Source organism: Phaeobacter gallaeciensis DSM 26640 (genome assembly GCF_000511385.1).
Lineage (GTDB): Bacteria > Pseudomonadota > Alphaproteobacteria > Rhodobacterales > Rhodobacteraceae > Phaeobacter > Phaeobacter gallaeciensis.
The window spans coordinates 2927433-3042775 of sequence record NC_023137.1; the positions used below are offsets into that span (position 1 = coordinate 2927433).

Sequence of the window (115343 nt, forward strand, 5' to 3'; positions counted from 1 at the left end):
TGCAGACAGATGCCGCCCCGCCCTGGGCCGGTGGCGGCGCCGCGCATGCCATCCCCGCCGTGCTCGAGCAGATCAAGGCCCATAAAACAACGCTGATCTTCCACAACACCCGCGCCCAGGCCGAGATCTTCTTTCGCAACCTCTGGCTCGCCAATGAGGACGGCCTGCCGATTGGCATTCACCACGGCTCGCTTGATCGGGTGCAGCGGGAACGGGTCGAGGCCGCGATGGTCGGGGGAGAGTTGCGCGCCGTGGTCTGCACCGGCTCGCTTGATCTGGGCATCGACTGGGGCGACGTGGATCTGGTGATCCAGATTGGCGCACCCAAGAACGTCAAGCGACTGGTGCAGCGCATTGGCCGCGCCAACCACCGCTACAATGCGCCATCCAAGGCGCTTCTGGTGCCCGCCAACCGGTTTGAGGTGGTCGAATGCCGCGCCGCCCTTGAGGCCGTGGAGGCAGGCACGCTGGACGGCAGCCCGCGCCCGCCCGGTCCCCGCGACGTCCTGTGCCAGCACATCCTGATCCGCGCCTGCGCCGGTCCCTTTGCTGCCGATGATCTGTTTGCTGAGGTCACCGGCGCTGGCGCCTACGCCAGCCTCACCCGCGCAGAGTTCGACGCCTGCCTCGACTTCTGTGCCACCGGCGGTTACGCACTTCGGGTCTATGACCAATGGCAGCGGCTGCTGCAACGTCCAGATGGGCTGTGGCAGCTGCGCGACCCCCGCGCCGCCCGCCGCATTCGCATGAACATCGGCACCATTCAGGACACGGACCTCCTGAAAGTCAGGCTCAAGCGCAGCCGTGGTGGCAAACCCCTGGGGGAGATTGAGGAAGCCTTTGCCGCCACTCTGACCCCCGGCGATACTTTCCTGATCGGCGGCCAGATCGTGCGCTATGAGGGCTTGCGCGAAATGACGGTGGAGGTCAGTCGCAACGCCAGCAAAACACCCAAGGTCGCTGTCTTCTCCGGCACCAAATTCGCCACCTCCACCCAGCTCAGCACCCGCATTCTGGATATCCTGCAACGCAACAGATGGCCCGATCTGCCCCCCCACACCGCCGACTGGCTGGCGCTACAGCGGCAGGTCTCCCGGATGCCACGCCGGGGCGAGCTGCTGCTGGAGAGCTTTCCCTTCCGGGGCCGCGAACATCTCTGCGTCTACGGTTTTGCCGGGCGCAACGCGATGCAGACGCTCGGCCTCTTGCTGACCAAACGCATGGAGGAGCTGTCGCTCGATCCCTTGGGCTTTGTTGCCACCGATTACGCCACGCTGATATGGGGGCTTTCGCCGGTTGACGATCCCGCCCCCCTGTTCGACCCGGACCAGCTACGCGCCGGGCTAGAGGGCTGGCTGGCGGACAATGCAGTGATGAAACGCAGCTTTCGTGCGGTGGCCAATATCGCCGGTCTCATCGAACGCAACACCCCCGGCCAGCGCAAAAACGGCCGTCAGGCAACGTTTTCCTCCGACATCCTCTATGACACCCTGCGCAAATATGATCCCGACCACCTGCTCTTGGACATCACCAGACAGGAGGCGCTCGGCGGCCTGGTGGATTTCGGCCGGATCGAAGAGATGCTCGCGCGCATCAACGGGAATATCACCCTCAATCGCCTGTCGCAGATCTCGCCCCTTGCAGCGCCTCTGCTGCTTGAGGTCGGCAAGGTCCCGGTAAAAGGCGCGGCACAGGAAAAACTCCTGCAACGCGAGACCGAGGAACTGATGCGCAGCGCCGGGCTGGCAGAACTGGAATCCCCAACCGCAACCAAGCTTTGACATCCGATAGACCAGACTTGCACAGTCCCGCAAAACCAGCGATCAGAGCGGCCATGACCGGCTATGATTTCTCCCTCGCAGGCGAGCGCCTGACAGCACTTGGATCCGGCGCCCTCTGGTGGCAGGCGCGCGGGTTGCTTTGCGTCGCGGACCTGCATCTGGGAAAATCAGAACGTCAGCTGCGCCGGGGTGGCACCGCCCTGCCCCCCTACGAGACCCGCGATACGCTGAACCGCCTCACAGCAGTGATCGAGCAGACGCAGCCAGAAACGGTCATCTGCCTCGGCGACAGTTTTGACGATGAGGCCGCCGCTGCGGCACTGTCACCCACCGATCGCGCGCAGCTTGAGCAGCTCATCACCGGGCCTCGCTGGATCTGGATCACCGGCAACCATGATCCGGCCCCGACCGGGCTGGCCGGGGAGGCGCATGACAGCCTGACCCTCGGCCCGCTGCTGTTTCGCCACATCGCCGAGCCTGCGCTGCAAGATCAAAACAGTGCCGAAATCTCTGGCCACTACCACCCGAAGGCCCGCCTGCGCGGCACCTCCCGCCCCGCATTTCTGGCTGATCATCAGCGCCTGATTCTACCCGCCTTCGGCACCTATACAGGCGGGCTCTGCACCACCGATCCGGCACTGCGAGATCTGATGTCGCCGCGCGCCCTGGCCATCCTCACAGGGCCACGCCCGCTGCCCTGCCCAATGCCCCGCTGACCACCTGAATGAGACCCGCGCGCAGCGTCACCTCCCCAAGCTGCAAACCTCAGTCTAAGGTGACCCAACACCGCAGAGAGGACAGCCATGAGAGAGCAGCGCATCCGCGAGAGTTTTGCCCGCCAAACGATGATGCAGACCCTGGGCGCAGAGATCACCGATGTCGGTCAGGGCAGCGTCACCATCACCGCGCCAATCCTGCCGGGCAGCCGCCAGCAGCACGGCGTCGCCCATGCCGCTCTCAGCTTTGCCATCGGTGACAGCGCCGCAGGTTATGCCGCGCTGACCCTGATGCCGCAGGATAGCGAGGTGATGACAGCCGAGATGAAGATCAACCTTCTCGCCCCCGGCGCGGGCGACGTCCTGCGCGCCACGGGCAAGGTCATCAAACCCGGTCGCCGCCTGATCATCGTCACCGCAGAAGTCCATGCCGTAACCGGCGATGAGGAAAAGCTGATTGCGCTGTTGCAAGGCACCATGGTTCCGGTCGCCGCAGGCTGATCCGCGGGCGGTTCCCGCCTGTCACCTTTCCAAAAAATACTCCCGCCGGAAAGATCCGACGGGAGCAACAGATCTCCGCCATCCGCAGATGGCAGGTCAGCTCTGATTAGGCGGTCAGCCCTTCCGGCTCTGCCAAGCCATTGGCGCGGCAGCAGGCGGTCACGGTATTGGCCAGCAGGCAGGCAATGGTCATCGGACCAACGCCGCCCGGCACCGGGGTGATCGCGCCTGCGCGCTCGGCGCAGCTGGCGTAATCCACATCACCCACCAGCTTCATCTTGCCTTCGCCTTTTTCCGGGGCGTCGATGCGGTTGATACCCACATCAATCACGGTGGCGCCTTCCTTGATCCAGTCACCGGGCACCATTTCCGGGCGGCCCACAGCAGCAACCACGATATCCGCGCGGCGGACAACATCCGGCAGATCCTTGGTGCGCGAATGCGCGATGGTCACGGTGCAGCTGTCGCCCAGCAGCAACTGCGCCATCGGCTTGCCAACGATGTTGGAGCGGCCAATCACAACCGCATCCATGCCCGACAGCGAGCCGTGATAGTCGCGCAGCATCATCAGGCAGCCAAGCGGCGTGCAGGGCACCATCGACTTCTGACCGGTGCCCAACAGGCCCACGTTGGAGATGTGGAACCCGTCCACGTCCTTCTCCGGCGCGATGGAGTTGATGATCAGATCTTCGTTCAGATGGCCGGGCAGCGGCAGCTGCACCAGGATCCCGTGTACCGACGGATCCTTGTTCAGCTTATCGACAACAGCCAGCAGATCCGCCTCAGACGTATCGGCATCCAGCTTATGCTCAAAGGAGTTCATGCCAACTTCCACGGTCTGCTTGCCCTTGGAGCGCACATAGACCTGGCTTGCAGGATCTTCCCCCACCAGAACCACCGCCAGACCGGGGGTGATGTCATGCTCTTCCTTCAGCCGGGCCACGTGGCCTGCCACTTTCTCACGCACGGTGGCCGCAAAAGCCTTCCCGTCGATGATATTCGCTGCCATTGCTTTTGTCCTCTTGCTGCGCGCCACTTGCGGCTGCGCGTTACTCCTCGCGAATGACCTGTGCCTCACGGGCAATCGACCATTCCACAAGCTGGCGCCACAGGCTCTCTACCAGATCGGGATCAAGCCCCGCGGTGCTGGCTGTCATCCGGGCGTTCCTCACAACTTCTTCGACACGGGCCGGAATGCGCGCAGGCCAGTTATTGGCCGTCTTCAGCGCGATCGCGCGGTCAATATAGCCCGCCCGTTCTGCCAGCAGGGCAATCAGCTCCCGGTCCAGCACATCGATCTGCTGCCGCAGTGCCGGCATATCGGCACAGTCCTGCGGCGGGTGTCGTTCAGTCATTTTCAAACTCCTGCGGCCCGAGGGGGTCCCCGGGCCGCAGATTGCCTATTTCAGGCCTTAGAACAAGCCTTCGATCTGGCCTGCGTCATTGAGGCGGATCGATTCCGATGCCGGTTTGCGGGGCAGACCCGGCATGGTCATGATCTCGCCGCAGACCACCACGATGAAGCCAGCCCCCGCGGAGAGGCGCACTTCACGGACGGGAACCGAGTGACCGGTGGGCGCGCCGCGCAGGTTCGGATCGGTAGAGAAGGAATACTGGGTTTTCGCCATGCAGACCGGCAGGTTGCCATAGCCCGCATCTTCCCATTCTTTCAGCTGGTTGCGGATCTTCTTGTCGGCCAAAACCTCGTCGGCGCGGTAGATGCGCTTGGCGACGGTTTCGATCTTCTCAAAGAGCGGCATGTCGTCAGGGTAGATCGGCGAGAAGTTGGCCTGGCCAGCATCGACGATTTCGACAACTTTCTCTGCCAGCGGTGCGGAGCCCTCGGAGCCCAGCTCCCAGTGACGCGACAGAACCGCTTCGACACCGTGGGTGGCGCAATAGGCCTTGACCGCGTCCACTTCGGCATCAGTGTCGGTGACGAAGTGGTTGATCGCAACCACAACCGGCACGCCGAAGGATTTGACGTTCTCGATGTGGCGACCAAGGTTGGCACAGCCGGAGTTGACCGCATCAACGTTCTCAGCGCCGAGGTCCGCCTTGGCCACGCCGCCGTTCATCTTCATCGCGCGCACGGTGGCAACCAGCACCACAGCCGACGGCGCGATGCCTGCCTTGCGGCATTTGATGTTCATGAACTTCTCGGCACCAAGGTCCGCACCAAAGCCCGCTTCGGTGACAACATAGTCAGCCACTTTCAGCGCGGTCTTGGTTGCGATGACGGAGTTACAGCCGTGTGCGATGTTCGCGAACGGGCCACCGTGGACAAACGCCGGGTTGTTTTCCAGGGTCTGCACCAGGTTCGGCTGCATCGCGTCTTTCAGCAGCACGGTCATTGCGCCTTCTGCCTTGATGTCGCGGCAGTAAACCGGGGTCTTGTCGCGGCGGTAGGCCACGATGATGTCGCCCAGACGCTTTTCCAGGTCCTTCAGGTCGTTGGCGAGGCAGAGGATCGCCATCACTTCCGACGCCACGGTGATGTCAAAGCCGGTTTCCCGCGGGAAGCCGTTGGACACGCCACCCAGCGACGCCGTGATCTGGCGCAGAGCGCGGTCGTTCATATCGACAACACGACGCCATGCCACGCGACGGATGTCGATTTCGCACTCATTGCCCCAGTAGATATGGTTGTCGATCATCGCCGACAGCAGCGAGTGGGCAGAGGTGATGGCGTGGAAGTCACCGGTGAAGTGGAGGTTCATTTCCTCCATCGGAACAACCTGCGCGTAACCGCCACCTGCAGCGCCGCCCTTCATGCCGAAGTTCGGGCCGAGGCTCGCTTCGCGGATACAGATCATGGCGTTTTTGCCGATGCGGTTCAGACCGTCGCCCAGACCCACGGTGGTGGTGGTCTTACCTTCACCTGCAGGGGTCGGGTTGATCGCGGTCACCAGGATCAGCTTGCCGTCTTCCTTCGACTGCACCGAGTTGATGAAGTCCTGGCTCACCTTCGCCTTATCGTGGCCATAGGGCAGCAGATCGTCGCTGGAGATGCCGATCTTTTCACCGATTTCCTGGATCGGACGCTTCTGCGCCTCGCGGGCGATTTCGATGTCACTCTTGTAGCTCATGGCCGGGTTCCTGAATTATGAGGTCACGAAAATACACAGGCACAGCCGTGCCGGTTTCCCGCAAGACTTAGCCCTTCTGCGACATTCTATGCGCGTGATTTCCGACATGATCAGGCATTGAAACGGCGTTCACTCACCCTAGGGCAGCCAAAGATTGCCAATTGTGTCAGCCCGACGCCTATACGCAACCCAGATAGCCTGATTGCCCGACTCAAAGCCGGGCCTCAGGACAGTCTCAGTCGGGTCTCAGGGCGCCCAGGCTGGTTGGTCCGGCACAAACAGGCGCAGGGGATCGCCAGCTTTCAGCACGCCCGGCCGCTCCACCCAGGCCATCACCCCGCGTCGCCCGGTGGCCGCCGGTTTGAACTTCGGACCAAAGCCTGCGTGATCCTTCTCGATCTCCTTGGCCGGGAAAATGCAGGGCCGGTTTTCAATATCCACCGTCAGCGTCACCCCGTCTGGCCCTTGCAAGCGGCTGGAGGGCGGCAGATGGCTGAGGTCGGGAATACCGCGCAGCACCAGCGTCGCCCCGAGGTGAATCGGGTCAATCCGCTCCAGCCCCATATCCGCAGCGATCAGCGCCAGCTCTTCCTCCGACAGGATGCTGATTTGGCGGAGGTTGCGGATCTCCGTGCCCTCGGGGTGCAGGTTGCGCACCCGCACACAGGACGCCCGCAAGGCGCCCTCGTGGCGCTCCCCCGCGATCCCGTCAAAGCCCAGCGTCAGCTGATCCTGCGGCTCGGACCGCAGCCCCCCGGTGGCCGCCGGAACATAGCCGATCCATGTCACCTCTCCCTGAAACTCGGTTTCGCGCATCACTGGCATGGGGCATCCTCCACTGCAAAATATCCTGACAAATCAGCGTCACCATAGGCACGCGCCCTCTGTCTGACCAGCCCCGGAACAGCCTGTATGATGCCCTGTCCGCCTATCAAAATCAGCGCATCAAAAAACCCGGCCACCTGTTGGGTGACCGGGTCTGATTGTGCAGCACTGCGAATGCCTTACCGTCAGGAAGACGGCTCCGGCGCCATGCCGTCATCCGATGCAGATGTCTTCGGCTTGGCCTTGGGGATCGCGGTGACAGAGGCGCCGGTATCGGCATCATCGCCCTCATCCTCATCCGCCTGCGGCGGTTCGCCCTTCATCACGCGTTTGATCTCATCACCGGTCAGGGTCTCATACTCCAAGAGCCCCTGCGCCAACCGTTCCCATTCCTCATTCTTGTCTTTGAGGATCTGCAACGCCTGATCATAACCCTGCTGGATAAAGCGTTTCACCTCATCTTCGATCAGCTCCTTGGTGTTGGCAGAGACCGAGAAGCCAGCCGTATTGCCAGAGTAGCCCTCATGCGCTTCGGCGTAGTCGATATTGCCGACCTTGTCCGACATGCCCCAGCGCAGAACCATGGCACGCGCCAGCTGGCTGGCCTGCTGGATGTCGCCGGCCGGGCCGTTGGAGACGTGATCCTCACCGTATTTGATCACCTCAGCCGCCTTACCGGCCATGGTCATCGCCAGTTTCTGCTGGCACTCATCCCGGTGATAGTTCAGCCGGTCCATTTCGGGCAGCGACACCACCATCCCCAGCGCACCACCGCGCGGAATGATCGTCGCCTTATAGACCGGATCACACAGCGGCAGTTCCAGACCGACGACGGCGTGGCCTGCCTCGTGGTAGGCGGTCTTTTCCTTCTGATCCTGCGTCAGCACCATGGACCGGCGCTCCGCCCCCATCATCACCTTGTCCTTGGCCGATTCGAAATCTTCCATAGTGACAAAGCGGCGACCGACACGGGCGGCCATCAGTGCGGCCTCATTCACGAGGTTGGCCAGATCCGCACCGGAGAAACCGGGGGTGCCGCGGGCGATGATGCGCAGATCCACATCCGGGCCCAACGGTGTCTTGCGCGCATGAACGCCCAGGATCTTCTCACGGCCCTTGATGTCGGGGTTGCCGACGGTGACGTTGCGGTCAAACCGGCCCGGACGCAGCAGCGCGGGGTCCAGAACGTCCTTACGGTTGGTCGCCGCCAGAATGATCACCCCTTCGTTGGCTTCAAAGCCGTCCATCTCAACCAGCAGCTGGTTCAATGTCTGCTCGCGCTCATCATTGCCACCGCCGTAACCTGCGCCACGATGGCGACCCACGGCGTCGATCTCGTCGATGAAAACAATGCAGGGCGCGTTTTTCTTCGCCTGCTCGAACATGTCGCGCACACGGGAGGCGCCGACGCCGACGAACATCTCGACGAAATCCGACCCGGAGATGGTGAAGAACGGCACACCGGCCTCACCAGCAATGGCCCGCGCCAGCAAGGTCTTACCAGTCCCCGGAGGGCCAACAAGCAAGGCGCCTTTGGGGATTTTGCCGCCCAGACGCGAGAATTTCTGCGGGTTGCGCAGGAATTCAACGATCTCTTCCAGCTCTTCCTTGGCCTCATCAATGCCCGCAACATCGTCAAAGGTCACGCGGCCATGCTTCTCGGTCAGCATCTTGGCTTTGGATTTGCCAAAGCCCATGGCGCCACCTTTGCCGCCGCCCTGCATCCGGTTCATGAAATAGATCCAGACACCAATCAGCAGCAGGAAGGGCAACAGTGTCAGCAGGAACGACTGGAACCCGGACTGCTGCTGCTTTTCAGCGCGCACCGGGATGTTGTTGTCGATCAACAGCGTGGTCACCTCGGCATCGCCGGGTTTGATGGTCATGAAGTTCTGGCCGTCCGACGTGGTGTAGCGAACCTGTTCGCCATCCAGCGTCACAGTGCTGACATTGCCGTTTTCAACCGCGCTGACAAAGTCAGAAAAAGTCTTCTCTCGGCTCTGCATGGTGCTGCCGGAACCACTGAACAAGTTGAACAGCGCCAAGACGAGCACAAACAGAACAACCCAAAAGGCGATATTGCGTACGTTGCCCAAGGAAAGTCTCCCAATATGCGAGGCGCACCTGGAAGGCCGCCTTCGTTGCCTCTAAAATAGGGATACTTCACTGAGGTTCAATGCGATAAAAGAGCTGTGAAGAACTCTTCGCTGTTCTGGACCAGTTCTGCGGTCCATCCATTGCCATTTCCCGCCAATGGGGCGGCAATCAGCTCATCCTGTTTCCACACCGCCGGCGTCGCCTGTAAAACTGCGCCGGGTACCTCGGCCTGACGCCAGTCAGGGCAATGCAGCAAACCCTCCGGTCCCAGCGCGCGCACCTCATGGCCTTTGACTTCTCCGCCGAAAACCCGCCAGCGCCCGTCCCAGATTTTGCCCGGCAGCGCCACCTCTTCGGCCACTGGTTTATATTCGCGGCAAACCCAAGTACGCTGTTTCCGGGTGATCATCCGGCAGCCCCCAAGGGTGAAGGACCCACCATGGCGCACCGCGTCGCGCGCCTTGACCATCGGATCCCGTCGCGGCGGATGCACCGCCCCGCTGACCCATTGCACCGTCCGTACCAGCAACCGATGGGCAATCTCATCCGGCAGAGTGCGGAACTGTCGTTGGTCAATCACAATCGCGCCATCGCGCACCTCGGCCATATCTCGGGCGGCCAGAAACGTATACCAATCCAGCGCTTCGCGGGCGGCGCCCATATTGCGCGCCACGGCCGCAAGCCGCTCCACCGTCAACCCCAACGGTGCCAGCGCGTCCATTGCCTGACGCACCCTGACCCGTTCGAACCGCGCATCTTCATTGCTCGGATCCTCGACCCAGTCGCAATCACGGGCGCGCAGATAGTCACGCAGCTCTTCGCGTGTGACCTCCAACAACGGGCGCAGCAGCGTCACCCCCTCCATTGCCCGGCTGCGCGACATGGCCGACAGGCCAGAGACACCCGACGACCGGCCCAGCCGCATCAGCAGCGTTTCGGCCTGATCATCCGCCGTATGCCCCAGCGCAACAGTGGAGATGTCATTCAACTGCGCCCAGGAGGTCAGCAGCGCATAGCGCGCAATGCGCGCCTGTTCCTGCAAATTGCCCGCCTGCCCTGCCGTCGGGCGGTCACACCATTGCAGGATGTCGTGGGCCATGCCCAGTTTGGCAGCGGCCCCCGCAACCATCTGCGCCTCCGCGCCGGAGGTCGGGCGCAACCCGTGGTCCACAGTCGCGACACAGATCTCAACACCAACATCGGCAAAACACTCATGCAGCAGATGCATGAGCGCCATCGAATCACCCCCACCCGAAACCGCGACCCCCAGCCTCGCAGGCAGGGCAGATCGGAACTGCTCCTGCACGATGGCCAGGATATCCCGGTCGGGGCGGGTCAATTGCAGGCCAGTTTGGTGCGCTCGGCCTCCGCTGCGGCGGTCTCGGCGGCGCCGGGGAAGCGACTGCCAACCTCGGCGAGGGTCACGCAGGCCTGGCTGGTCTGTCCCAGGCGCCCCAACGCGGCGCCCAGTTCAAACAGGGCTTTTGGCGCGGTCTCGCCCGTCGCATTGCCAGAGAAGGACGCCAGATAGGCCCGTGCGGCCTCACGGGTATCGCCCAAGCCGTCCAACGCCTTGCCACGGTTATATTCCACCGCAGCCGCCAGAGGGCTGCCGGGATAAGCCTGCGTGAAGGCTGCAAATTTCTCCGCCGCCTCCTGATAGGCGCCACTGTCGAGCGCAGCCTTGGCGGCATCGAAATCCGCCTGTTCCCCGACCGCCAGCTCAGAGGTGGTATCAACTGCGGTGCCCGGCGTCGCGGGCAGGGTCGGCGCGCCGCCTTCGGGCAGGTCCCCACCACCAAGCGTGGTGGTCTCCCCCAGCTGCGAGATATCGCCGCCTTCCAGCTCAACCAGCCGGAACTCAAGATCACCGATCCGGTTGGTGCCATCCTGCACCACGCGATCGACCCGGTAAGACAGCTGTTCCGTCTGTGCAGTCAAACGCTGCAGCTCTGCCTCAATGGCGCTGACACGGTCCAGCACGCTGTCACCCGTCACGTTGGTCTGCGGGCTGCCGGTGGTCGACATCTCCCGCTTCAATCGCTGAATTTCAACGTGCAGAACCGTCAGCTCCTGACGGATATCGGCAAGCGTCTGTTCATCCTGTGCCCGCGCCATCAGCGGCGGCATGGCCAGCACCAGCGCAAGGGCGGCAATCGCAAAAGGACGCAGTTGCATGATCGCTTACCCCGTCAGGCCACCCGCCAGCACGGTGACCGCGCGACGGTTCTTGGTGTAGCAGGCCTCGTTCGAGCAGATCTCCAGCGGGCGTTCCTTGCCAAAGCTGACAACCTGCAGACGGTTGCCCGCCACCCCTTGCGACAGGAGGTATTCCCGCGCGGCATTGGCGCGGCGCGCCCCGAGGGCGAGGTTATATTCCCGCGTGCCCTGCTCATCCGCGTGGCCTTCGATGGTGACCACATAATCCGGGTTTGCAGTCAGCCAGCGCGCCTGCCCCTGCAGGACGCTTTGTGCGGCGGGCGACAGCGTCGATTGGTCTACGGCAAACAACACCCGATCGCCAACAGTTTGCTGGAAATAGGCCGGACTGCTGGGATCAAGCTGTCCCGCGGCGCCTGCGCCCGCTCCCGCACCGGAGCCATTGCCCCCAGCCGTGTCGTCCCAAGGATTGCCTGCACAGGCACTCAGTCCCAATGCCGCTGCCACCAGCATTGCTTTTGTCAAACCACTCATGATGTCCGCCTCGTCCCGTTTCCATATCTTGCACCAGATTTATCACAGCGCTGATGCCGCTGCCACTTTGGTCTTTGGTTCTGGCGCGCGCGTCAGGCCGGCATGGCAGACGCGCGACACCTCAGTTCTGCAGCGGTGACCACGCCGGGTCTGATGCGCCATCCGGGGTGCGCACCGGTTTCAGATTGCGCCCTGACACATCCACTGAATAAAGCAGAGCCCGACCGCTGGCGCCCTGGGTCTCACGGGTGAACATGATCACCCGACCATTGGGCGACCAGGTTGGCCCTTCATCCAGAAAAGACGCCGTCAAAAGACGTTCCTCGCTGCCATCGGTGCGCATTACACCGATATGGAACCGCCCCTTGTTCTGCTTGGTGAAGGCAATCATGTCGCCACGCGGTGACCACACCGGCGTACCGTAGCGCCCGGCGCCAAAGCTAATCCGTCGGGCCTCACCGCCGGTGGCCGCCATCACATAAAGCTGCGGCGCGCCGGAGCGATCGCTTTCAAAAACAATCTGGCTGCCATCCGGCGAAAACGACGGGGCTGTTTCAATCGACGGCGCACTGGTCAGGCGGGTGCGGGCACCGGTGTCGATATTCATGGTGAAGATATCGGTATTGCCGCCTTGCGACTGCGAATAAACCACGGTGCGCCCATCCGGGGCAAAGCGCGGTGCAAAACTCATGATGCCGTTGTCCGTCGACAGCACCCGACGCTGAACGCTGCCCACATCCAGCACATGGATCTGGGGAAAGCCGCTTTCATAACTGGTATAAAGCACCCGGTCACCGGTGGGGGAGAACCGCGGCGCCAGTACAATGGAGGCGCTGTTGGTCAAATACTGCACATTGGCGCCGTCGTAATCCATGATCGCCAAGCGCTTGCGCCGGTCATTCTTCGGACCGCTTTCGGAGACAAACACCACCCGGCTGTCGAAATAGCCGCTCTCACCGGTGATGCGACTGTAGATCACATCCGCCACCTTATGCGCCATGCGCCGCCAGCCATCGGTGGTGCCGGAAAATTGCAGCCCGGTGCCAAGTTCTTTCTCCGCAAAGACATCATAGCCCCGGAACCGCACTGTCAGACGGTTGCCATTGACGCTGAGCGCGCCGGTGATCAGCGCCTGCGCATTCACAGCCTTCCAGTCGGCATAAGACACGGCGGCGTCAAAATCGGTGACTTTGGAGATATGGGCAGAGGCAGGCACCTCGCGAAACAGGCCTGTTCCGCTCAGATCTGCTGCGATCACCCGCGAAATGTCGCGTGCCAATTCAGCCGCAGCAGGGGTTTCGGGCACGAAGCCCGGCACCGCATAGGGCAAGGGTTCGATCACCCCGTCGGTGATTTCGATCCGCAAGGGGCCATCCTGTGCCTGCGCAGGCAGAGCAGACGTCATCACCGCCGCTCCCAGCAGGGTCGCGCCCATCACAAGCGTTGCCAGATATGTCCTCATTTGATCCGCATCCTTTCGGGATTGAAGGTCATTTCGATATTACGCCATTGCGCATATTTGTCAGACGGAAGTTGGAAGCCGCGCGCACCACAGCGCAAAATCGCCCGTCGCGCCGCGCCAAAGGCCTGATTGGCCGCCGAGCCTGACCCACCAGTGCTGGACAACATCCGAATGCTGCCCTCCTCCGGGCGGCCATCCTGTGTCAGTGCGACGGAGACCACAACGGTGGTGCGCAGCGCCTCCGACGACAGCGAGCCGACGTTCCAGCATTGCTGCACCGCGACCCGCAACGCGTCTTTCTCACCGCTGGTCAGCGGCGGGCCGGAGGGTTCCGGCGCTTCCACCTCGCCGCCACCAGCGAGGGCTGCGGCCAAAGCATCCTCCACCGCATCCGCACGGTCCGGGGTTGGATCGGTTGCGGGTTCAACAGGTTCCGGCTCCGGCTCAGATTCGGGCTCAGGTTCGGGCTGGGCCGCTGGCGTGGGTCGATCCGGTCGCCGCCGCGGGCGCAGAGACTGCGCCGGGGCCGCACTGGCAACCTGCTCGGTCTCCGCCTCGACTTCTTCGGTCACGATCCGGTCATTGGCCGCCGCCTCGGCGGTGGCCTGCTGGGCCTCCTGTGCAGGCTCGGTGCCGACCTCATCGGACACTTCAGGCTGCGCCACATCGGCAATCTGCGTGTCCGGTTCCGGCGGTGCAACAGGTGTTGGCGCAACCCGGTCAACCGGACGCAACTGCGGGCGTTCGGTCAGCTGCGGTGTCACAGTCGTCGCATCAGGCACATCCGGTGGCGATGGCGCGGCCACCGGTGGCGTCGGCTCGACCGGCTGCGGTTCGGGTCGCTCGCTCAGCTCGGCATCCGGCTCTGGCGGTGTCACGGGTTCAGGTCGGCTGATCTGCGGCTCCGGGTCCGGCTCTGGCGGGGGTGTCACCTCCGGCGCGGGATCCGGGTCTGGTTGGCTCAGATCACCGGCCGTATCCGCCACCACTGGCGCGGCACGCTGCTGGCTCAGCTTGGCAAACTCCTCCGAACTGATCAGCGCCACATCCTGCACCGCCAAAGGCAGTGGCTCAGACGGGAACCAGGCGCCAAACACGACCCAGCCCGCCAGCAGTGCGTGGCCTGCAACAGAGATCTTGGTTCCGGTCTGCACACCCGTGCCCCGCCTATTGCCCGCCGTCGTCGACGGCCCGCCCGTCAAGGCTCGGGCCACCCACATCGGTCACCAGCCCAACGCTGGAGAAGCCACCGGCGTTCAGCGCGCCCATCACCTGCATCACCGCCTCATAGGGGATCGCCCCATCCGCGCGCAGGAACACCTGATCGGAGGACCGCTCCGCTGCGATGGCGCGCAATTTGGCGATCAGCTCATCCGGGGCCACCGGTGTGGTCTGGATCTGGATCTCACCACTGGCGGTCATGGTCACGGTCAGTGGCTCTTCCTCATCCCCGGGCAAGGCCCCGGCGGCGGTCTTCGGCAGCTCCACAGGCACACCCACGGTCATCAAGGGGGCGGCCACCATGAAGATGATCAGCAAAACCAGCATCACATCGACAAAGGGCGTGACGTTGATTTCCGCCATCGGCCGGGCGCGGCTGCGCCGCCTGCCGCGACGCCGCCCGTTGGCGGCATTGGGTTGAACCGAGGCCCCCATGGATCAGGAGTCCAGCTGACGGCTGAGAATGGTGGAAAACTCATCAGCAAAGGCCTCATAGCTGCCGATGATACGGTCGCTGTCGGCGCTCAGCTTGTTGTAGAAAATCACCGCAGGAATCGCCGCCAACAGGCCAAGCCCCGTCGCCATCAACGCCTCGGCGATGCCCGGCGCCACCACGGCGAGGTTGGTGTTCTGCTGCTCCGCAATCTCGATAAAGGCGGTCATGATGCCCCAGACCGTGCCGAACAAACCGACAAAGGGCGCGGTAGAGCCAACAGTGGCGAGGATTGACAGACCGCTCTGGACGCTTTCGCTTTCCTTGGCGATGGCCACATCCATCGACCGCTCGATCCGCGCCTGCGCGCCGGCAATCAGCGCCCCATCCGTCCGATGACTGCGCCGCCATTCGGTCATGCCGGCCGCAAAGATGCGTTGTGATTGTCCTTTGGGCTGCGGACCGATCTGATCAAACAGACCATCCAGCGGCTCCCCCGACCAGAAGGCGCGGTCAAACTCCGCCGCCTCACGTCGGGCCAGACGATAATTGATCAGCTTCTGCAGGATAATCGCCCAAGACCAAATGGAGGCGACGACCAGCATCAGCATCACCAATTTGACCGTTAGGGTCGCCCGCGCGAATAGCCCCCACATGGAGAAATCAATCTCCTGCGCCAACGCCAGAGTTTCTGCTTCCATGGACCTGCTCTATGTTTTTGGCCGTTTTTCAGCCGTTTTCCGGCTCTCATTTGGCAAAAGGCTATCGCAGTTCAAGGCCAAAAGCCAATGAAACAGCTGTGAGAGCGGCAATTGTTACAGCAATGCGCGAATCTCTGCCGGAAGGCGGATCGGCGCGCCGCTATCGGCATTGACGCAAACCACGGTGACAATCGCGCGAAACAGCTCCGTCTCGCCGCGAAACACCTGCTGCGACATTGTGAGCCGCGCTGGTGTCACCTTCTGCACTTCGGTCTCGATCCGCAGTTCCTCATCGAATTTGGCAGGGGCGAGGTAATCCGCCTCAATGCGGCGCACCACCCAGATCAGCCCGGCGTCGCGCATGGCGTTCTGATCATTGCCAAGGTTGCGCACCCAGTCACTGCGGGCGCGTTCGATGAAGCGCAGATAATTGGCGTGATAGACGATCCCGCCCATGTCGGTGTCTTCGTAATATACCCGAACCGGAAAGCGGTGGATCATCTGTCTGGGCCTTTCTGGCGACGGCTCAGTGCCGGGTCGGGTTGGCGTCATCTGCGGGCGGCGTCACCGGCGCTTGCAGCCGCGCAAACAGGCGTAGCGCATGGGAGCAGTCGGCAGCAGCAACCGGCATCATTCGATCATAGGCGGCCGCAATCACCCCGGCAATCTCAGGCCGCAGAATGGTGGCGCCGGTGTCCGGCAGCACCGCCAGCGGCGAGGTCTCGGCAAAGGCCTGATCCCCCCACATCAGGATCGCCTGCACCGCCTGGCTCAGCGCCAGTGTTTCGGCCGGCAGTTTTGCCATATCCCCCGCCATGCGCAGGAACACGAAACAGGCCTGAATGCCGCCCTGATCGTCAAAGCGAAACGCGCGGTATTGGCTGGCATCCGCCTGTTTCAGACGCGCCACCAGCGGGTCCAGATCCGGGATCAGCCGGTCCAGATCCGGCACGCCCGTCAACTCGTCCCAGTCGCGGAAGAAAAACACCATCAGGTTCGATCCCAGCTCGGGATCGGTCTCGGCCATCTGATGGCCCGCAAGGGTCACCACTGCCTCAATCGCCCCCTTCACAGTGGCCAGTGTGCTGTCCTCCACCCCAAAGACAATCGGCGCAATCGGTCGCCCCCAGCGGGCAAAGACATAGGACCCATCGGTGCGGGTAAACAGGGCTTCGATCTCGGCTGGGGTCATCATGCGGCTCTCCACTCGGACTGCGGTCTTATGGGGGCTTAATGCCCGCTTGCGGGATCAACGACAAGGGTTGCGACCAGCTGCCGCCCTGCATCTTCTGGCCCCAAATATCCCCGCCGGAGGCCCCGACGCGCAAGGCCCAGCGCATCAGTTAGGGTTTGCTACGTAGGTCAGCAGTCATGACCAAATGTTTCGCGTGCGAAACATACGCTAAAATTGAGTCTAATTCTTCAGGACGCCCTTAACCCTTTGCGGCGCATTTGACGCCACTCCGCCCAAAAACTGACGCCAACCCGCAGCAGGTGATGTCTTACAGCAGCAGGTCGCCCTGACCGCGTGGCGGGGTCAATCCGAGATGAGCCCAGGCCTTATGCGCCAACATCCGGCCGCGCGGCGTGCGCTGGATCAGCCCCTGTTGCAGCAGGTAAGGCTCGATCACCTCCTCCAGCGCGTCGCGGCTTTCGCTCAGCGCGGCAGACATGGTTTCAATCCCGACGGGTCCACCGCCATAGTTCTCGGCCACCATCCGCAGATAGCGCCGGTCGGCGCCGTCCAGCCCCAACTGATCCACCCCGAGCCGCGTCAGCGCGCCATCCGCCAGCTCCCTTGTGATGGTGCCATCGCCCTCGACAACCGCGAAGTCCACGACGCGGCGCAGGAGCCGTCCGGCGATCCTGGGTGTGCCGCGGGCGCGCCGCGCGATCTCGCGGGCGCCGTCATCATCGGCGGGGGCTCCCAGTTTGCGGGCGTTGCGGCTGACGATCTCGAACAGCTCATCCACGGTGTAGAATTGCAGTCGTGTCGGGATGCCGAAGCGGTCGCGCAGCGGAGTGGTCAACAGACCCATGCGCGTGGTGGCCCCCACCAGCGTGAAGGGCTGCAACTCGATCCGCACAGTGCGCGCAGCCGGCCCCTCGCCGATCACCAAATCCAGCTCAAAATCCTCCATCGCCGGGTAGAGCACCTCCTCCACCGCCGGGTTCAGCCGGTGGATTTCGTCGATGAACAACACATCACGCGATTCCAAGTTGGTGAGGATCGCCGCCAGATCACCGGCCTTGGCCAGCACCGGCCCCGAGGTCATGCGGAAGTTCACGCCCAACTCCCGAGCGACGATCTGCGCCAGCGTGGTTTTGCCCAAACCGGGGGGACCATGAAACAGCGTGTGATCCATCGCTTCGCCCCGGCGGCGGGCAGATTCGATGAAGACACGCAGGTTCGCGCGAGCCTCGGCCTGACCGATAAATTCCCCCAACCCCTGCGGGCGCAGGGCACGGTCATTTTCGGCAGCGCTATCTTCGGGCAGAGGCGCAGGGCGCAGGGTGGGGTCGGCGTCAATCATGGTCCCGCTTTCTCGCGTATGCTTTGTCCGGCTGAAGGCCGGGCAGCGCCCGACCCTCCCCACGGGAGGGCGCTTCGCACCCACCCAGGCTCAGGCGCTGCTCTTTCCGTGTCATCATCACCCTTTCGGCGCCAGAAGACGCAAGGCGGCGCGGATCAGCTCTGCCTCGTCGGCGTCGGGATAGGTTGCAGCGGCTTCGGCCACAGCAGCGGCAGCATCCGACGGACCATAACCCAGATTGCCAAGTGCTGAGAGCGCCCCTGCTGAGGCGGCAGCCGCACCGGAGGGTTGCTTTGGTGGTGCTTTGCGAGGCTTTTTACTGGTCTCCACCGGCGCGGCGGATTCAACGACATCCAGACCGGGGCCGTCCATGGCGTCGGCGATGGTGCCGCCCATGGCCATCACGCCCGGCGCCTTGTCCTTCAGGTCCAGCACGATGCGCTGCGCGGTCTTGGGACCAACGCCCTTGGCCGCCTTCACCGCCGCCCAGTCGCCCAGAGCAATGGCGCGGCTGACGCCATCAGGGCCAAGCGCGCCAAGAATGGCCAGCGAGACCTTCGCCCCGACCCCCTGCACCGAGGTCAGGAGGCGGTGCCATTCCTTTTCCACCAGCGAGGGGAAGCCGTAGAGCTGCATCAGATCCTCGCGCACCACCATATCGGTATAAAGCGCCACCGCCTCGCCCACCCCCGGCAGCGCTGCCATCGTGCGCTCGGAGCAGTAGACGATGTAGCCGACGCCGCGCACGTCGATCAGCACATGGTCAGTGCTGCGATATTCCAGTCGTCCGGTCAGTTTTCCGATCACGCGCGCTTCTCCTTCAGCTGGCGGGCCTGCGTGCCCCCATAAAACGCATGACAGATGGCAATGGCCAGAGCATCTGCCGCATCGGCGTTTTTGGGAAGGCATCCGGGCAGCTGAAGTTTCACCATGTGCAGGATCTGTTCCTTGGCGGCATGACCTACGCCGACCACAGTTTTCTTCACTCGGTTCGGAGCGTATTCGCCCACTGGCAGACCGGCCTGCGCCAGCGTCATCAACGCAACACCCCGCGCCTGACCCAGTTTCAGCGTGCCCGCACCATCCTTGTTCACGAAAGTCTGTTCAATGGCGGCCTGATCCGGCGCGTAGGCCTCGATCACCTCAATCACCTGATTGTGGAGCGATAGCAGCCGTTCGCCCAAATCATCGCCATCGGAGGTGCAGACGCCATTTGCGACATGGCTGAGGCGGGTGCCACGTGATTCGATCACCCCCCAACCGAGGTTCCGCAACCCCGGATCGATGCCCAATATTCGCATGTCTGCCCTATCCCTGCCTTGTGTGGAGGTATGATTTTTCTCAGGAATAGCACAAAAGGCGAACATGTCCAATTGCTTTGCTGGTCCGCATTCTGTGCCCTGCGGGGATGCCGCGCGGCACCTGTGGCGCAAAAACCTACAAAACCTGTTCTGAAAACGACCCTCTTCCGAGGTGAAACCGACATTCTTTTCGAACAGCTAAAGATGCACCTACTTCCCTTATTTATATGGACAAACAGCCATGCATTTTTCGCATATGACACATGCAATTTCAGCGATTGTCAGCGGCTTTTCTCCTCACTAAGTGCCGTCCATCGCCCCATGGCGAAGAGTTTCATTTAACCTCCGAAAGGACGAGGACATGGCTGCTTTTGACACCACCCGCACCACCTATGGCACCAGCAGCCTGTTTGGCCGCTTGAGCGCCAAGACCGCCAGCCTTCTGGCAGCGTTCGTCGATTGGAACGACGCTCGTACCACGCGCCAGACGCTGGGTCAGCTGAACGACCGCGAACTGGCAGACATTGGTCTGTGCCGCGCAGACATTGATCGCATTGCCGAGGGCAAGCCGGTCTTCTGAGGTCTGATCCCGCTCCGGCGCTGCCGGGCGGTCGATCATCCGGAATATGAAAAACGCCGCCTCCTGACGGAGCGCGGCGTTTTCTATAGGTATGGTTTGCAGATCTGCGCCTAGGCGACACCCTGCTGCGTCGGACATGACTGCGCGACCGTGTTATGTCGGATGCCCCCCAGCGCCCGACACTTGATCCGCCAGCCTGCCCCTCTACCGCAGCACAGGCCCGATTTTCTCCGCCAGGTACTGGGAGACAGGATCACGCTGCATGACAAATGCACCGGCCTTCTCCAGCCCCGTTCCAGCCCGCAGCTGATCGACACGGTGGTCGTAGCTGCCGAACCCCAGCGCTGCCATCAAGAACCCCTTGAACAGCAGAAACGCCGCGACGAACAAAATCACTGACCGGCCGGAAATCCGCGACTGTACCCGTCGCGGTGCAACAACGATCAACCCATCCGCGCGCACCTTAGTGGTGTAGCCGCGCGCCATGGCCCCGTGTTTGCGCTCCAGTCGGTCAAGCCGAGCGTAGAAATTGTTACTCTGTTCACCCATAACCAAAACCCTGCAATGGCTCCCACCATCCACATCTTAATGCTTAGGTAGGGAATGGGACCATTTTGGGGCGGGTCGTTAAAATGCTCAACAAACTTGAATGAATCAGCCTGTTTTCTGCAAAAGCAGCGTCGTCCAGTCACCAATCTCACTGCGTTGCACCAGATTGATGCCATTTTGTGCATAAACGCCCTGCACCTCATCCGCCTGTTCATTGAGAAGACCGGAGAGAATCGCATAGCCATCGCTGCGCAGATGCGCCGCCACATCCGGTGCCAATGCAACCAGAGGGCCTTTCAGGATATTGGCGAAGATCAGATCAAAGGGCGCTGCCTCAACCAGGGCCGGAGCGTCAAAGCCCGCCGCCTCAAGGCAGTGAACACGGCCTTCCATATCGTTGGCCTTCAGATTGGCCTCAGCCACATCCACAGCGACCTGATCAATATCGCTGGCCAGGATCTGCCCGTCCCAGACGCGCGCGGCCGCCATCGCCAGCACCGCGGTACCACAGCCGATATCGGCCACTTTGTCACCGACAAAACCATCCTCGATCAGCTTGTCCAGCGCCTTCAGACAGCCCAATGTAGTGCCGTGATGGCCGGTGCCAAAGGCCATGGCCGCCTCAATCAGAAGAGGAATGCGATCCCCCGGCACCTTGTCGGCATCATGGCTGCCGTAGACGAAGAACCGGCCCGCCTCGACCGGAGCCAGTTCGCGGCGCACATGGGCCACCCAGTCGGTCTCCGGCAGCTCCGAGATCACAAAGGGCTGGGCGTCGAACATGGTCGCCAGCAACGCCAGACCGGCCTCATCCGGGGTCTCGGTGAAGTAGCCGCCAACCTCCCAAAGGCCGGAGCCATCCTCAACCTCAAAGACGCCAAGGCCGGTGGGCTCGGGCGTCAGGCGCTCCATCGCCTCGCCGAGCGCTTCGGCGGGGGCTTTTCCGGTGAGGGTCGTGAGGGCGGTGAAGGTGGGCATGGCGGTCTCCGGGCAAAGGTTGCACAGCGCCTAGGCCCGTCGGCGGCGCAGGTCAAGAGCTGGCGGCGCAGGTTTGCCGGGGCCAACCGGGTGAGTGCCCGCGACGATGCGGGGTCAGATCTGGCGCACGTCGGCTTACTCCGCCGGGGCAGCGCCGCGCCATTTCACAAAGATCGTCTCATTGCCCGGCTCCGGGTGGCGCGGGATCAGCAGCGACAGGGTGAGCGAGATCAGCGCCATACAGGCCGCCAAAGCGAAGACCGCAGCCGGGGAAACCACCCACAGCAGGCCCAGTGTGACCGGCAGCACCACCGCCGCGATATGGTTGATGGTAAAGGCCACGGCAGCTGTCGGCGCGATATCAGACGGGTCAGCGATTTTCTGAAAATAGGTCTTCAGCGCCAGGGCCAGCCCAAACAGGATATGGTCCACCACATAAAGCACCCCGGCCAGTACCACGCCCCAGCTGAACCAGTAGAGCCCGCCATAAGCGGCAAAAACCAGCGCCAGTCCGGTGTATTCAAAGATCAGCGTGCGGCGCTCACCAAAACGAGCCACCGCGCGGCCCAGCAGTGGTGCCGCGATCATATTGATCACCAGGTTGATCAGATAGAGGCCGGTCAGCTCATGCACCGCAAAGCCGAATTTCTCCACCATCATGAAACCGGCAAAGACGACGAAGATCTGCCGCCGCGCGCCCGCCATGAACTGCAACGCATAATAGAGCCAGTAGCGGCGCCTCAGGATCAGGCGTTTGGTCTGCGGATGCGGGGCATCAAACTGCGGATAGGCCAGCAGGCAGAAGAGCGCTAGAACCGTGGTGGTTCCCCCTGCCAGCAGGAAGACGGTATTATAGGTGAGGCCCAATGGTTCCCACAGCAGCGCGATCAGGCTGTAGACCACCAGCGTTGCCGCCGACCCCGCCGCCACCAGCCAGCCCAGGATCTGCGGCGCGCGGGTCTTTGGCAGCCATTGCAGCTGCAGTGATTGGTTCACCGTTTCATAGTAATGAAACCCGATGGAGCTGAGCAGCGTGATCGTGAGCAGCCCGCCAAGACTGGGGAACCAGGCGGTGACCGCCGTCGCCACGCCCAGCATCATCAAGGAGACCAGCCCCAGCACCTGTTCGCGCACAAACAGGATCACCGCGATGACGCCAATGGCCAGAAATCCCGGAATCTCCCGCACCGTATGCAGCAGGCCAATGTCAGCGCCGTCGAAATTTGCGGCCTCAATGACAAAGTTGTTGAGCAGCGCGCTCCACGTATTGAAAGCGATGGGCATCGTCAGCGCCATCACGAACAACAGCGTCGTAGGGCGCCGCCAGAGCGGCATGGAAGCGGCAGCTTCGGTGGGGACAGGTTTGAACATGCCCCAGCATCTACGCCCATCCGCCCAATCACGCGAGGGGAAAAAGCGCGCCGCACATCTGATCTGCATCAATGCACGGGTTGACCTGACCTCATATTCATATTTTCGAATGATACCGAGGGGCTGATGTAATGCCGGAGCTGGTTGAGATCTTGGACTGGGCAGGCGAGCCGGTGACAGCGGCGCTGCTGGGCCTGTTGACCGGCGGAATTTTTGGTGTCGCGGCGCAGCGCTCGCGGTTCTGCCTGCGGGCGGCCACGGTGGAATTTGCCCGTGGTCGACTGGGGGACCGGGTGGCGGTCTGGCTCTTGACCTTCTCCACCGCGCTGGTCTGGGTGCAGGCCGGGCGGCTGCTGGGATGGATCGATACGGATGAGGCACGGATGATGGCGGTGCCAGGCAGTTGGTCCGGGGCCATCATCGGCGGGTTGATCTTTGGCATTGGCATGGTGCTGGCGCGGGGCTGTTCCGGGCGCCTGTTGGTGCTGGCGGCGACCGGCAATCTGCGCAGCGTGGTCTCTGGTTTGATCTTTGCGGTGGTCGCACAGATGAGCCTCGCGGGATATCTGGCGCCGGTGCGGGACTATCTGGCCGGTCTCTGGATCACCTCGGGCGGGCGCAATATGGATCTGCTGGCGGCCTTTGGCCTGCCGGATTGGTCCGGGTTGGCGTTGGGACTGGGCATGGCGGCTCTCGCCCTTGGGGTCGCGTTGCAAAACCGCATCGGCGCGGCGCGGCTGATCTTTGCCTCTGGTGTCGGCTTTGCCGTGGCGCTTGGCTGGGCGCTGACCTCGGCGCTGGCGCAGGTGGCGTTCGATCCGGTGCAGATCGAAAGCGTGACCTTTACTGGTCCTTCGGCACGGATGCTGATGTTCTTTCTCGACCGAGCCTCGGTGCTGGAATTTGATATCGGGCTGGTGGCCGGAGTGTTTGGGGGCGCGATGCTCGCGGCCGCACTCGCAGGCGAGATGCGGATCCAAGCCTTTGACGGGGCGGTCACCATGCGCAAGGCCATGATCGGCGCGGCGCTGATGGGCTTTGGCGGTATGCTGGCCGGGGGCTGCGCGATTGGCGCCGGTGTCACCGGCGGGTCGATCTTTGCCGGCACCGCCTGGCTGGCGCTATTTTCCATGTGGGTCGGAGCGGTCCTAACGGATCTGTTGGTGGACCAGCGCAGTGTGGCGGCACCCGCGTAGGCAGGATGCGAGGCGCTGCCTCGCGCTCCGGGATATTTGGAGCCAGAAGATACCTGAGGTCTGCCCCTCTTCTGGCGGGAAATATCCCGGGGGAGGTCGCAAGGCCGGGGGCAGAGCCCCCTCTTTATCGTCCAGTCAGAAGAAACTCTGCGGGTCAATATCGACCGACAGACGCAGATCGTTCTTCAGCCGTATGGGCCGGATCCAGCGCGAGATCGCGTCTTGGAGCGGCGTGCCCTTACTGGCCTTGATCAGCAGGCGGACCCGGTGGCGACCACGAATGCGGGCAATTGGCGCCGGGGCCGGGCCAAAGACCTGCGCGCCGATCTGGCGCAGCGGCATGTCGTTGCGCGCCAGTGCCATCCCCAGATCCATAACGGCGGACAGATCCGGGCCGGACAGCACGATCCCTGCCATGCGCCCATAAGGCGGCACGCCTGCGGCCTGTCGTTCGGCGGCTTCTGCGCGCCAGAAGGCTTCCTCATCCCCCGAGAGAATTGCGCGGATAACAGGGTGTTCGGGTTGGAAGGTCTGCATCAGGGCTTCGCCCGGTTTGTCGGCCCGTCCGGCCCGACCTGCAACCTGACGCATCAGCTGAAAGGTGCGTTCCGCCGCGCGCAGGTCAGAGCCTTGCAGGCCCAGATCCGCATCGATCACCCCGACCAATGTGAGCAGCGGGAAGTTATGCCCCTTGGCCACCAGCTGGGTGCCAAGGATGATGTCCGCCTCCCCGGCGGCGATCTCCTCGATCCGCTGCTTGAGTGCGCGGGCAGACCCAAAGAGGTCAGACGACAGCACCGCAATCCGGGCCTCCGGGAAGAGGGCCGCGGTTTCTTCGCCCAGCCGTTCGATACCGGGGCCGACGGGGGCCATCTTGCCCTCGACCTGACAGGTCGGGCAGGCGTCTGGTACGGGTTTGGTCTCGCCACATTGGTGGCACATCAACCGCTTCATGAAGCGGTGCTCGACCATGCGGGAATCACAATGGTCGCAGGTCACATGACCACCGCAGGCGCGGCAAATGGTGACCGGCGCAAAGCCCCGACGATTGAGGAATAGCAGCGACTGTTCACCCCGTTCGATACGCGCGGTCATCGCCTGCTTCAGTGTTGGCGAGATCCAGGTCGACGCGGGAAGTTTTTCAGCCCGCATATCAATCGCGCGCATCTCCGGCAGGACGGCTGAGCCAAAGCGCGCCGCGAGATCAAGCCGTTTGTATTTACCCGCCTCGGCATTGGCCCAGGTTTCCAAGCTGGGCGTGGCGGAGGCCAGCACCACCTGCGCCGAACACATCGCCGCGCGCAGCACCGCCATGTCGCGGGCATTGTAACAGACACCTTCGTCCTGCTTGTAGGAGGTGTCGTGTTCCTCATCCACGATGATGAGGCCGAGATTCTGATAGGGCAAAAACAGGGCCGAGCGCGCGCCGATTACCAGCTGCGCCTTGCCCTGCCCCACCATCCGCCAGACCCGGCGGCGTTCGGTCATCGTCGCGCCGGAGTGCCATTCCGCGGGCGTCGCGCCAAAGCGCTGCTCAACCCGTTTCAGAAATTCTGCCGTCAGCGCGATTTCCGGCAACAGCACCAGCGCCTGACGGCCTGCGCGCAGGGTGGCGGCGACCGCTTCCAGATAGACCTCCGTCTTGCCCGAACCCGTGACGCCCTTCAGCAGTGTGGTGCCATAGCGGCCACTGGCAACGCCCTCGCCCAGGGTGGCGGCGGCGGCGGCCTGATCTTCGGTCAGGGTCTTGCCGGGCAGATCCGGGTCCAGATTGGGATAGGGCAGATCGCGGGGCGCGTCCTCTTCGCGCAGGGCGCCCTGTTTCACCAGCCCTTTGATCACCGAGGTTGTGACCCCGGCCAGATCCGCGAGTTCTTTCGCCGTGAACGCCAGCCCGCCGTATTCATCCGCCGCCGCGAGCACCCTATCGCGGGCCTCTGTCATACGGTCCGGCATCTCACCCGTGGGGCGCAGCACCTTGCGCATGGACACAGGGTCAGAAAGGCCCGGCGCGCGGGTGGCCAGACGCAGCATCGCCGGCATAGGGGTCAGTGTGTAGTCGGCAGATTTGCTCAGGAACTGGCGCATCTCGTCGCGCATCGGGGCCACATCCAGCACCCGGTTCACCGGGCGCAGTTTGGCCGAATCGAAATCCCCGGCCCCCGGCCCCCAGATCACCCCAAGAACGCGGCGCGGGCCCAGCGGCACCTCGACATAGGCGCCCAGATGGCAGCCGCCTTCGGGTGCGCGGTAGTCAAGAACGCGGTCCAGCGGCTGTGTTGTCAGCACGCCAACCCGCTCGCCCTCGTTGAAAAATGCCTGCTCCTGCACGCCGTTCGCCTCTTCTGCCCGGTGGGGATGATGACCCCCAAAGCGATGCCCGGCAATCTACGCCGGGCGCACGGGGGGTTTTTAAAGCCTCCGCCATCAGGTAAAGGCTAGCGCAAACAAGGCCAACCCATCCAGAGGACCCTAGCCGATGAAATTCTTCGTAGACACCGCTGAAATCGACGCCATTGCCGAGCTGAACGCATTGGGCATGGTGGATGGCGTAACCACCAACCCGTCGCTGATCAAGAAGTCCGGCCGCGACATCATCGAAGTCACCAAAGAGATCTGTGATCTGGTGGATGGTCCGGTTTCCGCCGAGGTGACCGCAACCGACGCCGACACCATGATTGCCGAAGGCCGCAAGCTGGTCGAGATCGCCGAAAACATCGCCGTCAAAGTGCCGCTGACCTGGGACGGTCTGAAGGCCTGCAAGACCCTGACCGACGATGGTCATATGGTGAATGTAACCCTGTGCTTCTCTGCCAATCAGGCGCTGCTGGCGGCCAAGGCGGGCGCGACATTCATCTCGCCGTTCATCGGTCGTCTGGACGATATCAACCTGGATGGTATGGATCTGATCGAAGATATCCGCACCGTCTATGACAACTACGGCTTCGGGACCGAGATCCTCGCCGCCTCCATCCGCAGCGCCAACCACGTGCTGGAAAGCGCGCGCATCGGTGCCGACGTGATCACCGCGCCGCCCGCCGTGATCAAAGGCATGATCAACCACCCGCTGACCGACAAGGGTCTGGATGCCTTCCTCGCCGACATCAAAGCGGCGAATATCAAGATCCTGTAAGCCGCAAGGCACCGAACAGGTTTCAGGAGGGGCGGCCCGGTGGGCGGCCCCTTTTTCATTGGCGGACGCCCCTCCCCCGGGTACCGGCGGCGGTGCGGCGGTAGCGGGGAATTTTTTACCACGCTTGCGCAAAACCCGTGTTATAACACCGGGAAAACCCATCAGAGGTCAAAAAGAGCAGAACATGAGCACGACGGCAGAACTGGAAGACACTCTGCGCCAGGCGATCCTGGCCAAACCCGACGCCCTGTTGGAAGATCAGAGCGTGATGAACGCGTTGGTCAGCGCCAATGAACGCGCGATGGGGTCCAATATCGTGGACCTGCGCGGCATCGCAATGGAGCGTATGGAGGCCCGGCTGGACCGGCTGGAGGACACGCATCGCTCAGTGATTGCGGCGGCTTATGAGAACCTTGCCGGAACCAACCAGATCCACCGTGCTGTGTTGCGGCTGCTGGACCCGATGGATTTTGAGAGCTATCTTGGCAATCTCGGCGGGGAGCTGGCGGAGATCCTGCGGGTGGATGCGGTCACGCTGGTGCTGGAAACCGCACATCCCGAACAGGACGCCGCCGTGCAGCGCATGGATCAGGTGCTGAAAGTGGTCGAACCGGGATTCGTGGAGCAATACATCAATCCACAGCGCAATGGCCCGGACCGTCAGGTCACCCTGCGCCAGATGCAATGTGGCAATGCCCGCACCCATGGGGCCAAGGCTGATTTCATCCGCTCCGAAGCCTGTCTGAAACTGGAACTGGGCGAAGGCCGCCTGCCCGGTCTGCTGGTTCTGGGGGCCGAGGATCCGCATCAGTTCACGCCGCAGCATGGCACCGACCTGCTGGCGTTTTTTGCCGGCGTCTTTGAACGGTCGATGCGCCACTGGCTGTCGTGACGTCCCCGTCACCTCTATTGATCTCCCCGGCTTGCCGGGACGCGCTGGAGCAGTGGCTGGCCGGGCTGGCCGCGCTTCAGGGGGCCGCCGAGAACACCGTCACCGCCTATCGCGGCGATGTGGTGGAGTTTCTCGCCTTCATGACCCAACATTTTGGCGGCCCGCAGGGGATGGGGGCGCTTGCGGAGATTTCCACCGGTGATATGCGCGCCTGGATGGCAGCGACCCGCGCCAGCGGCACCGGGGCGCGCTCGCTCGCCCGCAAGCTGTCGGCGGTCAAAAGCTTCTACACCTGGCTGGCTGAGCGGCAGGGGTTTGAACCCACCGCCGTCTTGTCGGCGCGCAGCCCCAAGTTTCAGAAAAAACTCCCCCGCCCGCTGGCCCAGGATGCTGCGCGCGCCGTGATTGAAACCGTGGAGTTTCAGTCCACCACCGATTGGGTGGCGGCGCGTGATGTGGCGGTGGTGACGCTACTCTATGGCTGTGGGCTGCGGATCTCCGAAGCGCTGGGGCTGTCCGGGGCAGACGCGCCACTGCCAGCGGTGCTGCGGATCACCGGCAAGGGCGGCAAGGAACGGATCGTGCCGGTGCTGCCTGCCGCGCGTGAGGCAGTCGAGCGATATCTGCGGCTCTGCCCGCATCCCCAAGAGCGGGAGGCACCATTGTTTCGAGGTGTCCGTGGCGGGGCGCTGAATGCGCGGCTTATTCGCAGCGCCATGGCGCAGGCGCGCGCGCAGCTGGGCCTGCCTGCCAGCGCCACGCCCCATGCGCTGCGACACAGCTTTGCCACCCATCTTCTGGAAGCAGGCGGCGATCTGCGCGCCATTCAGGAGCTTCTGGGCCATGCCTCGCTGTCGACAACGCAGGCCTATACGGCGGTCGATACGGCGCATCTGATGGATGTCTACAACCGCGCCCATCCAAAAGCGTAAGGCCTGCGTAAAACACGCCATCAAAGGGCTGGATTTAACCCGGTAGTAAGGGGCCTGCGACAGATTGCGGGCGTCAAATCCAGAAGGAACCCATGATGAGTATCGTTGCCCAAAGCCATACCACCGACACCGCGCCGCTTGGCGCGCCGTATAATCCCGCCAATCGTAGTACCGCCAATGCCAGCACATCCGATATCGGCGATGTGGATTTCAGCCAGTTCTATGAGCAGCTTCTGGCGGACCTGGACAGCGATGGCGACCGTGAGATTTCCGATCAGGAATGGGCGGCCTATCGCGCAGGCAAAGCCGCGCGCGGTGAATTTGTCGCCGACCCAGGATCATCTGATACCGGCGATGGCCCCCAGCTGGTCGACAGCCGCGCCCTGACCGAAACGCTGTTTCGCAAGGCGCTGATGGAGGGTCATGCGGATCAATAAGTCAGTAAACTGAGGTGGCGGACTCTGGTCATCAACGATTGAGGTCTGGCGGTCCGCAAAGGGTGGCACCGCATCAAAGACCCGAATTTCTGCGCATAGGCGAGACGTTTTTCCATTGACCACTTGCGAGGGTGCGGGAAATTCGCCATCAGGGGCGTATGACACCTCAGTATCGTGCCCTCTCCGTTCACCTGCTGACCGCCACCGGCGCGGTTTTTGCAATCCTTGCCATGTTGGCTGCGGCTGATGCCAAGTGGAGCCTGATGTTTGTCTGGCTTGTTGTGGCCTTTGCCGTGGATGGGGTCGATGGGCCGCTGGCACGGCACTATGAGGTGAAGCGCTACGCGCCGGAGTTTGACGGCGTGCTGCTGGATCTGATCATTGATTACCTCACCTATGTGTTTATCCCGGCCTTTGCGCTGTTCAAATCCGGGTTGATGGCGGGGTGGACCGGTTGGGTGGCACTGATTGTGATCACCTTTGCCAGTGCCTTGTATTTTGCCGACACGCGGATGAAAACGAAGGATAACTCCTTCTCCGGGTTTCCCGGATGCTGGAATATGCTGGTTCTGGTGATCTTTGCGCTGGAACCGAGCCATTGGACCAGTCTGGCACTGGTCACCCTGCTGGCGATTGCGATGTTTCTGCCGCTGAAGTTCATTCACCCGGTGCGTACCGAACGCTGGCGCAAGGTGTCGCTGCCGATGGCACTGGCCTGGACATTTTTCGCAGGCTGGGCGGCATGGGTCGATTTCCACCCGGCAAGCTGGGCGCATTGGGGGCTGGTGCTGACCTCTATCTATCTGATCTTCGTCGGCATCGCGCAGCAGATCATTCCCGAGAACAAGGGCTGAGCGGGCCCTTTCAGGCCAATATCGCCAGACTGCGGGTCTCCGTTCCGTGAGACCCGGCACCGGGCTGCGGGCCTGTCGCGTATGGCGCGATATGTCGCAACCAAAGTTGACCATTTCCAATGGCGCGCCTGCTTAGGCGGGCAGACTGAGGCAGCGCTGTAACAGCCTGCGACGGATCAGCAGCTTGATCGGGTGAGGACAGCCACCCGCGCGGTCGGATCGACAGATCTCACACGGCGGAATCCGTGATTCACCTCCCCTGGCGGGATACCCTTTGAAAGACGCGGATCAAATCAGCAGTCCCGCTGCCCCTTCGTGACGCAAAAGAGCGACCTTGGTCTCAACCCCGCCGGCGCCGGAAAATCCCCCGAGACCTGAGGCGCCAAGCACCCGGTGGCACGGGATGATTACCGGAATAGGATTGGCGCCGCAGGCATTGCCGACGGGTTGGGCGGCTGCGCCCAGATCCTTTGCGATATCGCCATAGGTGCGGGTTTCGCCCAGCGGGATTTCCGACATGGCGGCGCAGACCGCGCGCTGAAAATCGCTGCCTGCGACTGCCAGCGGCAGATCGAATGCGGTCAGCTCATGGGCAAAATAGGCGCGCAGCTGGTCTAGCGCCTCAGCCGTCAGCGCCGATCCCGATGCGGCGGCCGACGCGGCCTGCCAGCTTAGGCGAACAATTGCGCCATCCTGCTCCCCCACGCAAAGCGTGCCGACAGGTGTTTCGAGACTGGCCTCTGCCATCTGCTGGGTCGCGGTTTCAGGGGGCTGCACGGGTCCGGTGATCCTTATGCTTGATGCTTGCACACCGTAGTCAGCGTCTGCGGGATCCTGCTCAGCGTCAAGGCGGAACCTCAATCCGGCTTCTGGACCTAACCTTTGGGATAGGAGGCTATGCCTTCGGCAGGGTCGGCTAACCTCAGGTGTCCATGCAATTGCACTAAATTTTAGTAAAACTGGGTCTCAAGTTATTCAGAAGGTCAATCGCCATGCATATCGCCAGCCAGGGAAATATCAGTGTCTACCGCATGCTGAATGGTCACATGAGTGGGCAGGCGGCGACGAAACAGGCGCAGGCCCAGCAGACCGGAACGCTGCCGGGCGGGCTGGAGACAGCGGCCTCCCTGGCGAAGACGGCCAAGGCCGTGTCCCAGCAGGCAGCCATAACCGGACCGAGTGAGGGCGGAAGCCTGATGGCCGCCGGCACCCAGCATCTGCGCACCGTGGTGCAACAGACCCTGCAAGATCTGCAATCGGGTTGCCACGCGGGGCCACTCCCGGCCAGCGAAGTGATTGCCCAGAACAAATATCGCGCGGCGCTGCGGGCGATCGGCTGATCCGACCCGGATTGCACGAAGCGCTGACGAAAGAACCCCCGGCGTTCTTTGACACCATACCCCCGTCAAAGACGTCAAAAGAAGCGCGCCGCCCGCCCCATCGAGGGGTGGGCGGCGCGCAGATCCCGTTGGGGATCTGAGATCACCGCTGTCCGGGGCAGCATCAGCTGCCCACCTGGACGACTCCCTCTCTTAGCTCAGCGCCGCATCGCAGCGCCCACAGACGCCTGCATGGCTGTGGTTGCCCACATCCGGCAGGATCTTCCAGCAGCGCTGGCATTTGTCGCCATCGGCCTTTTCAAACACCACAGAGACACCATCGACCTCCGGCATGCGGAAGGCTTCTGCCGGGGCAGGATCGCCGCTGAGGGCGATATCGGAGGTGATGCAGACATCGGCGAAGTTCACCGACTTCAGCGCCTCCAGCACCTCTGCGTCCCGCACATGTACAACCGGGGCCGCTTCCAGAGAGGCGCCGATCACCTTGTCCACGCGCTGCACCTCAAGGGCGGCGGTGACCACGCGGCGGGCCTGACGGACTTTGGCCCATTTTGCGGCCAGCGGCTCATTCAGCCAATCGGCAGGGGTCGCGGGGATGTCCTGAAGATGCAGCGAGCTGTCATCACCCGGGAAGCGCTCCAGCCAGACCTCTTCCATGGTGAAGACCAGGATCGGCGCCAGCCAGGTTGTCAGCCGGTGGAACAGAATGTCCAGAACCGTGCGGGCCGCACGCGCATTCAGCGTATCGCCATCGCAATAAAGCGCATCCTTGCGGACATCGAAGTAGAAGGCCGACAGATCCACCGTGGCAAAGTTGAACACCGCCGAGAAGACACCCTGAAAATCAAAGGCCTGATAGCCGGTGCGGACCTTGTGATCCAGTTCCGCCAGACGGTGCAGAACCCATTGTTCCAGCTCCGGCATATCCGCAGGCGCGACCCGCTGATCTTCGGAGAAATCCGCCAGACTGCCGAGCATATAGCGCATGGTATTGCGCAGGCGGCGATAGCCATCGGCGACGCCTTTCAGGATCTCCGGGCCGATACGCTGGTCAGCGGTGTAGTCGGTCTGCGCCACCCAGAGACGCAGGATATCGGCGCCATACTGCTGGACGATTTTCTCGGGCACAATGGTGTTGCCGAGCGATTTGGACATCTTGTTGCCCTTCTCGTCCAGCGTGAATCCATGGGTGACCACATTGCGATAGGGCGCGCGGCCCTTGGTGCCACAGGCCTGCAACAGCGAGGAGTGGAACCAACCGCGGTGCTGGTCGGTGCCCTCCATGTAGACGTCGGCAATGCCGTCCTCGGTCCCGTCTTCCCGGTCACGCAGCACGAAGGCGTGGGTGGAGCCGCTGTCGAACCACACGTCCAGCACGTCAAACACCTGATCATAGTCGTCGGGGTTCGCGATGCCATCGAGCATCTTTTCCTTGAAGCCATCCGTGTACCAGATATCGGCGCCATGTTCCTCGAACGCGGCCACGATGCGGGTGTTCAGCGCATCATTGCGCAACAGGAAATCGGGATCGGTCGGCAGCACGCCCTTCTTAGTGAAGCAGGTGAGCGGCACGCCCCAGGCGCGCTGGCGCGACAGCACCCAGTCCGGGCGGCTTTCGATCATGGAATAGAGTCGGTTGCGGCCCGTCTGCGGGGTCCAGTGCACCAGCTGGTCGATGGAGTTCAGCGCACGGGTGCGGATGGTGTCGCCCATCTCCCCCATGCTGTCGTCCAACTCGCGGTCAACGCTGGCAAACCACTGCGGCGTGTTGCGGAACACGATCGGCGCCTTCGAGCGCCAGGAATGCGGGTAGCTGTGGGTCACGCGGCCACGGGCGATGATGCCACCGGCCTCAACCAGCTTGGCGATCACGGCATTGTTGGCATTGCCTTCCTTGCCCTTCTTGTCAAAGACCTGAAGCCCGGCAAAGAACGGCACATGCGGCAGGAATTCAGATTCCTCGCCCACATTGTGGGTCATGCGGTCAATCCAGTTGCGCGCCACGAAACATTCGTAGTCATCCGCACCATGGCTGGGGGCGGTGTGCACAAAACCAGTGCCCGCGTCATCGGTGACATGATCGCCATCGATCATCGGCACGTCATAGTCCCAGAAGCCATCAGCGCCCTCGATGCCCTTGAACGGATGGTTCAGGGTCAGGCCATCGAGTTCGGAGGCCTCGACATCGCGGACCTTGGTGAATTCGGTCACGCGGGATTTCTCCAGCGCGTCTGCGGCCAGCGCATCGGCAAAGAGATACAGCTCACCCGGTTTGGTCCAGCTCTCTTCCTGTGTGGCGTCGACGCGGTAGAGGCCATAGGCCACTTTCGGGTTATAGGCGACGGCCTTGTTCGAGGGGATGGTCCAGGGGGTGGTGGTCCAGATGACCACGCGGGCATCAAGCAAATCTCTATTGGTGAGTTCAGCACCTTCGCCGGGCACAATCCGAATACTAAACGGCACCCAGATGGTGTGCGATTTATGGTCGTGATACTCGATCTCGGCCTCGGCCAGGGCGGTTTTCTCGACCGGGGACCACATCACGGGTTTGGAGCCCTGATAGAGCGTGCCGTTCATCAGGAATTTCTGGAATTCCCCCGCGATCACCGCCTCGGCGTGGTAGTTCATGGTCAGATAGGGATCATCCCAATTGCCGGTGATGCCCAGACGCTTGAATTCCTCACGCTGGATACCGACCCATTCATCGGCAAAGGCGCGGCATTCCTGACGGAAGTCGACAACCGGCACCTCATCCTTGTTCTTGCCCTTCTTGCGGTACTGCTCTTCGATCTTCCATTCGATCGGCAGACCGTGGCAATCCCAGCCCGGCACATAGCGCGCGTCAAAACCCATCATCTGGTGCGAGCGCACGATCATGTCCTTGATCGTTTTGTTCAGCGCGTGGCCGATGTGCAGGTGACCGTTGGCGTAAGGAGGGCCATCGTGCAGGGTGAAGGGCTTGCGTTCCGCGTCCGTGCCCCTGGCGGCGGCGGCCTTTTCGCGGAGTTTGTCATAGACGCCAATCTGGGCCCAACGCTCCAGCCAGCCCGGCTCGCGCTTGGGCAGGCCCGCGCGCATCGGGAAATCGGTTTTGGGCAGATTGAGGGTGTCTTTGTACTCAGGCGTCTGAGGCGTGTCGGCACACATGTGCAGCGTCCTTTGGATGATCTGGTCGTATTTTGGGATATTCGGTTCGGTGCGATGGCTCAAGCACCTTTGCCCGGCGGCTCACGTGGTCAGAGCGCCGGGGATATAATTCGAATAATGATGGCCGCAACATGGGACATGGAGGCCTTATAGGGCGGAGCGGCGGGAGGGTAAAGCGGCAGATAGAGGTTGGCATGCGTATGAGGGTGCGCGATGCTATCAGCATTCTTTCAAAATCATTGAGCTATCAAACGTATGCCCTCAACTGATGCCGTTACTATTTCGCTTCCCTTCACGCATCATCAACTAACAATGCTTCTGGCGACAGCCGGCCTTGTTGGTCTCCTGCTACTCGCCTGGTACGCCATATCCGTGCCAACCTACAAACAGAGGAGACACCGCTGGACCGGAAACAGTGCTCTGCTGATTTATGGACTCTGCGTGCTGCCGATCTGGGCCTTTCTCCTGTTCCAGACAGTTCCCGCACTCTGGCTTTTATCGGGGAATTTCCCGCCAGATACTGGCGTCGACCTGCGTTGGCATGTGCTTGCCTTTGTGGGGCTGGTGACTGCCACCGGAGGCTTAGTTGGCGCCCCCTTGGCACTGTTGCGCGGCTGGGCAAATGAGCGTCAGACCCGAACCGCCGAACAGAACCATATGACGGACCGCATCACCAAAGCTGTGGAACAGCTTGGTGCAGAAAAAACCATCAAACGCGTCATTGGTAATGAGGTTAGTGAAGTCGGATCCGCGCTTTCGCAGATACTAGCAACACCAAAACCAGTCATCGAGGAAGTTACCGAGCCAAACATCGAAGTCCGTATTGGTGGGTTGCTTGCGTTGGAGCGCATATCACGTGATTCGATCACGTATGATCGCGGCCGGGACCACCTTCTGGTCATGGACATTCTCTGCGCCTATGTCTGCAATAATTCACCGCTGAGCACCGCCGAGAATGTTGCCGAAGGTCGTTTCGTCCGTATGAAAAATAACCATATGATTTCACCTCCGGATGATCTGCCCGAGTCTGAGTACACGGATATCCACAAAAGGGTTTTCGAGATACCAAGCCCTCGCTCCGACATCGCTTTTGCAATCAAGATCCTCGGGCGCCGTACCCCTGAACAGATCCAGCACGAAAGGCGGCATGGTTACCGTCCGACGCTGTCACGCTGCAATCTTCAGCGAGCGGATTTTACCGATGGCGATTATTCACACATCAGTTTTTTCGAGTCGCGTATGGAAGGAGCCTATCTGAACGGAGCCAATTTCTCTCACTGCAACCTGACAGGAGCAGTTGTAACGCGAGGGATTCTAAGCGACACAACACTCGACTTCGCGAAGCTCCATCACACAGACTTCAGCCATGCTCAGCTGAGTTCAAGTTCTTTGGTCAGATGTTCTTATAGTTGTACATATTTTGATCAGACTCATATCGATAGGACCCTTTTCGAAATCGACTCGACACCAGGTTCAGAAAACCATTTCAAACTGATCCGGCCTCTTCTCCACTCAGTTAGGTTCCAAGGCATGCTGGACTACATGCTCAGCGGGGAAATGAAACCAGCCCGTAGACGCGTTCCGCGCAAATGGAGCGCCGTTGTTTTCAGGAATGCGACGGTTTCCTCCGCTGCGCTGCATTTTTTTGACCCTCATCGCACCTTTGGGGATGGCTCCGTCACCTTGACAAGTGGAGAGCGACCGGACCATTGGGTCGATGAAAGGTTAGACGATTTTGCATTTGATGACGCAGTGCAGGCCTGGGGCCAAACCTACGAGAGATTGCCTGAGGAAGACGGTGAAACAGGATTGCCACGGTAAAAAGTCGCACAATTGGTCGCAGGGATTGCCCCGCGCGGCGGGTGTACCGGGGGCGCGCTCTGGTGTAGCGACGGGGTGGAAAGGTGGAGTTCACATGACCCAGACAGCCCTCGCGCGGTTTGACATTACGGCGGAGCAGATCGCCTATGTGGTGGATATATTCTATGCCCGCGTGCGTGCAGATGCGGTGCTGGGGCCGGTGTTTTCGGCGCATGTCACGGACTGGCCCGAGCATGAGGCGCTGATCACCCGGTTCTGGCGCAATGCCATCCTGCGGGAGAAATGTTATAGCGGCAATCCGATGCGGGTGCATGTCAGCAGGCCGGATGTGAAGCCAGAGCATTTTGCGATCTGGTTGGGGGTGTTTCACGAGGTTTTGCAGGCGGAACTGCCAGAGCGGACGGCGCTGCAATGGGGCGCCCTGGCGGATCGCATCGGCGAGGGGTTTCGCACCGGAATCGTCGCCATGCGCCAGCCAAAAGACGCACCGCCAAAGCTGTTCTGATCGTCTGATCCGCGCGGGCACAGGAGCTCCCCCGCCCGCAGATGGCTGGCGGGGCCAGCGCTTCCTCGCGGCCTTGGGCGTGGCTCATGCGGGGCATGAGCCTCAGGCGGGTGGCTTGGAGTCCTTGGTGAAGAGGCCAGTGAGGGCGCGCTGGATAACCTTGCGGGTCCGGGGTTTCTGCGCCTTGGAGAAGGTCATCGGACGGCAGACTTCCATGGCGGCGATGCCAACGCGGGCGGAGAGCGCGCCATTCACCAGTCCTTCGCCGAAGCGGCGGGAGAGTTTGGAGAGGATCGATCCGCCAAGCACCGGTTCCAGCAGGTCATCGCCAACGGCGACAGCGCCGGTGGTCACCAGATGGGCGAGCACCGCGCGGGTGAGCCGCCAAGAGCTGAAGAAGCCGGAGCGCCCACCGTAGATATCGGCGATGCGGCGGATCATCCGCAGCGAGGTCACCAGCGCCGTCACCACATCGGCCAACGCCAAGGGCACCAGCGCAGTGACCGTTGCGACCTGCCGGGCGCCGCCCTCAACCACGCGCAGGGCGCGGGCATCCAGCGGCGCGAGCAGCTCCGCCTCCGCCAGATGCAGCAGCGCGTCGGCGTCCATGATGTCGCTCTTGCGCTCGGCCAGTCGGGCCAACCCCCATGTGAGATCCTTGCGCCCCTGGTAAAACCGTTCCAACCCCGCGACATAGCTGCGCGCGGCCTTCAGATCAGCGGTGGCATCAGCGGTCTGGCCTGCTGCGGGGTCGGTCGGGTCCGCTGAGAGCAGCGGTTGCGCGGTGCGCAGGCTCTCGACCCGGCGCAGGCGCGACAGAGCCGCGAGTTCACGCAGCCCCATCAGGAGAGCCAGAAGGACGGCCACGGCAAAGCCTGCGGTGATCGCCCAGCCCAGGAGCGGCACGCGGTCAATCAGGCCGGTGACAAACTCCCAGGCCGCGACCGAGATCACGGCGCCGATCAGCGCTGTCAGACAGGCCCAGAACCAGCGCGCCAGACGCGAGGGGCGCCGGTTGGCCAGTACGGCGGCCTGCGCCAGCGCGGGCTGTGGCAGGTCGCTGCTGGCACCGTCCAGATCCGGGACCGACGGCGCGCTGGCCACATCCGGGATTTCGTCTGCGGTGGCGCTGTCTGTGAGGTCGAAGAGGACGGCGTCCTTGCGGCTCATGGCGTGTCCTTTTCCGGGCGGTTCAGTTTGCTGGCAGCGGGTTTTGTCGCTTCTGTTGCGCTGGGTTTGGCTTCAGGCTTTGGCCAAGGTGCGGGCCAGATGTATTGAATATCCGGCAACCCTTCGTCGTTGCGCGCGCCATCGGTGCGGGTCTGTTCGACAAAACCTTCGCGCAGGTAGAACCGCTGCGCGCCCTCGTTGGCCTGAAACGTCCAGAGCTGGAGCGGCGACTGCACCGATTTGGCATAGTCCAGCAGCAAGCGGCCAAGCCCCTGCCCGCGCGCCGTGTCACGCACATAAAGCGCGCAGATCTCCGCGCCGTCGCGGGCCAGAAACCCCTCTACCCGCCCGTCGATCTGCGCGATGGTGACCCAGCCGCGATCAATCATGGTGCCGCAAAAGCTGATCGCCTCGGCCCCGGTGTGCTGCTTGGGCATCCAGGGGGTATCAACCTCGAAACTGTGCAGAATCTCGGCGATCTTGCCGGCATCGGTGCTGCGCGCGGCGCGCAGGATGGGCGGGGATGAGGCTGTCATAGGCGATCTCCGATCAGAAATTCCGCCGCCCGGTCCAGACGGATGTGAGGCGGGCCATCGCCGGGGCGCAGGGTCAGTGGTGCCGGGGCAAAGGCCATCGCCTGATAGTCGCCATCGAGCCAGCTTTCGGCCCCCTGACGAGCCGGGGTCAACAGATGTGAAGGGTCCTGCGGCAGCTCTCCGGGGTAAAAGGCGGCGGGTTTGCCGCTGTCCAGAAGGGTACCGCGCACACAAGGCAAATCGCTCCCGTCGTGGCTGCGCAGCTCCTCCGTCGTGGCGCGCAGGGCGGCGAGCGACAGGGCCGCCGTCTCCGCCCCAGCAAAGCGGGCGCGGTCCCGCGCGTCGCGGGTCAGCGCCTCGATGATGGCGGTCAGCTGGGGGTGCTGCTGGTGATGCAGGTGATCGGCCTTGGTCGCCGCGAACAGAATTTTCTCCACCCGTTTGCCGCGCAGGATCTGGCGCAGAAACCCGTTCCGGCCCGGACGGAAGGCGGCGAGGATGTCGGTCATCGCATGGCGCAGATCCTCCACCGCGCGGGGGCCGGAATGGATGGCGCTCAGGGCATCAACCAGCACCACCTGCCGATCAATGCGGGCGAAGTGATCGCGAAAGAAGGGTTTGACGACCTTGGATTTATAGGCCTCAAAGCGGCGCTCCATCTCGCGGTGCAGAGACCGGCGCGGCGCGCTGTCCGACAATGGGATCGGCGCGAAGGTCAGCACCGGCGAACCCGCCAGATCGCCCGGCAGCAGGAAGCGCCCAGGTGTGCAGTCATAGTAGCCAGCGGCGCGGGCGGCTTGCAGATAGGCGGCAAAGGCCGCCGCCAGATCCTGCGCTAGCGGCTCATCATGGGGAGCGGTGGCGTCGGCCTTCTGCGCCAGATCCAGAAACGTCTGCGCCTGCGAGCGACCACGGATGCGGGTCAGCACCTCATCGCACCACTGGGCATAGGATTTGTCGAGAAGCGCCAGATCCAGCAGCCATTCGCCGGGGTAATCCACGATATCGAGATGCAGCGTGCGCGGCCCCTGCAAGCCCAACAGCAACCCGTTGGGCTGGACCCTGAGGCTGAGCCGCAGCTCAGACACGGCCCGGGTGCTGTCGGGCCAATAGGGGCGCGGACCTGTGAGGGCGCCAAGGTGGTTTTCATAGTCAAAGCGCGGCACGGTATCATCCGGCTGGGGTTGCAGAAACGCCGTCTCGATCCGCCCTTCGCGCGCGGCGGACAGCTGCACCATACGGCCCCGGTTCATCAGATTGGCCACCAGTGAGGTAATGAACACCGTTTTGCCCGCGCGGGCCAGCCCGGTGACGCCGAGACGGATCGAGGGTTCAAACAGGCTCTCCGATAGCGAAGCCCCCGCCCCCTCGACGCTGCGCAACACTCCGTCTGCCAGTGATGATAATCCCAAAGGTCTGCCCCGCCTTGCGGCCCCTGCGTTGGACCGGATCCTTGTTCAATTTGACCAAGATAGGGGTTGGCGGGGCCTGATACCACCCCGGCGCAGTAGTGGCAGGGACTTGTGCCGCAGCCCCGGCCGCGTTACTTGCCCGCCCATGCCGCGTTTTGCTTTGAAAGTCGAATATCACGGCGCGCCCTTCGCCGGGTGGCAGCGCCAGAAAGATCAGCCCTCCGTTCAGGGGGCGGTCGAGGATGCGCTTGCGCGGCTGGAACCCGGCCCCCACACGATTGCGGCGGCGGGGCGCACGGACACCGGCGTGCATGGTCTGGGTCAGGTTGCGCATTGCGATATGGTGAAGGCTTGGGATCCCTTCCGCCTGTCAGAGGCGCTGAATTTCCACCTGAAACCCGCACCCGTGGCCATTGTCGATTGCGCCCGTGTCGACGGTGACTGGCACGCGCGATTTTCTGCGGTTGAGCGGCAGTATCTGTTTCGCATCCTGATCCGGCGCGCCCCGGCAACCCATGAGGCCGGACAGGTCTGGCAGCTCAATCATGGTCTGGATGTCGATGCGATGCAGGAGGCGGCCAATCATCTGATTGGTCAGCATGATTTCACCACCTTCCGATCGTCGATCTGTCAGGCGGCCAGCCCGCTGAAGACACTGGATGAGCTGCGGGTGGAGCGGGTGCAGGGCTTCTCGGGGCCGGAGATCCATTTCCATGTGCGGGCGCGGTCCTTCCTGCACAATCAGGTGCGCAGTTTTGTCGGTACGCTGGAGCGGGTCGGCGCGGGAGCCTGGGCCCCCGAGGATGTAAAAACCGCGCTTGAGGCCGAGGATCGCTCCGCCTGCGGACCGGTCTGTCCCGGTCACGGGCTCTATCTGGCGCGCGTGGGCTATCCTGCAAACCCCTTTGGTGTCGCGTAACTAAACTTCCGAGCCATAGGAGATTTGACGGCTCTGGCCAGATCAGGACCACCTGTTCATATTTTCGCTCGCCACCGGGAACCAATCGTTACCACATGCGTTTTCTCTTTGGATCTGGGTCGAGAATAAGCAGGTAAATACATGGGTAAAGAAATGACTCTTCTGGGCAGTCTGCTGCGGTATTCTTCGTTGCCCTTGTCGCTGATCGATCCGGAGGCAGACGAGCTGGAGCTGTCTTTTGTGAATTCAGCCTTTGAAAAGGCAACTGGTTATAAAGCTGATCAGGTGATTGATCGCCCCTGCCCTTTGTTCGACGGCCCAGCAGTGGATCAAAGTACGATCAGTGAGCTAAAAATAGCCCGCGACGGCTGTAAAGGGATCCGGCGCACTCTCTGGAACTATGATGCGAATGGGCATCCCTTCGAATGTTTGACCTATATTGACCCGATCACCGTTACGCCAGGGAGGGTTGTGTTGTTGGGCTGCCATTTCATGCTGTCACCGGAGCTGTCATCCACACTGCAGCCAAAGCTTGCGCTAGCTGAGGCCGCTTCCGATCAGGGAAGGGCCAATTCGCCCGATCGCCAAGAGCCTAAGCATGCCGCCGAATTGCATGGTTTGGAGGACCAGAAGGATGAGCTGCTAGATTATGCGCGCAAGGCGCTCCTGCGATGTTGGGAGATGCGGCGCAATACGCTCTACAGTCGGATTGATCTCTATTTCAATCGCCATCGCGGCAATCTTCTCGGTGCCGAAAATGCCGATATCGGTGCTTCTGCAATGCTGCAAGACTCGCTTTTGAAGCCGCGTCAAAGTCAGGCCTGACGGCCTGACTTAAGATCACTACGCCTTAGGGTCAGGACTCATTAATCCTGCACCTCTGGTTTGACTAATTTTGTCTCTGACAAGGAACAGATCCGCAGGAATAGTGGTTCTATTTCAAGGAAGTGTGACGCAGCTCAGAGGCAAAATCAGCCAAATCCCCCGGACGTGCGAACCGCTGCAAAGCAGTGGCTTTGAACGCTTGGAATTGACACCGCCAGTCCCGGCGCGCTCAAAACCACTGCATTTTTTGCCGTTCGCGCGCCAGCGATGCAGGATTAATGGGTCCTGACCCTAGGCGCCAGCTCATCATCCCCGGCCGCGGTAGGGGGGCACCCCTTGATCTGGGATCCAAATCGCGTCAGGCAGCGGGCCAGTCTGCCAGAACACATCAATCGGAATACCTCCCCGCGGATACCAATATCCGCCGATGCGCAGCCATTGCGGTTCCAGAAAATCGGCCAGACGACGCGCGATGGAGACCGTGCAGTCCTCGTGGAAGGCCCCGTGGTTGCGGAAGGATCCCAAGAAGAGCTTCAGGGATTTGCTCTCCACCAGCCATTTGCCGGGTACGTAGTCGATCACCAGATGGGCAAAGTCGGGCTGGCCAGTCATCGGGCAGAGCGATGTGAACTCCGGCGCGGTGAAGCGTATGTTGTAAGCCACATCCGCCTGCGGGTTGGGCACCCGCTCCAGTTCAGCCTCTTCCGGGCTTGTGGGCATCACCGTAGCACCGCCCAGTTGTTTCAGGTCTTTATAAATATCATCAGTCATCTTGTGTCTCCTCGCTCCGCGCGTTCAGACGCCGCGTTTGTTGCCCCAGACCAGCACATGCAGCTGCGGCAGCACACGGGGGGCAAACCAGCGGTCGGCGGTTACTTTTTCGATCAGCCAATGGAGCCGTTCGGTGGCGGCGGTCAGATCCACCGGTGTTTCGGGATCAACCTCAGGGTTGCCCGGCTGCAGATAGAGCGGCAGGTCAGGCTGACGGTTTGCCACAGCCTTGGCCCAATCGTAATCGCAGTCATCGAAGATCACGATTTTCAACACGATCTGATCACAGCCCTTGGCGGCCGCCAGACAATGGTCGAACTTCTGCCAGTCCACGCGGTGCCCGCTGGACGGCGGCTTTGGGCTGAGCACAAGCGTATCGAGTGCGGCAAACCAAGGCTGGCTGATGGAACCTTGAGTCTCGCAGGCGAAGCGATAGCCTGCCTCCTTGCCCAAAGCGATCAGCGGCGCGAAGTTCTGGATTGCGGGGTTGCCACCTGATAGCGAGACCGTCAGTGGTTGAGCACCGCTGAGGCGGGTCACCTCCTGCCAGATTTCCTCCGTATCCATTGGTGCCCAGGTGTCGCGGTAGCGGCTGTCCACCGCATGCAGGCTGTCACACCAGCTGCAGCGATAGTCGCAGCCCCCTGCGCGGACAAACACAGTGGGTTCACCGATCAGCGCGCCTTCGCCCTGAATGGTCGGGCCAAAGATCTCTGCGATGCGCAGGGTTGTCGGCGCTGACCGGCCAACCTCCGGCCTGTTCGCAAGAGATGAGGTGTCAGCCGTCGCACGCACGGCGCGCGGAATCAAAACGTCGGTCATGGTCGGTATTCCGCCCAGGTCTTGGGCGTCTCGGACACCCGCACCGCGGCGGTTTCCGGCCAGCGGGCAGCACACCAATCATAGAAATGGCGCGCCATGTTTTCGGCAGTGGAGGGCCCCTCCATCACATCATTCAGATGGCGGTGGTCAAAGCTGCCGTCGATGTAGTTCTTCAGCGGTGCCAGCTCGTGATAATCCCGCACAAAGCCATCGCTGTTCAGTTCCGCGCCCGCCAGTTCGATCACCACGATATAATTGTGCCCATGCAGCCGGGCGCATTGATGATCGTCCGGCAGATGCGACAGCTGATGCGATGCGGAGAAGTGGAACTCCTTGGTGATGCGAAACATCAGGCGGCCCCCTCTTGCACGGCGGTGCGCCAGAAGTCGGGATCCGTGTAGACCGTGGGATCCTCTACCCCCGCCAGATCAAAGGCCTCGCGGCGTTCGACGCAGGTGCCGCAGCGCCCGCAGTGATGCTCACCGCCCTTGTAGCAGGACCATGTCTCGGCAAAGGGGGTGTTCACCGCCGCACCTTCGGCAACGATGTCCCCTTTGGAGCGATGCACAAAAGGTGTCACCAGCGACACATCGGCATAGCCATCCAGCGCCATGCGCTGCATCGCATCAAAGGCGTCGGTGAAGGCCGGGCGGCAGTCCGGGTAGATGAAGTGATCGCCGCCATGCACCGCCGTTGCCACGGCTGTATCGCCCTTGGCGGCGGCAATCCCGTAGGCGATGGTCAGCATGATGGCGTTCCGGTTGGGCACAACCGTGACCTTCATGGTCTCTTCGGCGTAGTGCCCGTCCGGCACATCGATATCATCGGTCAATGCAGAGCCGCTGAGCGCGGCGCCGATCGAACGCATGTCGATGATTTCATGGGGAACCCCAAGCCGTTGCCCACAGGCGGCGGCGTAATCGAGTTCCTTGCGATGACGCTGTCCATAGTCGAACGACACCAAACGCGAGAGCTGCCCTTGGGCAGCCAGAATATGGGCAAGGGACACGGAATCGAGCCCGCCCGAGCAGATGACAAGTGTTTTCAAGTTTTCAGTCCTTGTTTTGATATCCGGGTAGGCTGCGACCGGAAGGCGTGCGTATAGCGACTGCCGTTAACCACGGCAAGATATCCACAGAAAATTTCCGCGACGTCAGGATCTGCGGTGATCGACTTTGGCGTTATGCGGTTTTTGGTTTATTTTCATAGCATTAGTATCAAAATAAAAAGCGCTCTCCGAGTGGAGAGCGCCTGAAAGTGATTTCAGAGGTTCGTTTTCCCAACGCTCCGCGAGGGGCCGGGGCAGAGCGTTAACCGAGATTTTCCTGGCTATAGGCCTTAAGTTCAGCCCTCGCGACCTGCCTGCGGTGGACGGCGTCAGGACCATCGGCGAGACGTAAGGTCCGCACATGGGTCCAGGCCTGCGCCAGCGGCGTGTCCTGGCTGATCCCCTGCCCACCATGCATCTGCACCGCCTCGTCGATCACCTTCAGCGCGACGCGGGGCGCGACCACCTTGATCTGGCTGATCCAGGGCGCAGCGGCGCGGGGGTCCCCCTGATCCATATACCACGCTGCCTTGAGGCAGAGGAGACGGGCCATTTCGATCTCCATCCGGCATTCCGCGATGATGTCGTAGTTGGCGCCAAGCTGGGCCAGTGGCTTGCCAAAGGCCTCGCGGCACAGTGAGCGGCGGCAGAGTTGTTCCAGCGCGCTTTCGGCCTGACCAATGGCGCGCATGCAGTGGTGAATGCGTCCCGGCCCAAGGCGGCCCTGCGCGATCTCAAATCCGCGCCCCTCTCCCAGCAGCATATGATCTGCCGGAACACGGACATTCGAGAAGCGGATATGCATATGGCCGTGGGGGGCGTCATCATGGCCGTAGACCTCCATCGGGCGCAGCACCTCGATCCCCGGCGCATCCGCAGGCACGACGATCATCGACTGGCGCTTGTGTTTGGGCAGGTCGTCGCCGCCGGTGCGCACCATGACGATATAGACCTTGCAGCGCGGGTCCCCGGCACCGGAGGCCCACCATTTTTCGCCGTTCAGTACATAGTCATCGCCATCGCGCGCGCAGGACATGGAGATATTGGTGGCATCAGAGCTGGCCACATCCGGCTCCGTCATCAGATAGGCCGAGCGGATCTCCCCCTGCAGAAGCGGCGCCAGCCATTGCTGTTTCATCGCCTCGGTGCCGTAGCGTTCGAACACCTCCATATTGCCGGTATCCGGCGCGGAGCAGTTGAAGACCTCCGCCCCCAGCGGCGTTTTACCCATCTCCTCAGCGAAATAGGCGTATTCCACGGTGGAGAGGCCAAAGCCCTTGTCGCTGTCGGTGAGCCAGAAATTCCAAAGACCCTGCGCCTTGGCCTTGGCTTTCAGGCCTTCAAGGATTTCGGCCTGCCGGTCGGTGTATTGCCAGCGGTCGCCCCTGCCGATTTCGGCGTGATACTCGGCCTCCAGTGGCATGATCTCGTCGCGGATCATCGCCGCCACCCGGTCCAGAAGCGCGCGGTTTTCGCTCCGCATTCCCAAGTTCATGTCCATCCCGGCGCCTCATGTGGTTGTTTCGTTTGACCGCAGCATGGCGCGTAGATTGCGGCGCTGTCCAGCCGCGTGACGGGACGTCACGGGCGGTTGCACGCAGCGGGACAACGAAACGGGCCCCGAAGGGCCCGTCTGCAAGCGGTTTATTCTGCCGCCTCGGCGTAGTCTTCCATCGGCGGGCAGGTGCAGACCAGATGGCGGTCGCCGTAGGCGTTGTCGACGCGGTTCACCGGCGGCCAGTATTTGTCGACCCGGAAGGCACCCGGCGGGAAGCAGCCCTGTTCGCGGGAATAGGGGCGATCCCAGTCTTTCACGAGGTCTTCCATCGTGTGAGGGGCGTTTTTCAGCGCGTTGTTTTCTGCGTTCATTTCCCCTGCCTCGACCGCACGGATTTCCTCGCGGATCGACAGCATGGCCTCGCAGAACCGGTCCAGCTCGGCCTTGGTCTCGGACTCTGTCGGCTCCACCATCAGGGTGCCAGCAACCGGCCAGGACATTGTTGGTGCATGGAAACCGCTGTCGATCAGACGTTTGGCAACATCGTCCACGGTGACATTGGCGCTGGCCTCGAACGGGCGAGTGTCCAGAATGCATTCATGCGCGACGCGGCCCGTGGGCCCCTTGTAGAGCACGTCATAAGCGCCTTCCAGACGCTTGGCGATGTAGTTGGCGTTGAGGATCGCCACTTTCGTCGCCTGCGTCAGGCCCGCCCCCCCCATCATCAGACAGTAGGCCCAGCTGATGGTCAGAATGGAGGCAGAGCCGAAGGGCGCGGCCGAGACCGGCCCCTCCTGACCACCGGTTTCCGGGTGACCCGGCAGATGCGGCTGCAAATGGGCCTTCACCCCAATCGGACCCATGCCGGGGCCACCGCCACCATGCGGGATGGCAAATGTCTTGTGCAGGTTCAGGTGGCTCACATCGCCGCCCAGATCGCCGGGACGGGACAGGCCCACCATGGCGTTCATATTGGCGCCATCGATATAAACCTGACCGCCATGATCATGGGTGATCTGGCAGACCTCATGCACGGTTTCCTCAAACACGCCGTGGGTCGAGGGATAGGTGATCATGCACCCTGCGAGGTTCTCGGCGTGTTTCTCAGCCTTTTCACGGAAATCGTCGAGGTCAATATCGCCGTTATCGGCGGATTTAACCACCACAACTTTCCACCCCACCATCTGGGCAGAGGCCGGGTTGGTGCCATGAGCCGACATCGGGATCAGACAGATGTTGCGATGGCCCTGCCCGTTGGCGCGGTGATAGGCCGCGATGGACAGAAGGCCCGCATATTCGCCCTGCGCGCCGGAGTTCGGCTGCATGGAAATCGCGTCATAGCCGGTGATCTGACACAGTTTCTCCGACAGATCGCTGACCATCTCGGCGTAGCCCTGCATCTGATCGGCAGGCGCAAAGGGGTGGATATTGGCAAATTCCGGCCAGCTGAGCGGCATCATCTCGGCGGCGGCGTTGAGCTTCATCGTGCAAGAGCCCAGCGGGATCATCGCGCGGTCCAGCGCCAGATCGCGATCTGCGAGGCGGCGCATGTAGCGCATCATTTCGGTTTCCGCCCGGTTCATGTGGAAGATCGGATGTGTCAGGTAGTCGGATGTGCGGTGCATGTTCTGCGGCACGCGATACTCAGGCGTGAAGTCATCGTCGCTGCGGCGGATGCCGAAGGCGCGCCAGACCGCTTCGATGGTTTCGGAGCGGGTGACCTCATCCAGGGTGATGCCAACGCGGGTTTCGCCGACCCGGCGCAGATTCAGCCCTTCGTCCACAGCGGATTTCAGCACCGCCTCCTGCAAGGGGCCAACGTCCACGGTGATCGTATCGAAGAAGGATCTGGGATCCACCTTAAAGCCTGCCTCCTCCAGACCTTTTGCCAGACGGACGGTCTTGCGGTGGATACGCTGCGCAATGGCTTTCAGGCCTTTGGGGCCATGAAAGACTGCATACATCGACGCCATGACCGCCAGCAAGGCCTGCGCGGTACAGACGTTGGAGGTCGCCTTCTCGCGGCGGATGTGCTGTTCGCGGGTTTGCAGCGACAGGCGATAGGCGCGGTTGCCATGGGCATCGACTGACACGCCGACGATCCGGCCCGGAATCGCGCGTTTATAGGCATCCTTGGTGGCCATATAGGCCGCATGCGGACCACCAGCGCCCACCGGCACACCAAAGCGCTGGGTCGAGCCGACAGCGATGTCGGCGCCCATCGCGCCCGGTTCCTTCAGCAGGGTCAACGACAGCGGATCGGCCGCGACAACGCCGATCGCCTTATGCACATGCAGCTGGGCGATGTGATCGGTGAAATCGCGCACATGGCCGTAGGTGCCGGGGTATTGGAACAGCGCGCCAAAGACCTTGTCCGCCTCCAGCTTGTCAGGGTTGCCGACGATCACCTCAATCCCCAGCGGCGCGGCGCGGGTCTGGATCACGGCGATGTTCTGTGGGTGGCAATCGCGATCGACAAAAAACGCCTTGGCCTTCGATTTGGAGACCCGCTGCGCCACGGTCATCGCCTCGGCGCAGGCGGTGGCTTCATCCAGAAGCGAGGCATTGGCGATTTCCAGACCGGTGAGGTCTGAAATCATGGTCTGGAAGTTCAGCAGCGCCTCAAGACGGCCCTGCGAGATTTCGGGTTGGTAAGGCGTATAGGCGGTGTACCAGGCCGGGTTTTCCAGAATGTTGCGTTGGATGGCGGGTGGCGTCACGGTGCCGTGGTAGCCCTGCCCGATCAGCGAGGTCTTCAGAACGTTTTTGCCCGCGACCTCTCGCATGTGATGCAGCAATTCACGTTCGGACAGAGGGCGGCCAAACTCCAGCGCGGCGGCCTGACGGATGGTGGCGGGCACGGTGTCGTCGACCAGCGCGTCCAGGCTCTTGGCGCCGACCACGGCGAGCATGTCGTCCATCTCCTCAGGTGACGGTCCGATATGACGGCGGTTGGCAAAGTCGTACGGCAGATAATCCGTGGGTTCAAAAGACATATGTCGCCCTCTTCAGCAACAGGAGGTTAAGGCAGCAGGAGGCTGCGGGCAGGCCCGATCTTGCGGCTGGTTGCCGCGATCTATGCAGGAACAGCGATCAAAAAACCCCGCCGCGCAAGAGGCGCAGGCGGGGTGGAAGGATCAACCGATGAAGTCCTTGTAACCGGCTTCATCCATGTAATCGTCCATCGGGGACAGATCGGAGGGTTTGATCTTGAAGAACCAGGCATCGCCCTGCGGGTCCTCGTTGATCTTGCCGGGGTTGTCGGCCAGCGCCTCATTCACCTCGACGATCTCACCGTCCAGCGGCGCCAGAATATCGGAGGCGGCTTTGACAGATTCGATCACGACGATCTCATCATCCTTGGACACTTCGGTGCCGACCTCGGGCAGTTCCACAAACACGACATCACCCAGCTGCTCGGCTGCGTGGCTGGTGATGCCCACTGTGATCAGATCGTCGCCTTCCGGCAGCAGCCATTCGTGTTCTTCGGTAAATTTCATCGGTCTCTTCCTTTGGAGGTGACGCTGACGTCAGCGTCTGTATCCGGTCGCCCTGTCAGACGACCATGGTGTGGTATTCGAAAGCTGTGACGGCATGGGGTCGGCAGTAAGCGCCGGAGCCGGAGCCGGTGCAGTCATTTTCTGTTTCCGAGGTCTCAGCAGCCATGCCGATCCATCCCATGCATTTCTGGGCCGGTCCGATCCGCTGTGGTGGCATGGTCCCGGCATCAAATCGTACGCGCAGGCAATGCCTGCACGATGTGATGCCCCCTCTGTCCCTTTGCCTGAGATCGTTATCCCTTCGGCGTCCTGATGTGGTCAGGATCTCTCCAGAGTGTGTTGCGCCTGCGGTCCTTGTGGCCTGAGAGTTTCCGGGGCGGTTGCTCCTTCGGCACCAAAGTCGGCGGTCAATTCCCGCCGCGCTGGTTCTCCCGCATACGCCTGTATACGCTAGCAATAATATCGTTTCTCTTCAAGCTGCAATGCCGCCATCTTGTGGCATTTCCGACAGTTGGCATCGCCAAATCCGACAGCCGCCAAGCGATGGGCTGCGATGGCGCATAATCGCTAGTAAAGATTAAAATATTCAGCCTGCTCCCATTCGCTGACAGTGTCCAGATAGCGGGCCCACTCTACCTCTTTCAGGTGGGTGAGATAGTCGACCACATCCTCCCCCAAAGCGCTGCGAAACAGCTCCGATGAGGAGAAAGCCTGCAAGGCCTGACCAAGCGAGCGCGGCAGCTTCTCCGCGTCGTCGGAATAGGGCGACGCAGTCGGGGTCGGCGCCTGCCTGCCCGCCATCAGCCCCTCATTGCCCGCGATAATCTGCGCGGCCAGTGCAAAATACGGGTTGGCGGTGCTGTCAGGCGCGCGGTTTTCGATCCGGCTGGTGGGATCACCGGGCCGCATCAGCCCCCGCAGCATCGCACCACGATTGTCTTCGCCCCACTGCACCCGATTGGGGGCCAGTTGATAGGGCAGATAGCGTTTGTAGCTGTTCACGGTTGGCGCCACCAGAAGCGAGGCGGCCTCCGCATGGGTGAGCAATCCCGCGATCCACCCGCTGGCTTCGGGAGTGAGCTCACCTGCGACCTCTGGCATGAAGAGGTTGCGTCCGCTCATGGTGTCGATCAGCGATTGATGGATGTGCCAGCCATTAGCCATCGCGTGATCCTGCCGGGGCTTGGCCATGAAGCTGGCGTGCAGCCCGCGTGCCGCGCAGACTTCCTTTACCATGGTGCGGAACGTCACCATAGCATCTGCCTGCGTCATCGGGTCAGCGGGATCGAAGGTGAACTCGAACTGGCTCGGCCCCATCTCGATTTCCACGGTGCGCACCGGCAGGCCCAGCGCCTGCGCATGACGGCGCAAGGCATCAAGAATGCTCTCGGCCTCAGCGTAGCGGGTTTCGGTCAGATACTGATACCCCTGGACGAGGTTACGCGTCTCAACAGGTGCCCCTGGCATGCCCTGCTGGGCGTGGCCCAACGCAGGGTCGACCCGCTCAAAAATCTGGAACTCGACCTCCAACCCGACCACCGTCTGAAGCCCCTGGTCCGCCAGGGTTGCCACCGCGTGTTCCAGCACATGGGCCGAACCGAAGGGCACAGTCGCGCCGTCGTGGAAGGCTACATGACAGAAGATCCACGCCGAATGCGGCGACCAGGGCAGCACGCGAAAGGTCTCCGGGCGTGGCACCAGCAGAACGTCACTGGCGCCTTGCATCGGTGTGACCACCTCCTCCGGGTTTTCGCTCCACACCGGGAAGACAGTGCGATGCGCGGTGTCTTTCAGCAGCAGCGTTGAGGGCACCGCGATCCCCTGCTCGAACAGCGACCGCAGACCGGCGGCAACCAAGGTTTTGCCACGCAGAATGCCATGTTGATCAGCAAACAGCACCCGCACGGTTTCCACCCGCGCCGCCTCGCACTGCGCAAGCGCCATCTCTGCATCATGACAGGCCTGATCCGAAAGCAGCCCATTGCGCGCCAGCGCGCCCTTGTTGAGCGATGTTGTCATCTTGGAATCCGACCCTCTTCCTGTCCACGCCTTCGAAATCTTCACCGCCAACAGTGACGTTGCGTCCGATGACGCCCATAGCACACCCTCTGCCACAATTCTGTTATGCAAATGGATAATTTAAGCTTGAACTAAAAAACTAGTTCAGGTCCAGTCTCTTATCAGGAGCCAAGTGGAAAAACCGCGAATTTAGCAAGGATTTCCGCACATAGCTAAAGAACAAAATCAACATACTACCCAAGGTGGCAAAAACAGGGACACAAAAACCGCGTCGATCATGCAGAGGGTTCAATGGAAGTAGCGCCAAGTACGCACAGGCATAGGAACGCGCCTAGTGCGCTTGCATAGTTCGGTGGACGGAGCAGCGCGGCCGCGTATTTGTGGAAGAAACAATGAGTGAACAAGACCGAAATATTTCCTCAAGCTTCGCCAAGGGGCTGGCCGTTCTGGCTGCATTCGATGCAGCAACGCCGACGCTGACACTGGCCGATATTGCCCGACGCACTGGCCAGGACCGCGCCACCGCGCGGCGCGGGGCACTGACGCTTGTGCAGGCGGGCTATCTCCGCCAGCAAGGCCGCGTGTTGTCACTGACACCGCAGGTGCTGGCACTGTCCGGCGGCTTTCTTCAGGCCAATCAATTTGGCCGCAAGGTGCAGCCGGTACTCAACCGTCATGCGCGTAGTCTGGGTGCGGAAATCACCCTTGCAACGCTGGATCAGGGGCGCGTGCTGCTGCTGGCACAGTCCACTGTCGAACATGCACCTGTCACCTACGGGTTTACGGCCGGCGCACATATTCCGCTGGTCCACACCAGTCTGGGTCGGATGCTGATGGGATGCCTACCGGAAGACGCCGCCGCTGAAACACTGGCAACGGCGGACATCCCCCGCCATACCGAACAATCGCTGACCGAGCCGGAGCAGATCCTAGAGCGGGTCACGACAGTGCGGCAGCAGGGCTATGCGGTGACTGACAGCGAGTTTGAAACCGGCATTATCGGCTATGCGGTGCCGGTGTCGCGCCCGGAGCAGCGACCGATTGTTGTTGGCAGCTCCTCCCCGCGCGGGGTGAACCCGGCGCAGGATACGGAAACCTCGCTGCGCGCATTGCAGCTCTGTGCTGCCGAACTGCGCCAAAGTCAGGCGCTGGCGGATCTGTAACCAGATATGCAGCGCATAGGGGCAGATGCGGCCCCCTGCCCTGATTCACGAGCCATCACTGCCACCAGCTGCCGCCTCGCAGCCCGATATTCAAAATTTCGCGAAGGATGTTATCCGCAGCGCGCCTCTTGGAGCGCCCCCTGCAAGCCCGCATAAATGCGGCGTGCATCACGAAAGGACCGCCGATGACCGCGCCGCGTTATTACACCCCTCAGGGAGGCCACCCCGGGCAGGACCAGCTGCTGACCGACCGCGCCATGTTCACCGATGCCTATGCAGTCATCCCCAAGGGCACGATGCGCGATATCACCACATCCTATCTGCCGGGCTGGCAGGGTATGCGTATGTGGGTGATCGCCCGCCCTTTGAGCGGTTTTGCCGAGACGTTCTCGCAATATATTGTCGAACTGCAGCCCGGTGGTGGATCCGACGCGCCCGAACATGACAGCGCCGCACAATCCGTGCTGTTCGTGACGGAGGGCGAGATTGGTCTCACCCTTGATGGGACCGAGCATATTCTGACGCCGGGCGGCTATGCCTATATTCCTGCAGGCGCGGACTGGATCCTGCACAACAGCAGCAACAGCGCGGCCGGGTTTCACTGGATCCGCAAACGCTGGGAAGCCGCGCCCGGCCTTGAAAAACCCGCACCACTGATCACCAATGAACGTGACATCGCGCCAACAGTGATGCCGGACACAGAGGGCCGCTGGGCCACCACCCGCTTTGTCGATCCGGCAGACATGTCACATGATATGCATGTCACCATCGTCACCTTTGAACCCGGTGGGGTCATTCCATTTCCAGAGACCCATGTGATGGAGCACGGGCTTTATGTGCTGGAGGGCAAGGCGGTCTATCGGCTCAATCAGGATTGGGTCGAGGTGGAGGCCGGTGACTTCATGTGGCTGCGCGCCTTCTGCCCGCAAGCCTGCTATGCGGGTGGGCCGGGGCGCTTCCGCTATCTGCTTTACAAGGACGTCAACCGGCACATGCCGCTGAGCCCACCGCGCTAACCAAAGCGACGCGCAGCCATTGCCAGAACGCCCAGCACCGTTAAGGTGTCAGGAGAAACTGAACCCTTAACGCGGGCCAGTCCCGGCCCGCCCTAACGGAACCTGCGCCCATGTTGATCTTACCTGCCGCATTCACAGCCTTGGCTCTGGGGCTAACGGCCCTGCTGGTGCATCCGGGCAGCCATCGCAGGGCGCCGGCGCCCCGTGCCACGCCTGTCCAGACAAGGCCCGGATACCTGCGCACATATGCCGTCCGGCGCGTGTGTGGTCTCGCGCTGGCAATCGCCCTTGGCCCTGCCTTTCTGCCCCTGCCGACCGCAGCCGGTGCCGGATCAGACCCTGCGGTGCAGGTAAGCGTGGTTCAGGTTCTGGGGCGTAGCTGGCACGTTGCCCCGGTGGTTGAAAACCACAGTGAAGACGGTCGTCTCAGCTCTGGGCGTTACATGGCGCAGCGCCAGAATGCAGAATTTGATCCGCTGCGCCCACCTGCGGTTCTGACCGCCAAACAGGCGGTGCGTGCGTTTTATGCGGCGACCGGTTGCCGCGCACGGATCGATACAATGGTGCGCTCGATCAACGGGACATATTTCGCGGATCTGGTCTGTCGTTAAACCCCGATCAGACCGACAGCAGCCCATTGAAACACCGCGCGGGAAAATGTGACCGAAACAGAGGGCCGATTGCCGCTGTTGCGGATTGAGCCGGATGCCGCGCCCTGTCATAGCTTGGCCATGAAACTTGCAATCAACGGATTCGGCCGTATCGGCCGCGCTATTCTGCGCCAGATCCTGACCACGCCGCGCGGCGCTGGGATTGAGCTGGTTTGCATCAACGATATCGCGCCTTTGGACATGTGCGCCTATCTGTTTCAATACGACAGCACCTTTGGCCCCTATCCCGATCCGGTGGTGATCGACGGCGACAGTCTGTGCATTGCCGACCGCGTGATCCGGTTTCATCAGACCGCCGACCTCAGTACGCTGGACCTGTCGGGTGTTGATGTGGTGCTGGAATGCACCGGTATCGCGCGAACCTCAGATGTGGCAGGGCGCGGCCTTTCCGCGGGGGCGCGCAAGGTGCTGATTTCCGGCCCTTCTCCGGCGGCTGAACGCACGATTGTTCTGGGCGCAAATGAGGCGGAGCTGGGGGATGGCAAGATCATCTCCAACGCCTCTTGCACCACCAATGGGCTGGCCCCGCTGGTCAAGCTGCTGGACGCGGAGCTGGGCATCAACAGCGCCCATATGACCACGATCCATTGCTATACGAATTCGCAGCCGATGGTCGATGCGCCGCGAGGGGATTTTGCCCGATCGCGAGGCGGCGCGCTGTCGATGGTGCCGACCACGACCTCCGCGACCCATCTGATTGACGAGGTACTGCCGCATCTGGCAGGCCGGATCAGCGGCGCTGCTGTGCGGGTCCCAACTGCCAGCGTATCGGCTGTGGATCTGGTGGTACAGACAGCGCGGCCGATGCAGGATGATCGGATTGCCGACATATTGCGCGCCGCCGTCGAAGCCACGCCCGTGCTGGGCTGGACCGATCAACCGCTGGTCTCGTCAGACCTGCGGGCGCGCCCCGAATCGCTGGTTATCGCAGGGCCGGAAACACGGGTGACAGGCGCTCATCAGCTGCGGATGTTTGGCTGGTATGACAATGAATGGGGCTTTTCCGCGCGGATGCTGGATATGGCCCAGTTGATGGCCAGGGGTGCATAAAGCGCCAAATCTGGGCCAATCAGATTTGGCATCCGTTCAGCAATAAATAAGGGCCGCGCAAATCTGCTGCGGCCCTTTTTGTGTTGTCGTTGTCCAGCCGACGCTATTCCCCCGGCAGGCTACCCCGGCCCTGACCGGAAAGACCGCCAGAGACTTCCTCCGTGGATTCGCTGGCAAGCTCCTGCGGCAATAGCAGGTTCAGGACAATGGCGATCAGCGCCGCTGGCAACAGGCCAGAGGTCATCAGGATCCGCAGCGTGTCCGGCAGGTGCTGCACCGCCCCCGGCTCCAGCTGCAAGCCAAGGCCAATCGAGAGCGAGATCGCAAAGATCACCATATTGCGGCGGTTCCAGTCCACATCCGACAGCATCGAAATCCCGGCAGCCACCACCATACCAAACATGACAATGACGCCGCCACCCAGCACCTCAATCGGAATGGTGCGGATGATCGCGCCGACCTTGGGCACCAGCCCGCAGAGGATCAGGAACAGCGCGCCAATTGTCACGACATGGCGGCTCATCACACCGGTCATGGCGATCAGGCCAACGTTCTGGCTGAAGGAGGTATTGGGCAGGCCACCAAACACACCCGCCAGCGCGGAGCCGAAACCATCGGCATAGGTCGCCCCGGCGATTTCCTTATCCGTGGCTTCCCGACCTGCGCCCCCGCGGGCGATGCCGCTGACGTCGCCGACGGTTTCCACCGCCGAGACCAGCCCCATGAGACAAAAGCCGAGGATCGCTGCAAAGGAGAACTCAATTCCGTATTTGAACGGCACCGGCAGCGCAAAGGCACTGGCGCGCGACCAGCTGTTGCCGATGGCCTCAACCGTGACCATGCCCATCATCATTGCATAGAGATACCCCACAATCAGCCCCAGCAGCACCGCCGAGATCGACAACATCCCACGGGCAAAGAACTTCAGCCCCAAGGTGACGATGACCACCACCAACGCAGCGGACCAGTTCAGCAGCGAGCCATATTCCGGTGTGCCAATCGCAGGCACGCCACCAGCCGCGTATTGGATCCCCACCTTGACCAGCGCGAGACCGATCATGGTGACCACCAGCCCGGTGACCAGAGGCGGCAGGGCAAAGCGGATGCGCCCGATGAACAGGCCCAATACCGCATGAAACAACCCGCCGATCAGCACGCCGCCAAACAGGGCGGCTAGCGCATCCACCCCCTTGCCCGCGACCAGCGGGATCATGATCGGCAGAAAGGCAAAGCTGGTGCCCTGCACAATCGGCAGCGCCGCGCCGACCGGCCCGATGGTCAGCGTCTGGAGCAGCGTTGCCACCCCGGCAAACAACATCGACATTTGAATCAGGTAGAGCAGTTCCGGAAAGTCCGGGGAGTTGGAACCAAATCCAAAACCTGCCGCCCCAGCCACGATGATCGCAGGGGTCACGTTTGATACGAACATTGCCAGCACGTGCTGGATGCCCAGAGGCACCGCCTTTGCCAGCGGTGGGGTGTAGTTGGGATCGCGCAGCTGGGCTGGCGTTCCGATTGAGCCGTCGGCCATGAATTTGTCCCTCTCTGTGGATATACGGTCTGTTGGTCCGTCTTGGTTTGCGGTGTGTCAGCACTCTCGTTCGGCGGAGTGCCTTATGGGAAAGAAAAAGGCGCAAGGCCCGGTGGGGCACTGCGCCTTTGTTTGTGCGGTTACGGTCGGATCACCTGATAGGGGGTGTCGAACCAATGCTCTTCCAGATTGGCCCCGCCGCCAATCCGGTCCACAACGGCAAACAGCCCCGGTGCGGTCAGCGGCGTCAACACCCCGTGCCAGGTGCCCCGATGGAAGTTGATGACCTGGCCAGGCCGCGTTTCAAAGGCCAGCGGCTCCCCCGGTGCGCCGCCCGCATCCGGCGCGACGATGACCAGAAATCCGGTCTCGCTCATCGGGATAAAGGCCTGGCTGCCCTCCGGATGGCGTTCCACCATCAACAAAGGCATCGGCAGCGCGCGCGGTTCAGCGTTGAAAAGGCTCAACCCCGCGCGGCCAGTACTGAAGTCCAGTTGCGCGCGGTCATGGTATCGCCCACAGAGCCCCTGATTGATGATTTTGTCCGGTGCTCCGCTGCAATCGACAAGATCCCCGAAGCGGGCAAACCCCTCAGCGCTGATGGGCTGGATTTCAACGGTTTTCATCGCGGGTCCCCGTATATGGGACACCCAAAGGACGGTAGGCAGGTCATGGCAGCAGATCCTTCAGCCGGAATTCCGCGATCCGCTCCACCTGTCGGCAGGCTTCGGCAAATTCGCTGGCTCGATCATGGTCGATACGCCGTTCAAACGCGGCCAAAATCGACGCCTTATCATGGTCGCGCACTGCAATAATGAAGGGAAAGCCATGTTTTTCCACATAGGCCGTGTTCAGTTGCGTAAACCGTGTGCGTTCCGCGTCCGTCAGCGCATCCAGCCCGACGGAGGCCTGTTCATTGGTGCTTTCGGCGGTCAATCGCTTGGCAGCGGCCAGTTTGCCCGCCAGATCCGGGTGCGCGGTCAGCACGCCCAGCCGCTCCTCCTCGCTGGCGGAGCGGAACATCCGACAGAGCGCATTATGCAGCCCCGCCGCGCGATCATGCGCAGGCCCCAGCTCCAGATCATGGGCCCGGTCGGCAATCCAGGGTGAATGTTCGAAAATACCGCCATAGGCCTCGACAAACCGTGCACGTGTCATCTGGCTGGGCAACTCGCGGCGCTGATGCGGATGGGTTTTGGCCCAGTGGTCGGCGATATCGATGCGGCGCGGACACCACACGCCGTCAAAGCCCTGGATATAGTCGATAAACCGCTTCAGCCCCGCCGCTTTGCCCGGGCGGCCGATCAGACGGCAATGCAGCCCGACAGACATCATCTTGGGCGCGCCCGCCTCACCCTCGGTGTAAAGAAGGTCAAAAGCGTCCTTCAGGTACTGATAGAACTGCTCTCCGGTGATGTAACCCGGTGCGGTGGCAAAGCGCATATCGTTGGCTTCGAGCGTGTAGGGGATGATCAGCTGATCCCGCGCGCCCACTTCCAGCCAGTAGGGCAGATCGTCGTCATAGGTGTCGGAAACGTAGTCAAAGCCGCCCTCTTCAGCCACCAGACGGACGGTATTTTCACTGCAGCGGCCGGTGTACCAGCCGCGCGGGCGCGTGCCGACAACCTCCGTATGCAGGCGGATCGCCTCGGCGATGGCGGCGCGCTCCTCCTCTTCCGCCATGTCTTTGTGTTCGACCCATTTCAACCCGTGGGAGGCGATTTCCCAATCGGCGGCTTTCATCGCGGCAACCTGTTCAGGCGCCCGAGCCAAAGCGCTGGCAACGCCGTAGATGGTGACCGGAATATCCGCGGCGGTGAACATGCGATGCAGCCGCCAGAAGCCAGCCCGCGCGCCATAATCGTAGATCGACTCCATGTTCCAGTGGCGCTGCCCCGGCCAAGATGCGGCCCCTGCGATATCTGAGAGGAATGCCTCTGATCCCGCGTCCCCATGCAGGATACTGTTCTCACCGCCCTCCTCAAAGTTCAGCACAAACTGCACCGCGACCTTGGCCTTGCCTGGCCAGGCTGCATCGGGCGGCGTCGCGCCATAGCCGATCATGTTGCGGGGATATCTGTTCATTGCCGGGGGCCTCTTTGCAAACGACTGTCAGTCATTAATATGGCAGAAGATCATCGCGATTTTTCAAATATTCCCGAATACACTATCAGATCTCACAGGTTTGCAGCGCCCTGCCCCATCAGGCAGAGGTAGCGCGACAGCAGGAGGATACAGAATGACCACAAGGACTGAGCCCGGCTATCTCACCACACATGTGCTGGACACTGCTCGAGGCTGCCCAGCGGCGGGGCTGCCAATCCGGCTCTATCGGCTGGACGAGCGCGGGCGGACAGAGCTTGCCCGCATGCTGACCAACGCTGACGGGCGCACCGACAGCCCGATCCTGCCAAAGAAGGACTTTGTGACAGGCACATATGAACTGGTGTTTGAGGCCGGCGAGTACCTGCGGGCCAGCGGGCAGGCCTCTGGTGAGGTGCTGTTTCTGGATGAGGTTCCCATTCGTTTTGGCATCACCGATGACAGCGCGCATTACCACGTGCCCTTGCTGCTGTCGCCGTTTGGATATTCCACCTACCGCGGCAGTTAAGCACCGCCGCGCCTTGGCGCGGCCATGCCCAACTGCAGCGGCCCTCCGGCAGGAGGGCTGCAGCGGGCGGGAGGGGCTGTTGCCCTAGGCGGGTGGCGTCTCCGCCTGATCAGCCCCGGAGCCGTCATCCATATTGCGAGCCGACTGGGCCCCATCGGCGCGCAGTGCCGCAGCCAGCCGCGCGGTCATATACTCCATGAACAGGCGCGTCTTGGGGTCCTGATGGCGGCGATGCGTATAAAGGCAGGCCAGCTGCACCGGCACCGGCGGTGTTGCCTCCGCAACCGGCACTAAGCGCCCAGCGGCCAGATGTTCGGCCACCTCGAACAGCGGTTTCAGCACCACGCCCTCCCCTGCCAGCGCCCAATCGGTCAAGACATCGCCGTCGTCACATTCATAGCGACCGCTCACCGCGAAACGGCGCGGGCCCTCGCTGGTCTGCAGCAGCCACTGAAATTCGCTCGCCCCCGGATAGCGCAGGTTCAGACAGTCGTGGCCATCACGCAACAGGGCTGTCCCATCGGCAGGCAAGCCACGCCGCGCCACATAGGCCGGCGACGCACACAGCACCCGCTGGCAGTCAGCAATCTTTCGGATACGCAGATTGCTATCCTCTGGCTGACCAAGGAAAAACGCCAGATCCAGCCCCTCACTGGTCAGATCGACGGCCCGATCAGACAGGCGCAGGCGCAGGTTGATTTCGGGATAAGTCGCCAGAAACTCCGGCGTCTGTGGCGCCAACAACCGCCGCCCAAGGCCCAGAGGTGCCGCCACAAACAGCGTCCCCCGCGGCGTATCGGTCAGATGCATCACCTTGGCCTCGGCCTCATCCACCGCATCCAGCACCGCAACGGCCCCGTCATAAAACGCCCGTCCCTGTTCCGTTGCAGTCAGATTGCGGGTGGTGCGCTGAAACAGGCGCACGCCGAGATACTCCTCCAGCTGTGAGATCCGCGCTGAGGTCACAGCTGGCGACACCCTGAGGTCACGCCCAGCGGCTGACATCGACCCCAGTTCATAGACTCGGACAAAGGTGCGGATATTGTCGAGATAAGACATGACAGAGGCCTGCGATTGTTCCAGAATTTTTGATACAGTTTGGCAGTATATGGGAATACCGAAGAAACCCCGGTTTGCCTAGGGTGACTGAGCTGCGTAGCGGGGCTGCCCGCCGCGAAGGATGAGATGCAACCAAGCCTGCGGTCACAGATCCCAAGGGCGACAAAGGACCGGATTTGAATGTTTGAGCTGTTGATGATGTGGGATTGGCTGGGATTTGCCATCCGTTGGCTGCATGTGATCACCGCCATCGCCTGGATCGGGTCCTCGTTCTATTTCATCGCGCTGGATTTGGGGCTGCGCAAGGCACCGGACCTGCCGGTGGGCGCCCATGGCGAGGAATGGCAGGTTCATGGCGGCGGCTTTTACCACATCCGCAAGTATCTGGTGGCCCCTGCTGAGATGCCCGATCACCTGACCTGGTTCAAATGGGAAAGCTACATGACATGGCTCTCCGGGTTCGCCCTGTTGATGGTGGTCTATTGGGTGGGTGGTGAGCTCTATCTGATTGATCAGTCCAAGGCAGATCTGGCGCTGTGGCAGGGGATCCTGATTTCGGCGGCGACGCTGTCTGTGGGCTGGCTGGTCTATGACCGGCTGTGCAAATCGGGCCTTGCCGAGCGCCCGACCCTGTTGATGGTGTTGCTGTTCGTGATGCTGGTGGCCATGGGCTGGGGCTTAAATCAGGTGTTCACAGGCCGTGCCATGATGCTGCATCTTGGCGCCTTCACCGCCACAATCATGACCGCCAATGTATTCTTCATCATCATGCCCAACCAGCGTATCGTGGTGAAGGACCTGCAAGAGGGTCGCGCGCCGGATGCCAAATACGGCAAGATCGCCAAGCTGCGCTCTACTCACAACAACTATCTGACGCTGCCGGTGGTGTTTCTGATGTTGTCGAACCACTACCCGCTGGCCTTTGCCAGTGAGTACAACTGGCTGATCGCCGCGTTGGTATTCCTGATGGGCGTGACCATCCGGCATTATTTCAACACCCGCCATGCCCGCGCGGGGGATCCCACCTGGACCTGGCTGGCCACGGCACTGCTGTTTCTGGGGGTGATCATCCTGTCCTCACTGGGGCTTGAGCATGAGGACGACGACGTGCAGGAAGAGGCCGCGCTGAGTGGTACCGCGCTGACCATGGCCAACACCGAAGGCTTTGAGCAGGTCCATGAGATTGTCATGGGGCGGTGCAGCATGTGCCACGCGCGCGAGCCATTCTGGGACGGCATCCGCACCGCACCCAAGGGGGTATTACTGGAAACGGAGGGGGATGTGGCCCGCCGTGCGGGCGAGATCTACATGCAGGCCGGTGTGACCCATGCGATGCCGCCGGCCAATATCACCTATATGGAGCCAGAGGACCGCGCCGCAATCCGCCGCTGGTTCCGCGCAGCGCAGATGTAAACTGCGCCTTGCAGCGCCTGATCCGGATCGGTGATACGGGCCACTGATCCTGCGCTCACGTCCACAGGCCGGAACACATTGCCCGCTTTCAGAGAGTTGAACGGAAAATACCCGGGAACTCTTCATGCTCCATTGACGTTACACTTCGGGTTTGCCCTATGCTAGGTGTGATCCCGGTCCCCATGTTTGCCAGCGGCACCAGATATCTGTCGGAGGCTCAGGGCCGATTTTGTCTGTTCGGAGCCTTTATGTTCTACTGCCGTGCCCTCCTCCGCTCCGTTTTTGGTATATCCCGCCGTGGTCGTTTGGGCCGGTTTGGTCGCTGCATGATCGGCGCCGCGAGCCTGAGCCTTGGCAGCGCTGCGGCACTCTCGGCAGCGGAGACGCGGCTGGTTGCGCCCGGATCGGACGGTGATCTGCGCGACCTGTTGCAGGATGCCTCTGCAACACTGGCCACCAGTGACCGCGGGGAGACCGGCGTGCAGCCCTTGATGGCCGCCGCATTGTCCGATTACCGGACACTGGTTCAGGTGCTTTATGATCAGGGGTATTTCTCACCCGTGGTGCAAATCCGCGTCGACGGACGCGAGGCGGCAAGGATCCAGCCACTGAACCTGCCGCGCGAGATCAAGTCCATTGAGATCACAGTAAAAGCAGGGCAGAAATTCACCTTCGGCACCGCCGAAATCGCCCCCCTGCCGCAAAAACGCACTGTCGATATTCCCGAAGATTTTGCCACCGGGCGCACCGCAACCACTGCGGTGCTGCGCGATGCGGCGAATGCAGGGGTAGAGAACTGGCGCTATGCCGGCCACCCGCAGGCCAAGGTCGGCGGCCAGTCGATCACCGCCAACCATGTAGCGGCACGGCTGAATGCCAACCTGCGTCTGGCCCCCGGCCCGCAGCTGCGCTTTGGCCGCTTGCAACTGGCCAACCCCTCCGCCGTACGGGCGGAAGCGATCCAGCGGATCGCTGGCTTCCCGACCGGTGAGGTGTTTCACCCCGATCTTCTGTCCAGATCCGCAACCCGGCTGCGCCGCACGGGTGCGTTTTCCGCTGTCACCATTCGGCCCGTTGAACGCGCCAATCCCGACGGCACCCTGGACTATGTTGCCCGGATCGAAGATCAACCGCCACGGCGCTTCACCTTTGGGGCGGAGCTGAGTTCCTCCGACGGGCTGGAGGTGAGCGGCTCCTGGATGCACCGCAACCTGTTTGGCGGCGCGGAGCGGCTGAGGTTTGAGGCCCGTCTTTCCGGGATCGGCAGCGCCAATGACCTTGACGGGCGTGTCGCTGTGCGTCTGGATCGGCCTGCCGCCTTTGGTCCCGATGACAGCCAGTTCTACCTGCTTGAGGCAGAGAAGCTGGACGAGGAACATTACTCTGCCACCCGTGGCCTGGGCGCTGTGGGTGTCCGGCGGGTCTATTCCGATAAACTCTTTGCCGAGGCGGCCCTGGGGTTTGAGAGCGTCCTGGCCGAAGATGTCTTTGGCAAGCGACGGTTCAAATATCTGGTCGGGCAGTTGCGGGCGGAATATGACGGGCGCGACAGCAGCCTGAGCGCCACCAGCGGCTATTACCTTGACGCCCGCGCTGTTCCCTTCATCGGGATTGATGGCAGCAAGTCCGGCCTGCAGCTGAAATTTGATGGGCGCGCGTACAAAGGTTTTGGCAGTGACGACCGTATCGTGCTGGCGGGACGGCTGCAGATGGGATCGGTGATCGGTCCGTCGCTCTCCGAGGTGTCGCCCACCCTGCTATTTTACTCGGGCGGCGCGGGTTCTGTGCGCGGTCACGAGTTCCAGTCGCTGGGCGTATCTGCGGGTGGTGGCACCTCTGGCGGGCGTGGATATCTGGCGCTGTCGGGCGAAGTGCGAGGCCGTATCGGTGAGAAGTTCACCCTTGTCGGGTTCTATGACGTCGGTCTGGTAGACGCGGATAGTTTTGTCTCCTCGGACTCGGCCCGCCATGCCGGGGCCGGCGTTGGCCTGCGCTATGACGTCGCCGGGATCGGCGCCATTCGTCTCGACCTCGCCTATCCGGTGGACGGCGGCAGCGACGATGGCTTGCAATTCTATATCGGCATAGGACAGGCATTTTGAAACATCTCCTCGCAGCCCTTCACCCTGCCGCTCTGCTGTCGCCACTGCTATTTGCGACCACATTGACCCTCGCCCCAACACTGCCCCTTGCGCAGGAGCGCGAAGAGTCCGGCGGCTTGCTGGTCGATTTTCTGGAAGACACGCTCTCCGGTGAGAGCCGCTCCATCCGCGTTACCGGACTGGAAGGGGCGCTGTCCTCACAAGCCACGCTCGAAAAGCTGACGGTGGCGGATAGCGAGGGCATCTGGCTGACCATCGAAGGCGCTGAGCTGGATTGGAACCGGCTGGGCCTGCTGCGCGGCGATTTCTCCGTCAATACGCTGAAGGCAGATCGCATCCATGTTGTGCGCGCCCCGGCTGCACCGCTGGAAGATCCGGATCTGCCAACCCCCGAGGCAGCGCCGTTCCAGCTGCCCGAGCTGCCGGTGTCGATCAACATAGGCGAAATCAAGGTGGGACGTCTCACCCTCGGGCAGGATCTGATCGGGGTTGCAGCTGTGCTGAGCCTTGATGGATCCATGAGCCTGGCCGATGGCACGCTCGACAGCGCCTTGCAGATCGCCCGCCTTGACCGTGACAGCGACCGGCTCGACCTCAAGGCCGGGTTTGCCAATGACACCGGCACGATCACCGTTGATATGATCCTGGAGGAGGACGATGGCGGGCTGGTTTCCACCGCATTGGCCCTGCCCGGCGGACCCGATATCCGTCTTGCCCTGCAAGGCAGCGGCCCGGTTGAGGATTTCAGCGCCGATCTGACGCTGGATACTGATGGCGCACGCCGCATCGGCGGCACTGTGGTGCTTGCGGCGGCGGGCGATGCCCCTGCGGACCCAACGCAAGGCAGCCGCCCAATCGGATTTCGCGCCGACCTGACCGGCGATATCACAGAACTGGTTGATCCGGTCTATCAACCTTTTTTCGGCCCCGATATGCGTGCCCGGCTGCACGGTCAGACCCGTGCCATGGGTGGTGTCATGATCGACGATCTGGCCCTCACGACGCAGGCACTGGATATCTCAGGCTTTGTGGAGGTTGCCGCCGGTGGGGCGTTGGAAAGCGCCGATTTGCGCGCCGATGTGACCCCGCCGCCCGGACAGGAGGCCGTTGTATTGCCGGTGGCAGGCGGCTCCACCACCGTCGCGGACCTGTCCCTGCGCGCGGAAAAACCGGCGGGAAGTGATTGGACCGTGGCCGCAAAAATGGAACGGCTCAACAATCCGGACCTACGTCTTGCCCGCGCTGAACTGGAGATGACCGGCACTCTGGATCAAACTCAGAGTCTGTCACTGGATGGGCAGATCGCGGCAGCGCTGACCGGACTGGTGCCCACAGATCCCGCGCTGGCTGAGGCTCTTGGCAGCGCTCTGACCTTTGACGGCCGGGTGACCACGGATGGCCCGGGGGCGCTGCGGATCACCGATATGCTGCTTTTGGGCACAGACTATGGTGCCACCGGTGCGATGACCATCGACGGGCTGGAAAGCGGGCTGCGGATTGCGGCCGATATCGAAGCCAACGCCCAGAACCTCGCCCGGTTCTCAGGCCTTGCAGGGCAATCGCTGGATGGGCGGATGACAGCCACCGCTGTTGGCTCTGCCACCCCGCTTTCGGGGGCGTTTGACATTGATCTGTCGGTGCTGGGGCAGGATCTCTCTGCCGGGCTAAAACCGGTTGACGATCTGATCGGCGGCACCACCACCATCGCACTGAAGGCCGCGCGCGATGAGGCCGGGCTGCGGATTGATCGGTTTGATCTGGACGCAAAGGCGCTGACCGCCCAAGCAAACGGGCAACTGGGCAGCACCTCTGGCCAGCTGTCTCTAGGGGCAACGTTGAAACAGCTGGAGAAGGTCCTGCCACAGGCCCCCGGCCCCTTAGCGTTCAGCGCCGAGATCACCCGTGACAACAAGACGTTCTCTGGCGTTGCAGAGCTGCGAGGGCCCAAATCCTCACGTGCAGAGCTGACCGGTCAGATGACGACCAACGGCGACGGCGATCTTCAGTTCGATGCGGCAATCAATGCGCTGGAACGCTTTGTGCCAACCCTTGCGGGCTCCCTGAGCGCCAAGGGCACCGCCAGCCGCCGCGCCGGGGTTTGGACCTTTGATGGCGCGGCAGAAGGACCGGCGGGATTGTCTGCGGATCTTGATGGCACGGTCTCAGAGAACAAAGGCGACGCCGATATCACCTTTGACGCGCTGGTGGCCGAAGTGCAGCGGTTTGTGCCCGGACTGCCGGGACGGTTGACCGCCGAGGGCACCGCGCGTCGCCGAGACGGGGTGTGGCAGATCAATAGCCGCGCCATTGGCCCGGCAGGTGTCACCAGCACCGTCGCGGGCAGCTGGGACGAGGTGCAGGGCCGCGCCGATATCGATGCCAAAGGGCAGTTGCGGCTGGAAGGGTTGAACCCGTTCATTTCCCCCAATCTGATCCGTGGCCCGGCACAATTTGATCTGTCTCTGAAGGGCGAGCCATCGCTTGCAAATCTGAGCGGTCAGATCCGCACCAGCGGTACCTCATTGGCCATTCCAGCCGCAGCGCAGCGGATCGACGCCATCAACGCAACAGTCTCTATCGCGCGATCCAGAGCCGATATTCAGCTGACAGCTGCGCCTCGTGATGGTGGCCAGCTGCGTGTTAGCGGACCGGTCGGATTAATCGCACCCTTTGATGCTCAATTGCAGATCGCCCTGGCCAATATCGGGCTGAGCGACCAACTCTCCTATGAAACCGAGCTGTCCGGTGCATTGACACTCTCCGGTGCTCTGATTGGTACCAACCGCCTGTCCGGGCGAATCGATGTCGGCGAGACCAACATCAACCTGGCCACCGCCGGCGGTTCTGTGACCGCCGCCCCAATCCCCGACATACGGCATCAGGGCGAACCCGCAGAGGTGCGCCGCACCCGTTCCTGGGCCGGTCTGATCGACAGCGGCAATGGTGGCAGCGGTGGGTCCGGCCGGACACTTCTGGATGTGCTAATCAGCGCGCCAAATCGCATCAATGCCCGTGGGCGCGGTGTACGCGCCGAACTGGGTGGCCAGATCCAGCTGCGTGGCAGCACCGCCAATCTGGCGCCCGCTGGCCAGATCAGCCTGATCCGGGGCACCTTCGATATTCTGGGACGGCGATTGGCGCTGGATGAGGGGCAGATCACTCTGCAGGGCGATTTGCGCCCCTACCTGCTGCTGCGCTCCTCCGCCGCAACCTCCGAAGGCACCGCGACGCTGGAGCTTTCCGGGCTGATTGATAGCCCCTCCATCAAAGTGACTTCCGACCCGGAACGTCCCAGCGAGGAGGCATTGGCGCTGTTGCTGTTCGGAGACAACATTCAGGATCTGTCCCCCTTGGCCTTGGCCCGACTGGCCGGATCGGTCGCCACCCTCAGTGGACGAGGTGGCAGCAATCGCGCCGAGGGCAAGCTGCGGGACGAGACCGGGGCCAGCAATGTGGAACTCGGGCTCGACAACCTTGGCGCGGGACTTCTGGATATCGGCGGCTATGTGTCCGAGAACGTTTATACCGATTTCAACGTTAACACCCGCGGCGACAGCGAGCTGAGCATCAACCTGGATGTCAGCAAAAGCCTGACCGTCACAGGCAAGGTTGATGGCGAGGGCGAAACCGGCGTTGGTCTCTTCTTCAAGCGCGATTATTGACGCGCGCCCTCACCCGCTGAGCTGCGTCAGCTGCCGCGACCGGCTTTTTCAATCGCGAAACGCGCGGCCCCGCTAACGCCGGCGGCATCATCGGTAATGAGCCACAGCGGCGTGGTCTCACAGCGGCTCTGCACGCCGGTTGCAGGTTGCAGGAAACTGTTGAGGAACACCTCACAGGCGGGGGTGCCAAGAATGCCGCGTGCCACGCTGCCAGCAAAGAAAATCCCCTGCCCCGGCATATAGGTTGGCACCAGCTCGCGGGCAAAATCCCCCAAGAGCCGCGCCCAGCTGGTGACGGTTTGGCCCGCAGGGCTGTCACCATCGGCGAGGTAATCCGCCACGATTTGCGCGCCACCTTCAGCGGCAACACCGTGCAAGGCCTGATGATACCGCACCAGCCCTCTCCCCGAGAACAGGTCTTCATTGGTGGCAAATTCACTTGCCCGCTCGCCGAGTATACCTGTCAAACCACGCGCAACAGGAGCCGAAAGGCTGGTGTGGCCCATCTCCGCCTCTGCGGTGTGACCCTCTACTGACAGCGACACGTTAAAGCCGGTGCCGATGCCCGCCACCAACGCTTGCGTCCCCCGTTGATGCCCTGCACGCAACGACGACAGCTGGCCCGGGATCAGCGCAGGCAGCGAATGGCCAAGCGCGGCCAGATCGTTGATCACATCCACCCGTGCGCCTGCCCCAAGCTGCAACTGCTGCGCAAGACCCGCAGCAGTGCCCTGCCAGTTGCGGTTGGTCAGCTGATATTCATTGCCATAAACCGGCCCTGCCACGGCAATACAGGCGCCAGCCAGCGGCGGCAGATCCGGCTGGGTACAATAGGCCGCCAGAACATCATCAAGGCTGGAAAAGCTATCATTGGCAAAGCTCTGCAGGGCAGTGACCCCGATTTCAGGCCCGGCAAGGGCCAGCCGGGTATTGCTGCCGCCCACGTCGCCAACCAGCACTGTCATATCCGAGCCCATGTGCTCTGCCTTTCTGAATGTCCGAATTTTGCGAGACACTGCCGTATTCAGAGCCGAAATGCAATTCTGCGACAGTCACAATTTTAGCGCTAACATTGCAAGCATCCCCCCGCAATGTGCTTGCCACAGATGGTTGTTTTGCACAGTTTGGATCTGTCAGACAGGAGTTCCGATGACCGGCACGACAGATCCCTCCCGCACAGCGGCCCCGGTCCCGACCGGCCCAAAGGCTGGCCGGGTGCTGTCGCGCCTTGCAGGTTGGTTCGACAGCAAGATCGGCCTGCCGTTTGACCGGTTGCGCTTTCGCATCTCGCTCCGGCATCTGTCGGGACCTCGGAAAATTGACCTCCCGCGTGAGGCTGTGACCGTGGTCGCGCTGGTCCGGGATGGCGCCTATTACCTTGACGTGTTCCTGGCCCACTACCGCGCACTTGGGGTGTCGCATTTCGTTTTCTGTGACACCGGATCAACCGACGGCACGCTAGCGCAGCTGGCGCAGGAGCCGGATGTTACCGTGCTGCAATCCCGCCTCCCCTGGGGCCGGTTCGAGAATATCTTTCGCGGTTATGCAGCGCGCAAATTCTCTGCGGATCGTTGGTGTCTTTTTGCCGATATGGACGAGATCCTTGAATTCGAGGGACAGGCCCAGCTCGGCTTGAGCGGACTTCTGCGCTATCTCAACCAGCATGAATACAGCGCGATGATGGCCCAGATGCTGGAGATGTTCCCGCAGGCCCCGCTGCGGTCGGTGGCGCAGCAATCCTACCCTGAGGTGCAGCGGAGTTTTTGCCACTATGATATCAGCGCTGTCTGCGCCTTGGACTATCATGATCCGGCGACTGGCTTGGGTTTCTTCCTGTCCCAAAACCAGATCCCCGATGCGCCCCCGCCCAAGATGCAGTTTGGCGGCATACGTGGTGCTGTCTTCGGGGAGCGCTGTTGCCTGAGCAAACACCCGCTGGTGTTTATCGGCGCTGACATCGACCCGGCGATGCATCCACATGTGTCGGCCGGCGTCCGGGTTGCGGACACGATGGCCGTGCTGAAACACTATAAATTCGCCAATGATCCGATGGCACGGGATCAGGCTTCACTGGAAGCAGCCGCCATCCCCCATGGTGAGGATGCGCTGCGGGTTGCGGGCTTTGCCAAGAAGCCTGATCTGACATTGTGGTCGCAAACTGCGCAGGAATACGATGGCCCCGAAACCGGACCTGCAGCGCTGCGCAAGGCCGGGTTTCTGCAGGTTTCGGCGCGCTATCTAGCGGAGATTGCGGACTAATGACTGATGTATCCTCTCCCGCGCCCCCGGCTCTCACGTCCCCCATCGTCGACGCGGTGGTGATTGGCCGCAACGAGGGCGCACGGCTGGTTGCTTGCCTGAACAGCCTGCAGGGGCAGGTCCGCCGGGTGATTTATGTCGACAGCGGATCAACTGACGGATCGGTTGCCGCCACCGAGGCGATGGGGATCAAGGTGATCAGCCTCGAAATGAGCCAACGATTTACAGCCGCCCGCGCCCGCAACGCAGGTCTGGCCCATCTGGATGGCGACTGTGAGTACGTGCAGCTGGTGGACGGCGACTGCGAAGTGGTGCCCGGGTGGATCGCCGCCGCGGCCGCACGGCTGGAGGCTGATCCGCAGCTGGCGGTCGTGTGCGGGCGACGGCGGGAACGCGCCCCTGAGGCCTCTGTCTACAATCAACTGTGCGACGATGAATGGAACACGCCCATCGGCCCGGCCAAGGCCTGTGGCGGGGATGCGCTGATGCGGCTTCGCGCCCTGCAGGAGGTCGGCGGCTATCGCAACGCTCTGATTGCGGGTGAGGAACCGGAGCTGTGCCTGCGTCTGGCGCGGGCTGGCTGGAGCATCTGGCGGCTGGATGCGGAGATGACGCTGCACGACGCGCAGATGCACCGATTTTCGCAATGGTGGCAACGCAGCCGTCGCGCTGGTTTTGCCTTCGCCGAAGGCGCAGCGCTGCATGGCGCGGGCCCCGAACGCCATTGGGTTGCTGAAACCCGGCGCGCATTGCTTTGGGGGGCCGGGATCCCGCTGCTGACCCTGATACTCCTGCCGTTTTCAGGCTGGGCGCTGCTCCTGCTGCTGATCTATCCCGCGCAAGGTCTGCGCCTGTCACACAGGATGGGCCGCACCCGTGCCCTCTATTCCATGCTTGGCAAATTTGCCGAAGCACAGGGCGCGCTGGAATATCATTGGCTGCGGCTGCGCGGACGCAATCGCGGGCTGCTGGAATACAAGTAGCGGCTGAGCGCCCAGCCGATCAGGGATGGCGCAGCCGCAACGCATGTAGCAGCTGACCCGGAAGGATGGCGATGCAGCGCAAATACCGCGGTCCCAGACGGCGCGGGCTGCTCAATGCGCGCCAAAACCACTCCAGTGCCAGCCCGCGCACCCAGGCGGGCGCGCGTTTTTGGTGCCCGCCAAGGAAGTCCAATCCTGCCCCCACCGAGGCAAAGCCGACCTCCGGCGCCAAAGCGCGGCCACGGGCAGCCATGATTTCCTGCTTCGGCGCACCAAGGGCCAGAAAACACAAACCAATCTGTTTGCGCGCCAACTCGGACAGAATTTTCTCCGCCTCAGGGCTGTTGGGATCAAACACCCCAGAGGGCGCGTGACACCACGCCACCTCAAGCCCCGGCACCTCAGCCTGCAAGGCGCGCGAAGCATCCTGAAGTGCCGCGTCAGTGCTGCCGACCAGGGCGATTGGCACCCCAGCGCGGGCGGCCCAGCGGCACAGGGGCACCACCATGTCTGAGCCCGGCATCAATGCCACAGGCCGCTGCGCCAGCTGCGACAACCAGACAATTGGGCGGCCATCCGCAACCACAAAATCCTGCGCGGCATAGGCCTTCAGAAACGCAGGTGAGCTGCGCATTTTTACCAGATGGTCAAGGTTGACCGTCGCCAATGCAAAGCCGCGGCGGGTCTGGAAATGCCCCATAACCGCCTGCTCCAATCGCGCTGGATCGGCGATATTCACATCAATCCGCGTGTCCTGAATGTCAAAATACACCCGCTGCCCCCTCATGCGCCGGACCTCATGCATCAGAACCGGCATTCCTATTCGATCACATGGCCTTGCCTCTGTTTCAAGAGTTTACCTCAGAATACGAATGCGGGCGACAGCGCAGTCATCTGGGGCTAAACTTATGTTCATGGGGGCAAATAGGAGCCTGAGGTCCGCACGCAATGCCAAATGCACTGGCCTATCTGATGCTGATCGCCTGGCCGGTGATCGCATATAAACTGTTTCGGCGAATGTCGCTGCAGCAGGCGATTTTGTGGTGCGTAATCGGCGGCTATCTGTTCCTGCCGCCGCTGGCGGTGTTCGACCTGCCATTGGTGCCGGATATGGATAAGGACTCCATCCCAGCTGTCGTCGCCTTTGTGATCTGTGCCTATATCCTGCGCAAACGGGTTGAGATCTGGCCACGCCATCCGGTCATGCGGGGGCTGGTAGCGATTTTTCTGGGATCGGTGATTGCAACCGTGGTGACCAACGGCGACCCGATTGTGTTCCGCGTTATCGAAAACGCCGAGCCCATCGTCTTTCCCACCTACGCGCTGCCGGGCCTGCGCTGGCGCGATCTCGGCTCGGTGATGATCAACCAGATGATCGTGCTGCTGCCGTTCTTTCTGGCGCGGCGCTATCTGTCACATCCCGACCAGCAGCGCCAATTGGTGATCGTGCTGATGGTGGCAGGGTTGGTCTACTCCGTCCCCTCGTTGTTTGAGGTCCGCTTCAGCCCGCAGCTGAACACCTGGATCTATGGCTTTTTCCAGCATGACTTCAGCCAGACGATGCGCCAGGGCGGATTCCGCCCCATCGTCTTCCTGCCGCACAGCCTGTGGCTGGCGTTGTTCATGCTGATGTCAGTTCTGGCGGCCACCGCGCTGGCCCGGAGCGCGGAAGCCCCGGATAAACGCCAATACACGATTGCGGCGGTCTATCTCTTTGGTGTGCTGGTGCTCTGCAAGAGCATTGCATCGCTGGTCTATGGTCTTGTCTTCACCCCCTTTGTCGCCATGGCGTCTTACCGGATGCAGATGCGGCTTGCCCTGGCACTGGGCGTGGTGGCGATTGTCTATCCGATGCTGCGCAATCTTGGGCTGGTGCCGGTGGATGCGATTCTGGCGCAAGCTCAGGCCTTCAGCCCGGAACGGGCCCAATCCCTTGGATTTCGGTTTACCAATGAAGCGCTGATGCTGGACCGCGCCGCTGACAAACCCTGGTTTGGCTGGGGGGGCTGGGGCCGCAATCTGGTCCGCAATCTGGAAAGCGGGGAGATCGAGTCGATCCCTGACGGGCGCTGGATTCTGGTTTTTGGAACCTTCGGCTGGGTCGGCTATATCGCTGAGATGGGCCTGTTGGCAGGGCCCTTGGTTCTGCTGTGGCAACAGGTGCGCCGCCATGCGGCGTCGACGCTGTCGCCTTTTGCAGCCCCTCTGGCACTGATGCTGGCCGCGACCTTGGTGGACATGTTGCTGAACGCCACGCTGACGCCGGTGACATGGCTTTGTGCCGGGTCGGTTCTGGGCTATGCTGAGCGGCTGCGATATCCTGGTCTCTTTACCCCCAAACGGCAGCTGTTCGATGGCAATCAGGCTCTGGCAACTGCACCACCACCGCGCAAACGGCGCAGCGTGCTATGATGCCGCATTCTCTTCGCAATTTTGGCAGGATTGGACACAATCCGTCCCTAACGATACCGTATATCTTTTGCAGGGTTCACGTTGCGAACAGGGTTTTCCGTCGGCTTGGGGGCCAGCGGGCGAACACCCTGTTCACAGATTGGGGACCAATTCGTGCCACTGTTGCAGGGCCACCCAGATAGGGTGGTCAGTGTTGTTAATTGGTTGGGGCTATGTCCGGTGCTGCGTTCACGGCCGGGCACATGATTTGAGGACGATTGGGGCAATTGAAGACATCTGGGAAAACCACGGATCGCACTCCGTTTGATGCCTCGCGTTACAGCGGGGACATTGCCATAGTGGGCATGTCACTTTGCGTGCCGGGCGCCCAGTCCCCCGGCGCATTCTGGCAAAACCTGCGCGACGGCGTGGAATCCATCCGCCCTGTCAGCGAAGACGACCTCTTAGCCGCAGGTGAAGACCCCGAGACCCTGTCAGACCCGAATTATGTTGCCGCCGCCGCAGCGCTGGAGGGCTACGCCGAGTTTGACGCCGACTTTTTCGGCTTCAGCCCGAAAGAAGCTGCGATCCTTGACCCGCAACACCGCAAATTCCTGGAGGTTGCCTGGGGCGCTATGGAGGACGCCGGTCACCCACCTGAGAGCCTTGATGGTCCGATCGGGGTCTATGCCGGCTGCGGCATGGGCAGCTATTTCTACTTCAACATCTGCTCCAACAAACCGCTGGTCGATGATGTCGGTATGTTCCTGCTGCGCCACACCGGCAACGACAAGGACTTCCTGTCCACCCGCGTCAGCCATGTGTTTGATCTCAAAGGCCCGTCCGTCAATATCCAGACCGCTTGCTCGACCTCGCTGGTAGCTGTGCATTACGCCAGCAAGGCCCTGCGCGAGGGCGAGTGTGAGATGGCTCTTGCCGGCGGCGTCACCATTGAGCTGCCGCAGGGCCGCGGCTACCTGTTCAAGGAGAACGAGATCCTGTCACCGGACGGCCACTGCCACGCGTTTGACCACCGCGCACAGGGAACCGTTTTTGGCTCCGGCGCCGGGGCCGTTGCGCTGCGTCGTTTGGAGGACGCGCTGCGGGATGGCGATCACATCTGGGCCGTCATCAAGGGTTCGGCGATCAACAATGACGGCGCCGACAAGGCCGGCTATCTCGCCCCCTCGGTTGAAGGGCAGGCCAGCGCCGTGCGACAGGCGCTGCGCGCAGCGGATACGCCGCCGGATACCATCGACTATGTCGAATGCCACGGCACCGGAACCTATCTGGGCGACCCGATTGAGGTCACGGCCCTGACCGAAGCCTACCGCGAGACCACGCCTGCGGTCGGCTATTGCCGCATCGGCTCGGTGAAGACCAATATCGGGCATCTGGATACTGCCGCCGGTGTGGCCGGGCTGATCAAGACAACGCTGGCGCTGCATCATGGCCAGATCCCGCCCAGCCTGGGGTATGAAGCGCCGAACCCGGCCATTGACTTTGAAACCTCACCCTTTGTGGTCAACGACCGCCTGTGCGACTGGACCTCAGCCAAAGGCCCCCGCCGTGCGGCGATCAATGCACTTGGGGTTGGCGGCACCAACGCCCATGCGGTGCTGGAACAAGCCGCCCCCCGCCCCGCCTCGGATGAGAGCGATTTCCCGTTCCACGTTCTTTGCCTGTCCGGCCATTCGAAAGCAGCGCTTGATGCCAATGCTTCGGCCCTGGCCGCCCATCTGCGCGCCAATCCAGATCTGCCGCTGGCCGATGTCGCCTATACGCTGAAAGAAGGCCGTCGCGGATTTGCCAAGCGCCGGACGTTGGTCGTCGAAACCCCTGAACAGGCTGCCGCCCTGCTGGAGGCGAGCGATCCGAGGCGCGTGTTTGACCATACCTGCGCAGACAGCACCCCTGAGGTGGTCTTCATGTTCCCCGGCGGCGGCGCACAATATGCAGGCATGGCGCGGGATCTCTATGAAACCGAACCGGTTTTTGCCGATTGGATGGACCGGGGTCTCGATCACCTTGAGGGCCAGCTGGACTATGATATTCGCGCGCTATGGCTGCCGGATCCGGGGCAGGAGGACGCCGCAAATGCGCGCCTGCAACAGCCATCGGTGCAGCTGCCGCTGATCATGATCGTTGAATTCGCGCTGGCGCAACTTTGGATCAGCTGGGGCGTGCGCCCCGCCGCGCTGGTGGGCCATTCCATGGGGGAGAACACCGCAGCCTGTCTGGCCGGCGTACTATCGTTTGAGGATTGCATCGATCTGGTACTGCTGCGTGGACGGCTGTTCGACAAGGTGCCTGCCGGCGGCATGCTGTCGATCTCGCTCCCGCTGGAAGAGGTTGAGGCCAGATTGTCACCGGAGCTGGACATTGCCAGCGTCAATGCCCCCCGCCTCACAGCTGTCTCCGGTCCGCAGGAGGCACTGGATACATTGGCGGCGCAACTGACGGCGGATGAGGTGGATCATCAACGCATCCAGATCGACATTGCCGCCCACAGCCGCATGCTGGAGGGTATTCTGGGGGAGTATCGCCAATTCCTGCGCGGGTTGACCCTGACCGCCCCCGGCCGCCCGATCCTCTCCAACCGCAGCGGCAGCATCCTAAGTGACGCCGAGGCCACTGACCCCGAATACTGGGTTGGCCAGCTGCGCAATACGGTGATGTTTTCCGCCTGCCTCGACACGCTCGCCGAGAAACCGAACCGGCTCTATCTCGAGGTTGGCCCCGGCAAAGCCTTGTCCTCGCTGGCGCAGATGGCTCCGGCGATCAAGCCCGGTCAGGTGCTCAGCTCGCTGCGCCATCCCGATCAGACGATGGCCGATGATGCTTATTTCTTTGGCGTGATCGGACGGCTCTGGGCCGCTGGGCTGGAGGCGGATTGGGATCAGATCTGGGGAGACGCCCGCCGCCAGCGTCTGCCGCTGCCAACCTATGCGTTTCAGCGCAGCCGCTATTTCATTGAACCCGCAGCCCCGGCCACAGCGGAAACCGCAATCAGCGCGCCCCAGCGCCATGACGACCTGTCACAATGGGGATCGCGCCCCAGCTGGCGACCTGCGCTGGCGGGCTGTGATCTTGATGTTACCACCGAGCTGGATCAGCAGCCTGAAACCTGGCTGCTGTTTGAGGATGACACCGGGCTTTGCGCAGATCTGGCGCCACGGCTGGAACAGGCAGGGCACAGGGTGGTACGGGTCACCCCCGGCGACACCTATGCTCAGTTGAGCGAGAGCCGTTATATGCTGGCTCCCGAACAGGGGCGCGCGGGCTATGATGCGCTGCTTGCCGATCTGGCGCTGGCGGATCTTCTGCCCAGTCGGATCGGCCATTTCTGGCTGGTCACCGAGGGCGAGAGCTTCCGTCCCGGCGCCTCTTTCTTTGATCGCAATCTGGAGATGGGGTTTTATGCGCTGACCGCCTTGGGGCAAACTCTGGCCCAGATCGATCTGCCGCAGCCTGTGCATATGACGGTTTTCACCACCGGGGCAGCACAGCTGCGCAACGAGCCGCTGCCCTACCCGGAAAAGGCGATGATTGCCGGCCCCGCGGGTGTGCTGCCGCGCGAAATCCCCGGCCTGACCTGTGCCACGGTCGATATTGAGCTGCCAACCCGCCCCAATGGTCTGCGCCGCTGGCTGTCGAATGACGCTCCGATGCCGATTGCCGACCGCCTGCTGGAGGAGGTGCTGGCGGAACCGGCGAACGACACGGCGCTCTGGCGCGGCGACAAGCGTTATGCCTTGCGGTGGCGCCCCGTGGCGCTGCCAGAGGGCGCGCAATCCCCATCGTCGAATCCTGGCTTCCGCGCAGGTGGAACTTATCTGATCACCGGTGGGTATGGCGGCATCGGACGCACGATTGCGGCGGATCTTATGCAAAGGCTCGGCGCCAATGTGGTGTTGATCTCGCGCGGTGGTCTGCCGCCGCGCGACGACTGGGACAGCTATCTCAATCGTCACAGCCCGGCCAATACAACCGCGCAACGCATCCGCGCCGTGATGGCGCTGGAAGCACTTGGGAAAGGCCGCGTCTTGCCGCTGGCCGCAGATGTCTGCAACAGCGAGCAAATGCGCACCGCTGTTGCAACGGCTGAGGAGACCTTTGGCCCGATCACCGGCGTCATTCACGGCGCCGGCCAGATCAACGATGCGCCGGTTCTCGCCAAAACAGAAGAGGATATCGCTCAGGTTCTGGCTCCCAAAGTCAGCGGGCTCAGAGTGCTTGACGCCATCTTCGGCGCGGATCAGCTGGAGTTGATGGTGCTGTTTTCCTCCTCCTCGACGGTGACACGCCCGATTGGCCAGGTGGACTATGTTGCTGCCAATGAATACCTCAATGCCTTTGCCAAACATCGCAGCGCACTCGCCTCACCGGATCAGAGGACGCATGTGGTGGCGGTTGACTGGGGGGTCTGGGCAGACGTCGGAATGGCGGCGGATGCTCTTGGCTCACACCAGCCTGAGGCGGGCAGCGATCCAATTTCCTGCAATCAGCCGCTGTTTGACAGCCGCCAGTTTGCCCATGACGGCAGTTTGCTGTTTCACCGCCGATTGAGCAGTGATCAGTGGATATTGGATGAGCATCGCACCAAGGATGGCACCGCGCTAATCCCCGGCACCGGATATATCGAATATGCCGCTGAGGCGCTGGCGGAGCTGGGCCATGACGCGCCTTTTGCACTGCGCGATCTCTATTTTCTGCGTCCACTCGTGGTCACAGAGACACCTTGCGATATGACCGTCCGGCTGACCCCGGTGGAACATGGCTATGACTTTGCCGTCTACAGCCGCACGGCGGAAGGCTATGCGCTGCATGTACAGGCGCTGCTGGACACCGATCTCGATGGGAACCCGCCTGAACCGGTCGATATCCCTAAACTGAGGCTTCGCATGCCGGAGGTATCAGTGACCACCCCGGCGGAGCGGCTGAAAACACCGCAGGAAGCACATCTGAAATTCGGCCCGCGCTGGCATGTTCTCGAAGAGGTCCGCCATGGAACCGCAGAAGGCCTCGCCCAACTGAAACTGCCGCAGATCGCCGAAAAAGACGGCACCCTCCTGCCCCCCGGGCTGATGGATCTGGCCACCGGCTGGGCCATTGATCTGGTCCCGGCCTATCGAGGCAGCGCGCTTTGGGTGCCGGTGTCCTATGACAGTATCCAGATCTTTGCGCCGCTGCCTACTGAAGCTCTGAGCCACATGCGGCTGGTCGACAGCTCTGCAAATAGCGCGCGGTTCGACATCACGCTGGCGGCTACGGATGGCACTGTTGTGGCGGAAATTCGTGGGTTTCAAATGCAGCAGCTGCCCGGCGCCACCAATTTGGCCCCGGCGGAGGGCGCAGACGCCAGCGCTGAGGATCTGGGACTGACTGCACCGGGCAGTGCGCAGTCCTTGTCGCCGGAGGAACGGCGCCTTCACCGCAATATCGCCCAAGGGATCCGTGCCGAGGACGGTCCCGAGGCCTTGCGCCGGGCGCTCGCCACCGGGCTGTCGCAGGTGGTGGTCTCGTCGCTGGCGCTGCCGGATCTGATTGCGCAAGCCGATCAGCCGCCGCCGCAGAATGCCGACACCAACCAAAGCTTTGAGCGACCGCAACTGGACACCGATTACCTTGCCCCGCGCAATGCCGTGGAGGAAGATATCGCCGCTCAGTTCGCGCGCCTCCTCGGAGTGACGCAGGTCGGGGTTGAGGACAGTTTCTTTGACCTTGGTGGTCATTCCCTGATCGCGGTCCGGCTGTTTGCGCAGATCAAGCGCAGTTTTGGCGTCGATCTGGCGATCTCCACCCTGTTTGAGGCCCCTTCTGTTGCCAAGCTGGCAGAGCTGGTGATTGCGCGCACCGGTGGCGGTCTCACCACCGAGACCCCGGTCGATACCGCAGGCGACACCACATCTATGACCCCCAGCTACACCCATTTGGTCCAGCTGCATCCCGGTGATGGCACCGGGCGGCGGCCGTTCTTCCTTGTGGCGGGCATGTTTGGCAATGTTCTGAACCTGCGTCATCTGGCCCTGATGGTCGGGAAGGACCGTCCCGTTTACGGGCTGCAGGCCCGAGGCCTGATCGGCGAGGATGCGCCGCATGATCGTCTGGATACAGCGGCACGTGATTATCTGGCAGAGATCCGCAGCATCCAGCCAGAGGGGCCGTATCTTCTGGGCGGGTTCTCCGGCGGCGGGCTGACCGCCTATGAGATGGCCCAGCAACTGCAAGCCAAAGGCGAAGAAACTGCCGCACTGATCCTCCTGGACACGCCGCTCCCTATGCGCCCGGAGCTGACACGCCGCGACAAGGCGCTGATCAAATGGGCCGAGTTGCGCAGCAAGGGCATCGGCTATCTGGGCGAATGGGTCACCAATCGCATCGCTTGGGAGATCGAGAAACGCCGCTATGCTGCCAGCGACGACAGCGCTGCGCCAGTGTTCAACAACCGCAAGGTCGAACTGGCCTTCCGCGCTGCCCTGCCCGCCTATGATCTGCGTCCATGGTCCGGACCTATGACGCTGTTCCGCCCGCCGCTTGACCGGCACTGGCAGGTCTCTGCCGGGAATTGGGTCAGCCGCGAGCGGGAATATGTCTTTGATGACAACGACTGGACCCGTTGGGCCCCCGCCGTTGAAGTGGTCGAGGTCCCCGGCGATCACGACAGTATGGTTCTGGTGCCGAATGTCAGTGTGCTGGCTGGAGAGGTGAAGACGCGACTGGATGCCGCCGACGCAGCAGCGCTGGCCCACAGCACCGCGGAGGCCGCAGAATGACCAAAGCCGCCACCCCCTCCGCCGCGCAGCCTGTAGGCGCCGCCTCGGGCGGTACAAATGCGCGCATTCTGACCATCATCCTGAACTACAAGACGCCTCAGATGACGCTGGACTGCGCCGCCGCCGCGCTGGAGCAGATGGAAGAGCTGCCGGGTGAGGTGGTGATCATCGACAATGGTTCCGCCGATGGCTCTTATGAGCAGCTGCTCACGGCGGTGCAAGAGCGCGGCTGGCTAGACAGCGGCCGCCTACGCCTAATCGCAAGTGAGGATAACGGCGGGTTTGGCGCGGGTATGAACATCGGCTTTCGCCTTGGCCTATCCGATGGTACTGCGCCGGAGTTTTACTACTTGCTGAACTCTGATGCCTTTGTGCAACCAGGCGCGATCCGCGCGTTGCGAGATTTTCTGCAAGCGACCCCCAGCGCGGGTCTGGTCGGTTCCTATGTGCGCGGCACCGATGGGACGCCTCATTGCACTGCATTTCGCTTTCCGACCATCGCAGGGGAGTTTGAATCCTCCGTACGAACCGGCATCGTAACGCGCCTGCTGCAAGATGCCGTGGTGCCGATGGAAATCCCCACCACGCCAACACAGTTGGATTGGACCGCTGGTGCCAGTCTGATGATCCGCCGCGAGGTGATTGACGCGGTGGGCGGGTTTGACGAGACGTTCTTTCTCTACTTTGAGGAAACCGAGCTGTGCCACCGTGCCGCCCGCGCTGGCTGGAGCACGCACTACCTGCCGGAAAGCGAGGTGGCCCATGTGGGATCCGCCTCAACCGGGATGAAAGACTGGCAGCGCACGCCGCAATACTGGTTCGACAGCCGGTTGCACTATTTTCTCAGCACCCATGGGCGCGCCTACACGGTTGGGGCCACATTGGCGCTGATCAGCGGCAGCCTGCTCTACGGGCTGCGGCGGCTGGTGTCGGACAAACCGGCCTCCGATCCACCCTATTTTCTGCGGGATCTGATCGTTCATCATAGCCGCGCGATCTTTCGCCGCCGCAAAACTAAGCCTATGGAACCGCGCCAGACCCCGTCTCAACCGGAGGAGCAGAAATGACCCCATTCTCCTGTATCGTTCTTGGCAATGAATCACTGCTTGTCGCCTGCGCGGACATGTTGCTGGCCCGCGGCCACAGTATTGCCGCAGTGGTCACAAAAGACGCCGAAATCCGCCAGTGGGCTGCTGACAAGGGCCTGACTGTGCTTGAAGACGCGCGCGATTTTGACGGATCTGTGGACTGGCTGCTGTCCATCGCGAACCTTGAGATCATCCCCGACAGCGTGCTGGCCCGCGCGAGCAAGGGCGGCGTCAATTTTCACGACGGTCCGCTGCCGCGTTATGCTGGCCTCAACACGCCAAACTGGGCCCTGATCGAAGGGGCTGAGGACTACGGAATTACCTGGCACATGATTGAGGGCGGCGTCGATGAGGGCGATATCCTCGCCCAGCGCCTATTTGCGATTGCCGAAGATGAAACAGCCTATAGCCTCAACGCCAAATGCTACGCCGCCGCGATGGACAGCTTCGGAGATGTGCTGGGACAGCTGGAAACCGGCACACTGGTGCGAACGGCGCAGGATTTCAGCACCCGCAAGCTCTATACCCGCGCTGACCGGCCCGAAGCGGACGCACTGCTGGATCTGGCGCAACCCGCCGCGGACCTGCACCGGCTGGTGCGTGCCCTTGATTTCAACGGGTACTGGAACCCGCTTTGTGCCGCCAAGGTCCGACTGCCTGCAACCAGCGATGCGCCAGTAGCGTTGATCGGCACCGCAGAGATCGCAGAGGGATCCGGCGCGCCGGGCACCGTGCTGAGCGTAGACGATACGACGATGACCTTGGCCTGCGGTGATGGCGCGCTGCGGATTGGCGGATTGCACCACTGCGACGGACGCCCGATCCGTGCAGCTGATCACGTCAAAACCGGGGATAGTCTGCCGTCTCTTGATGCAGCGGCCAGCAGCGATTTGACCCGGCAACTGGCCGCGACGCAGGCCAGCGAGGGTAAATGGCGCAAGGCGTTGGCGGCCTTGCCCGCTGTGGATCTGCCCTTGGCAGGTCCGGCAGCTGATGGGGCAGTCGAAATCAACCACCTCACGCTGTCCCATAATGCGCCCCTGACCGAGGTCGATGTGCTGAGCGTCGCTCTTGCTCTCACGCTATCCAGCTCCGGGGCGGAGGCTGCCGGGATCGCGCTCAGCACGGATGCGCTGCAGGAGACTGCCATCGCGGGGCTGATCTGTGACTGGGTACCGCTTCAGGCCCGCCGCGATGAGCCCCTGGACGATCTGCGGCCCCGGTTAGCTACGGATCTCGACAGCACTCGGAACAACGGCGGGTTTGCAGCCGATCTGATCGCCCGCGCGCCGGAGCTGCGACAGACCGGGGGCAGCGGCCTATGCCCTGATATCGGCTGCATGCTGGGGCGAGCGCAGCCTATTGACGGATGTGCAGCGACCCTTTCCCTGTCGGAGGGCGCTTTGGCCCTGCATATCGATACAGGCCGAGTAGATGTGCAAGCAACCGAGCTGCTGGTGGGGCGAGCCGAACTGCTGATTGACGCGCTGGACTCGGCCTCTGGAGGCACCATCGCCGATTTGCCGATCCTGCCAGAGGCCGAGCGGCGACAGATGTTGGTGGATTGGAACAGCACCGCCCGTTCCGACATCGGGCAAAGCACCATACCGGCGGAGTTTGCAGCGCAGGTGACACGAACCCCGGAGGCCACGGCGCTGGTCTATGAGGATCAGAGCCTGACCTATGCCGAGCTCTCTGCTCGCGTTGATCATCTGGCAGCCCTCCTGCGTGACCGTGGTGTAGAGCCGGGCAGCCATGTCGGTATCTACCTTGGGCGCGGGCCAGATCTGGTGATTGCCGCCCTCGCCACGATGGCGGCAGGCGGGGCTTATGTGCCGCTGGATCCGGCCTACCCGGCAGATCGCATCGCGCATTTCATTGCCGACAGCGCCGCAAGCGTGATCCTGACCGACACCGGACACCGCGACCAGCTGCCCGGCAAACTGTCAGCCGACATCCTGTGCCTTGACGCCCTGCCCGAGGTCTCCGCCGTGGCCGGTACTGTGGCCGAAACGCCTACCAATGCGCCTGGACCAGAGGATCTGGCCTATCTGATTTACACATCTGGCTCCACCGGCACACCGAAGGGCGTGATGGTACGCCATGGCAATGTCACCAACTTCTTTGCAGCGATGGATGACCGCATCCCGCATCAGCCCGGGGACTGCTGGCTGGCGGTGACCAGCCTGTCCTTCGACATCTCCGTGCTGGAACTGTTTTGGACCTTGTCGCGCGGCTTCAAACTGGTGCTGTCCAGTGATGAGGCGCGGTTGCAGCTGTCTAATGGCCCGGTCGCCACCAGTGATCGCGGCATGGATTTCAACCTGTTTTACTGGGGCAATGACGATGGTCCCGGCCCCCGCAAATATGAACTGCTGCTGGAAGGCGCGAAATTTGCCGATCAGCACGGGTTCAACGCGGTCTGGACGCCAGAGCGACATTTCCATGCCTTTGGCGGCCCCTATCCGAACCCGGCGGTGACCGGAGCGGCGGTGGCTGCGGTGACGAAAAATATCGGCGTGCGCGCGGGCTCCTGCGTGGCGCCGCTGCACCATCCGGCCCGCATTGCCGAAGAATGGTCGGTGATCGACAATCTGACCGGCGGGCGCGCAGGTATAGGCTTTGCCTCTGGCTGGCAGCCGGATGACTTCATCCTGCGTCCTGAGAATACGCCGCCTGCCAACAAGCCTGCCTTGTTTGAAAGCATTGAAACCGTGCGCAAACTCTGGCGCGGAGAAGAGGTCGCCTTCCCCCGCAAGGACGGTGGTGAACATGCGGTCCTGACCCAGCCGCGCCCCGTGTCAAAGGAGCTGCCGGTCTGGGTCACCACGGCGGGTAATCCCGAAACCTGGCGCGAGGCGGGCAGTATCGGGGCCAATGTACTGACCCATCTTCTGGGACAAAGCATTGAAGAGGTGGCAGGCAAAATCACCATCTATCACGACGCGCTGCGGGCGGCGGGCCACGATCCCAGTGATCACAAGGTCACGCTGATGCTGCATAGCTATCTCGCGGGCACCCGCGAAGACGCCCGCGCCACAGCCCGTGAGCCGATGAAGGATTACCTGCGCGCGGCGGCTGGCCTGATCAAGCAATATGCCTGGGCCTTTCCTGCGTTCAAGAAACCAGAAGGGGTAAAAAACCCGTTCGAGATGGATCTCGGCATGCTTTCGGAAGAGGAGCTGGAGGCCATTCTCGACTTTGCCTTTGAGCGATATTTTGAGGATTCTGGCCTGTTTGGCACTATTGCGGATGCCCTGCAGCGGGTGGAGCAGCTCAAGCAGATCGGCGTTGATGAGATCGCCTGCCTGATCGACTACGGCATCGCACCGGAGATCGTGCTGGAGGGGCTGAAACCCCTTGCGGAGGTGCTGCGCCTTGCCAACGCCCCGCAAGAGCTGTCTGCAGAGGATGTGTCGCTTGCGGCGCAGATCCTGCGCCACGGTGTCACCCATATGCAATGCACCCCGCCAATGGCCCGGATGATCACCGCGGACGCCGATGCACGCCCGGTGCTGGGGCGGCTTTCGCATCTGTTAATCGGCGGGGAGGCGCTGCCGGGCGACTTGGTGGCCAGCCTGCGCGCGACGACCCGTGCCGAAATCCACAATATGTATGGCCCGACAGAGACCACCATCTGGTCGACCATGCAGAGCCTTGCGGAGGTGCCCGTGGGCACAGCGCAAATTGGTGCGCCGATTGCCAATACGACTGTTTATGTCGTCAATGACAGCCTGATCCCGCAGCCGATTGGGGTGCCCGGCGAATTGCTGATCGGCGGGGCCGGTGTGACCGCCGGTTACTGGCAGCGCCCGGATCTCACGGCGGAGCGTTTTATTCCTGATCCCTTTGCCGATGCTGGGGCGCATGTAGCCTCAACCCATCTCTATCGCACCGGGGATCTGGTGCGGTGGCGTGCCGATGGTCAATTGGAGTTCCTGGGCCGCAGCGATCATCAGGTCAAAATCCGCGGCCAGCGGATCGAACTGGGCGAAATCGAAGCCGCGCTGGCGGCGATGGATGGCATTACCGGGGCCGTAGTCATCGCACGTGAAACCGCTGGTGACACCCGGCTGATCGCCTATGTAACCGGGCCGGTGGCACCGGATCAGGCGGCGCTGAAGGCCGCACTCATGCAACGACTGGCTGCGGTCATGGTGCCGAGCCATATCGAACATCTCGACGCCTTCCCGCTGACCCCAAACAAGAAGATCGACCGCAAGGCGCTGCCCGATCCCAAGCCGGTACAGATTTCCGTGCCCACCTCCGACGCGCCGCTTAGCACTGGGGCACAGAGCAAGATTGCCGAAATCTGGAGCGGTATCCTTGGCGTCAGTGGCATCGGGGCCGAGGACAACTTCTTCACCCTGGGTGGCCATTCCCTGCTCGCGGTACAGGCCCACCGCGACATTCGCGGCGCGCTGGATGTACCGAAACTGTCGATCACCGATATCTTCCGCTTTCCGACCCTGTCGGGATTGGCCGGACATATCGACGCGCTGACCGGTGCCTCTCCCGTGGAGGATGCGCCCGCAGCTCCGGCGGTTGATGCGGCGGCAAAATCCGACATGATGTCCAAACGCCGCGCAATGCGCGCCAACCGCAAGGCCCGCAGTGGATGACCCTGGTTGAACCATCCTTACGCAGCGCCCGGCACCGGGCGCTGATCCGCCCCTTGTTTGACGATGGTGTTGCAGTGGAGGTCTGCGATCCGCAGGGAGATCCACCCGCGCCCTTCCCCGAGGAGGCCGCCTGCCTGTCCCCAAACGCGGTGGAGAAGCGGCGGCGAGAGTTCGCGGCGGGTCGTGCTGCAGCGCATCAGGCGATGGCAACGCTGGGACTGACACCCACCGCAATTCCCGTCGGTCCAAAACGCGCGCCGATCTGGCCGCCCGGGCTGGTTGGGTCGATCAGCCATTGCCGCAGCACCGCCGTTGCCGTCGCCGCGCTGCCGCAGCAGATGCGTGGACTTGGCGTTGATGTCGAGGAGGACACGCCGCTCGCCGATGATCTGATCCCTCAGATCTGCCGCCCGGCGGAACGTCTCTGGCTGGAACAGCAGATCAACCCCGGCCAACTGGCCAAAGTGATATTCTCCGCCAAAGAAGCCGCGTATAAATGCCAATATCGCCTGAGCGAGCGGTTTTTCGGCTTTGACAGGATGGAACTGGAGATGAGTGTGGCAAACAACACAGATCAGATCAGCGGGCAGTTTTCTGCGCAGTTTACGGCTGATCAGCCGCCCTTCCTGACGGGGGACAGCATTGAGGGGCGATTTGTCATCGGGGAGGGGCTGATCGCGACCGCCGCACAGCTGCCGCAGGTGCAATGATCGGACGGCGCGGCTTTCTTGCGCTCTTGTCGCTGCTGCCAATCGGCGCGCAGGCGACACCCTTTGCGCTGCCTCCTTTGACCGCGCCGGAGGGGCCGATGCGCGTGTTTCACCTAGGCCACTCGCTGGTGGGCCCGGATATGCCGTATATGGTGCAACAACTGGCGCCGGAGGGGCATCTGTATAACAGCCAGCTTGGCTCCGGCACGCCATTGCAGGATCACTGGGAGCCGGATCTGGAGATCCTGCATTTCGATCAGGTGAACACGCCTCCGGTCTGGCGCGACGCGCGCGAGGCGATTGGATCGGGCGACTATGACGCGGTTATCCTCACAGAGATGGTCGAGCTGCGTGATGCGTTGCGTTATTTCAAGGGGGCGCGATATTTTCGCCGTTGGGCGGATCTGGCGCGCGCCGGAGCGGCGCAGACGCGGATTTATCTCTATGAAACCTGGCACCCGCTGGATACGGCTGATGGCTGGCTGGCGCGGATTGACGGCGATCTGGATCAGCTGTGGCTTGGCGGGCTAGCTGGATCGGACAGCCGTCGCAACCCGAAGCGACCTGCCTATCTGATCCCTGCGGGACAGGTGATGGCGGCGGTTGTCCATGCTGCTGAGGCCGGACAGATCGACGGGCTGACCCGCCGCGAAGACCTTTTTGCCCGCACCGAGGAAGGGGCGCTGGATCAGATCCATATCAATGATCTGGGGGCCTATATTGTTGCCCTTACCCATGTCAGCACATTGTATCAGCGCTCCCCGGTTGGCCTGCCCCATCGGTTGCAACGCGCCGATGGCACGCCGGCCGATGCCTTAAATGCTGAAGCCGCGCGGCAAGTGCAGAACATAGTCTGGCAGGTGGTCACCAGCCACCCGCGCACCGGTGTGTCCACATGACGCTGGCGGATCTGGTCGCCAGTGTGGTCATGGTCGGGCATTCCCTGTTCGGTCCCGACAATCCAGTGATGCTGGAGCAGCTGCTGGCGCAGCAACCCGCCCTTGCCGCCGGGCAGACAGAGGACACCATCACGGTCGAGGCGCAAATCATAAATGGCGCCCCGCTCAGCTACAATTGGGCCCATGCGGATCAGGCCGAGGGGATCAATGCCCGTACCCGGTTGGCCGACGGCATAGATGTTCTGATCGTCACCGAAGCCATCCCATTGGCCAACCACCTGAAATGGAGTGATCCTGAAGGCGCGCTGGCAGAGTTCTACACCCTCGCCCATCGTGCCAATCCTGAGGTGGAGGTCTATCTGCAGGAGACCTGGCACAGTCTGAGCAGCGGCACCGGGGTTGAAGTGCCATTTGACGCGGGTGCCGCGATGCCTTGGCGCGATCGTTTGTCGACGGATCTGCCGCGCTGGCAGAGCGTTGTCGATACGGTGAACCGCAAAACCGGCGGCAGTATCAAACTGCTGAAGGCGGGGCAGGCAATGGCCAGGCTGGATGACGCCATTCAGGCCGGAACCGTGCCGGGCCTGAGCCGGATCGAGGAGGTCTTTGCCGACGACATTCACCCCAATGATCTGGGGTTCTATTTCCTCTCTGTCCTGCAATATGCGGTGCTGACTGGCCAGTCGCCCGTCGGCCTCCCGCATCAGCTGCGCTCAGCATGGGGCGGCCGCTATAAGGCGCCCGCCCCTGCTCTGGCGCGGCGGCTGCAGGAGATCGCCTGGGATGCGGCACGGGAGCGGGTTCAACGGGCCTCCCTGCCCTCAGATCCGCTGCCCCTGCCCACGGATCCGGTGCTGCCCGCCTTGAACCAGCCGGTGCAGGCCAGTCAGAGCGTTGCGTCAGACGCGGTAACGGCGCAGACAGAAGCAGCTCTGATCGACGTGCCCAAACAGCCGATTGCGATGAACCTTGCCTCTATCGCCGATTGGAGTCCGCAGGCGCCCTTCCTTGATCATTTCAAGACCGCGCGCCCCTGGATTGGACATATCGCAGGCCAATGGGGGGGCGCAGATTACTCTGATCTGGCGGCTGCGGGATATCTGGATCCAGACGGTTGGCCCACTGCCATCCCGCCGGAACTGGGTTCGGTCGGCACCCTGATCCTCACGGATCTGCCGGAAGAGGCCAGCAGCCTCACCGGACGGTATGTACTGCAATTCGAAGGCGACGGGATTATCGAGGTCACTGGTCGGGCAAGGAACATCCGCTACGGCAAAAGCGAAATCCGCTTTGACTATACCCCGGGGCCCGGCGCGGTTGAAATCCGCATTCAGCGCAGTGACCGGCAAGGGGTCGGCGACTATGTGCGCAATATCACTGTTGTGATGGAAAAACACCTGCCCGACTGGCAGGCGGGGGCGCTGTTCAACCCGGATTGGATCGCTCGTATGCGCGGGTTCGCGGCGCTGCGTTTCATGGACTGGATGGCCACCAACGACAGCATTCAGGTCGGCTGGGAAGATCGCCCTCGGGTGCAGGACTACAGCTGGACCGAGAAGGGTGCCCCGGCGGAGGTGCTGGTGGCACTTGCCAATCACCTGCAAGCCGATCCGTGGTTCACGCTGCCGCATATGGCCGATGATATCTATATCCGCAACTATGCGCGACTGGTCCGCGACCAGCTGGACCCTGCGCTGACCGCCTATGTGGAGTATTCCAACGAGGTCTGGAACTGGCAGTTCGAACAGGCGGTCTGGGCCGATGATCAGGCGCGTGCGCGTTGGGGCGGGCAGGATCTGTGGATGCAGTTCTACGGGGGCCGCGCTGCCGAGGTTGCGATGATCTGGACCGATGTCTTCGGCGACGCGGCAGAGGATCGGCTGGTGCGTGTGGTGGCAACCCAGACCGGCTGGTTGGGGCTGGAAGAGCAGATACTGGCGGCGCCCCTGTGGGTGGCCGAAGACCCAGCACGGCGCCAGCCTGCGCGGCTTTTTGATGCCTATGCGGTGACCGGTTACTTTGGTGGCATTCTGGGCCTACCCGACCGCGCGGCGACCCTGCGCGCCTGGATCGCGCAAAGCCGGGAACAGGCTGCGGCAGCCGCTGAGGCCAAGGGTCTGCGCGGAGCTGCAGCTGCGGAATTTGTGGAAGCTCACCAATATGATGCCGCCAGCGCCCTGGCCGCAGCAGAGCTGCGCGACGGGCTTGTCTCTGGCAGTTCCGAGGATACTGTCAGCGATCTTTTGGGGCGGGTTCTGCCCTATCATGCCAAGGTCGCTGAGGCGCATGGGCTTGACCTGATCATGTATGAGGGCGGCAGCCATGTGGTGGGTCTTGGCGCGATGGTGGATGACGAAATGCTGACCGGGTTCTTCAGTCATTTCAACTACACCGAAGAGATGGGTGCTCTGTACCGCAGTCTTCTGGCAGGCTGGCCGGAGATAGGTGGCAGTCTGTTCACCGGCTATTCGGATGTCTCATCCCCCGGCAAATGGGGCAGTTGGGGCAGCCTGCGCTACGTGAGAGATGACAATCCGCGCTGGCGCGCGCTGGAGGCAGCAAAATGACACCGCTGCTGAGCGTACTGATCCCGGCCCACAATGAGGCAGGCTATATCGGGGCCTGCCTGTCGGCGCTCTTTGCGAGCGATCCGTTGCCGAAGGGAGCAGGGGCAGAGGTGCTGGTGATCGCCAATGGCTGCACCGACAGCACCGTCGCGGAGGCTCGTGCTGTGACTGTGCCGCAGGGGTGGACCTGTGCGGTGATCGACCGGCCCGAGGGCGGAAAAATCGGCGCACTTGCAGAGGGGGAGGCGCGGGCTGCTGGATCTGTTCTGGTCTATCTGGATGCGGATGTGATTGTATCCGCCCCTTTGATGGCGCAAATCTGCGCAGCTTTGGAAGCAGAGCAGCCGCGCTATGCCAGCGGCGCCCCACAGTTGTCTCCTGCCCGCAGTCGGGTCAGTCGTTTGTACAGTCGGTTCTGGGCAAAGCTGCCCTTTGTGCGCGAAGGGGTGCCTGGGTTCGGCCTCTTTGCGATGAACCGGACCGGGCGAGCGCGCTGGGGGCAGTGGCCGGATGTAATTGCTGACGATATCTTTGCCCGGCTCAGCTTTGCTCCGGCGGAGCGGGTCCGGGTGCAGGCCAGCTACCAATGGCCGCTGATCGAGGGGTTTCGCAATCTGGTGCGGGTGCGCAGACGTCAAAATGCCGGAGTGGCGGAGATTGCAGAACGGTGTCCCGCTCTGCTGGTCAATGAGGACGTCCACCGCCCCGGACCAACTGCGATCCTGCGGCTAGCACTACGTGATCCGGCGGGGTTCATGACCTATGCTGCCGTGGCGCTGGCTGTGAAATCACCGCTGTTTCGCACCCGAAATGAGGCGCGCTGGACCCGTGGGCGTTAGGTATCTCAATCCGAGGGCCTAGCCCGGTTCCCGTGGTAGGGCGGCTTGGAAATGCTGCGCCAGTTTCGCCGCCTCGATGTCACTGTCGTGACGCTGCAGCACACGGGCACGTCCGGCCTGCCCCATGGCAACTCGCTCAGCATGGGGCGTGGCGGCAAGGTCACGGATGGCCTGCCCCAGAACGCCCGGATCCCCCGCGGGCACCAGCCAGCCGGTTTCCCCTGGCAGAACGAGTTCAGGGGTGCCAGCAATATAGGTTGCAATCACCGGGCGTGCGGCGGCCATGGCTTCCATCACCACCATCGGCAGGCCTTCGGCGAAAGACGGCATCACCAGCGCCTGCGCGCGCGCCAGCTCTCCCCTCACCTCGGCCTCAGACAGCCAGCCGGTCAGCGTCACGTGATTGCCCAGCCCATGACGGTTGATGGCCACCTCAAGATCGGGGCGCATGTCGCCATCACCGATCAATGCCAGATGCAGGTCGGGGTAATCCGCGACCAGCTGTGCCATCGCCTCAATCAGCACCATCTGGCCCTTCTGTTCCACAAACCGACCAATCGCCGCAAGGCGGAGTGCCCCCTCAGGCACAGGCGTTGGATCGGCAAAGCGCGCAGGTTCAATCCCGCAATGGACCACTTTCAGTCGTCCCCAGCTGCCAAAGGCCGCCCAGCGGCTCAACTGACTACGGCCAAAACTGCTGATGGCGACAGCAAATCTGGCACGGTCGACTTTCTCCCCCAGAGACAGCGGTTGGGGCGCGTCGAACTCCTCCGGGCCGTGGGTGGTGAAACTGTAACCCGGCGCACCCAGAACCTCTGCCAGCATTGCTACTGCTGTTGCGTTGGTGCCGAAATGCGCATGTAGGTGGGCGATTTGATGCTGGGCGGCATATTCCGCGACATAGGCCGCCTCTGCGAGATAAATCAGGTGACGCGATCGACCAACCTGCGAGGCAGCACCCAAGCGCCAGGCCATACGCAATGCAGATATCACCGAACCGGGCGCCCGGATGATGGAGCGCAGCAGGGCTGCGGCCAATTTTAGCGCTCCGGCCTCAAGCACATAGGTGGTGCGGTCCTGCTCGGCCTGATCACCGGGATCGACCAAAGGCGCGCCGGACCGGCGCATCGCGATCCGGTGGATTTCGTGCCCCTGACGCTCCAGCGCCTGCACCTCACGCCGGATAAAACTATGCGACGGCTGCGGATAGGTATTCAGAATATACGCTATTTTCACGGGGACGACGGCCTATTTTATGCAAGAGTTATCGCAGGGTATCGTCAGTTGCCGCGCTTGCCCAGCATTGCCGCGAAGGTGCCGTGGAATTGACGCCTTTGAGGATCAGTGTCGCAAGTGTATCGTAAAACTTCGAGGATATTGATGCAGCAAGTCCTGTCGCTCTTCCAAGGTGAAAGCCTCGCAGCGCGCGTGCTGCGCTCGGCCTCGTGGCTGATGATGGGCTATGGCGGCAGTCAGGCTCTGCGGCTGGCGGCCAATCTGGTGATGACGCGCCTGCTGTTTCCAGAGGCGTTCGGCCTGATGGCGCTGGTCAGCGTGGTGATCACCGGGCTGGCGCTGTTCTCGGACATGGGGATCGGGCCGTCCATCGCCCAGAGCAAACGCGGTGACGATCCGGATTTCCTCGACACCGCCTGGAGCGTTCAGGTTGTGCGCGGCTTCGCCCTCTGGGGGCTGACGTTGCTTTTGGCCTGGCCGGTGTCACAATTCTACGACGCACCCGAACTGCTTTGGTATCTCCCAATCGCCGGAATTGCGCTGGTGATCAATGGCTTTGATCCGATCCGGGTTGAGACTGCGCATCGACACCTTCTGGTCGGGCGGCTGACCGCGCTCGAGCTGCTCAGCCAAGCCATTGGCATTGGCGCCATGGTGCTGCTGGCCTGGTGGACGCAGTCGGTTCTGGCGCTGGTTCTGGGCAGTGTTCTGCAGGCAGCAGCATTTCTGCTCGCCGTGCATCTGGGATTGCCGGGACGGCGCAGCCAGTTCCGTTGGGAGGCCAAGGCGCTGAAGGAGTTGCTGCATTTTGGCAAATGGATCTTTCTGTCCACCGCCTTCTGGTTTCTAACCTCTCAGGGAGATCGGGCCATTCTGGGCAAATTTGTCCCGCTGGATGTCTTAGGTATTTATAATATCGGGTTTTTCCTGGCGAGTTTCCCGATGGCACTGGGCCATGCGGTAAACCAGCGGCTGATGATCCCGGTCTATCGCGACAAGCCTGCGCATGCGGCGCCTGAGTACCGTCGCAAACAGCGACAGCTGCGGGCCGGGCTTAGCGCGATGATCCTGACTATCCTGCTGGCTACGGCTTGGCTTGGCCCCTGGCTTGTCGATCTGCTTTACGATGCGCGCTATAGCTATGCCGGCCCGATGGTGGTGCTGATTGCGCTGGCGATGGTGCCTGCGGTTATCACCATGACCTATGATCAGGCCGCGCTGGCTGCTGGGGACAGCCGGTCGTTCTTTGTCTTTACCGCTGCGCGGGCGCTGGCGCAGACCGGGCTGTTTCTGGCCGGGGTGATCCTGTTTGGTCTAACGGGCGGGATCGCCGCACTCGCACTGGCGATGGTGCTGGCCTATCCGGTGATGATCTGGCTGGCAACCAAGCATCATGTCTGGGACCCGCTGCATGATCTGTTGTTCACCGGTCTGGCAGCGGCTGTTGGGCTGTCGGCGATCTGGTGGCACTGGGGACGGCTGGCGGAGATGATCAACGCGGTCGGGTGACGCCTGCTTGCTGTCGACGGTGCGTGGCTGAGTTCACCTGCTTGGCTCGGTCCCGGACCGTCGCCGCCCCCCAAAAGCCATGCGCAGCCGCGCAAAAAAGCCGCGCCGCTTAGAAGAGGTGTCGAGATAGGGTATTGCGACAACGGGTGTCAGACCGGTTTCCCGCTCCATCTGTGCTACGCTGCGCAGCACCGGGTGCCGCAGTTCCAGCAGGAACGCGATGCCCAACGCCAATCCGATGCTGGCAACCCCTCCCATCAAGGCCTTTTTCTTACGCCCGCCGGTGGCTGGATAATCCGGCAGCGGTGCAGATTCGATCACTGTCAGACGCTCTGACTGGCGCGATGCCTCCAGACGGAAGCCAACCTCTGCCTCGGTTCGACGCTGCGAAATCAGTTCCAGTTCAGTCTGCAACTGCCCCATCCGGCGCTCATAAACACCCAGCTGGCGCTCCACCTCCGGGGTGGTTTCCAAAGAACGCTCCAGAGCGCTGCGACGATTCAACAGCAACTCCCGCTGTGCATCAAGCGTGGCCAGCTTCTCTTCAAAAACTTCGAGCATCCGTTGTGCGGTCGCCTGACGATGGTTCGAGGTCGTCTGATCCGCCTGTCTGCGCAATTCGATCTGCTCACGCTCGATCTCCAGCAGGCCGGTGTTCAGGGTCGAAATCTCTTCCCGCCGCATCTCAATCCCGCCAGGTAGGGCGACATTATTGGCATTGCGATAAGCGGTGATTTCATTCTCCAACTCAGCCACCTCGCCAATGAGGGCGGTTTCCTTATCCACGAAGAAGGTCAGGGTTTCGCGGGCCTGCTCAATCCGGGAGCTTTGGCTGAGTTCGATCGTGCGGGTGGCAAATTCGCTGGCAACCGCCTGTGCCTGCTCCGGCGTCGGCATCAGCGCGGAGATGGTCAGCACCGATATCGTGCCATCATCAGCGAACCCCTCCCGCGCGGCGGCCACCCCGGTGAGCGATACAGATTCACGCAACAGGGCCACCTTCTCCGACGGGACCAGACCCGGCAGGTCCTGATAGAGGCCAAATTTCTCAATAATATCGAGAACCGACCCGCGGGCCATCAGGCGCTGTTCGATCAACTGCAAGCGACGTGCCGACGACCCATCGACGGTGGATTTGGCCAAGTCATCAGCGATCTTTGGGCGGGTAATCTGCAGGACCGCCGAGCTTTCGTAGAAATGCTGCTGCTTGGCCGCCACCCAAAGGGACACCATAACGCCAAGGAGGATGACCCAGAAGATCACCGACGCACGCCGACGCAGCATGTCCAATATATCATCCAGAGTGCGGATCGGTCCCATGTATCAGCTCGTCGTTGGTTACGGTTGGGTGGATGTCAGGTTACAGGGCGGCAACGGGGCTCGTGGCGGTATCTACTGGCCATATTGCAGCAGGCCAGCACCGCGGGCCCGGTTCAGGCTGACGCCAAGCAGCTGGGTCTGGCCGTCGATCAGTTTTTCGCAGGCCGCAAGGTGTTTGGCGGTGGTGCGGGTGCCGTCGGCGATCAGCAGAACCCCGTCCACCTGCGGCAGGAAGGCCGCGGCATCATCATGTTCAAGGACCGGCGGCAAATCGAACAATGCAACATCGGCGCCGGTGCTCAGCACCATGTCATCAATCACACTGGCACAACGCCCGTCATGCAGGATTTCAGCGGCGTTGCGATCCGGCGCCGCCGTCAGCCCGACCGCAAGCGAGGCGGCCGGCCGGATCAGGTGTTCAGGCAGCGTCAGCTCCCCGGCCAAAAATCCGGGCATGTCTCCCGATGGCGGCAGTTTGAGCGCTGCCGCAACACCGGGCCGACGAAAATTCAGATCCATCAACACAGTACGGGTTCCGGGAACCCGTGCCATGCTGAGAGCAAGATTGACGGCGGAAAACGTCGCACCGCAGCCCGCTGTCGGCGCCGCAATGGCGACGCGTTTCCAGCCCTGAACTTTGAGACTGTGCAGCAACCGCGTGCGCAGCAGATCAAAGGCATTTGCCGTCGGTGAGTTGCGGAAGAAATTGACCAGCGGAGAGCGCGCGACCTGATGCCCGCGAATGTCCAGTGGCACCCGGTGGAGCCGCTCCCAGACTTCAGGCAGGGGCGCCGGCAGGCTCTGTGGCTGGGGGTCCGTATTCGCAAGCCCCTCAATCGGTTGGCTCCTGCCAGTTTTTGGGCGGCGGGCAAAGCGATTACGCTCCCCGTCCTGCGACAGGCGCGCGGTTGCTTTAGCGGATGAAGCCGCCATATCACGGGCGCTTGTTTCGCTGCTGCGCGATGTCGGTGATACAGAGTCGGCCTGCTCGGACAGAGCCGAATCATGCTCTGGCGCCGAGGTGTCGCGCCCCTTGCGGCGGCGAAATCTCTTGAAGCCTTGTTGCGTCATCGCGAAGGGGTCGTCCCATTCCAGTTTCTGTGCACAGCTGCCAGGGATCTCCGGTCCGGTCATCACATCTTTCATGAAACCCCCTTGCAGTTCTACCACGTTCGGCAGAGGCCGCCTATAGCCCGGCCATCACAGATAGCCTAGGACGGTTAATATCCGGTACCCCGCAGGACGACGCCCACAGTGCGACAGATGAGATCGACATCCGTGCGCAGGCAAAGATCAGCGTGATAGTCTGCATCGGCACGGGCACGTACAGTGAAACCACTCTCGTTGCGAACAGAAACCTGCCACAATCCAGTAATTCCGGGCTTAAGATCAAAATAGGCGGTGGCATCGCCATAGAGCGGCAGCTGATCCGGCATCATTGGGCGCGGGCCAACAAGGCTCATCTCGCCGATCAACACGTTCCAAAGCTGCGGCAACTCATCCAGCGAGGTTGTGCGCAGAAAGCGACCAACAGGGGTAATGCGCGGATCTTCTTTCAGTTTCTGCGTTTCATCCCATTCACGCCGCATCGCGGGATCGCTGGCCAAATGGCGCTCCAGCAGCTGTTCTGCGTTGCGAACCATGGTGCGCAGTTTCAGAATAGAGAAGATCCGACCGCGCTGGCCAAGACGGTCTTGGGTGTAAAACGGATTGCCCCCCTCGAGCCACAGCGCAAGTGCCGCCATCAGGATCAGAGGCAGGCTGATCGGCAACGTCAAAAGCACCAAGGCAATGTCAAGGCAGCGCTTTCCAAAGATGGCATAGCCACTCTGTGATACAACGCTCCTCCCTCCACCGACCGCACCAGCAACAGCCTGCGACATCTTCAGAGAACCGGTTGTGCTCAGCCGTGATGAAGCTGGCGGCGCCGAAAGCTCTGCGTTCATATTGGCAACACCCGTCCCGATGAAGGGAGCGTCACCCATGAGAGCAACCAGACTACCGTTGCCGAGTGACGGCCAACGGGACCAGTTTGCCCGGCCGGTCACAACACCGGACGGGCGTGCAGCCCCCTCTTGCACGAAATCCTTCATCTCCAACCCCAATCTGGAGCCGCCCCCGCGGCCCTTTACCTCTGCGCTGAAACAACAGCGTCTTTGCCCCCGCGAACGGCGGGTGCACTCGCACTAATCTGAGTATCCCGACACGGCAGCGCCTCGGGTCCCAAGTCCAATAAGATCGATGGTTTTCCTCCAGCCACACCCCCATGCGGCTGGAACCTTCGTCCCAATCAAGCGGCCCTTTTAGGTCGCCGTCCAAGCCGCAGTTGCGGCAAGTTCTTAATAAAGCAATTTTAGACAAATCTCAGTAAAAACCGAGAGAGGGCGCTATTTGCTCAAATTTGAGTAAATCAGGGCACCAGCTGAGAAACAATTCCTCAAAAGGATAGGAACTATCCGCGCAGCCTACCCAAAAGTATAAGGAATCAGCAAAGACTCAGGGATAAATTCGAGTCAAACAAGAACACACCTCAAAGGAGTTGTTAATCACACTCCCCATACCATAGGTTTTGTTAACCTATTTTGGCGTATCGGGACCGGCGTTGATCATCGGCCCTAAAGTTGGCAAGGAGAGGGGGAGTGCCAACCCCGCCATCTGGTACCGCCGTGTTCCCGAAATACCGCGGGCACCCCATCTGGCGATCAGACCCAAAGGACGAGACCATGTGCGCCGCATCTGCCGACCCATCCTCCGCATCCCCCGCCGGACACTCCGCCACCAAGTCTGCCAACTGGATCGCAGCGGACCATGCAGACGGGCGGATCACGGCCTGGCTGATGCACGAGGGGGAGGCGCGACAACAGGTCTCCGCCGGATCAAGCGGCGAGTTGATGGCCGATGTCACTGCCGTGATCAGCAAGCTGGGCGATTGCCCTGCTGATACGCCGATCCTGCTCAGCGACGACAGTCTGCGCGGAGGCGATACCGGGACCATCACTGTGCCGGCAAAGGTAGCCGAGCGGCCCATGGGCGATGCGACGCTGGGGGGTCATCCGCTGAGGTTGCTGGGCGGGCTGTCGCAGACCACCCCACCCGCAGTGATGCGCGGAGCCTGTAATCGCATTGCCGGGTTCCTCAGCCTCAATCCGGATTGGGACGGCGTGATCTGCGTCGCCGGAGCGACAACCCATTGGGCGCTGATCAGTGCGAATGAGGTTGTCAGTTTTCAGAGTTTCATGACGCCGCAGCTCTGGCAGGGGCTGGCTGCGAGCCTCAACCTCGTCGACACGCCCGCCTATGATGGCGCACAACGCGCTGAGTTGACCGCAGCTATGAACAGCATTCAATCAAAGCCGGAGGCGCTGGCGGCGCGGTTGGCAGAGCTGCAAGCCACACAGGAGGCGCACGGCAATACCCATGCCGCCCGTTTGTGGGGGCTGCTTCTTGGCGCGGAGCTGTCGGCAGCGCGCCCCTATTGGCTGGGGCAGAATATTGCATTGATTGCGCCCGCACCGCTCGACACGCTCTATCAGACGGCACTTGACCACCAGGGGGTGCCGGTGACGCGGACAGATGCCGACCGAATGGCTCTGGCGGGCCTTGTCAGCACCTGGCGCGCCATGACTAGCTGACGCGACGCCCTCACTGCGGCGTTAATCCTAAGGCAGTGGACCCGTCTGGAACAGGCGGATCTTCAACCCGCCGTGGGCCACTGGCGGGCCGAAGGGTTTGAACGGCAACTGAGTGGCCTTAGCCAAAGAAGTTTCGCTGGTGACAATTCCAACCCGCCAGCCACTGAAACGGGCCATCAGCGTCTCCCCCAAGGCGGCATAGAGCGCGTAGAGCAGCTTCTTGTTGCCAATACGTGCGCCATAGGGTGGGTTCACGATCACCAGTCCCGGCGGATCATTCGGGCCGAGATCTGGAGGCGTCAGATCGCTGACGGCCTGCTGAGCAATTTGGACCAGTTCCGCAACGCCTGCGCGCTCTGCGTTGGCGGCGGCCATCTCCACGGCGCCGGCGTTGCGGTCTGAGCCATAGCAGCGGGCGCGGGTTGCGCGTGGTGTTTCCTGCGCCCGCAATGCCGCCCAGCTTTCGGGGTCAAAGCTGGCCATCTGCTCAAAGGCGAAGCTGCGGCTGCGTCCCGGCAGCAGGCCAAGCGCGATCTCCGCGGCCTCAATCACAAAGGTACCGGAGCCGCACATCGGATCCACCACCGGTTCGTCACCATCATAGCCGCAGTCACGCAGAAACAGGGCGGCGAGGTTTTCACGCATCGGGGCCTTGCCGACTGCTGTCTTGTGACCGCGTTTATGAAGGCCCTCGCCCGAGGTATCGACGCTGAAGGTACAGAGATTGTCCTCAATCCGCAGCTTCAGCGTGATTGGGGCATCGGCGCTGATCGGCGCGCCAAGCTCCTCAGCTATCGCCCGTTCGATCCGCTGGGTGGCAGCGCCAGCGTGGTAGATCTTCGACTTCTTGTTGGTGGTGGTTTCAACCCGCACCGGAACATCGGGGCGGAGCACATCAGACCAAGGAAATTTACGCGCCCGTTTGTCCAGTTGGGCAAGGTGGAAGGCCCGGAACGACCCAATCCGCGCCAAAACCCGCGCCGCGCCGCGCAGGTGCAGATTGGCACGCCAGACATCCGGCCAAGCGCCCTCAAATGTGACGCCGCCAGGCACGGTTTTTGCACCTGCAAACCCGGCCTCCACCGCTTCGCGCTGCAGGGTCTGCTCCATCCCCGGCGGGGCGGTCAGGAAGATTTCAAATGTATCGCTTGTGTCCATGACCTCTCCTTAGCGGTAAAAACCATTGTCAGCGACGCCAAAGTGTAGTCGCTGCCCTGCCCTCCCCTGTCTTCAGCATCCGCCTGCAATTTGGTTCGGATCCCGCACAAGGGGATTCCTGCGGCATTTGCCGCGATGCAGCACAGGGATCCACTGCGAGACGATCAAGAAACTCTCCCTTAAGGTGAATTCATTGTAGTTTAAAATCATATCGTTACGTCAAACTAAAAAATTAGTTTGACAAGGCAGACCCCGGTGTGGAACCTGTTTGTCAGCCGAGTGCAACGAGGCATCTCTGGCCACAATAAATCACTAGGGAGGAGAAAGATGCGTAAGTATCTTTTGTCCGCAGCCGCGGTTATTGCCGTGGTCGCGGGACAGGCAGCCTATGCCGATGAGGCCGCTGCCAAGAAATGGATCGACGAAGAATTCCAGCCCTCGGTTCTGACCAAGGACGAACAGCTGTCGGAAATGCAGTGGTTCATCAAAGCGTCCGAACCGTTCTCGGGTATGGAAATCAACGTCCTGTCCGAAGGCATTCCGACGCATAGCTATGAGTCCGAAGTTCTGACCAAGGCGTTTGAGGAAATCACCGGCATTAAGGTGAACCATCAAATCCTCGGCGAGGGCGAAGTGGTTCAGGCCGTGCAGACCCAGATGCAGACCAAACGGAACCTCTATGACGCTTATGTCAACGACTCCGACCTGATCGGCACCCACTCGCGTCTGCAACTGGCCTACAACCTGACCGACATGATGGAGGGTGATTTCTTTGACGTCACCAACCCGGAACTCGATCTGGGTGACTTCATGGGCACACAGTTCACTACCGGTCCCGATGGCGATCTGTACCAGCTGCCCGACCAGCAGTTCGCAAACCTCTACTGGTTCCGTAAGGACTGGTTTGACCGCGAAGACCTGCAGGCCGCGTTCAAGGAAAAATACGGCTACGATCTGGGCGTTCCGGTTAACTGGTCCGCATATGAAGACATCGCCGAGTTTTTCTCCAACGACGTGAAGGAAATCGACGGTACCGCAATCTATGGTCACATGGACTATGGTAAGCGCGCGCCTGACCTTGGCTGGCGTATGACCGATGCCTGGCTGTCGATGGCTGGTGCTGGTTCGAAAGGTGAGCCGAACGGTGTGCCGATCGACGAATGGGGCATCCGTATGGAAGCCGATTCCTGTAACCCTGCCGGTGCAAGCGTAACCCGTGGCGGTGCTGCCAACGGCCCAGCTGCGGTCTATGCGATCCGCAAGTGGGATGAATGGCTGCGCAAATTCGCCCCTCCGGGTGCGGCGTCCTATGACTTCTACCAGTCGCTGCCTGCTCTCGCACAGGGCAACGTTGCTCAGCAGATCTTCTGGTACACTGCGTTCACCGCTGACATGGTGAAGCCGCAATCCGAAGGCAACAACACCGTTGACGGTGAAGGCAACCCGCTGTGGCGGATGGCGCCCAGCCCGCATGGCCCCTACTGGGAAGAAGGCCAGAAGGTTGGCTATCAGGACGTTGGGTCCTGGACCTTCCTGAAATCCACCCCGGTGGATCGCGCCAAGGCGGCCTGGCTCTATGCTCAGTTTGTTGTGTCCAAGACCGTCGACGTGAAAAAGTCCCACGTTGGTCTGACCTTCATTCGTGACTCTTCTGTGAACCACGAGAGCTTCACCGAGCGCGCACCCAAGCTGGGTGGTCTGGTCGAATTTTACCGTTCGCCCGACCGCGTTGCATGGTCCCCGACCGGCGTGAACGTGCCTGACTATCCGAAGCTGGCCCAGATCTGGTGGCAGCAGATTGGTGACGTCAATTCCGGTGCCTTCACCCCACAGGAAGCCATGGACCGTCTGGCCGAAGAAATGGACATCACCATGGCCCGTATGCAGCGTGCAGACGAGCAGGCAAATGTCTACGGTGGCTGTGGCCCGCGTCTGAACGAAGAGAAAGACGCCGACTGGTGGTATGCCAACGGTGGCGCCAAGCCGAAGCTGGAGAACGAGAAGCCTCAGGGCCAGACCGTCAACTACGACGAGCTGGTGGCCCGCTGGGCGTCTGAGTAACCCCTCCTCCCGTGGGGAGCGTGCGGATCTATCCGCCGCGCTCCCTACTTTCGTCCCGGAGCCTGGCTTGCCCGCTTCGGGGCACCCTTTTCCCCTAAAAAATGATCGCGCATGCCGCGCGCAACAGGCCGTCCGCCGGAAAGTCAAAGCAAGATGGCACTCGAACTCATAAATGTGACCAAACGCGTCGGCGCCCAGCTGCATATCAAGGAAACCTCCCTTGTGCTGGAACCGGGTCACTTCAACGTCCTTTTGGGCGCCACCGGGTCTGGCAAGACCTCTCTCATCAAGATGATGGCCGGCCTCGACCCGATTGCCAGCGGACAGGTGGTGATGGATGGCCAGGACGTGACCGCGCTCAGCACCCAGAAACGCAACATCAGCCTGGTGCATCAGTTCTTCATCAACTACCCCCATATGACCGTCTACGAGAACATCGCCTCGCCGCTGAAGGTGGCTGGCATGGCGAAGTCCGAGATTGCAGGTCGTGTCGAAGAAGCCGCCGATATCCTGCAGCTGCGTCCGATGCTGCATCGCCGCCCGCATGAGTTGTCCGGTGGTCAGCAGCAGCGCACTGCATTGGCCCGCGCCATTGCCAAGGAAAGCCGTGCAGTGTTCCTCGATGAGCCGCTGGCCAACCTGGACTACAAACTGCGCGAGGAACTGCGCGATCAGCTGCCTGAACTGTTCGCCGGGCGTGGCGCCGTGGTGGTTTATGCGACCTCCGAACCGGAAGAAGCGCTGCTGCTAGGGGGCAAAACCGCCCTGATGCAGGATGGGCGCGTGACCCAGTTTGGCACGACCGCTGATATTTATCGCAATCCTGAAAACGTCGCCGCAGCGCGGGTGTTCTCGGATCCGCCAATCAACACAGCCCCCATCGTGAAACAGGGCAGCACTGCGCGCCTTGGCCAAGAAGTCAGCTGGGCCTTGACCGGCGCGGCGGCAGATCTGGCGGATGGCCCCTACACGATTGCGATCCGGCCCTACCACGTGCTCCCCCTGGCGACACCGCTCACCACGGTGCAGCTGTCTGGTCAGGTGCAGGTGACGGAGCTGTCCGGGTCCGAAAGCAGCGCCCATTTCGACATGGGGCTGGATGTGGACCACGGCAGCTGGGTTTCCCTTTCGGCAGGCGTTCACCCCTATGAGGTGGGTGAGCAGCATGACTTCTATATGGATCCATCGGCGGCATATGTCTTTGCCCCTGATGGCTCCCGCGTGGCGTGAGGCGCAAATGGCTAAGATTACACTCTCAAAACTGCGGCACAGCTATATGCCAAACCCGTCAAGCGCGTCCGACTACGCTCTGAAGGAAATCGATCTCGACTGGACGGACGGCGGGGCCTATGCGCTGCTTGGTCCTTCGGGCTGTGGCAAATCCACCCTGCTGAACATCATCTCCGGCCTTCTGGTGCCATCCGAAGGTCAGATCCTGTTCGATGGCAAGGACGTCACCAAACTGCCACCGGATCAGCGCAACATTGCGCAGGTGTTCCAGTTTCCGGTGATCTACGACACCATGACCGTTTACGACAACCTGGCCTTTCCCCTGCGCAACCGCGGGCGCGATGAGGCGACGGTCAAGGAACGCGTCATGGCAATCGCCGAGATGTTGGAAGTAACCGATCTCTTGACGATGCGGGCCGCGGGCCTGTCACCGGATAACAAGCAGAAGATCTCGATGGGTCGCGGTCTGGTGCGCGAGGATGTGAACGTCGTGATGTTCGACGAGCCACTCACTGTGATCGACCCGCATCTGAAGTGGAAACTGCGCTCAAAGCTGAAAGAACTGCATCAGCGCGTGAAGGCCACGATGATCTACGTGACCCACGACCAGACAGAAGCGCTGACCTTTGCCGATCAGGTTGTTGTCATGCAGCTGGGCGAAGTGGTGCAGATCGGTACGCCGGTTGAGCTGTTTGAACGCCCCGCGCATACGTTTGTGGGTCATTTCATCGGCTCACCGGGTATGAACGTGCTGCCATGCGAATTGCGCGCGGGCCAGCCCTATATCGGCGCCCACCCGATTGCCTTGGAAGGCCCGATCAAAGGGGACGCCGCAGGCAAGACCGAGGTCGGCATCCGGCCTGAGTTTGTGTCCCTCGCCAACAGCGGCCTGCCCGCAACCGTGACCAAGGTTTCAGATGTTGGCCGCCACACAGTTGTGGAATGCGAAGCCGAAGGTCAGCGGATCAACGCTGTGGTCGAAGGCGCAGGCCCAGCCAAGGGGGCAGCCGTCCATTTGTCCTTCCGTCAGGACCAGACCCGGCTTTACGTCGATGGGTGGATCGCAACAGAAGCTGCCCAATCTGCCGCCGAGACCAAGACTGAGACCGAGGAGCAGGCATAATGAAAACCGAAAACCAAAAGGCGTGGTTCTTTGTCCTGCCTGTCCTTCTGCTCGTTGCCTTCAACGCGCTGATCCCGATGATGACCGTCGTCAACTACTCCGTTCAGGAGACATTCGGCGACAACGTCTTTTTCTGGCAGGGGCTGGACTGGTTCCAGCAGATCCTGCGGTCCGATCGGTTCCATGCGGCGCTTGGCCGCCAGTTCATGTTCACCTTCCTGATCCTGATCATCGAAATACCGCTGGGCATCGCCATTGCGCTGTCGATGCCACGCAAGGGGGTCTGGGTGCCGGTGTGCCTGGTGCTGATGGCACTGCCGATGCTGATCCCGTGGAACGTGGTTGGCGCGATGTGGAACATCTTCACCCTGCCCGACATTGGCCTGCTGGGGTATTTCCTGAACCACACACTAGGCATCAACTATGATATGACCCAAGATCCTGTCGCTGCCTGGATCACCATCGTGACCATGGACGTCTGGCACTGGACCTCTCTTGTGGTGCTGTTGTCCTACGCCGGCCTCGTGTCGATCCCGGATGCCTATTATCAGGCCGCAAAGATCGATGGCGCCTCCAACTGGGCCGTGTTCCGCTTTATCCAGCTGCCAAAGATGAAAACCGTTCTGACCATCGCGATCCTTCTGCGGTTCATGGACAGTTTCAATATCTACACCGAGCCGTTTGTTCTGACCGGCGGTGGTCCCGGCAACTCGACAACGCTGTTGTCCATCGACCTGGTTAAGATCGCGCTTGGACAGTTCGACCTTGGTCCGGCGGCGGCAATGAGCCTCATCTACTTTGCAATCACACTTCTGGTCAGCTGGCTGTTCTACACCGTCATGACCAAAGACGATCAAAACTAAAGGAGGATACTTCGATGCAAAAACGTACCATCGTCCCCATCGTTTATATCCTGTTCCTCATGCTGCCGATCTATTGGCTGGTCGCAATGAGCTTCAAGACGACGAATGAAATCCTGTCCGGCTTCTCGCTGTTTCCGCAGACCTTCACGCTGGAAAACTACGCCACGATCTTCACCGATCCGAGCTGGTACTGGGGCTACATCAACTCCATCATCTATGTGTCGATCAACACGGTGATCTCTGTCGCTGTTGCCCTGCCTGCGGCCTATGCATTCTCTCGTTACCGTTTTCTGGGAGACAAGCAGCTGTTCTTCTGGCTGCTCACCAACCGGATGGCACCTGCTGCGGTTTTCGCGCTGCCGTTCTTCCAGCTTTATTCTGCGGTGGGGCTGTTTGACACCCATCTTGCCGTGGCACTGGCGCATTGCCTGTTCAACATTCCGCTGGCGGTCTGGATCCTGGAAGGGTTCATGGGCGGCATCCCGAAAGAGCTGGATGAAACCGCTTATGTGGATGGCTATTCCTTCCCGCGCTTCTTCGCCACGATCTTCATCCCGTCGATCAAGGCTGGTGTCGGCGTAGCGGCGTTCTTCTGCTTCATGTTCTCTTGGGTGGAGCTGCTACTGGCCAAGACCCTGACCGCTGTTGCCGCGAAACCCATTGCGGCCACTATGACCAAAACCGCCTCAAGCGCGGGTTATGAGCTGGGCCTGCTGGCGGCGGCTGGCACACTGACAATCATTCCGGGCGCGATCGTGATCTACTTCGTCCGTAACTACATCGCAAAAGGCTTTGCGATGGGGAGGGTATAATGCTGAGTTGGATGGCCTGGACCTGGCCCACGGCACTGGTCTTTATCGGGATCTTTTCGGCCATTGGCCTGATGATCGTTCTGGAAATCCGCAGCCCCGGTGGTGACACCCGCAAAGGCGTTCTGGGACTTGTCACAACCCGCGGTGACCGGCTGTTCATCAGCCTCCTGGGCACCTCCTATATCTTCCTGGCCTGGCTGGGATTGGTGGGAATGCCGCTGTGGTGGCCGCTGGGCCTGTCGGTTGTCTGGTTTGCCTTCACCTTCTGGAAAGTGTGAAACAAAAACACGAGGGGTCCTGTCTGCAGGGCCCCTTTTTTACATGCCGTTTTGCCCGACACCTGCGGCCTCGGTGCTGAACTTCTAAAAAAATAGTTTTCAAACGCACCTGCGATCCCCTAGCATGATCAAAGCCTAAGAGAACCGGACACCACATGATGCGTAAGAAACAGGACAACCCGCTTTTAACAGAGGTTGAACTCGAGTTCATGACCGTTGTTTGGGAAACCGGCGGCGGCACGGTGCGCGATATTCTGGCCGAACTGAACAAACGTCAGGAACGCGCCTATACGTCGGTCGCAACCGTGCTGAAAATTATGGAACAAAAAGGGTTTCTGACCAGCGAACGAGCTGACAGATCCTTGGTCTACCGCCCGGCGGTACCCAAAGCGGATTATCAGAAAACCACTCTCAAGAACCTTTCGAGCAAGCTCTTCAACGGCGCCCCGGCGGCCCTGGTAGCCCGCCTGGTGGACGATGAGGATGTCACCGACGAGATGCTCGTGGAGATACGGGCCTTGCTGAATGAAAGGTTGGGGGACGATGAACGCTGAGAGTTTTCTGAACGCCTATATTGACCTGAATTTACTGTTGTTTGCGGGCACCGCGCTTTGGCTGGCGTTGCGCGCGATCCTGACCCGCAGCCGACTGGGCCCGGCGTTTCGGCCACAGCTGCGGCTGCTGAATGGCATGACGCTTTTGTTGACCTTGTCCCCCGTGCTGGTGGTGGCATTGACCACCTATGTTGTGTCGCAGCCGCCGACCCTGTCGGACATGCTGGTCGCGCAATACCTGCAGGGCAATGTCAACATGAGCGCCACACGGTTTGAGAGCATTCTTGGCCTGCGCGAGGATCTGGTGCGGGCCTTGATGGCACAGAGCAGCCTCTGGGCTCAGCTTGCAGTGACTGCGCTGATCGTCGGGGCCGTAGTCTCCGTGGCACAGGTGTCATTGGCGGCACTGCGACTGCGGGCATCGCTACAGCAGGCCTATGTCTGGAAACATCTGGGTAGCGTTCAGATTCGTATCAGCGACAAGAGTACAGTTGCCTTCTCCACCCGCGGCTTGTTCACTCGCTACGTCGTACTGCCATCCGCGCTGATCACCAACCCGTCGGATTTGCGGTTGAGCGTCGCCCACGAGCTGCAGCATTTCCGCCAGCGAGACGTTGAATGCGAATTCCTGCTGGAGGCACTGCGGCCGCTTCTGTTCTGGAACCCGGCGTATCACCTCTGGCGTCGCGAAGTCCGCATGCTGCGAGAATTCGCCTGTGATCAGGCACTGATGACCCGAGGGCAGCGTGATATTCGCGCCTATTGTGAATGCTTGATCCGGGCCTGCGCACTGGCGACGCAGGATCCTATCCGCTTTGTACAGCGCAGCCCGTCGGTGGCCTTGGTTGATCGTCGCGAGGTGCGCCGCGGAGCAACGTTGGCGCGACGGATTGATGTGGTCACCGCGGCACAACCACAGGACACGCATCTGTTCGGCTGGATGCTGGTTTCCGCCATGCTGGCGACTGGAGTTCTGGCCACCGCACTGCTGATGCAGCGCCCCGGCGATTGGAGCCATGACCGCATCATGCTGTCGACGATCGTCAATCTTGAGCGTATGGCCCATCGAAACGCCGTGCCTGAGACCAGCCAAACGGCGGTAACGGCACTGCAGGGCGGGTTCATGACCCTGAGTAAGTAAGCCTGTCAGATGTGTGACTGGGTAGAACCCGGTCTGATAGGGCGGAGGCGCGACTGCAGTCGACGTTACCTCACGATAATCAGATCAAGCATTTTGACCGACCTACCCGTTTTGACGTGCCGATCTCAGATCAGCCATAAGAGTGGCCCCTGTTTCCGGCATCATCAGCTACTGCCCAGTCATCGGCACTGTCATGCCCGGAGCCATTTCCAAGCTGGAACCGCGACACCACGCCGGTAAGCGCCTGCGCCTCGTTCTGGAGCAGCTGGCTGGCTGCGGAGGCTTCTTCGGACATCGCCGCATTCTGCTGGGTGGTACTGTCCAGGCGCCCGACGGCATTGTTGATATTTTCCAAACCCTTGGATTGCTTCTGCACGCCCTCTGCGATTTCGGTGATAAGGTCGGAGACATTTGTGACCTTGTCGATGATCCCGCTCAGCGCATCACCTGCGCGACCAACCATGGCAACACCGTTTGCGACATGCTCCTCGCTGGCCGTGGTCAGTCCCTTGATCTCACCCGCCGCTTTGGAGGCCCGCATCGCAAGCGCGCGCACCTCTGAGGCGACAACTGCGAAACCGGCACCGGCCTCACCCGCACGGGCTGCCTCCACACCTGCGTTCAGGGCCAACAGGTTGGTCTGAAACGCGATATCGTCGATCATATTGATGATCTGCGAAATCTGTTGAGAGGCCTCTTGAATTTGATCCATCGCCTGCACCGCCGAGGTAACGATATGATTGCTGTGCTCGGCCTCATTGCGGGTACCGCGCATGGTTTCATCCACCTGCCCGGCCCGGTCAGCCGTCTCGCGAATACTATTGGTCAGATCCTGAAGTGCTGAGGCCGTCTCCTCCAATGTCCCGGCCTGAGATTCCGTCCGATGCGCCATTTCCTCCGCAGAGGCGCGCTGCTCTTCCGAGAACTTATCGACGTTATGGGCGGCATCGACCACCTCCGCGAGCGAGTCACGCAGGTTGATAAGGCTGCGATTGAAATTCTCCCTCAGAGTTTCGTAGTGCTCAACAAAAGGCTGCCCGATATCACAGGCCAAATTGCCTCGTTGCAGTTCAGCGAGGGCCCCACTCATTTCTTCTACCACTGCGGCGGTCTGCTTGGCCGCCTCTTCTTCGCGTTCTGCAGCCTCATCGGCGATCAGCAATTTGTCACGGAAAGTATCTAGGCTGCGGGCCAGATCTCCCAATTCGTCGCCGCGATCACGTCCGTTGATTTCACTCGCATAGTCTTCTTCGGCCAGCGCATTGGTCGCCTCGCGCAGGGCCAGAATAGGGCGGGTGACATGACGCGCGGCCACAAAAGACACCGCAATCGCAATCAGAACTGAAACACCGATCATCAGCATTGCAACAAGCCGGATTTCTGTCACCTCAGCAAAAGCTTCATGCTCGTCAGTCTGTAGTACCAAAGCCCAGTCGAACCCCTTGATATTCAAAGGCCTGACAAGGGTGATCACCTGTTCTCCTGATACCGAAGTGGAGCCTTCAAACATCCCGGCCTCACCTGCGGTGGCTGATTTGATTTCTGCGCTTTCGGGTAATTTATCCCCCGTGGCGAACTGGCCTTCAATGACGGAGGGGCTGCGCGCAATACCATCTCGGCCTACCAGAAAGATGTTCTGATGCCCATCGACCTTCATGTTGGATGTCAGTGCTGTCACAACTGACGCACTAGAGATTTGCACAGCCATCACGCCGATGACTTCTTTTTTCTTGTTGAAAACCGGCACACCCATGAAAGCACCAGCCGCACCGCCACCCGGAGCGTAGGCGGCAAAATCGGCGGTTACCACCTGACCGGCCTCAGCATTGAGCGCGGCATTGAAGACCTGCCCCAGGCCGCTATCCGCATTCTCCCCGGAGCCGAATTGCTGAATGAAATCCTCGCGCTTCTTGACCGAATAGAGCAATTGGCCAGAGGCATTCAGAAGATAGAGATCCTCATAGCCGTTGACCTGCAAAGACTGCAGAAACGTCGGGTGGTAGGTGGCGTGCGACTGGCTGTAATATGACCCGTCACCAGGATCGCTCAGCAAATGACGTTCATTCGCGGCATTGGGGTTTTCTTCTATGTAGTGACGCCGCAAGAAGCCGGTCGGCTCCTCCTCGATCATCTTATAAACACGGTCAAAGTTGTTGATGGCGCGGAACACCGTCGGCTGAGAGGCATTGATCGACAGATCACGGCGCGCGGCCTCCATCATGAACGTCAGCGCCTGCTCACCGGAGCGAGCCGTTGTCTCCTTCGAGGCGTAGACAAAGTCGCGAATGCTCTTTTCCGCCATCGAGTAAACAAGGAATGAGACTGTCACCAGAAACGTTGCTGTCAGGGCCACCATGATTAGGGGCAGTTTCAGCTTGAGCGAAAGTTTCGGGGCCTTGGCCATGACGCGCATGTCTCCTCCTTGATAGTGCCGATTCTGCCGCAATGCGACGGAACGCCCCAAGAGATAGCCATGCAATTCCTTCAATTTCGTTCACGGTCGGTTTGCGCACATTGCCCGCGACGGCGATGCCCTGCCCTGTCTTGCAGCCTTATCAGAGGTGAAGGCGGCTCAAGACATCAGAAACGGTCTGGCGCGAACGGTGCCAGATCAATTGCCGGATCGCGTCCTAGCGCCAGATCTGCGACCAGCTCCGCCGTGGCGGCCGATTGGGTTAGCCCGACATGCCCATGACCAAAGGCATAGACCACCCGCGCATCACGCCTGGCGCTGCCAATCACCGGCAGGCTGTCAGGCAGAGATGGACGAAACCCCATCCAGCGGGTGCCATCTGCGGTGTCCAGCTCTGGCATGAACCGCGCGGCCTTCGCCAGCAGCGTATCGGCGCGTTTGAAGTTTGCAGGCCGTTTCAACCCTCCGAGTTCAACCGCGCCTCCGACCCGAACACCGCCACGGATACGGCTCACCACAAAGCCATGACGGCAAAAAGTGATATGCGTGCGCAGATCGAAGCAGCCTGCGGGCAAGGTGGTGTTGTAGCCGCGCTCCGTCTCCAGCGGCAGCGGGTCGCCCAGACGGCGGGTCAGTTGATGCGACCACGCCCCTGCGGCCACGACCACAGTGTCAACCCGGACGTCCTCCCCGTCTGTCAGAAGACGCAGTTTCTCACCCCCGGCTTCAAGATCACGCACCTCTGCCCGGCGCAGTTGGCCACCCCGCGCCATGAAGATCTGAAAGAGGTGTTCGACCCAGGCTTTTGGATCGCAGGTATTCATCCAGTCAGGGGTGAAGCCTGCATGCGTGAACCGGGGGCTGAGCCCCGGCTGAATTTCGGCAATTTCGGCGGGGCTATGTAACAGCGAGAACCGGATGCCGTGATCCCGACGCAATTGCCAGCCGCGCTGGCTGGCGACGAACTCAGCTTCGGACTCGTAGAGTTGCAGAGCACCGTCGCGCTGCATCATTGCCTCGCCTTTGGTGTCGGAGATCTGGCGTTCGGTCGCCGCCTGCGCCAGCTGCATCAGGGATGCTTGGGCGCTGACCACCTTCTGATACCGGTCCCGCCAGCTGGCGCGCCAGAAGCGGATCAGCCAAGGTGTCAATTGCAGAGCGTAAGAAGGCGGGACCGACAGCGGGCCAAGCGGGTCCAGCAGCCAGGCCGGTGCCTTTTTCATGATCCCCGGTGTGGCCAGTGGTTCGAGGTCAGTGAATGCAAAGGCCCCGGCGTTGCCTGCAGATGTTTCTTCGGCGACGCCCTTGCGATCCAGCAGGATGACCTGCCCGCCCGTTGGCGCCAGTTCGCTCTGCAGGCGCAGCGCCGTGCTGACGCCAACAACACCTGCCCCGATAACCACAATCGTTTTTGTCATCTGCCCTGCCTTCGCAACGGAGGCGAGGCTTTCACCCCGCCACCTGACCGTCTTTACGCTAGGGTATATGCGGTTTTGACCTTGGTATAGAACTCTTTCGCATGGCTGCCCTGTTCGCGCGCACCAAAGCTGGACCCCTTGGTGCCACCGAAGGGCACGTGATAGTCAACGCCCGCAGTGGGCAGGTTCACCATCGCCATGCCAGCCTCGACATGTGCCTTGAAATGCGTGGCATATTTCAAAGATCCTGTGCAAATCCCCGCGCTGAGGCCAAAAGGCGTGTCATTGGCCACCACCAGAGCCTCATCATAATCCGCCACGCGGATCACAGAGGCGAGCGGACCAAAGACTTCCTCTTGATTGATCCGCATGTCATTTGACGTTTCGGTGACAAGCGCGGGCGCCAGATAGAACCCCTTGGTACTGCGCTGCAGCGTCTGTCCCCCAAGCACTCGCCCGCCCTCGCTGGCGGCCACGTCGAGATAATAGAGATCCTTCTCCAACTGCCGCTCATCCACAACCGGCCCGATCTGAGTGTTGTCGTCCAGAGCGTTGCCGACCCGCAGGCCCGTCATCCGCTCTCCAAGTGCTGCAACAAAACGGTCGTGTATCCCCTCGGTCACGATCAGCCGCGAGGATGCGGTACAGCGCTGGCCTGTGGAGAAAAACGCACCGTTGAGGCTGGCCTCCACCGCCGTCTCAAGATCCGCGTCATCCAATACCACCATTGGATTCTTGCCACCCATTTCCAGCTGCAGCTTTTTGCGCTGCGCCCCGCAGGCCGCCGCGATGGCGCTGCCGGTCTCAACCGAACCGGTAAAGGAGATGGCGTCCACATGGCGGCTTTGCACCAGTGCCTGACCAACCGTACTGCCTGTGCCGAACACAATGTTGAATACACCCTCCGGCAAACCCGAGCGACTGATGATCTCTGCCAGGGCATGCGCGCACCCCGGCGTCAACTCAGCCGGTTTCAGAACAACCGCATTGCCATAGGCCAGCGCCGGCGCGATCTTCCAGGCGGGGATGGCGATGGGAAAATTCCAAGGCGTGATCAAGCCGACAACCCCCATCGGAGAGCGCGTCACCTCGACGCCGACACCGGGCCGCACCGAGCCAAGGATTTCGCCCGCCTGGCGCAGGGTTTCACCTGCAAAGAACTTGAAGATTTGCCCGGCGCGCGCGGCCTCGCCAATCCCTTCAGGCAAGGTCTTGCCCTCCTCGCGAGAGAGCAGCTTTCCCAGTTCAGCCTTGCGGGCCAGAATTTCGGTGCCGATGGCGTCCAGCACATCAAATCGCTGCTGTGGCGTGCTGGCCGCCCATCCGGGAGCTGCGGCGCGGGCAGCGCTAATCGCATGCTCCATGTCCTCCGCGGGACTATTGGCAGCATATCCCAAGACGTCCTGCGTATCGGAGGGGTTGATATTGGCGGCGGCGGCGGCGGTCTCTGACCAGTCGCCTGCGATTAGGTTTTTATATTCCATCAGTATACCTCTTGGCTGGTGATCCCCGCCCGGTAGGGGTCGGCAGGGTCAAAGTTCAGAACAGTGTCACCGGTCACAAAGGCCGTACCGGTAATCGTTGCGATCACACCTCCTGTCGGGCCTGGGCGATAGTGCAGCGCGTAGGTGCTGCTGATTACGCTCTCTTGGATCCAGGTCACACCCGGCGCCAGATCCCCGTCTGCAGCCAGACAGGCCAGCTTCGCCGCAGACCCGGTGCCACAGGGGGACCGGTCATAAGCCGTTCCGGGGCAAAGAACGAAGTTGCGCGCATGACCAACGCGGGTCAGGGGTGGTCCGACAAATTCGATGTGGTCAATCACCGCCCCGTTGCGGCCAGTGATCCCCTGCTCTGCCAGGGCCTGCCGCAGAGCCACAGCACTGGTGGTCAGCTGGTCGACATGGGCCAGGGTTAGCGGTGCCGGAACATCAGAAGTCAGAAAGAACCAATTGCCACCCCATGCGATATCGCCGGACATCCGCCCCTGCCCTGGCACCTCCACCACAACATCAGCCCGATACCGATCACTCTCTACATTTTCGACAGCAGCCCTGTTCGCTGTCTGCAAATGCACACCAACGGTGCCGACCGGCGTTTCGATATGATGTCGCCCCAGATCAAGACGGCCCAGATGATGCAGACTCACGGCGGTGCCGATGGTGGCATGACCGCACATGCCCAATGGTCCAATCGGATTGAAGTAAATCACCGCTGCCGCAGCTGTAGGATCACTTGGCGGCACCAATAAGGCGCCCACCATAGCGTCGTGACCGCGTGGCTCGGACAGCACCGCACTGCAGAAAGCGCGGTGATCCCTAAACAGCCGATGCGTCCGTTCTGCCAGTGATCCGTCGCCCAGATCTGGCCCGCCAGACAGGATCAGACGGGTCGGCTCGCCACCGGTATGACTGTCGATTACGCGCATAGGGTGGCGATGTCGGGCTGCTGGCTCCAATCCGCATACCAGCTGCGAAACAGCGCATACTGGGCCTCGACATAGGCCTGTTGGCTGGCGCTCAACCGGTCGCTTTCGTTGAAGTGCAGGCGGTATTCGCTATCCCCGTTCAGCACCATCAGATGCTTGTAATAAAGGACCAGATCCGCCCCCTCATCAAAGGAGGAGAGAACCGCTAGCGCCGCTTCCAGCTCCAGAGCCTGACGCCGGGCGGTGGCGTTCCCTTTCGCTGCGAGTTGGCAAAGAGCGACAAGGTGCAGGACCTCATCCGGCAGCGCATTCCCGATCCCCGTGATCGCGCCCCCGGCCCCGCAGTTGACATAGCCGTGGAATACAGTGGTATCGACACCGATCATCAGGGTGACACTGCTGTCCTGAGAGGTGATATTTTCGGCCGCATAGCGCAGATCGTCAGCGCCCCCAAATTCCTTGAACCCGATCAGATTTGGATAATCCTTGCGCAGATCGAAAAACAGATCCGCCCGGGTAGCAAACCCATAATAGGGACTGTTGTAGATCACCGCCGGCAACGTTGGTGCAGCAGAGAGCACAGCGGCGAAGTGGTCGCGTTGTGCCGCCACCGAGCTGCCTCGTGACAAGACGCGCGGGATCACCATGAGACCGGCAGCCCCCACCTCTGCAGCATGGGCAGCATGGGCTGCGGCTTGCACCGTGTTGACGGCGCCGGTGCCGACAATGGTCGGAACGCCAGCCGCAACAAGGCGGGCGACCCCTTCCATCCGCTCAGCATCGCTGATCAGTGGCCAATCGCCCATGGAGCCACAGTAGACGACCGCGGACATGCCTTTGGCGATCAGTTCCTGCCCTTTTTTCACCAGCGCATCAAAATCAGGGCGCCGATCAGCGGTACAGGGGGTCATCAGGGCCGGAATGCAGCCGGAGAACACAGGGTTTATCATGGTTGGATCCTCTCCAATGGGTTTGAACCTGAGCCCGCAAGGCGCGCCCGGCGCTGATGACGCCTTCATAATGCATATTGGATCCAATATTCAATATCTGATTTATGCGCACTTCCCCCACGGCCATGATCAGGGATATAACAACGGCAGGGAGCGCAGATATGAAGTTGAAATCCGTAGATATATCCAAGACCG

Annotated in this window: 94 protein-coding genes and 2 riboswitches (2 of these 96 cut by a window edge); of the genes, 44 read left to right on the forward strand and 50 right to left on the reverse strand. The window is 61.7% G+C overall.

Annotation, left to right across the window (positions count from 1 at the left end; genetic code table 11):
- The 3 genes from GAL_RS14190 to GAL_RS14200 form a co-directional block, all read left to right on the forward strand.
- On the forward strand, window positions 1-1781 hold the 3' portion of the coding sequence (locus GAL_RS14190; protein WP_024098256.1) for a ligase-associated DNA damage response DEXH box helicase. Its footprint begins 655 nt before the window's first position; only the last 1781 of its 2436 coding nucleotides appear in the window; its start codon lies beyond the left edge, outside the window; the stop codon is at window positions 1779-1781.
- A 53-nt stretch (window positions 1782-1834) separates the two neighbouring features.
- Complete coding sequence (gene pdeM, locus GAL_RS14195) at window positions 1835-2497, forward strand: ligase-associated DNA damage response endonuclease PdeM (protein ID WP_024098257.1); 663 nt, start codon at window positions 1835-1837, stop codon at window positions 2495-2497.
- A gap of 87 nt (window positions 2498-2584) precedes the next feature.
- Entirely contained in the window at window positions 2585-2998 is a 414-nt protein-coding gene (locus GAL_RS14200; RefSeq protein WP_024098258.1) for a PaaI family thioesterase, read from the forward strand.
- Window positions 2999-3104: 106 nt separating this feature from the next.
- Here GAL_RS14200 and folD read toward each other — a convergent pair whose 3' ends face one another.
- The 17 genes from folD to ruvC all read right to left on the reverse strand — a co-directional run bounded on the left by folD (window position 3105) and on the right by ruvC (window position 19355).
- A complete protein-coding gene (gene folD, locus GAL_RS14205) occupies window positions 3105-4007 on the reverse strand; it encodes a bifunctional methylenetetrahydrofolate dehydrogenase/methenyltetrahydrofolate cyclohydrolase FolD (protein ID WP_024098259.1) in 903 nt (300 codons plus the stop codon).
- Between the two features lie 40 nt (window positions 4008-4047).
- Complete coding sequence (locus GAL_RS14210) at window positions 4048-4353, reverse strand: chorismate mutase (RefSeq protein WP_024098260.1); 306 nt, start codon at window positions 4351-4353, stop codon at window positions 4048-4050.
- Window positions 4354-4410: 57 nt separating this feature from the next.
- Window positions 4411-6087: a formate--tetrahydrofolate ligase gene (locus GAL_RS14215; protein WP_024098261.1), complete on the reverse strand. Its 1677-nt coding sequence runs from the start codon at window positions 6085-6087 to the stop codon at window positions 4411-4413.
- A gap of 246 nt (window positions 6088-6333) precedes the next feature.
- The gene (locus tag GAL_RS14220) at window positions 6334-6912 is read right to left on the reverse strand and encodes an MOSC domain-containing protein (RefSeq protein WP_024098262.1); all 579 of its coding nucleotides are present in this window, start codon (window positions 6910-6912) and stop codon (window positions 6334-6336) included.
- A gap of 185 nt (window positions 6913-7097) precedes the next feature.
- A complete protein-coding gene (gene ftsH, locus GAL_RS14225) occupies window positions 7098-9008 on the reverse strand; it encodes an ATP-dependent zinc metalloprotease FtsH (RefSeq protein WP_024098263.1) in 1911 nt (636 codons plus the stop codon).
- 77 nt (window positions 9009-9085) lie between these two features.
- Window positions 9086-10291: a tRNA lysidine(34) synthetase TilS gene (gene tilS, locus GAL_RS14230; protein ID WP_276326194.1), complete on the reverse strand. Its 1206-nt coding sequence runs from the start codon at window positions 10289-10291 to the stop codon at window positions 9086-9088.
- Window positions 10292-10344: 53 nt separating this feature from the next.
- Window positions 10345-11187 carry a tol-pal system protein YbgF gene (gene ybgF, locus GAL_RS14235; protein WP_024098265.1) on the reverse strand — a complete coding sequence of 281 codons (843 nt, stop codon included), beginning with the start codon at window positions 11185-11187 and terminating at the stop codon, window positions 10345-10347.
- Window positions 11188-11193: 6 nt separating this feature from the next.
- On the reverse strand, window positions 11194-11703 hold the full coding sequence (gene pal / locus GAL_RS14240; protein ID WP_014879240.1) for a peptidoglycan-associated lipoprotein Pal: 510 nt from the start codon (window positions 11701-11703) through the stop codon (window positions 11194-11196).
- 121 nt (window positions 11704-11824) lie between these two features.
- Window positions 11825-13165 carry a Tol-Pal system beta propeller repeat protein TolB gene (tolB, locus tag GAL_RS14245; RefSeq protein ID WP_024098266.1) on the reverse strand — a complete coding sequence of 447 codons (1341 nt, stop codon included), beginning with the start codon at window positions 13163-13165 and terminating at the stop codon, window positions 11825-11827.
- Entirely contained in the window at window positions 13162-14319 is a 1158-nt protein-coding gene (locus GAL_RS14250) for a hypothetical protein (RefSeq protein WP_024098267.1), read from the reverse strand. The genes tolB and GAL_RS14250 overlap by 4 nt, the downstream gene beginning before the upstream one ends.
- A gap of 13 nt (window positions 14320-14332) precedes the next feature.
- Window positions 14333-14821, reverse strand: a complete 489-nt coding sequence (tolR, locus tag GAL_RS14255) for a protein TolR (protein ID WP_024098268.1) — start codon at window positions 14819-14821, stop codon at window positions 14333-14335.
- A 3-nt stretch (window positions 14822-14824) separates the two neighbouring features.
- Entirely contained in the window at window positions 14825-15520 is a 696-nt protein-coding gene (gene tolQ / locus GAL_RS14260) for a protein TolQ (RefSeq protein WP_024098269.1), read from the reverse strand.
- Between the two features lie 114 nt (window positions 15521-15634).
- Window positions 15635-16021 (reverse strand): tol-pal system-associated acyl-CoA thioesterase, encoded by a 387-nt coding sequence (ybgC, locus tag GAL_RS14265; RefSeq protein ID WP_024098270.1) that lies wholly within the window; start codon window positions 16019-16021, stop codon window positions 15635-15637.
- A 25-nt stretch (window positions 16022-16046) separates the two neighbouring features.
- Window positions 16047-16715: a hypothetical protein gene (locus GAL_RS14270; protein ID WP_024098271.1), complete on the reverse strand. Its 669-nt coding sequence runs from the start codon at window positions 16713-16715 to the stop codon at window positions 16047-16049.
- Window positions 16716-17022: 307 nt separating this feature from the next.
- A complete protein-coding gene (gene ruvB / locus GAL_RS14275) occupies window positions 17023-18054 on the reverse strand; it encodes a Holliday junction branch migration DNA helicase RuvB (RefSeq protein ID WP_024098272.1) in 1032 nt (343 codons plus the stop codon).
- A 117-nt stretch (window positions 18055-18171) separates the two neighbouring features.
- Window positions 18172-18861, reverse strand: a complete 690-nt coding sequence (gene ruvA, locus GAL_RS14280) for a Holliday junction branch migration protein RuvA (RefSeq protein WP_024098274.1) — start codon at window positions 18859-18861, stop codon at window positions 18172-18174.
- The gene (gene ruvC, locus GAL_RS14285; RefSeq protein ID WP_024098275.1) at window positions 18858-19355 is read right to left on the reverse strand and encodes a crossover junction endodeoxyribonuclease RuvC; all 498 of its coding nucleotides are present in this window, start codon (window positions 19353-19355) and stop codon (window positions 18858-18860) included. The genes ruvA and ruvC overlap by 4 nt, the downstream gene beginning before the upstream one ends.
- 361 nt (window positions 19356-19716) lie before the next feature.
- Here ruvC and GAL_RS14290 point away from each other — a divergent pair, with 361 nt between their 5' ends.
- Window positions 19717-19935, forward strand: a complete 219-nt coding sequence (locus tag GAL_RS14290) for a DUF1127 domain-containing protein (protein WP_024098276.1) — start codon at window positions 19717-19719, stop codon at window positions 19933-19935.
- Window positions 19936-20139: 204 nt separating this feature from the next.
- Here the strand turns inward: GAL_RS14290 and GAL_RS14295 are convergent, their stop codons facing one another.
- The 3 genes from GAL_RS14295 to GAL_RS14305 all read right to left on the reverse strand — a co-directional run bounded on the left by GAL_RS14295 (window position 20140) and on the right by GAL_RS14305 (window position 22833).
- Window positions 20140-20484 (reverse strand): hypothetical protein, encoded by a 345-nt coding sequence (locus tag GAL_RS14295; protein ID WP_024098277.1) that lies wholly within the window; start codon window positions 20482-20484, stop codon window positions 20140-20142.
- 105 nt (window positions 20485-20589) lie between these two features.
- Entirely contained in the window at window positions 20590-21462 is an 873-nt protein-coding gene (locus GAL_RS14300) for a 50S ribosomal protein L11 methyltransferase (RefSeq protein WP_024098278.1), read from the reverse strand.
- A gap of 135 nt (window positions 21463-21597) precedes the next feature.
- Window positions 21598-22833, reverse strand: coding sequence for an MFS transporter (locus GAL_RS14305; protein WP_040104104.1), 1236 nt, complete (start codon window positions 22831-22833; stop codon window positions 21598-21600).
- A 131-nt stretch (window positions 22834-22964) separates the two neighbouring features.
- Here GAL_RS14305 and GAL_RS14310 point away from each other — a divergent pair, with 131 nt between their 5' ends.
- Window positions 22965-24029 carry a YeeE/YedE family protein gene (locus tag GAL_RS14310; RefSeq protein ID WP_024098280.1) on the forward strand — a complete coding sequence of 355 codons (1065 nt, stop codon included), beginning with the start codon at window positions 22965-22967 and terminating at the stop codon, window positions 24027-24029.
- 135 nt (window positions 24030-24164) lie between these two features.
- On the opposite strand, the gene GAL_RS14315 is transcribed toward GAL_RS14310, so the two are convergent.
- The gene (locus GAL_RS14315; protein ID WP_024098281.1) at window positions 24165-26360 is read right to left on the reverse strand and encodes a primosomal protein N'; all 2196 of its coding nucleotides are present in this window, start codon (window positions 26358-26360) and stop codon (window positions 24165-24167) included.
- Between the two features lie 148 nt (window positions 26361-26508).
- Here GAL_RS14315 and fsa point away from each other — a divergent pair, with 148 nt between their 5' ends.
- The 5 genes from fsa to GAL_RS14340 all read left to right on the forward strand — a co-directional run bounded on the left by fsa (window position 26509) and on the right by GAL_RS14340 (window position 30277).
- A complete protein-coding gene (fsa, locus tag GAL_RS14320) occupies window positions 26509-27162 on the forward strand; it encodes a fructose-6-phosphate aldolase (RefSeq protein ID WP_024098282.1) in 654 nt (217 codons plus the stop codon).
- A gap of 184 nt (window positions 27163-27346) precedes the next feature.
- On the forward strand, window positions 27347-28054 hold the full coding sequence (locus GAL_RS14325; protein WP_024098283.1) for a DUF484 family protein: 708 nt from the start codon (window positions 27347-27349) through the stop codon (window positions 28052-28054).
- Window positions 28051-28986: a tyrosine recombinase XerC gene (locus GAL_RS14330; protein WP_024098284.1), complete on the forward strand. Its 936-nt coding sequence runs from the start codon at window positions 28051-28053 to the stop codon at window positions 28984-28986. The genes GAL_RS14325 and GAL_RS14330 overlap by 4 nt, the downstream gene beginning before the upstream one ends.
- Before the next feature lie 95 nt (window positions 28987-29081).
- Window positions 29082-29423, forward strand: a complete 342-nt coding sequence (locus GAL_RS14335; RefSeq protein ID WP_024098285.1) for a hypothetical protein — start codon at window positions 29082-29084, stop codon at window positions 29421-29423.
- Between the two features lie 158 nt (window positions 29424-29581).
- Window positions 29582-30277 (forward strand): CDP-alcohol phosphatidyltransferase family protein, encoded by a 696-nt coding sequence (locus tag GAL_RS14340; RefSeq protein ID WP_024098286.1) that lies wholly within the window; start codon window positions 29582-29584, stop codon window positions 30275-30277.
- A gap of 288 nt (window positions 30278-30565) precedes the next feature.
- Here GAL_RS14340 and GAL_RS14345 read toward each other — a convergent pair whose 3' ends face one another.
- Entirely contained in the window at window positions 30566-31024 is a 459-nt protein-coding gene (locus GAL_RS14345) for a methylated-DNA--[protein]-cysteine S-methyltransferase (RefSeq protein ID WP_040104105.1), read from the reverse strand.
- Between the two features lie 245 nt (window positions 31025-31269).
- Between GAL_RS14345 and GAL_RS14350 the strand changes: the two genes are divergently transcribed.
- On the forward strand, window positions 31270-31617 hold the full coding sequence (locus GAL_RS14350) for a hypothetical protein (RefSeq protein WP_024098288.1): 348 nt from the start codon (window positions 31270-31272) through the stop codon (window positions 31615-31617).
- A 192-nt stretch (window positions 31618-31809) separates the two neighbouring features.
- On the opposite strand, the gene ileS is transcribed toward GAL_RS14350, so the two are convergent.
- The gene (gene ileS, locus GAL_RS14355) at window positions 31810-34764 is read right to left on the reverse strand and encodes an isoleucine--tRNA ligase (RefSeq protein ID WP_024098289.1); all 2955 of its coding nucleotides are present in this window, start codon (window positions 34762-34764) and stop codon (window positions 31810-31812) included.
- A 255-nt stretch (window positions 34765-35019) separates the two neighbouring features.
- On the opposite strand from ileS, the gene GAL_RS14360 reads away from it, so the two are divergent.
- Window positions 35020-36585 carry a pentapeptide repeat-containing protein gene (locus GAL_RS14360; RefSeq protein WP_024098290.1) on the forward strand — a complete coding sequence of 522 codons (1566 nt, stop codon included), beginning with the start codon at window positions 35020-35022 and terminating at the stop codon, window positions 36583-36585.
- Window positions 36586-36679: 94 nt separating this feature from the next.
- Window positions 36680-37090, forward strand: coding sequence for a group III truncated hemoglobin (locus GAL_RS14365; RefSeq protein WP_024098291.1), 411 nt, complete (start codon window positions 36680-36682; stop codon window positions 37088-37090).
- A gap of 102 nt (window positions 37091-37192) precedes the next feature.
- On the opposite strand, the gene GAL_RS14370 is transcribed toward GAL_RS14365, so the two are convergent.
- The 3 genes from GAL_RS14370 to GAL_RS14380 are packed head-to-tail and all read right to left on the reverse strand — an operon-like array spanning window position 37193 to window position 40208.
- On the reverse strand, window positions 37193-38260 hold the full coding sequence (locus GAL_RS14370) for a YcjF family protein (protein WP_024098292.1): 1068 nt from the start codon (window positions 38258-38260) through the stop codon (window positions 37193-37195).
- Window positions 38257-38796, reverse strand: coding sequence for a GNAT family N-acetyltransferase (locus GAL_RS14375; protein ID WP_024098293.1), 540 nt, complete (start codon window positions 38794-38796; stop codon window positions 38257-38259). The genes GAL_RS14370 and GAL_RS14375 overlap by 4 nt, the downstream gene beginning before the upstream one ends.
- Window positions 38793-40208, reverse strand: coding sequence for a YcjX family GTP-binding protein (locus GAL_RS14380; RefSeq protein ID WP_024098294.1), 1416 nt, complete (start codon window positions 40206-40208; stop codon window positions 38793-38795). The genes GAL_RS14375 and GAL_RS14380 overlap by 4 nt, the downstream gene beginning before the upstream one ends.
- A 145-nt stretch (window positions 40209-40353) precedes the next feature.
- Between GAL_RS14380 and truA the strand changes: the two genes are divergently transcribed.
- Window positions 40354-41127, forward strand: coding sequence for a tRNA pseudouridine(38-40) synthase TruA (gene truA, locus GAL_RS14385; RefSeq protein ID WP_024098295.1), 774 nt, complete (start codon window positions 40354-40356; stop codon window positions 41125-41127).
- A gap of 141 nt (window positions 41128-41268) precedes the next feature.
- Window positions 41269-41952, forward strand: coding sequence for a PAS domain-containing protein (locus tag GAL_RS14390; RefSeq protein ID WP_024098296.1), 684 nt, complete (start codon window positions 41269-41271; stop codon window positions 41950-41952).
- A 306-nt stretch (window positions 41953-42258) separates the two neighbouring features.
- Here GAL_RS14390 and queF read toward each other — a convergent pair whose 3' ends face one another.
- From queF to GAL_RS14430, 8 genes are all read right to left on the reverse strand, one after another.
- Entirely contained in the window at window positions 42259-42723 is a 465-nt protein-coding gene (gene queF / locus GAL_RS14395) for a preQ(1) synthase (RefSeq protein WP_024098297.1), read from the reverse strand.
- Window positions 42724-42747: 24 nt separating this feature from the next.
- The gene (gene queE / locus GAL_RS14400) at window positions 42748-43545 is read right to left on the reverse strand and encodes a 7-carboxy-7-deazaguanine synthase QueE (protein ID WP_024098298.1); all 798 of its coding nucleotides are present in this window, start codon (window positions 43543-43545) and stop codon (window positions 42748-42750) included.
- Window positions 43542-43895 carry a 6-carboxytetrahydropterin synthase QueD gene (gene queD, locus GAL_RS14405; protein ID WP_024098299.1) on the reverse strand — a complete coding sequence of 118 codons (354 nt, stop codon included), beginning with the start codon at window positions 43893-43895 and terminating at the stop codon, window positions 43542-43544. Before queD ends, queE begins: the two co-directional genes overlap by 4 nt.
- Window positions 43895-44593, reverse strand: a complete 699-nt coding sequence (gene queC, locus GAL_RS14410) for a 7-cyano-7-deazaguanine synthase QueC (RefSeq protein ID WP_024098300.1) — start codon at window positions 44591-44593, stop codon at window positions 43895-43897. Before queC ends, queD begins: the two co-directional genes overlap by 1 nt.
- A 262-nt stretch (window positions 44594-44855) precedes the next feature.
- A complete protein-coding gene (locus tag GAL_RS14415; RefSeq protein ID WP_024098301.1) occupies window positions 44856-46094 on the reverse strand; it encodes an acyl-CoA dehydrogenase family protein in 1239 nt (412 codons plus the stop codon).
- A gap of 143 nt (window positions 46095-46237) precedes the next feature.
- A complete protein-coding gene (gene gcvP / locus GAL_RS14420) occupies window positions 46238-49087 on the reverse strand; it encodes an aminomethyl-transferring glycine dehydrogenase (RefSeq protein WP_024098302.1) in 2850 nt (949 codons plus the stop codon).
- A 141-nt stretch (window positions 49088-49228) separates the two neighbouring features.
- On the reverse strand, window positions 49229-49591 hold the full coding sequence (gcvH, locus tag GAL_RS14425) for a glycine cleavage system protein GcvH (RefSeq protein WP_024098303.1): 363 nt from the start codon (window positions 49589-49591) through the stop codon (window positions 49229-49231).
- A 268-nt stretch (window positions 49592-49859) separates the two neighbouring features.
- A riboswitch (glycine riboswitch) is annotated at window positions 49860-49928 on the reverse strand.
- 1 nt (window position 49929) lies between these two features.
- Window positions 49930-50035, reverse strand: a riboswitch (glycine riboswitch).
- Between the two features lie 123 nt (window positions 50036-50158).
- Complete coding sequence (locus tag GAL_RS14430; RefSeq protein WP_024098304.1) at window positions 50159-51610, reverse strand: glutamine synthetase family protein; 1452 nt, start codon at window positions 51608-51610, stop codon at window positions 50159-50161.
- A 344-nt stretch (window positions 51611-51954) separates the two neighbouring features.
- Here GAL_RS14430 and GAL_RS14435 point away from each other — a divergent pair, with 344 nt between their 5' ends.
- From GAL_RS14435 to GAL_RS14450, 4 genes are all read left to right on the forward strand, one after another.
- Complete coding sequence (locus GAL_RS14435; protein WP_040104106.1) at window positions 51955-52773, forward strand: IclR family transcriptional regulator domain-containing protein; 819 nt, start codon at window positions 51955-51957, stop codon at window positions 52771-52773.
- Between the two features lie 185 nt (window positions 52774-52958).
- Window positions 52959-53789 carry a bifunctional allantoicase/(S)-ureidoglycine aminohydrolase gene (locus tag GAL_RS14440; RefSeq protein ID WP_024098306.1) on the forward strand — a complete coding sequence of 277 codons (831 nt, stop codon included), beginning with the start codon at window positions 52959-52961 and terminating at the stop codon, window positions 53787-53789.
- A 110-nt stretch (window positions 53790-53899) separates the two neighbouring features.
- The gene (locus tag GAL_RS14445; protein WP_024098307.1) at window positions 53900-54400 is read left to right on the forward strand and encodes a hypothetical protein; all 501 of its coding nucleotides are present in this window, start codon (window positions 53900-53902) and stop codon (window positions 54398-54400) included.
- A 48-nt stretch (window positions 54401-54448) separates the two neighbouring features.
- Entirely contained in the window at window positions 54449-55510 is a 1062-nt protein-coding gene (locus GAL_RS14450) for a type I glyceraldehyde-3-phosphate dehydrogenase (protein WP_040104107.1), read from the forward strand.
- 103 nt (window positions 55511-55613) lie between these two features.
- Here GAL_RS14450 and GAL_RS14455 read toward each other — a convergent pair whose 3' ends face one another.
- From GAL_RS14455 to puuE, 3 genes are all read right to left on the reverse strand, one after another.
- The gene (locus tag GAL_RS14455; RefSeq protein ID WP_024098309.1) at window positions 55614-57041 is read right to left on the reverse strand and encodes a uracil-xanthine permease family protein; all 1428 of its coding nucleotides are present in this window, start codon (window positions 57039-57041) and stop codon (window positions 55614-55616) included.
- Window positions 57042-57181: 140 nt separating this feature from the next.
- Window positions 57182-57667, reverse strand: a complete 486-nt coding sequence (locus GAL_RS14460; RefSeq protein WP_024098310.1) for an ureidoglycolate lyase — start codon at window positions 57665-57667, stop codon at window positions 57182-57184.
- 43 nt (window positions 57668-57710) lie between these two features.
- Window positions 57711-59126, reverse strand: a complete 1416-nt coding sequence (gene puuE / locus GAL_RS14465; RefSeq protein ID WP_024098311.1) for an allantoinase PuuE — start codon at window positions 59124-59126, stop codon at window positions 57711-57713.
- 154 nt (window positions 59127-59280) lie between these two features.
- Here puuE and uraH point away from each other — a divergent pair, with 154 nt between their 5' ends.
- Window positions 59281-59652, forward strand: a complete 372-nt coding sequence (gene uraH, locus GAL_RS14470) for a hydroxyisourate hydrolase (protein ID WP_024098312.1) — start codon at window positions 59281-59283, stop codon at window positions 59650-59652.
- An 84-nt stretch (window positions 59653-59736) separates the two neighbouring features.
- Here uraH and GAL_RS14475 read toward each other — a convergent pair whose 3' ends face one another.
- Window positions 59737-60711: a LysR family transcriptional regulator gene (locus tag GAL_RS14475; RefSeq protein WP_024098313.1), complete on the reverse strand. Its 975-nt coding sequence runs from the start codon at window positions 60709-60711 to the stop codon at window positions 59737-59739.
- 180 nt (window positions 60712-60891) lie between these two features.
- Here GAL_RS14475 and GAL_RS14480 point away from each other — a divergent pair, with 180 nt between their 5' ends.
- The 3 genes from GAL_RS14480 to GAL_RS14490 all read left to right on the forward strand — a co-directional run bounded on the left by GAL_RS14480 (window position 60892) and on the right by GAL_RS14490 (window position 67888).
- On the forward strand, window positions 60892-62124 hold the full coding sequence (locus GAL_RS14480; protein ID WP_024098314.1) for a urate hydroxylase PuuD: 1233 nt from the start codon (window positions 60892-60894) through the stop codon (window positions 62122-62124).
- A 158-nt stretch (window positions 62125-62282) separates the two neighbouring features.
- Complete coding sequence (locus GAL_RS14485; protein ID WP_024098315.1) at window positions 62283-64226, forward strand: autotransporter assembly complex protein TamA; 1944 nt, start codon at window positions 62283-62285, stop codon at window positions 64224-64226.
- Window positions 64223-67888, forward strand: a complete 3666-nt coding sequence (locus GAL_RS14490) for a translocation/assembly module TamB domain-containing protein (RefSeq protein WP_024098316.1) — start codon at window positions 64223-64225, stop codon at window positions 67886-67888. The genes GAL_RS14485 and GAL_RS14490 overlap by 4 nt, the downstream gene beginning before the upstream one ends.
- 26 nt (window positions 67889-67914) lie before the next feature.
- Here the strand turns inward: GAL_RS14490 and GAL_RS14495 are convergent, their stop codons facing one another.
- Window positions 67915-68865: a glucokinase gene (locus tag GAL_RS14495; protein ID WP_024098317.1), complete on the reverse strand. Its 951-nt coding sequence runs from the start codon at window positions 68863-68865 to the stop codon at window positions 67915-67917.
- Window positions 68866-69037: 172 nt separating this feature from the next.
- Here GAL_RS14495 and GAL_RS14500 point away from each other — a divergent pair, with 172 nt between their 5' ends.
- Window positions 69038-70147 (forward strand): glycosyltransferase family 2 protein, encoded by a 1110-nt coding sequence (locus GAL_RS14500; protein WP_024098318.1) that lies wholly within the window; start codon window positions 69038-69040, stop codon window positions 70145-70147.
- A complete protein-coding gene (locus GAL_RS14505; protein ID WP_024098319.1) occupies window positions 70147-71130 on the forward strand; it encodes a glycosyltransferase family 2 protein in 984 nt (327 codons plus the stop codon). Before GAL_RS14500 ends, GAL_RS14505 begins: the two co-directional genes overlap by 1 nt.
- 19 nt (window positions 71131-71149) lie before the next feature.
- Here GAL_RS14505 and GAL_RS14510 read toward each other — a convergent pair whose 3' ends face one another.
- Window positions 71150-71902: a WecB/TagA/CpsF family glycosyltransferase gene (locus GAL_RS14510; RefSeq protein ID WP_040104180.1), complete on the reverse strand. Its 753-nt coding sequence runs from the start codon at window positions 71900-71902 to the stop codon at window positions 71150-71152.
- 176 nt (window positions 71903-72078) lie between these two features.
- Here GAL_RS14510 and GAL_RS14515 point away from each other — a divergent pair, with 176 nt between their 5' ends.
- From GAL_RS14515 to GAL_RS14550, 8 genes are all read left to right on the forward strand, one after another.
- Window positions 72079-73542, forward strand: coding sequence for an O-antigen ligase like membrane protein (locus GAL_RS14515; RefSeq protein WP_024098321.1), 1464 nt, complete (start codon window positions 72079-72081; stop codon window positions 73540-73542).
- Between the two features lie 266 nt (window positions 73543-73808).
- Entirely contained in the window at window positions 73809-80297 is a 6489-nt protein-coding gene (locus GAL_RS14520; RefSeq protein ID WP_040104108.1) for a type I polyketide synthase, read from the forward strand.
- Entirely contained in the window at window positions 80294-81364 is a 1071-nt protein-coding gene (locus tag GAL_RS14525) for a glycosyltransferase family 2 protein (protein ID WP_024098323.1), read from the forward strand. The genes GAL_RS14520 and GAL_RS14525 overlap by 4 nt, the downstream gene beginning before the upstream one ends.
- Complete coding sequence (locus GAL_RS14530) at window positions 81361-86007, forward strand: MupA/Atu3671 family FMN-dependent luciferase-like monooxygenase (protein ID WP_024098324.1); 4647 nt, start codon at window positions 81361-81363, stop codon at window positions 86005-86007. The genes GAL_RS14525 and GAL_RS14530 overlap by 4 nt, the downstream gene beginning before the upstream one ends.
- Entirely contained in the window at window positions 86004-86717 is a 714-nt protein-coding gene (locus GAL_RS14535; RefSeq protein WP_024098325.1) for a 4'-phosphopantetheinyl transferase family protein, read from the forward strand. Before GAL_RS14530 ends, GAL_RS14535 begins: the two co-directional genes overlap by 4 nt.
- Window positions 86714-87616, forward strand: coding sequence for a hypothetical protein (locus tag GAL_RS14540; protein ID WP_024098326.1), 903 nt, complete (start codon window positions 86714-86716; stop codon window positions 87614-87616). The genes GAL_RS14535 and GAL_RS14540 overlap by 4 nt, the downstream gene beginning before the upstream one ends.
- Window positions 87613-90183 (forward strand): hypothetical protein, encoded by a 2571-nt coding sequence (locus GAL_RS14545; RefSeq protein ID WP_024098327.1) that lies wholly within the window; start codon window positions 87613-87615, stop codon window positions 90181-90183. The genes GAL_RS14540 and GAL_RS14545 overlap by 4 nt, the downstream gene beginning before the upstream one ends.
- Window positions 90180-91022, forward strand: a complete 843-nt coding sequence (locus GAL_RS14550) for a glycosyltransferase family 2 protein (protein WP_024098328.1) — start codon at window positions 90180-90182, stop codon at window positions 91020-91022. Before GAL_RS14545 ends, GAL_RS14550 begins: the two co-directional genes overlap by 4 nt.
- Before the next feature lie 18 nt (window positions 91023-91040).
- On the opposite strand, the gene GAL_RS14555 is transcribed toward GAL_RS14550, so the two are convergent.
- Window positions 91041-92258 carry a glycosyltransferase family 4 protein gene (locus tag GAL_RS14555; protein ID WP_024098329.1) on the reverse strand — a complete coding sequence of 406 codons (1218 nt, stop codon included), beginning with the start codon at window positions 92256-92258 and terminating at the stop codon, window positions 91041-91043.
- Between the two features lie 144 nt (window positions 92259-92402).
- On the opposite strand from GAL_RS14555, the gene GAL_RS14560 reads away from it, so the two are divergent.
- On the forward strand, window positions 92403-93767 hold the full coding sequence (locus GAL_RS14560; protein WP_024098330.1) for an oligosaccharide flippase family protein: 1365 nt from the start codon (window positions 92403-92405) through the stop codon (window positions 93765-93767).
- A gap of 33 nt (window positions 93768-93800) precedes the next feature.
- Here GAL_RS14560 and GAL_RS14565 read toward each other — a convergent pair whose 3' ends face one another.
- The 3 genes from GAL_RS14565 to GAL_RS14575 all read right to left on the reverse strand — a co-directional run bounded on the left by GAL_RS14565 (window position 93801) and on the right by GAL_RS14575 (window position 97033).
- Entirely contained in the window at window positions 93801-95087 is a 1287-nt protein-coding gene (locus GAL_RS14565; protein ID WP_024098331.1) for a GumC family protein, read from the reverse strand.
- Between the two features lie 72 nt (window positions 95088-95159).
- Window positions 95160-96233 (reverse strand): CpsD/CapB family tyrosine-protein kinase, encoded by a 1074-nt coding sequence (locus GAL_RS14570; protein WP_024098332.1) that lies wholly within the window; start codon window positions 96231-96233, stop codon window positions 95160-95162.
- Between the two features lie 74 nt (window positions 96234-96307).
- Window positions 96308-97033: a sugar transferase gene (locus GAL_RS14575; protein ID WP_040104182.1), complete on the reverse strand. Its 726-nt coding sequence runs from the start codon at window positions 97031-97033 to the stop codon at window positions 96308-96310.
- 777 nt (window positions 97034-97810) lie between these two features.
- Here GAL_RS14575 and GAL_RS14580 point away from each other — a divergent pair.
- Window positions 97811-98719 (forward strand): 2-dehydro-3-deoxygalactonokinase, encoded by a 909-nt coding sequence (locus GAL_RS14580; protein WP_024098334.1) that lies wholly within the window; start codon window positions 97811-97813, stop codon window positions 98717-98719.
- Between the two features lie 27 nt (window positions 98720-98746).
- On the opposite strand, the gene GAL_RS14585 is transcribed toward GAL_RS14580, so the two are convergent.
- Window positions 98747-99877 (reverse strand): THUMP domain-containing class I SAM-dependent RNA methyltransferase, encoded by a 1131-nt coding sequence (locus GAL_RS14585; protein WP_024098335.1) that lies wholly within the window; start codon window positions 99875-99877, stop codon window positions 98747-98749.
- Between the two features lie 327 nt (window positions 99878-100204).
- On the opposite strand from GAL_RS14585, the gene GAL_RS14590 reads away from it, so the two are divergent.
- The 8 genes from GAL_RS14590 (at window position 100205) to GAL_RS14625 (ending at window position 107939) form a co-directional block, all read left to right on the forward strand.
- Entirely contained in the window at window positions 100205-101938 is a 1734-nt protein-coding gene (locus GAL_RS14590; RefSeq protein WP_024098336.1) for an ABC transporter substrate-binding protein, read from the forward strand.
- Window positions 101939-102091: 153 nt separating this feature from the next.
- Window positions 102092-103168, forward strand: coding sequence for an ABC transporter ATP-binding protein (locus GAL_RS14595; protein ID WP_024098337.1), 1077 nt, complete (start codon window positions 102092-102094; stop codon window positions 103166-103168).
- 7 nt (window positions 103169-103175) lie between these two features.
- Window positions 103176-104291 (forward strand): ABC transporter ATP-binding protein, encoded by a 1116-nt coding sequence (locus GAL_RS14600; RefSeq protein ID WP_024098338.1) that lies wholly within the window; start codon window positions 103176-103178, stop codon window positions 104289-104291.
- A complete protein-coding gene (locus GAL_RS14605) occupies window positions 104291-105154 on the forward strand; it encodes a carbohydrate ABC transporter permease (protein WP_024098339.1) in 864 nt (287 codons plus the stop codon). The genes GAL_RS14600 and GAL_RS14605 overlap by 1 nt, the downstream gene beginning before the upstream one ends.
- A gap of 14 nt (window positions 105155-105168) precedes the next feature.
- On the forward strand, window positions 105169-105966 hold the full coding sequence (locus GAL_RS14610; RefSeq protein WP_008561997.1) for a carbohydrate ABC transporter permease: 798 nt from the start codon (window positions 105169-105171) through the stop codon (window positions 105964-105966).
- Entirely contained in the window at window positions 105966-106244 is a 279-nt protein-coding gene (locus GAL_RS14615; RefSeq protein ID WP_024098340.1) for a DUF2160 domain-containing protein, read from the forward strand. The genes GAL_RS14610 and GAL_RS14615 overlap by 1 nt, the downstream gene beginning before the upstream one ends.
- 158 nt (window positions 106245-106402) lie before the next feature.
- Complete coding sequence (locus GAL_RS14620) at window positions 106403-106798, forward strand: BlaI/MecI/CopY family transcriptional regulator (protein WP_014873615.1); 396 nt, start codon at window positions 106403-106405, stop codon at window positions 106796-106798.
- Entirely contained in the window at window positions 106788-107939 is a 1152-nt protein-coding gene (locus GAL_RS14625) for a M56 family metallopeptidase (protein ID WP_024098342.1), read from the forward strand. Before GAL_RS14620 ends, GAL_RS14625 begins: the two co-directional genes overlap by 11 nt.
- A 130-nt stretch (window positions 107940-108069) precedes the next feature.
- Here GAL_RS14625 and GAL_RS14630 read toward each other — a convergent pair whose 3' ends face one another.
- The 5 genes from GAL_RS14630 to GAL_RS14650 form a co-directional block, all read right to left on the reverse strand.
- Entirely contained in the window at window positions 108070-110352 is a 2283-nt protein-coding gene (locus GAL_RS14630; protein WP_024098343.1) for a methyl-accepting chemotaxis protein, read from the reverse strand.
- Between the two features lie 167 nt (window positions 110353-110519).
- Window positions 110520-111770 carry an NAD(P)/FAD-dependent oxidoreductase gene (locus GAL_RS14635; RefSeq protein ID WP_024098344.1) on the reverse strand — a complete coding sequence of 417 codons (1251 nt, stop codon included), beginning with the start codon at window positions 111768-111770 and terminating at the stop codon, window positions 110520-110522.
- Window positions 111771-111823: 53 nt separating this feature from the next.
- Complete coding sequence (locus GAL_RS14640; RefSeq protein WP_024098345.1) at window positions 111824-113254, reverse strand: aldehyde dehydrogenase family protein; 1431 nt, start codon at window positions 113252-113254, stop codon at window positions 111824-111826.
- Window positions 113254-114198, reverse strand: coding sequence for a proline racemase family protein (locus GAL_RS14645; protein WP_024098346.1), 945 nt, complete (start codon window positions 114196-114198; stop codon window positions 113254-113256). Before GAL_RS14645 ends, GAL_RS14640 begins: the two co-directional genes overlap by 1 nt.
- On the reverse strand, window positions 114189-115148 hold the full coding sequence (locus GAL_RS14650) for a dihydrodipicolinate synthase family protein (RefSeq protein WP_024098347.1): 960 nt from the start codon (window positions 115146-115148) through the stop codon (window positions 114189-114191). The genes GAL_RS14645 and GAL_RS14650 overlap by 10 nt, the downstream gene beginning before the upstream one ends.
- Before the next feature lie 161 nt (window positions 115149-115309).
- On the opposite strand from GAL_RS14650, the gene GAL_RS14655 reads away from it, so the two are divergent.
- Window positions 115310-115343 carry the 5' end (the start) of a GntR family transcriptional regulator gene (locus GAL_RS14655; protein WP_024098349.1) on the forward strand. Its footprint extends 629 nt past the window's final position, so only the first 34 of its 663 coding nucleotides appear in the window; it begins with the start codon at window positions 115310-115312; its stop codon lies off the right edge, out of view.

Excerpts from the sequence above, each read along its gene's own strand:
- pdeM (WP_024098257.1), top strand. The coding sequence starts at position 1,835 with ATGACCGGCTATGATTTCTCCCTCGCAGGCGAGCGCCTGACAGCACTT.
- GAL_RS14200 (WP_024098258.1), top strand. The coding sequence starts at position 2,585 with ATGAGAGAGCAGCGCATCCGCGAGAGTTTTGCCCGCCAAACGATGATG.
- folD (WP_024098259.1), bottom strand. The coding sequence starts at position 4,007 with ATGGCAGCGAATATCATCGACGGGAAGGCTTTTGCGGCCACCGTGCGT.
- GAL_RS14210 (WP_024098260.1), bottom strand. The coding sequence starts at position 4,353 with ATGACTGAACGACACCCGCCGCAGGACTGTGCCGATATGCCGGCACTG.
- GAL_RS14215 (WP_024098261.1), bottom strand. The coding sequence starts at position 6,087 with ATGAGCTACAAGAGTGACATCGAAATCGCCCGCGAGGCGCAGAAGCGT.
- GAL_RS14220 (WP_024098262.1), bottom strand. The coding sequence starts at position 6,912 with ATGCCAGTGATGCGCGAAACCGAGTTTCAGGGAGAGGTGACATGGATC.
- ybgF (WP_024098265.1), bottom strand. The coding sequence starts at position 11,187 with ATGCAACTGCGTCCTTTTGCGATTGCCGCCCTTGCGCTGGTGCTGGCC.
- pal (WP_014879240.1), bottom strand. The coding sequence starts at position 11,703 with ATGAGTGGTTTGACAAAAGCAATGCTGGTGGCAGCGGCATTGGGACTG.
- tolB (WP_024098266.1), bottom strand. The coding sequence starts at position 13,165 with ATGAGGACATATCTGGCAACGCTTGTGATGGGCGCGACCCTGCTGGGA.
- tolR (WP_024098268.1), bottom strand. The coding sequence starts at position 14,821 with ATGGGGGCCTCGGTTCAACCCAATGCCGCCAACGGGCGGCGTCGCGGC.
- tolQ (WP_024098269.1), bottom strand. The coding sequence starts at position 15,520 with ATGGAAGCAGAAACTCTGGCGTTGGCGCAGGAGATTGATTTCTCCATG.
- ybgC (WP_024098270.1), bottom strand. The coding sequence starts at position 16,021 with ATGATCCACCGCTTTCCGGTTCGGGTATATTACGAAGACACCGACATG.
- GAL_RS14270 (WP_024098271.1), bottom strand. The coding sequence starts at position 16,715 with ATGATGACCCCAGCCGAGATCGAAGCCCTGTTTACCCGCACCGATGGG.
- ruvB (WP_024098272.1), bottom strand. The coding sequence starts at position 18,054 with ATGATTGACGCCGACCCCACCCTGCGCCCTGCGCCTCTGCCCGAAGAT.
- ruvC (WP_024098275.1), bottom strand. The coding sequence starts at position 19,355 with ATGCGAATATTGGGCATCGATCCGGGGTTGCGGAACCTCGGTTGGGGG.
- GAL_RS14290 (WP_024098276.1), top strand. The coding sequence starts at position 19,717 with ATGGCTGCTTTTGACACCACCCGCACCACCTATGGCACCAGCAGCCTG.
- GAL_RS14295 (WP_024098277.1), bottom strand. The coding sequence starts at position 20,484 with ATGGGTGAACAGAGTAACAATTTCTACGCTCGGCTTGACCGACTGGAG.
- GAL_RS14300 (WP_024098278.1), bottom strand. The coding sequence starts at position 21,462 with ATGCCCACCTTCACCGCCCTCACGACCCTCACCGGAAAAGCCCCCGCC.
- GAL_RS14305 (WP_040104104.1), bottom strand. The coding sequence starts at position 22,833 with ATGTTCAAACCTGTCCCCACCGAAGCTGCCGCTTCCATGCCGCTCTGG.
- GAL_RS14310 (WP_024098280.1), top strand. The coding sequence starts at position 22,965 with ATGCCGGAGCTGGTTGAGATCTTGGACTGGGCAGGCGAGCCGGTGACA.
- fsa (WP_024098282.1), top strand. The coding sequence starts at position 26,509 with ATGAAATTCTTCGTAGACACCGCTGAAATCGACGCCATTGCCGAGCTG.
- GAL_RS14325 (WP_024098283.1), top strand. The coding sequence starts at position 27,347 with ATGAGCACGACGGCAGAACTGGAAGACACTCTGCGCCAGGCGATCCTG.
- GAL_RS14335 (WP_024098285.1), top strand. The coding sequence starts at position 29,082 with ATGAGTATCGTTGCCCAAAGCCATACCACCGACACCGCGCCGCTTGGC.
- GAL_RS14340 (WP_024098286.1), top strand. The coding sequence starts at position 29,582 with ATGACACCTCAGTATCGTGCCCTCTCCGTTCACCTGCTGACCGCCACC.
- GAL_RS14345 (WP_040104105.1), bottom strand. The coding sequence starts at position 31,024 with ATGGCAGAGGCCAGTCTCGAAACACCTGTCGGCACGCTTTGCGTGGGG.
- GAL_RS14350 (WP_024098288.1), top strand. The coding sequence starts at position 31,270 with ATGCATATCGCCAGCCAGGGAAATATCAGTGTCTACCGCATGCTGAAT.
- ileS (WP_024098289.1), bottom strand. The coding sequence starts at position 34,764 with ATGTGTGCCGACACGCCTCAGACGCCTGAGTACAAAGACACCCTCAAT.
- GAL_RS14360 (WP_024098290.1), top strand. The coding sequence starts at position 35,020 with ATGCCCTCAACTGATGCCGTTACTATTTCGCTTCCCTTCACGCATCAT.
- GAL_RS14365 (WP_024098291.1), top strand. The coding sequence starts at position 36,680 with ATGACCCAGACAGCCCTCGCGCGGTTTGACATTACGGCGGAGCAGATC.
- GAL_RS14370 (WP_024098292.1), bottom strand. The coding sequence starts at position 38,260 with ATGAGCCGCAAGGACGCCGTCCTCTTCGACCTCACAGACAGCGCCACC.
- GAL_RS14375 (WP_024098293.1), bottom strand. The coding sequence starts at position 38,796 with ATGACAGCCTCATCCCCGCCCATCCTGCGCGCCGCGCGCAGCACCGAT.
- truA (WP_024098295.1), top strand. The coding sequence starts at position 40,354 with ATGCCGCGTTTTGCTTTGAAAGTCGAATATCACGGCGCGCCCTTCGCC.
- GAL_RS14390 (WP_024098296.1), top strand. The coding sequence starts at position 41,269 with ATGGGTAAAGAAATGACTCTTCTGGGCAGTCTGCTGCGGTATTCTTCG.
- queF (WP_024098297.1), bottom strand. The coding sequence starts at position 42,723 with ATGACTGATGATATTTATAAAGACCTGAAACAACTGGGCGGTGCTACG.
- queE (WP_024098298.1), bottom strand. The coding sequence starts at position 43,545 with ATGACCGACGTTTTGATTCCGCGCGCCGTGCGTGCGACGGCTGACACC.
- queD (WP_024098299.1), bottom strand. The coding sequence starts at position 43,895 with ATGTTTCGCATCACCAAGGAGTTCCACTTCTCCGCATCGCATCAGCTG.
- GAL_RS14415 (WP_024098301.1), bottom strand. The coding sequence starts at position 46,094 with ATGGACATGAACTTGGGAATGCGGAGCGAAAACCGCGCGCTTCTGGAC.
- gcvP (WP_024098302.1), bottom strand. The coding sequence starts at position 49,087 with ATGTCTTTTGAACCCACGGATTATCTGCCGTACGACTTTGCCAACCGC.
- gcvH (WP_024098303.1), bottom strand. The coding sequence starts at position 49,591 with ATGAAATTTACCGAAGAACACGAATGGCTGCTGCCGGAAGGCGACGAT.
- GAL_RS14430 (WP_024098304.1), bottom strand. The coding sequence starts at position 51,610 with ATGACAACATCGCTCAACAAGGGCGCGCTGGCGCGCAATGGGCTGCTT.
- GAL_RS14440 (WP_024098306.1), top strand. The coding sequence starts at position 52,959 with ATGACCGCGCCGCGTTATTACACCCCTCAGGGAGGCCACCCCGGGCAG.
- GAL_RS14445 (WP_024098307.1), top strand. The coding sequence starts at position 53,900 with ATGTTGATCTTACCTGCCGCATTCACAGCCTTGGCTCTGGGGCTAACG.
- GAL_RS14455 (WP_024098309.1), bottom strand. The coding sequence starts at position 57,041 with ATGGCCGACGGCTCAATCGGAACGCCAGCCCAGCTGCGCGATCCCAAC.
- GAL_RS14460 (WP_024098310.1), bottom strand. The coding sequence starts at position 57,667 with ATGAAAACCGTTGAAATCCAGCCCATCAGCGCTGAGGGGTTTGCCCGC.
- puuE (WP_024098311.1), bottom strand. The coding sequence starts at position 59,126 with ATGAACAGATATCCCCGCAACATGATCGGCTATGGCGCGACGCCGCCC.
- uraH (WP_024098312.1), top strand. The coding sequence starts at position 59,281 with ATGACCACAAGGACTGAGCCCGGCTATCTCACCACACATGTGCTGGAC.
- GAL_RS14475 (WP_024098313.1), bottom strand. The coding sequence starts at position 60,711 with ATGTCTTATCTCGACAATATCCGCACCTTTGTCCGAGTCTATGAACTG.
- GAL_RS14480 (WP_024098314.1), top strand. The coding sequence starts at position 60,892 with ATGTTTGAGCTGTTGATGATGTGGGATTGGCTGGGATTTGCCATCCGT.
- GAL_RS14485 (WP_024098315.1), top strand. The coding sequence starts at position 62,283 with ATGCTAGGTGTGATCCCGGTCCCCATGTTTGCCAGCGGCACCAGATAT.
- GAL_RS14495 (WP_024098317.1), bottom strand. The coding sequence starts at position 68,865 with ATGGGCTCGGATATGACAGTGCTGGTTGGCGACGTGGGCGGCAGCAAT.
- GAL_RS14500 (WP_024098318.1), top strand. The coding sequence starts at position 69,038 with ATGACCGGCACGACAGATCCCTCCCGCACAGCGGCCCCGGTCCCGACC.
- GAL_RS14505 (WP_024098319.1), top strand. The coding sequence starts at position 70,147 with ATGACTGATGTATCCTCTCCCGCGCCCCCGGCTCTCACGTCCCCCATC.
- GAL_RS14515 (WP_024098321.1), top strand. The coding sequence starts at position 72,079 with ATGCCAAATGCACTGGCCTATCTGATGCTGATCGCCTGGCCGGTGATC.
- GAL_RS14525 (WP_024098323.1), top strand. The coding sequence starts at position 80,294 with ATGACCAAAGCCGCCACCCCCTCCGCCGCGCAGCCTGTAGGCGCCGCC.
- GAL_RS14530 (WP_024098324.1), top strand. The coding sequence starts at position 81,361 with ATGACCCCATTCTCCTGTATCGTTCTTGGCAATGAATCACTGCTTGTC.
- GAL_RS14535 (WP_024098325.1), top strand. The coding sequence starts at position 86,004 with ATGACCCTGGTTGAACCATCCTTACGCAGCGCCCGGCACCGGGCGCTG.
- GAL_RS14540 (WP_024098326.1), top strand. The coding sequence starts at position 86,714 with ATGATCGGACGGCGCGGCTTTCTTGCGCTCTTGTCGCTGCTGCCAATC.
- GAL_RS14545 (WP_024098327.1), top strand. The coding sequence starts at position 87,613 with ATGACGCTGGCGGATCTGGTCGCCAGTGTGGTCATGGTCGGGCATTCC.
- GAL_RS14550 (WP_024098328.1), top strand. The coding sequence starts at position 90,180 with ATGACACCGCTGCTGAGCGTACTGATCCCGGCCCACAATGAGGCAGGC.
- GAL_RS14560 (WP_024098330.1), top strand. The coding sequence starts at position 92,403 with ATGCAGCAAGTCCTGTCGCTCTTCCAAGGTGAAAGCCTCGCAGCGCGC.
- GAL_RS14565 (WP_024098331.1), bottom strand. The coding sequence starts at position 95,087 with ATGGGACCGATCCGCACTCTGGATGATATATTGGACATGCTGCGTCGG.
- GAL_RS14570 (WP_024098332.1), bottom strand. The coding sequence starts at position 96,233 with ATGAAAGATGTGATGACCGGACCGGAGATCCCTGGCAGCTGTGCACAG.
- GAL_RS14575 (WP_040104182.1), bottom strand. The coding sequence starts at position 97,033 with ATGAACGCAGAGCTTTCGGCGCCGCCAGCTTCATCACGGCTGAGCACA.
- GAL_RS14580 (WP_024098334.1), top strand. The coding sequence starts at position 97,811 with ATGTGCGCCGCATCTGCCGACCCATCCTCCGCATCCCCCGCCGGACAC.
- GAL_RS14585 (WP_024098335.1), bottom strand. The coding sequence starts at position 99,877 with ATGGACACAAGCGATACATTTGAAATCTTCCTGACCGCCCCGCCGGGG.
- GAL_RS14590 (WP_024098336.1), top strand. The coding sequence starts at position 100,205 with ATGCGTAAGTATCTTTTGTCCGCAGCCGCGGTTATTGCCGTGGTCGCG.
- GAL_RS14595 (WP_024098337.1), top strand. The coding sequence starts at position 102,092 with ATGGCACTCGAACTCATAAATGTGACCAAACGCGTCGGCGCCCAGCTG.
- GAL_RS14600 (WP_024098338.1), top strand. The coding sequence starts at position 103,176 with ATGGCTAAGATTACACTCTCAAAACTGCGGCACAGCTATATGCCAAAC.
- GAL_RS14605 (WP_024098339.1), top strand. The coding sequence starts at position 104,291 with ATGAAAACCGAAAACCAAAAGGCGTGGTTCTTTGTCCTGCCTGTCCTT.
- GAL_RS14610 (WP_008561997.1), top strand. The coding sequence starts at position 105,169 with ATGCAAAAACGTACCATCGTCCCCATCGTTTATATCCTGTTCCTCATG.
- GAL_RS14615 (WP_024098340.1), top strand. The coding sequence starts at position 105,966 with ATGCTGAGTTGGATGGCCTGGACCTGGCCCACGGCACTGGTCTTTATC.
- GAL_RS14620 (WP_014873615.1), top strand. The coding sequence starts at position 106,403 with ATGCGTAAGAAACAGGACAACCCGCTTTTAACAGAGGTTGAACTCGAG.
- GAL_RS14625 (WP_024098342.1), top strand. The coding sequence starts at position 106,788 with ATGAACGCTGAGAGTTTTCTGAACGCCTATATTGACCTGAATTTACTG.
- GAL_RS14630 (WP_024098343.1), bottom strand. The coding sequence starts at position 110,352 with ATGCGCGTCATGGCCAAGGCCCCGAAACTTTCGCTCAAGCTGAAACTG.
- GAL_RS14635 (WP_024098344.1), bottom strand. The coding sequence starts at position 111,770 with ATGACAAAAACGATTGTGGTTATCGGGGCAGGTGTTGTTGGCGTCAGC.
- GAL_RS14640 (WP_024098345.1), bottom strand. The coding sequence starts at position 113,254 with ATGGAATATAAAAACCTAATCGCAGGCGACTGGTCAGAGACCGCCGCC.
- GAL_RS14645 (WP_024098346.1), bottom strand. The coding sequence starts at position 114,198 with ATGCGCGTAATCGACAGTCATACCGGTGGCGAGCCGACCCGTCTGATC.
- GAL_RS14650 (WP_024098347.1), bottom strand. The coding sequence starts at position 115,148 with ATGATAAACCCTGTGTTCTCCGGCTGCATTCCGGCCCTGATGACCCCC.